The organism is Camelimonas sp. ID_303_24 (genome assembly GCF_053543495.1).
The window spans coordinates 1-89,522 of the sequence record NZ_JBLLJM010000023.1 but is presented as its reverse complement, the minus strand read 5'-3'; the positions used below and the strand labels follow the sequence as shown (position 1 = coordinate 89,522).

Below are 89,522 nucleotides of genomic sequence, written 5' to 3'. Positions count from 1 at the left end.
GAATGTCGATCCGTCCTAGGGGGGCGACGACCCGAAGGCCATGCCGTGTTGGGAAGCAACTGGCGCGTCCTGCCAGAGTAAGATGGCCTGACACCACCAGGCAGACGCGGCGGGGCGAGGAGATCATGCACGGCAATGCTCCGCCGGGCGGCAACCGCCCTGCCCCACGTTATCCACCGTTGGACACGCAGGTGGCGACCGGGTGGCGACTCGGGAAACAGACAAAACAAAAGCGCCAGAACGGCGCTTTGTTTTTCTCAGTGTTTTCAAGTGATTGAATGGTCGGGCAGGCGGGATTCGAACCCACGACCCCTAGTCCCCCAGACTAGTGCGCTAACCGGGCTGCGCTACTGCCCGCCAGATAACCGGTCGCGGGAGCGATCCCGCGCACGGCAGGCATAACCTGACGTTGCTGGCCTTATAGTGAAGCCACCTGCCGAAAGCAACGGCCTGGCGAACGGAAACTGTGGGAAGCCGGAACCCGGGTTGCAACGGCTGTTTCAGTCGGCGCTATCCAGTTCGCCGCGCGCATGGGCGAGCAGCCGCCGGCATTCCAGCAGTTCGGCCAGGGCCTCCTGAAGGCGGGCGCGTTGCGACGCCGCCAGCGCCGGGTGGGCATGGGCCACGCCAGGAGCGGCGCCCGGCGTCGCGTCCCAGACGCCGCCGGCATGAAATCCCTCCGGCGCGCTGGCGTGCGAGGTTTCTGGCGCGTCATTCCAGACGTCGGGCCGGTGCGCGACCACGGGCGTCGAGCGGGCCAGCGGCGCGGGGCCAGACGATTGTGCTTCAGGCGGCTGTGCTTCAGGCCATGGCGCGGAGACGCCGGACGCGGCCGCCCCCTGCCCCGCGATCATCCCGGGTTGTGGCGGGAAAGTTTCGCCTGCCGCGGGCCAGCCCTGCGCGGGGTCGTCGGCGCGCCGGTAGCCTTGCGGCGCGTAGGGATCCTGGGCGAGCGCGGCGCCGGCCTGGTCAGGCGCAGCTTCCCGCCAGCCCACGACGGGCGGCGACGCCATTACGTCCTCGCCTTGCCAGGTCGAATTGTAAGGTTGGGGACGGACGACGGACGGAAAATCATCGTCAGAGCCGGCCTGGAAATCATCGCCCGACCAGCCTTCGCCCTCCCAGTCCCCGGCAGGCGCCGGGGCGCTGGCCATTGGCGCCTCGTCTGGCCGGGAGCCGGAGCCAACCTGCTGGACGAAGCGAACGCCTTCCTCCTTCAGAATGCGCTGCACGCCCTTGATCGTATAGCCCTCGCCATACAGCAGATGGCGCACGCCGCGAATCAGCAGGACATCGTCAGGTCGGTAAAACCGGCGGCCGCCGCCGCGCTTCAATGGCTTGATCTGGCTGAAGCGGGTTTCCCAGAACCGCAAGACGTGCTGGGGCACGTCAAGTTCCTCAGCAACTTCGCTGATGGTCCTGAATGCGCCTGGTTCCTTGTCCACTGTCTGCCGGTCAGTCAAATCGATGGTCCGCGTTCCTGCCGCCACAGCCCCTCAGAACGAAACGGAGGCCGTTTCGCGCGAAATGCGTCAAAGCGGGGATCAGGAGCAAACCCTTCCGGGCAAACCTGGCCGCCGCTTCGTCGCCTGCCGATGAAGACTGTCCAGCCGTGAGCCGGCCAGAAGCCAGCCAGGAGCGGGTCCGGCTTGCGGGGAGCCCTGCCCCCCTGCGGGATCGAAATCCCTGCGGGAGCCGGCTCCCCCACTCCTGCGCGCCCCGGGCTCCGCGGAATCCGCGAGCAGAGCGGAGGTGCGCCGGAGGCTATCGCCACGCCATCCCGCAGCGGGGTAGTGCAGGCGTTCGCCCGCCAGACCTCGCGCGGCGGAGGCCAGAGCCCGTCGCCTTCGCCTTCAGTCTTCCGCCGCCACGACCTCGCCGTTGATTCGGGCCTTCAGCACATTGGACGGCTTGAACACCATGACACGGCGCGGCTCGATTGGCACCTCCACGCCGGTCTTCGGATTGCGACCGATGCGCTCGCCCTTCTCGCGCACGACAAACGAGCCGAACGAAGACAGCTTCACCGTCTCGCCTTTGGCGAGACAGTCGCACATTTCCCTGAGCACCTGCTCAACCAGCTCTGCCGATTCCGTCCGCGACAGCCCGACCTTCTGGTAGACCGCCTCGCAAAGATCCGCGCGCGTAACCGTGCGCCCCGTCATATTCGCCCCACCTGATGCAAACTAGCTATCTATTTGGAATTACGCGTAATCCCTGATGACCCGTCGGTCAATAACGCAGTGACCTGCGCTGTGCAATCACCAGCGGATCAGCGCGCTGCCCCAGGTAAACCCGCCGCCCATGGCTTCGATCATCACCAGATCGCCCGGCTGAATGCGGCCATCGGCGCGCGCCGCGGCCAGCGCCAGGGGAATCGACGCCGCCGAAGTGTTGCCGTGCTGGTCGACCGTCACCACAACCTTGTCGCGGGCAATGCCCAGCTTGTCGGCGCTGGCGTTGATGATGCGCCGGTTGGCCTGGTGCGGCACGAACCAGGTCAGGTCGTCGGCCGATGTGCCGGTCGCCGCGAAGGCGTCCTCGATCACGTCGGTGATCATGCCAACGGCGTGACGGAAGACCTCCTTGCCCTCCATCCGCAAATGGCCCACGGTTTTGGTCGAGCCCGGGCCGCCGTCCACATACAGCTTCTGGCGATGGCGACCGTCCGAGCGGATGTGGGTGGTCAGCACGCCGCGATCGCTGGCCTCGCCGGGCTGCTCCTGCGCCTCAAGCACGATGGCCCCGGCGCCGTCGCCGAACAGCACGCAGGTGGTGCGGTCTTCCCAGTCAAGAAGTCGTGAGAATGTTTCCGCGCCCACCACCAGCGCCCGTTTGTGCGAACCGGACGTGAGGAACTTGTCAGCGGTGGTGACAGCGAAGACAAAGCCGGAGCACACGGCCTGAACGTCGAAGGCCACGCCATGGGTGATGCCGAGGCCGGCCTGGATCTGGGTGGCGGCGGCAGGGAACGTGAAGTCCGGCGTCGACGTGGCGCAAATCACCAGATCGATGTCGGACGCCTCGAGCCCGGCGTCGGCCAGCGCAGCCTGGGCGGCGCGCAGGCCAAGCACCGAGGTGGTTTCGTCGTCCGCCGCGATGTGACGCTGGCTGATGCCCGTCCGCTGCACGATCCATTCATCGGACGTGTCGACGAGACCAGCCAGCTCCGCATTGGTCACCACGCGGGGTGGAAGATATGAGCCGCAGCCCCGGACCACCGAACGCAAACGTGTCACGCGCCTCTACTCCTCAGGCTTGCCCGTCAGCCGCCGACGGCCCGTCTTTTCCCAAAACCATGCCGCGGATGTTCGACAACAGATCGAACCGCGCCATGTCATATCCAAGTTCCACCGCGCTGGCGAAGCCGAGCGCGTCTGTTCCCCCATGGCTCTTGATGACGATTCCTTCAAGGCCCAGGAAAACGCCGCCGTTGGAGCGGCGTGGATCCATTTTTTCTTTCAGCGAATCGAAGGCGCTTTTCGCCAGCAGGTAGCCGAGGCGCGTCATCCAGGTGCTGGACATGGCGCTGCGCAGATAGCCCGCGAACTGGCGCGCCGTGCCTTCGGCGGTTTTCAGGGCGATGTTGCCCGTAAACCCCTCGGTCACCACCACGTCGGCGGTTCCCTTGCCGATATCATCGCCCTCAACGAAGCCGATGTAATCGAGGTGGGAAAGCTGGCTCTCCCGCAGGATGCGCCCGGCCTCCTTGACCACCTCAAGCCCCTTCACCTCCTCAACGCCGACGTTGAGCAGGCCGACGGACGGCTTTTCAATATCAAGAACGATGCGGGCCATGGCCGCGCCCATGATGGCGAGATCGACCAGATGCGCCGCGTCCGCGCCGATGGTGGCCCCGACATCCAGCACGACGCTTTCACCGCGCGTGGTCGGCCACAGGCCAGCGATGGCCGGGCGGTCGACGCCGCCCATGGTGCGCAGGCAGAATTTGGCCATGGCCATCAGCGCGCCGGTATTGCCGGCGGAAACCGCGATGTCGGCCTCGCCCTGCTTCACGGCCTCCAGCGCCATCCACATGGACGAATGATAACGCCCCTGGCGCAGCGCCTGGCTGGGCTTGGCGTCCATGGCCACCGCAATGGCCGTGTGTTTCACCGTCGTCGCCGCCTGAAGCGCCGGATGCTTCGCCAGCAGCGGGCCGATCACCGCCTCGTCGCCGGTCATGACGAAACGCAGGTCCGGGCGCCGCTCCAGCGCCAGGGCTGCGCCTGGCACGGAGACCGCCGGACCGTGATCGCCGCCCATGGCGTCAATCGCTATGCGGATGGAACGTGACATGAGCTGCGTGTGTCTTCCTGGGTTCCTGACGGCGGCGACAGCCGGCCGCTGACAATAGCGGCTGGCGGCCTTCCGGCAATGTGTGCTGAGAGGCTGTAAACAACATGAGCGGCACAACGCAAGATCCGCCAGTCGCTTGACCGACGGATTGACCGCGCCGGACCGGGCGGGCGCGCCTCAGGAATCCGCTCCATTCTCGCCGTTGCGCAGGCGCTTCAGAGCCGCGAAGGGCGATGGCTCCTCCGCATCTTCTGTCCATGCGAAGGCAACGCCTGGCTTGCGCGGCCAGGGGTCCAGCGCCAGCGCCAGATATTCCGCCGCCAGCACGCCAAGATCGATCCGGTCGTTGACGATCGGCTCGGGGTCCTCACGGCGGCTGAAGCCGTCGTCCTCGTTCTGCATGGCTGCGCCTTCCTCAGGCACATCCTCCGAGAACGTCAGCTCGAACCGTTCATGAATCTGCGAGTCGAACGCCTCCAGGCTCACGACGCAGGTCTGGCGCACGTCCGCTTTCACCTCGCCCTTCAGCTTCAGCCGCCGCGCATTGCCGGCAAGCGTGAACGTCGCGACGAGGCGCGGCAGCGCAACCAGATCGTAAGCCTCGGCAATGCGGCCGCGCGCCGCCTCGTCGGCTTCGATGGTCACGCGCAAACCGGCGCGCGGCACATCGGACACGCGCACCACATGCGACAGGAAGGGCGCAGGATCCTGGTCCGTCATCATCATTCTCCCTCGCCTGTTCTCTGGCGGGTATTCGCGTCTGCCATGGTCCCTGCCCTGATGAGCCGCAAGCTGGCCGCGTTGCAAGCCCCGACATGCAGCCCCGGCGTCTCCCCCGCGCGGCCGCGATCATCGCCGGAGGCGACTTCCGGTCAGCATGGAGCGGGAATCGCTCCTGCTTTCCCAGTTCCGGGCGCATCCAGGCCAGCCAGGTGATTCCCTCTGGCCAGAAAGCGCCTCTGTATGCGCGTGTCCGGATAGCATCCCGCCGCACTGCAGCGAAACTTCGGCATATCTCTCTGATTTCAATTATTTTCCTGTGGGATAGCCTCCCCAGGGGCCGCCAGAGCGGAATCCAGGCGAACCGCGGCCGCGTCCGGAAACAGCGGCCTGGCGTCACCCGATATGACCTCCGGGATGACCTCCGGCGCGATATCGCCAAGTTGTAGGGCGGCCAATTGCCTTTCCGCCGCGCGGACATATCGCGCCAGCAGGGGCGCCGGTTCATCCGAATCGAGCACATTGCGGCCCAGCGCCGCCGCCAGCTCCGCATCGCCGGCGGCGTCGAGGGCGGCGTCATAACGCTTCGCACGCCCATAAAACCCCTTGGCGATGGATTTCATGCGCTTCGGCACCGTGGTGTCGCCCATGCCGATCTCGCGCAGGGCGTGCTCAATCTGCTCGAACACCGTATCGACGAATCGCTGGCCAACCGCATCGGCCGGCGCCGGCAGGTCGCGCAGGCGGCGCATCACCAGCATGGCGTGCAGTTCCAGCAGTTCGAGGCGTCCCTGGGTGCTGTCCGCCACGCCATAATTCTCGTAGAAATCCGGCTGGCGCGCAGCGGCGATCACCCGACCATAAAGCTGGTCGATCACCGGCCGCAGCGGATCCTTGCGGAAAAATCTGAACGCCACGCCCGGGGGCTCCCTGTTACGCATGGGAAACAGGCGGCGCCTCCCGCAATGCGGCGTCGCCGCGCGGTGTTGCCGCCCATCTTCTTGCCAAATACACTGTCGCGGGGTACGCCTCCTGCAAGAATGATGCAAGATCATTGCGCCCGGCGGCCTGTCCGGCGGGTTCGCGACAGCGCCCGGCGGGCGGTCATGCATGGCAGCGTGAACCCGGATGTCCGGACGTTACATGCCCTTTCCTCGCGGCGGCTACCGCGCGAGCAGACAAAAGGTGATTGAATGGCGAGGGCCATACTCCGCAGTGTCGTGACCGCCGCCGCTATCGCGACTGCCGCCGTTACCCTTGGCGGCTGCGCCAGAGAGGTGATTGTCCACGGTCACATGATCGACGAAGTCGCACTGGCGAAGATCAGGCCTGGTTCGAGCGTCGAGCAGGTGCTGACCGAAATGGGCACCCCCACCACCACCTCGACGGTCGGCAACAAGACCTTCTACTACATCTCGCAGACCCGCGAGCGGCGGGTGCAGTTCATCAATCCGAGCATCACCGACCAGCGGGTGGCCGCCGTTTATTTTAATGGCAACTTCAAGGTTGAGCGGGTCGCCCTGTACGGCATGAAGGACGGCGAGGTGTTCGACTTCATCTCCCGCACCACCCCGACCAGCGGCCAGGAGCGTTCTTTCGTCCGCCAGCTGTTCAAGGGCCTCGGCGCCGGCAACCTGAACCCGTTCGGCGTCTGACGACGCGGGCGGGCTGGCGCGAGGCGCCCCGGTCTGCCACACCAGAATATGGAAAAGCCCGCGAAGTTCGCGGGCTTTTCGTTTTTTCAGACGCTTTTGTTTTCTGCACAGCCGCCGCTCAGCCAGAGGCGCTTCGCGTCAAGCCGCGAAGCGCCCCGCCCGGCTGGAAAGCCGCTGGCTCAGGCCAGGTGCGACAGCACCGCCAGCAACAGCAAGGCGACGATATTGGTGATCTTGATCGCCGGATTGACGGCGGGGCCGGCCGTATCCTTGTAGGGATCGCCGACGGTGTCGCCGGTCACCGAGGCCTTGTGGGCCTCGGAGCCCTTGTGGTGGGTGACGCCGTTGTCGTCGGTGAAGCCGTCTTCGAACGACTTCTTGGCGTTGTCCCAGGCGCCGCCGCCCGAGGTCATGGAAATGGCGACGAACAGGCCAGTGACAATGACGCCGAGCAGCATGGCGCCCACGGCGGCGAAGGCCTGGCTGCGTCCGGCGGCGGCGTTGATGACGAAGTACAGCACAATCGGCGCCAGCACCGGCAGCAACGACGGCACGATCATCTCGCGGATCGCCGCCTTGGTCAGCATGTCGACCGCCCGGGCGTAGTCCGGCCGGTCGCGCCCTTCCATGATGCCGGGCTTCTCGCGGAACTGGCGACGCACCTCCTCGACCACCGCGCCGGCGGCGCGCCCCACCGCCGTCATGGCGATGCCGCCGAACAGGAACGGGATCAGGCCGCCAAGCAGCAGGCCAACGACCACGTAAGGGTTGGCCAGCGAGAAATCGACGTTCACCCCCTTGAAATAAGGGAAACGGTCGGCGTTGGCGGTGAAGAACTTCAGGTCCTCGTTATAGGCGGCGAACAGCACCAGGGCGCCGAGGCCGGCGGAGCCGATCGCATAACCCTTGGTGACGGCCTTGGTGGTGTTGCCGACAGCGTCCAGCGCGTCGGTGGAGCGGCGCACGTCCGCCGGCAGGCCAGCCATTTCGGCGATGCCGCCGGCGTTGTCTGTGACCGGGCCGAAGGCGTCCAGCGCCACGATCATGCCGGCGACGCCGAGCATGGTGGTGACGGCGATGGCGATGCCGAACAGGCCAGCGAGCTTGAAGGTGACGATAATGCCGGCGACGATGACGATGGTCGGCAGCGCCGTCGCCTCCAGCGAGACCGCCAGGCCCTGGATGACGTTGGTGCCGTGGCCGGTGACCGACGCCTGGGCGATGGAGCGCACCGGGCGGAAGCCGACGCCGGTGTAGAACTCGGTGATCCAGACGATGAGGCCGGTGACAGCGAGGCCAACCAGGCCGCAGATGAACAGCTTGCCGCCATTCAGCACCAGGCCGCTGGCGCCGGCAATGTCGCCCCAGCCGACCAGCAGATGGGTGGCGAGCGCCAGGCCAACCACCGACAGCAGCGAGGTGGCGATCAGCCCCTTGTACAGCGCGCCCATGATCGACTGGTTGGCGCCAAGCCTGACGAAGTACGAGCCGACGATCGATGTGACGATGCAGGCGGCGCAGATGGCCAGCGGATACAGCATCATGGACGCGAGGGCGGGCATGCCGGCGAAGAAGATCGCCGCCAGCACCATGGTGGCGACCACCGTCACCGCATAGGTCTCGAACAGGTCGGCGGCCATGCCGGCGCAGTCGCCAACATTGTCGCCCACATTGTCGGCGATGGTGGCGGGGTTGCGCGGATCATCCTCCGGGATGCCAGCCTCCACCTTGCCAACCAGGTCGCCGCCCACGTCGGCGCCCTTGGTGAAGATGCCGCCGCCAAGCCGGGCGAAGATGGAAATCAGTGAAGCGCCGAAGCCGAGGGCAACCAGCGCATCGACGATGACCCGGCTGCCCGGCGCGACGCCCATGGGGCCCGTGAGCACCGTGTAGTAGCCAGCGACGCCGAGCAGGGCGAGACCCGCCACCAGCATGCCGGTGACCGCGCCAGACTTGAAGGCAATGTCGAGGCCGGCCGCCAGCGACTGCGACGCCGCCTGGGCGGTGCGCACATTGGCGCGGACCGAGACATTCATGCCGATGAAGCCGGCGGCCCCGGAAAGAATGGCGCCAATGGCGAAACCAATGGCCACAGGCAGCCCCAGCAGCCACCACAGCAGCAGGAACAACACAATGCCGACGATGCCGATCGTCATGTACTGGCGGCGCAGATAGGCCTGCGCCCCCTCCCTGATCGCCCCTGCGATCTCCTGCATGCGGGCGTTGCCCGCGTCGGCAGCCATGACAGACCGGATAGTGACAGCGCCATAAACCACAGACAGCGCCCCAAGAAGAAGAATAATCAGCAATGCAGCCATGTGTATTTCTTCCCTGACGTTCTTGTCGGCGGCCAAGGGTCACACGCGCCCTCCACATGCGACAGTCGGCCACGCCCTCATTTGCCACATTCTGGCAGTGGCATGACATGATTGCCTTTTTCCGGGGCATGGGCAAACGCCGCGCGGCGGGCCCGCGGCAAGGCGACATGGACGCGACAAAGACAACAAGGCGTCAGGATCGGAAATTATTCATATATTACATGACGATCCTGACGATTCCGCCAAATACGCGGCGACAACCAGGTCAATAGTACTGACTTTTCGTCTGATGCATCGGCTGACCCGGCGAATTCATGCCTTCTGCTACGACTTTTCAGAACTGAAACACGGGCGGGCAGGAAAGTTCCCGCTTTCCAGCAGGTTAGGCGCCGGGCGCTCATGCGGGGCATTTACCCTGTCAGGAGATCGCCTGTCACAGCTTCGTCATCGGGCTTTGTAACCGGGATTCGCGCCGCCGCGCTGAGTCGCGACCGCCAGGCCGGCAGACATGCACACAGGCAACGCGCCGGCTCCAGGCGGATCCACACCATGCAGGGCGCCGCGCTGGCCCCATCAGAAATGGGAGAACGATCCCTTGCCAAAGGCGGCGGGCGCGCCGCGCCACATGACGCGGAAGGGCTCGCTGACGGGCGTGATCTCGCCCACCGGGGTCAGGCCGCACCCCGCCGCGCGCGCCGCCGCCGCGAGGGCGTCATAATGTTCGGGCGCAACCGTCAGCAGGATTTCGTAATCGTCGCCGCCGGCGAAAATCTGCCGCGCGAGGCTTTCATCGGCGGCCAGCGCCGCCGCCGCCGCCGCCGACAGCGGAACGAGATCGAGATCGACGCTGGCCGAGACGCCGGAAGCCGCCGTCAGTTTGCGCAGGTCGCCGACCAGGCCGTCGGAGACGTCCATGGCGCAACTGGCCCAGCCGCGCACCGCTTCGGCCATGCAGTTGCGCGGCAGCGGCTCCAGATAACGTTGCAGCAGCGCCCCCGCCCTCTCCGGGCCGATGGCGGCGATCCAGGCTGGCGGCGTCGCGTCGGCGCGGGCATGACGCACGGCGAGGCCCAGCGCGCCGTCGCCCACCGAGCCGGTTACGGCGACGACATCGCCAACGCGGGCCGTGGTGCGCGCCGTCATGGTTCCGCGCGGCGTCTCCCCCAGGGCGGTGATGGCGATGGTGAGCGGCCCTGGCGTGCGCACCGTGTCGCCGCCGAGCAGCGGACAATGATACGCCCTGGCGTCCTCGCCCAAGGCGGCGGCGAAGGCCGCCAGCCAGTCACGGGTCCAGGTTTCCGGCAGGGCCAGGGTCAGGAGGAAGCCGAGTGGCCGCGCGCCCTTGGCGGCCAGGTCGGACAGGTTCACCCGCAACGCCTTGCGCGCGATGCTCGCCGGCGGATCGGCGGCGAAGAAATGCACGCCGGCGACCACGCCATCGGTGGTGACGATCAGTTCGTGGTTCTCGGAGAGCGCAAGGCGGGCGACGTCGTCGGCGAGGCCCAGGCCGCCCTCTCCCGCCAGCGGCGCGAAAAAGCTGGCGATCAGATCGTCTTCTGACATGGCGGCCATGGCCTCCCCCTTCAACGATGCATTGCGCCCCCGGCCTGAAGCGTTGTCCCGGCGGACGGCGGCGCGCTGGTCAGAGCCTTTCCCGATCAAAATGGATCGGAAAGCGCTCCAGGAACGCCCAGGCGGAGAACGCAGCCGGCGCGGCGCGTTCTCCGGCGCGACGTCCGGTTGCCCTGACAGGGAGTTTGGGGATGTTGCGCCGTCCCCGCAAGCCCAGGGAAGGGCGCGCGGCGGATCAGGGGATCAGCGGCTGGTCAGCTCGTCGGCGCGGTTCTTGCGGCCGATGGCGTCGAGCACGCCATTGACCATGCCCGGCTCGTCCTGCTCATAGAAAGCGCGGGCCACATCGACGTATTCGGAAATCGTCGCCCGGGCCGGCACGTCGCGGCGGTTGAACAGCTCGTAGGCGCCAGCGCGCAGGATGGCCCGCAGCACCGGCTCGACGCGGCGCAGCGGCCACTTGTCGGCCAGGGCGCTGTCGACGTTACGGTCGATGCGCGCCTGATCGCGGACGACGCCAGCGACGATATCGCGGAAGAACGCCGCCTCCGCCGGCTTGAACTGCATGCCCTCGATCTCGCGCCCCATCCAGTGGGACTCGAATTCGGCGATGGCGTCGAGCACGCCCTTGCCGGAGACGTCCATCTCGTAGAGAGCCTGAACCGCCGCAAGACGCGCGGCGCTGCGCATTTCACCCTTGGCCATCGGTATCAGCCCGCCTGTCCGGCGCGTTTGACGCGCAGCACGGCGAGCGCCGCCTCGGCGGCCCCGCCCCCCTTGTTCATGTCGCTGACCCGGGCGCGGGCCCAGGCCTGTTCATCGTTCTCAACCGTGAGAATGCCGTTGCCGAGCGGCAGCCGCCGCTGCACGGACAGATCCATCAGTGCCCGCGAGCTTTCGCCGGCGACAATATCATAATGGCCGGTTTCGCCCCGGATGACGCAGCCCAGCGCCACGGCCGCGTCCCACGGACGGCCCGTGGCCACGCCGGCGTCGAGCAGGATGGCGATGGTCGAGGGGATTTCCAGCGCGCCCGGCACGGTGACCACTTCTGCTGTCGCCCCCGCCGCTTCAACCGCCGCCACGGCGCCGGCGAGCAACTCGTCGGCCAGATCTTCGTAGTAGCGCGCCTCGACGATCAGAACGCGTGCGCCGGCTAGCGGCGTCTTGGAGGCGGCGGAGCGGCGCGGCGCTACCATGGAGATGGCCTTTCAGGTGGCGGTGGAAACCGGCCGTCCGCAAAACGGATCAGCCGGTCCGGCGCATATCGTTCGTTGATTATAAATCACTGTGGGAGGCGTCAGTAACCCTTCGCCTGCGCCTCCGCAAGGCGCGCGGCGTAGCGGGCCATCATGTCAACTTCCAGGTTGATGCTGTCGCCGGGCTGGCGCAGCCCCCAGGTCGTCACCTGCAAGGTATGGGGGATCAGCAGCACCGAGAAGACATCGTCCTCCACCGTGTTGACGGTGAGCGAGGTTCCATCGATGCAGATCGAACCCTTCTCGGCGATGTAACGGGCCGTATGCTTCGGCGCGCGCAGGGTGAAGCGCGAGGTTTCGCCCCAGGTCGCGTCGGCGTCGGTTACGACCTCGCGGGCCAGCAATTCGGCCATGCCGTCCACATGGCCTGTGACGATGTGCCCGCCAAGCTCGTCGCCAATTTTCATCGCCCGCTCCAGGTTGAGCCGGCCGCCGACGGCCCAGCCGCCGGCATTGGTGCGCGCCAGCGTCTCGGCGGCGATATCCACGTCGAACCAGGCGCCCGCGGCGCCGTCGGCCCAGACGTGCGGACCAACGGCGACGACCGTGAGGCACGGGCCGCCGCAGGCGATGGAGGCGCCGATATCAATGCCGGCCGGATCATAATGCGAGGCGATGCGCAGGCGGCGCAGCGATCCCTGGTGGTCCCCGGCGGAGAGAATTTCGCCCACGTCGGTGATGATGCCGGTGAACATCAGTTGACCCTTTCAAATATCTGCACTGTGTCGTCGCCGACCGTTCCTGTTTCGACCATGCCCATGGCGTCAAGGGCTATCCGCAAATGGGGGCCAATCGCCGCCACGCCCTGATCCGGCGGGCCATCGAAATGCGACGGGCCGGTGAGCAGCGCAACTTCGTCCACCAGGCGGGCGGCGGCAAGCGCCTCGGCCAGGGCTGGCCCGCCCTCGCAAAACACCCGCGTCACCCCCCTGGTCCCGAGCAGTTGCAGGGCCATGGCGAGATCCGGCCGGCCATCGGCGGTCGCGCCGACGCGCATCACCTCGACGCCGGCGCGGGCCAAAGCGATCTCCGGCGCGACCGGCGCATGTTCAGCGGCGATGATCCAGGTGGGGACCCGCCCGGCGTCCTGGACGATGCGGGCGGCGGGCGGCGTGCGCAACATGCTGTCCAGCACCACCCGCACCGGCGACATGGCCTCCATGCCAGGCAGGCGCACGGTGAGGTCCGGGTCGTCGGCAAGAATGGTGTTGACGCCGGCCAGGATGACGTCGGCGCGGGCGCGCATCAGATGCACCCGGGCCCGGGCTTCCTGGCCGGTAATCATCAGGCGCGGGCCATGGCGGCGGCCGGCGACGCCGTCGCGGGTTTGCGCCAGCTTCAGCAGAACTGCCGGGCGGCCCTCGCGCACCCGGGTGAAATGGCCGATGTGATCGCGTCGCGCCTGTTCGGCGCCAATACCGATGAGCACTTCAACGCCGGCCTCGCGCAGCCGGCCATGGCCAAGCCCCGCGACCAGCGGATTGGGATCCTCGATGGCGGAGACGACGCGGGCGACGCCAGCGGCGATGATGGCGTCAGCGCAGGGGCCGGTGCGCCCCACGTGCGAACAGGGCTCCAGGGTGACGTAAAGGGTGGCGCCGCGCGCCGCAGCGCCGGCGCGCGCCAGGGCCACGACCTCAGCGTGGGGGCGCCCGCCAGGCTGGGTGGCGCCGCGCCCGAGAATCACATGGCTGCGCGGATCGACCAGCACGGCGCCAACCGCAGGATTGGGCCAGGCCAGCCCCAGATTGCGCCGTCCCATGGCCAGCGCGTCGCGCATGAAGCGCCTGTCCAGCGCCAGGCTGTCCGCCATTCCCTGCCCCTTCCCCGTGTGGTCTGGCCCGCCCCCAGGCCCGCCAGCATTTTTTCTGTCCCCGAATGATGCGCGTGCGCTCCGGCCGGCGCGAACGGCTCACGACCAGCGCGCGATCCCTGTCATGCGCTCCGTCTCATTCATCAGCCCCGTCGGCGCGGGCGCGCAGCTTGCGCACCACCGCGCCCGTTCCTGCTTCGCCCTGCTGCTCCAGTTCGCCAATCAGCTCGCCGAACTCCCGCGCCTCGCGGAAATTGCGATACACCGAGGCGAAGCGCACGTAGGCGACGCTGTCGAGCCCCTTGAGACCAGCCATCACCAGTTCGCCGACGGTTTCGCTGGGAATTTCCGTCTCGCCCATGCTCTCGAGCTGGCGCACGATGCCGTTGATCATGCGCTCCACCTGGTCCGGCTCAACCGGCCGTTTGCGCAGGGCCACCTGCACGGAGCGCTGCAGCTTGTCGCGATCGAAGGGCGCGCGCTTGCCGGAGCGCTTGACCAGCACGAGTTCACGAAGCTGCACGCGCTCGAAAGTGGTGAAGCGGCCGCCGCAATCCGGGCAGACGCGCCGGCGGCGGATGGCCGCCGAATCGTCGGTGGGACGGGAGTCCTTCACCTGGGTGTCGAGACTGTCGCAATACGGGCAGCGCATGCGCGAACCTCCCGGAACTGGTCACATCGAAGTGGTGGGGCCATTGCCGCAAAAACTGATGTCGCTTTTGCGTCGGGACGGCCCGGGACCTGTCCCCTGCCTGTAATCCCGGCGGACAACTGCTGGCAAGGTCTCACGCGCCGCGCCAGCCATGCCACATTGGCGCGCCGCTGTCCCATGTTGCGCGCCGCGTCCTGCGGGCGCGCGACATGCAGGCGGAACATGGGCGCGCAAGCCACCGCGTTCAGGCAAGGCGCAGCCACCAAATGACAACGCCGTCGCGCAGGGCGACGGCGTTGCGGATTTCTGTCCGGACTCGCTCCCGGGTGTTCCCGGGAACAGCCTCAGGCGTAGATCGGGAAGCGGCCGGTGAGCTGCTTCACCTCGGCGGTAACCTCGGCCTCAACGGCGGCGTTGCCGGCCTCGCCATTCTTCGCCAGGCCGTCCAGCACCTTGACGATCAGTTCGCCGATGCGGGTGAACTCGGCGACGCCGAAGCCGCGCGAGGTGCCGGCCGGCGAGCCGAGACGGATGCCCGAGGTCACCATCGGCTTTTCCGGGTCGAAGGGAATGCCGTTCTTGTTGCAGGTGATGTGGGCGCGACCCAGCGCCGCCTCGGCGGCCTTGCCGTTGAGGCCCTTGGGGCGCAGGTCCACCAGCATCAGATGGTTGTCGGTGCCGCCGGAGACGAGGTCCAGACCGCCAGCGCGGATGGCCGCGGCCAGCGCCTGGGCATTGTCGACCACTGCCTTCGCATAGGCGCGGAACTCGGGACGCAGCGCCTCGCCGAAAGCCACGGCCTTGCCGGCGATCACATGCATCAGCGGGCCGCCCTGCAGGCCCGGGAAGATGGCGGAATTGATCTTCTTGGCGATGTCCGCATCGTCCGAGAGGATCATGCCGCCGCGCGGGCCGCGCAGGGTCTTGTGGGTGGTGGTGGTGACCACATGGGCGTGCGGGAACGGCGACGGGTGGGCGCCGCCAGCGACGAGGCCGGCGAAATGGGCCATGTCGACCATGAAATACGCGCCGACCTCGTCGGCGATTTCACGGAAACGGGCGAAGTCCCAGTGGCGGGCGTAGGCGGAGCCGCCGGCGATGATCAGCTTCGGCTTCTCGGCGCGGGCGATGCGGGCCACCTCGTCCATGTCAACGCGGTGGTCATCCTTGCGCACGGTGTAGTGCACCGGGCGGAACCACTTGCCGGACATGTTCGGCGGGGCGCCGTGGGTCAGGTGACCGCCAGCGGCGAGATCAAGGCCCATGAAGGCGTCGCCAGGCTGGAGCAGCGCCAGGAACACCGCCTGGTTGGCCTGGGAGCCGGAATTGGGCTGGACATTGGCGAAGCCGCAGCCGAACAGCTTCTTCGCCCGGTCGATGGCCAGGTCCTCGGCGATGTCGACGAACTGGCAGCCGCCGTAATAGCGCCGGCCCGGATAGCCTTCGGCGTATTTGTTGGTGAGGACGGAGCCCTGCGCCTCCAGAACAGCGCGCGAGACGATGTTTTCCGATGCGATCAGCTCGATCTCATCGCGCTGGCGACCCAGCTCCAGATCAACGGCGCGGGCGATTTCGGGATCGCTCTCGGCCAGCGAGGCCCCGAAGAAGCTGTTGGACAGATGCGGACTGGTCCCGGTCATGAGCGCCTCGCCATACGCCGGCGCATGCGGCGCAACGGCGCGCCCACGCCAACCGGCTCCAGAAAAATCATGCGGCGCGCCAGTAAAGGCCGCCGCCAAACCGTCACAGGCATTTCTGGCGTCATGCCGGCGGCCCGTTGCGGGCGCCTGGAAAGCGCCGTCCGCCAATACGTCCATGGCCCGCGTCCTGCGCCGCGCGCCCTGCACCTGCTTCATTTTGGCCGACGCCGCGCTCTTATCACGACGCCTGCCCCCCGCCAACCGCCGAAACGTCGCGGCTGGGGCTACAAATGCGAACGGCCCGGGAAAGCCCGGGCCGTCTGGAGGCGCCGCTCACGCGGTTGGCGCCCTGTTCTGAAAACGTCAGTGCGCCGCCTCGGTTTCCTCCGCAGCGGCGGCGGCCATCGCCGCAGCCGGGCCAAGGCCGTCGCGGTTGTAGATGTCGTCGCGGAACTGGGCCACGCCCTCGGGCGTCGCCCAGGAGGTGATATAGGTCCAGTAGATCGGCAGCGGCGTCGACAGGGTGGCGTCGATGCGCTTGCCCGAATCAATCGCGGCCTGGATCGACTGGGGGTTCCAGCCGGGCGTTTCCTGCAGCAGGAAGGCGACGTAGTCGCGCACGTTCTGCAGACGCACGCAGCCCGACGAGACGAACCGGAAATCGTCGCCGAACACGCCGCGCGCGGGGGTGTCGTGCATGTAAACCCCGTGCGGATTGGGGATGTTGATGCGCACGAAGCCCATCGAATTGATGTCGGCGCCCGGATCCTGACGGAACATGTAGCGCGTCGCTTCGGTGGAGTTCCAGTTGACCTGCGAGGGCGGAATCTCGACGCCGTTCGAATAGATGCGGATCTTCTGGTCCGTCAGATAGTTCGGATCCTTCCGCATCTTGGGAATCAGATCCTTGCGGATGATCGACGCCGGCACGGTCCAGAACGGATTGAAGTTCACCTGGGTGACCTTGGCGTTCATGATCGGCGACTGGCGGTCAATCTTGCCGACGCCGGCGGCGTGACGGCTGACCACGTGATTGTCGGCGACGGTCTCAACCAGCGCCGCCGGAATGTTCACCACCGCATAGCGACGTCCCGGATTGCCGGAGAGCGAACGCAGACGGATCAGGTTCGTTTCCATCTGGCGCAGGCGCGTGGCCGCCGGCACGTTCATCGCGGCAATGGTCTGGTTGTTCAGCGTGCCCGTGGCGTTGAGGCCATGGCGCTGCTGGAAACGCTTCACGCCCGCTTCAACATAGCTGTCGAAAACATCCTGGGCGCCGCCGGAGGCCTGAAGGTCGCCCGAGGCGGCGAGGCGCTGGCGCAGCGTGACGACGGCTGGCCCCTTCGAGCCAAGGCGCAGTCGCTGGCCGGCCTGAACCGCGCCCCAGCCGCCGCGCCCCACCGCGTCGCGCAGACTGGCGATGGCCTGCTCGGTCGCAGCCACGGTTTCCTGGGAGAGCAGCGGCGTGGACGAGCGGGCAAGCCGGCTGTTGGTGCCGGAGTCATAGCTCTGCGTCCATTCGCTCTGGTCGTCGAAAGCGAATTTCTGGGCGAAGGCGGGCCCAATGGCGAGGCCAGTCGCAGCCGAGGCGGCGCCAAACAGGAAGGCGCGGCGCTTCATCGAAAAGGTCTTCTCGTTCATTGTCCTGGAATTCATCGTCCTGAAGCCGTGCAGGTTGGAGCCGCGCAGGCCTGCCCGCGCCAGAGCATGTTCAAGCGAACCCGGCGACAGCCTGCGGCGCGCCCCCTTGATGGAGACGTCCTGGTTGGCGCCAAATGCATGGATTACCCTCGTAAACCCATGGTCTTACCAAACCATGATCAGCAGGGCCTTTTTGTGGCGCGGAACAACGGAAACGGCGCGCGCGGCGCCACGACTCCAGCGGCCATGGGCGTTGGACCTGGCCTATCTGGTTGATCCTGAAGCAATATAGCCAGCTTGCGCCGAATAACCACGCCGGCGCCAAAACGACCGGCAACCGCCACATACGCGGCGCTGTCGCATTCGGGCCACAGGCGCCGCGGCGCGCGCTCAGGGCGACAGCAGATCCAGCGCGCGCTCCGGCGGCCGGCAGGCAGCCGCGCCGCCAGGGCCGGCGACCACGGGCCGGTTGAGCAATGCAGGGTGGGCGGCGATGGCGTCGACAATGGCCGCGTCGGTCACTTCCGGGCGATCAAGGCCGAGCGCCGGCGCCAGTTCCTTCCAGAGATCGCCCTTGCGCCGCAAGAGGGCGCCGGCCCCGCCCTCGACCCGCGCCGCCAGCCCGGCAAGGGCGGCGCGATCAGGCGCATCCTTGAGGTAGAGCACAACGCGCGGTTCGACGCCGGCGGCGCGGATCAGCTCCAGCGCGCGACGGGACGTGGAGCACGCGGGGTTATGCCAGATCGTGACCTCGCTGGCCTGGTTCACGCCATCAATCCTGGTCCGTCATTCCTGGTCCATCATTCCTGGTCATGGGCGGCCAGCCAGGAGATCATCAGATAGAGCACCGCCAGCACGCCAAACATGGCGACGGTGAAGGCGCCGCTGGCCACCACCTGCGGCAGGAAAATCGCCAGGATCATGTGGCTCATCAGGGCCAGTAGCCACATGATGCCGCCCCAGGTGCTGGTGAGCCACAGGCCGACAGCTGCCACCAGATTGAACACGGCGAAATAGACCACCACCGCCTGGGCGCCGAGGCCGCGATCCTCGAACGGCGACGGCGACGGCGTCAGGCCAAGAATGTCCGCCCAGGCCAGCAGGCCCATCATCATCCACAGCACCGCCATCAGGCGCAGGAACCAGACGAGGATCAGCCCCCAGCGCACGCGCGGCAACGGCGAGGCGCGCAGGGCCTCGATGACGCCGCTGGCGCGCCCGCCTTCAGTCCTGGTTTCTTCGCCTTGCGCCGCCACGGGGCACCTCTTTTTCCAAATGGCGTTGTCCTGACGGGCTGATTCAGAAAACCACCCTACCCGCCTGGTCCGCCGTACTTATTCATCCCGGAGCGACCCTGTTCTCGCGGGAGGCGACGGCGGCGGGACAACCGGCGAAACTGAATCCGGTTCCCGCCACACATTATTGAATCAATGACATTTTCCCGGAGCCCCCGCCCTCCGCGCGATGCAGGGCGAAGACCGTCCCCCGGGAACCCGCCGGGCGTCTCTCAATCGAAGGTCAGCTCCGTCGGGCCGAGGGGCGCGAAATAGGCGTCGATATCGGCGGCTGACACGTCAGCCTGCGCCGCCGGCTTCCATTTCGGGTTCTGGTCCTTGTCAACGATCACGGCGCGCACGCCTTCGTAGAAATCGTGTCCGAGGGAGATGCGCGAGACGATGCGATACTCGATCCGGATGGCTTCACGGAAGTCGACGCCGCGACCGCGCCGCATCTGCTCCAGCGACAGCGCCATGCTGGTGGGTGATTTTGTGCGCATCGTGGCGGCGGTCTTGCCGGCCAGTTCCGAGCCGCCAGCGGCGGCCGCGTCGAGGCGGGCGAGAATGCCGGCAACGTCCGGCGCGCTGAACGCCCCGTCGAGCATCGCCTGGCTGGCGAGCAGCGGCGAGGTCGCCGGCCTCGCGGCGTAAGGCGCCAGCACCGCGTCCACCGGCTCGCCCGCGATCAGGCGGTCGCGGATGGCATTGAACTCCGACGACGGGGCCGCATGGGTGGCCAGCCCGAGGGCATGAGCCTCGGCCTGGTTGATGCGATCGCCGGTGACGGCGATGAACGTGCCCAGTTCGCCAGGCAGGCGCGGCAGCGCGTAGGTGGCGCCAACATCAGGGAAGAAGCCGATGCCGACCTCTGGCATGGCGAAGGTGAATTTGTCGAAGGCCACCATATGGCTGCCGTGGACCGACACGCCAACGCCGCCGCCCATGACGAAGCCCTCGACCAGAGCGACGTAAGGCTTGGAATATTCCTTGATGCGGACGTTGAGCTGATACTCCTCGCGCCAGAACGTCAGGGCGTCCTCAAGCCGGCCGCCCTTGCCCTGCTCATAGAGGGAGCGGATGTCGCCGCCGGCGCAGAAGGCGCGATCGCCAGCGCCGGTGACGATGACGCGGGTGACGGCCGGGTCATTCTCCCAGGCGTCAAGGGCTTCGCGCAGGCCGCGCACCATGGTCAGGGTCAGTGCATTGAGCGCCTTGGGACGGTTCAGAATGACAACGCCCGCTGATCCCTGGCGCTGGCAGATGATTTCGCTTTCCTGAACGTCCTGCACGACCCATATCCTTCTGAAGCCTATTCCGGCGCGGACTTTGGTCACTGACCGCCGCCGCGTCAATGCGGATGCGCGCCACGGGAGCGAGAATACAACGCCAGACAGGGATGCGATGGGGGAACGCCATGGAACGTTTCCTGAAACGATTCCTGGGGCGATCCATGGAGCGATACATGCAGCGATCTATGGAGCGTTTCCTGCCCCCTTCATGAGGCGATGCGACCCCGGTGCATTTTGCCCCGGCCCTCATGTCCTGTAGAAGGCAACAGGGGCGGAGGCCGGACGAAAATCGTCGCCACGGTCAGGCCAGCAATCAGGACGAGCGGAAAGCCAGCCATGTCGAACAGCAGACCGGGACCGGAAATCGCAGCCAATGTCGACCTCGGTCTCGTCCACAGGCCGCGCCGCAACCGCAAATCGGAATGGGCCCGCCGGCTGGTGCGCGAGAACGTGCTGACCACCAACGACCTGATCTGGCCGATGTTCGTCGCCGACGGTTCCGATCTGCGCACCCCCGTGGCCTCGATGCCCGGCGTCGACCGCCAGTCGGTGGATCACATCGTCCGCTCGGCTGTCGAAGCGGCGGAGTTGGGCATTCCCGCCATCGCCCTGTTTCCCTACACCGACGCCGCGTTGAAGGACCCCGAGGGCAGCGAAGCGCTGAACCCGGATAATCTGGTCTGCCAGGCGGCGCGCGCCATCAAGAGGGAAGTTCCGGATGTCGGCGTCATCATCGACGCGGCGCTGGACCCCTACACCAGCCATGGCCATGACGGCGTGATCGCCGACGGGCGGATTCTCAATGACGAAACGGTGGCGCGGCTGGTGCGCCAGTCGGTGATCCAGGCCGAGGCTGGCGCGGATGTGATCGCCCCCTCCGACATGATGGACGGCCGCGTCGGCGCCATCCGCGACGGCCTCGACGCGGCTGGTTTCCAGGACGTGCAGATCATGTCCTATGCCGCCAAGTACGCCTCGGCGTTCTATGGCCCGTTCCGCGACGCGGTCGGCTCCGGCGCCCTGCTGGTCGGCGACAAGCGCACCTACCAGATGGACCCGGCCAACGGCGACGAGGCGCTGCGGGAAGTGGCGCTTGACGTTGAGGAAGGCGCCGACATGATCATGGTCAAGCCCGGCATGCCCTATCTGGACGTGCTGCACCGGGTGAAGAAGGAATTCGGCATGCCGACCTTCGCCTACCAGGTCTCGGGCGAGTACGCCATGATCGAAGGCGCGGCCCGCAACGGCTGGCTCGACGGCGACAAGGCCATGCTGGAAAGCCTGCTGGCTTTCAAGCGGGCGGGCGCCGACGGCGTGCTGACCTATTTCGCCCCGCGCGTCGCACGCAAGCTGCGCGGCGCCGGCTGAGACATTCCGGGGAAAAGGAAGCGCCGCCATGAACGGCTCTGGCCCCATCGCGAACGGAACGGCGGACGACGTCTCCAGCGAGCGCCGGGAGGCATCAGGCATTCCAGCGTCTGGCGTCGTGACGCCGGCGGCCGGAGCCGGCGCGGCGCGGCGCGGCCTGTCGCGCGCCGAGGCGTTTTCAGCCGTCGGCGTTGGCGTCTGCCTGGGGCTGGCCGGCGTTGGCGCATGGTGGGCGTTCCAGCCGGCTGTGAACGAGCGGGCGGCCAGCCTCTGCCGTACGGTGATCCCGGCGCTCAATCCTTCCGACGCCGCGTTCTCGCTGGCGGCGCCCCGGCCGGGCGCTTCCCGCTCCAGCGTGCGCATCGCCTACACGGCGCAGACCGCCGATGGCCGGTTGCGCCACCGGGAGGTCTCCTGCCGCTACGCCGCGAGTGAAGACGGCGCCCGGGTGCGCCTCACCGGCGTCGCCACGGAGCGCGGCCCGCTGGCCGAGGCCAATTTTTATTTTCTGCGCCGCTTCTATCTGGAGGCCAGCGACGGCCCGCCGCCGGACCCGGCCGCCTCACAGGCCGTCGCACCGCGCCCCTAGAGCGCTTTCCGCTCAGAATTCGCTCACAAAATACAAGCTCCAGGCTCCAGGCGCGCGCTGCGGGCGGGACATGACGCCAGCCCCGCCATTGCAACCGCAATTCACTACTTAAAAATATGGCCCGGGCGCGCATATATAGGACGTGAATGCAAAGGCGCGTCCGCACGGGCGCGCCAGGGCCAGTAGAGGAACGGCAAGACAAAATGGCGAATACGGATCTGACGACAGGCGGCCGGGGCGAGCGGGCTGGCGGTGGGCGCACCAGCGGCGTGCTGACGTCGCGGCTGTTCGCCTGGCTGATCGACCTGGTCATCATCGCCCTGTGGACGGTGATGCTGGCGGTCATCGTTGGCGTGCTGGGCTTTTTGACCTTTGGTCTGGGCTGGTTCCTGTTCGCCCTGGTCGTTCCGGCCTCTGGCATCATCTACAGCATGGTGACGGTCGGCGGCTCCAGGCAATCCACCATCGGCATGCGCATGCTGGGCATGCGGGTGATGCGCGCGGACGGCGGCCGGGTCGACGCCATTACCGCCGGCGCGCACGCCCTGTTCTTCTACCTGGCGGCCAGCACCGGCCTGCTCTGGCTCGCGGATGTGGTGATCGGCGTGATTGATGACCGGGGCCGGATGGGCCACGATTATCTCGCCGGCCTGGTGGTGGTCTGGAACGACTGACCTGACGCACTGACCTGACGCTTCGCGACCGGATGGCAGCAACCGGTCGATCAGGATGCGGGACACAGGAACCCCGTGAACATGGGGGCGCTTGCGGCGCCCCTTTTTTTGTCTGGCCGCCGCGCCAGCCGTTCCTGCGGCAATATCCGGCGGCAATATCGGCCCCCCGCAAAACCCATTCTCCGGACGGGCTGGCGATGTTAGGCTGGCATCGGCGGCGAATGTTTCGCTGCGTCCAGCCACAGGGGACCAGCGTGACCACCCATCCGCGCGAGACGCCCCAGTTCTATCTCACCGGACCGGCGACCTGTCCCTATCTGCCCGACCGGCAGGAGCGGAAGGTGTTTACCCATCTGGTCGGCCGCCGCGCCGTCGGGCTGAACGATCTGCTGAGCCAGAACGGCTTTCGCCGCTCGCAGACCATCGCCTACCGGCCGGCCTGCGAGGGCTGCGCCGCCTGTGTCTCCGTGCGGGTGGTGGTTGATGATTTCGCCCCCGGCAAAAGCTTTCGCCGGGTGCTGCGCGCCAACGCCGACCTCGCCGGCGTCATGGAGCAGCCAGCGGCCACGGCAGAACAATACTGCCTGTTTCGCGACTACCTGACCGCCCGGCACCACGATGGCGGCATGGCCGACATGAGCGTGCAGGATTACGTCACCATGGTCGAGGACAGCCATGTGGACACCCGGCTTGTCACCTGGCGCCGGCGCGGCCCCGACACCGCCATCAATGGTCGCGGCCAGGGACCGCTGGTCGCCGCCGCGCTGACTGACGTGCTCAGCGACGGCCTGTCGATGGTCTATTCGTTCTACGATCCGGCCGAAGAGCGCCGCAGCCTCGGCGCCTTCATGATTCTCGATCACATTCGCCGGGCCCGCGAGATGGGCCTGCCCTATGTCTACCTCGGCTTCTGGGTCGATGGTTCGCGAAAAATGGCCTACAAAGCGCGCTTCACGCCGCAGGAACGCCTCACCGGCGCGGGCTGGAGACGCCACGAATGACCCTGGACAGCGCAAGCCGTCTCGCTGACAAAGCCCCTTCCTCCCAATCCCCGCCCATCACGCCGAAACGCCCGGTCCGCCTGCCGGTCATCGATGCGGCGCGCGGCGTCGCTTTGGCCGCCATGGTGGTTTACCACAGCGCCTGGGACATCACCTTTTTCAACCTGGCGCCCATTGATGCGGTGAACTCGCCGTTCTGGCGCAATTTCGCCCATGGCATCGCCAGCAGCTTCCTGTTCCTGGTCGGCGTCAGCCTGGTGCTCGCCAGCCAGAGCGGCGTCAACGGGAAGGCCAGTTATTGGAAGGCGGGTTACTGGAGATCCTGGAGCAAGCGCCTGGCCATGGTGGCCGCCGGCGCGGCGGCGGTGACGCTGTCCACCTGGTTCACCAACCCGCAGCAGTTCATTTTTTTCGGCATCCTGCACTGCATCGCCGCCGCCAGCATTCTGGCGCTGCCGTTCCTGCGCGCGCCATGGCCGATGACGGCGCTGGCCGGCGCCGGCGTCATCGCCCTGCCGTTCTTCTGGAACTCACCGCTGTTCAGCCACGGCCCGCTGATTATCACCGGCCTCGCCGATGTGGTTCCCAACACCGCCGACTGGGTTCCCATTTTCCCCTGGTTCGGCGCCGTGCTGCTTGGCGTGGCGGCGGCGCGGGCCTGCCTTGCCTGGTTTCCCGCCACGGCGGCTGGCCGCTGGCGCGACACGGGGCGCATTGGCAGGACGCTGACCTTCGCCGGCCGGCACAGCCTGATCATCTACCTGACGCATCAGATCGTGCTGATGGGCCTGTTCGGCGCCATTGCCTGGCTGGCCGGCCCGTCGCAGGCGGCGCTGGACATGCGGGTGACGCGCACCTGCCATTTCGCCTGCTCGGCCAACGCCAGTTCCGAAAGCTTCTGCCAGAAGTATTGCGACTGCCTTGTCGGCAGCCTGCGTCAGGACGGGCTGTCCGCGCCGGTCGTTTCCGGCGACATCACGCCGGCCGGTCGCGCGCGGCTGGGGCAGACCATCGACCAGTGCAGCGAGGCGGCGAAGGCTCCGTGAGCGCCCGCCTCAAAGGCCGCCAGATCAAGGCCCTGTCAGTGGTTGCGCCCGGCGGAGGCAAAATCGCTTCCGGCCTGAAGACCCTGGAAGTCCGGCGTTGGACCCCGCCCCTGACGCCGGCCGACGACCTGCTGATTGTCGAAAATAACCGCTTCCTGCGCCAGGCTGGCGATGAGGACCCGGATGGGCGGGCCGTGGCGATCGTGCGGGTGGCCGCCATCCGGCCGTTCACCCGCGCCGATATGGCCGCCGCCTGCGCCAGCGCTTACGCGGACGGCTGGCTCGCCTGGGAACTGGTGGACATTCGCCCGGTCGCCTGGCCCGCAGCCGTGCTGGCGGCGCGGGATATTTATCTGATCGACTGGCCGGAACGGCCGTCCAGGCAGCCCCTTCTCCAGACATGAAAATGGCCGGGCAAGCCCGGCCATTTTCGTCATGCGGAACCTGGCCGTCTGGCGCTGTTTACAGCCCCACCACCAGCTTGGCGATGATGTCGCGCTGCACTTCTGACGAGCCGCCGAAGATGGTGAAGGCCCGGCTGTTGAGATATTCCGGCACCACCGGCAGTTCGATCTCCGGCAGGGTCGCCCGGTTCAGGCCATACAGCGGCCGGGCGGGCTCCCACACCAGGGCGTCATAGCCGAGAACATCGACGGCGAGGCGCGTGATGGCCTGCTTGATCTCGCTATTGCGCAATTTGAGCAGCGAGGACACGGCGCCGGGGTTCTGGCCGGTCTGGAGCGCCGACATGATCCGCAACTCGGTCAGCTCCAGCGCGTCGATGTCGATCTCGATCTCCGAGATCTTCAGCACCAGCGCCGGATCGTCGATCGGCTGGCCAGGCGCCTCGCCGTTCGCCATGTCGATCACGTGCTGCAGGCCGCGCCGCAGGCGGGCCGCGGCGATGCCGCCGCCGCGCTCGAACTCCAGCAGGTATTTGCCGTAGGTCCAGCCCAGCCCTTCCTCGCCGATGCGGTTCTCCACCGGCACGCGCACGTCGTCGAAGAAGACCTGGTTGACCTCGTGATCGCCGCCGATGGTCAGGATCGGCCGGATGGTGATGCCCGGCGAGGTCATGTCAATCAGGATGAAGCTGATGCCTTCCTGCTTGCGGCCGGTGTCGTCCGTGCGCACCAGGGCGAACATCATGTTGGCGTGGTGGGCGTGCGTCGTCCAGATCTTGGTGCCGTTGATGACGTAGTGATCGCCATCGCGCACGGCGCGGGTCTTCAGGGACGCCAGATCGGAGCCTGAACCGGGCTCGGAGTAACCCTGACACCAGTAGTCCTCGCAATTGAGGATGCGCGGCAGGTACTTCGCCTTCTGCTCCGGCGTGCCAAACCGGATGATGACCGGGCCGACCATGGCGACGCCCATGGGCGACACGCTGGGCGCGCCGGCCTTCGCGCATTCGGTGGCGAAGATCCAGCGCTGCGCAGGCGTCCAGGTCGGGCCGCCAGCCTCCGGCGGCCAGCCAGGCGCGGCCCAGCCCTTCGAGGCCAGGGCGCGGTGCCACGGGTCGGAGATTTCCTTGTCGGAGAACACGGACGGCGTCAGGCCCTGGGCCCGCTTCATGTCGGGCGTCAGCGCGGAAGCGAGGAATTCGCGGACTTCCTCGCGGAAGGCCTTTTCCTCATCAGAGAACGAGAAATTCATGGGAGCTCAACTCCTGTCGCCTCGCCGCTCCCGGAAAACGGGAATGGCGCAGCGCGAAAAACACTTCAGGCGGCGCGGCCGGCGGCGCTGAGGGCCGCATGGCGCTTCAGATGATGATCCGCACCGCCGAACATGGCGTCGAAGAACACCACGCGCTTGAGGAAAGCGCCGATCTCCAGCTCTTCGGTAACGCCCATGCCGCCATGCAACTGCACCGCCTGCTCGGCGACATAGCGCGCGCCACGGCCGATCTTCGCCTTGGCGCCGGAAACGGCGCGGGCGCGGATCACGGGCTCCGCATCGGCGAACAGGGCGGCGCGCAGGGCCAGCGAGCGCCCCTCCTCCACCGCCACGGCCATGTCGGCCATGCGGTGGCGCAGCGCCTGGTTGACCGACAGCGGCTTGCCGAACTGCTCGCGGGTCTTGATGTAGGCGGCGGTGGTCTCCACCAGCGTCTGCATCATGCCCACGGCCTCGGCGCACAGCGCCGCGGTGGCGTGGTCAATCGCCGCTTCGATCACCGGCAGCGCATCTTCACGGCCGCCAAGCAGCGCGTCGGCGCCAAGGCGCACGCCAGCGAGGCTTATCTGCGAGACCATGCCGCCGCCAAGCCGCGGATCCGTCGTCAGCGTCACCCCTTCCGCGTCGCGCGGCACGAGGAACAGGCCAATGCCCTTCGCATCGGCGCGATTGCCATGAATGCGGGCGGAAACGATGAGCAGATCCGCCTCGTCGGCGTCGAGCACGGCGGTCTTGGCGCCGTCGATCACCCAACCGTCAGCGTCCTTCACCGCATGGGTGGCCACATCCGCCAGATTGTAGCGCGCCTGGCGCTCGCTGTGCGCGAAAGCGATGCGCAGCGCGCCTTCCGCCACCTTCGGCAGCAGGTCAGCCTGCTGGGCCGGCGACCCGGCCGCCGCGACGGCGCCAGCGCCGAGGATCACCGTGGAGACGTAAGGCGAATCAACCAGCCCCTCGCCGAAGGCTTCCATCAGCATGCCAACCTCAACGGCGCCGCCGCCAAGGCCGCCATGCGCCTCCGGCAATGGCAGGGCGAGCCAGCCCAGATCGGCGAACTCCCGCCAGGTCGCCGCGGAAAAGCCTTCGCCGGTCTCCGCGCGTTTGCGGCGGGCGTCGGCGTTGTATTGGGCGCGGACAAAACGCCCTGCGCTCTCACGCAGCAGGCGCTGCTCTTCGGTGGGGGTGAGATCCATGGTCAGACAGACGCCTTTCCCTTGACCGATCCATGTACGCCGGACGGGTCTACGATTGAACCAAACTGCTGGAGATTGTGGGCGTGACAGAGCTGGTGCAGGGCATAAGCCTTATCGATCGCCGCCTGCTGGCCCATGATGTCGAGCGAGCCGTTGACCGCTTCCTTGGCCAGCTTCAGGGCAAAAACCGGCTTGGCGGCGATGCGCTGCGCCAGTTGCGCGGTGAAGCCGCGCAGGGCCTCGCGCGGCGTGACGTGGTTGACCATGCCGAGCCGGTAGCCTTCCTGGGCGGTCCACGCATCGGAGGTGAACAGGAACTCCTTGGCCTTGCGGGCGCCCAGCTCCCAGGGGTGGACAAACCACTCATGGCCGCAAACGCCCATGGTGACCACCGGATCGCAGAATGAAGCATCCTCGCTGGCGACGATCAGGTCGCAGGCCCAGGCCAGCATCAGCCCGCCGGCGATGCAGCGCCCCTGGACCTCGGCGATGGTTGGCTTGGAAATGTTGCGCCAGCGGCGGACCATCTGCAGGTAGATTTCCTGCTCGCGGGCATAGAGGCCATGCACGCCTGGCTCGGCGAAACCGCCCCAGTTGAACACCGGCGGAAAGTCGACGCCGGCCGCGTTCTTCGCGCCGGCGCGCAGGTCATGACCGGCGGAAAAATGCGGATCGGCGCCTGCCAGAATAATCACCTTCACCGCATCGTCCGCGGCGGCCGCGTCGAAAGCGGCGTTGAGATCATAGGTCATCTGCAGGTTCTGGGCGTTGCGGGCGTCCGGCCTGTTCATGACGATGCGGGCCACGCCTTCAGCCGGCCGCTCAACCAGCACGGTTTCATATTCCGCCATTGTTTCCTCCCCGGGGCCACTGCCCCGCCACAGGCGGAGCGTTGCCTTTTCCAGCAGTGTTCGATCAATCTGGATCGAGAACTGCTCCAACTATCCTTGTTTGAGCGATTTCTGACCGATCAGCCGTTTCCGGCTGATCGGAAAGCGCTCCAGACGCCGCCTCCCGCGGGACTTTACGCGCGGCGGCGCGCCTGAAACACCCAGCCGGAGGAAGTCGCCCCCAACATCTATCAAACGCTAGTTCAAGATTGGAAGCGCGTCCAGAGCCCGCAGCCCGGCCACCCCGTCATACAGAACCAGATGTGGGAAGCGGCGCGCCCAGGACGGGCAATGGGCCCGGCGGCGGGCCAGCGCCAACGCCGTCGCTGCAGTTGTCAGGCGAGCGCCGGCGCCCCTTTTGCACGGGTGTTTCGCGCCGCCAGGCCTGCAGGTGATGCGGGCATCCACATTTTCGCACCCAGCGGGTCTTCTGCGGAGAACGCTTTCGTCGGCGCCGGAACAGGCGCCGCCATAACGGCAGGGACTGTGCAATGCGCGCCATGAGCAGACAGCAGGGTCAGGACCGGGTTATGCCTCGGCCGCGCCGCTTCGCGCTGAAGGCGCCTGTCGCGGAGCAGCGTCAGATGTGGGCGAGGATATTGACCAGCCGACCGAATGGATCGCGTACAAACAGGCGGCGCACGCCCCACGGCTCAACCGCCGGACCGTATTCCAGCGCAAAGCCGGCGCGGGCGAGGCGGGCGATCACCTGATCCAGATTGTCGACCTCAATGGACAGGTCAGGAACCGGCTGGCCACCACCGCCCTCGCTGGCGATGCTGACCTGCGCGGGGCCCCCAGCGGCGCCAGCGAAGGTGATGATCCAGCCATGGTCCATCGCCACGTCCATGTCGAGCACGTCGCCATAGAACGTCCTGGCGCGGCGGATGTCGCCGGCGGCGATGTTCGCCACAATCCGTCTGACCGTCACCGGCTTGCCCCCTGACGGCCAGACAGCGGCCGGACGCCCTTAACCGAAGCGGTTGTTGCGCGGGAAGCCCTTGGGCGGCAGCCGGCCAGCTTCGGCGCGGTTGCCGACCCAGTCGCGCAGGTCGGCTTCGTTCACCGTCCAGGTGCGGCCGGAGGTGTCCTTCCAGGTCAGGCCATCGGCGAGATTGAAGGTCTTGGCGTCCGCCGCGCCGCCGTCGCGATATTTCTGCAGGCGCACGCCCTTGCCGCGGGTCATTTCCGAAGCCTGGATCAGCGGGAACACCAGCAGCTTGCGGTTCTGACCGATGATGGCGAGATGGTCGCCGGCGACCGGCGCGCACACCATCAGCCGGTGCGGCGCGTCCATCACCATGATCTGCTTGCCCTTGCGGGTATTGGCGACCATGTCGTCGGAACTGGCGATGAACCCACGCCCCTCGCTCGACATCAGCAACGTCTTCTCGCCCTGGCGCCATGGCCAGGCCGCAACCACGCTGGCGTTTTCATCCATGTCGATCAGGATGCGCAGCGGGTCGCCAACGCCACGGCCGCCTGGCAGCTTCGAGGCTTCGATGGTGAAGATGCGGCCGGTGCTGTCCGCCAGCAGGATGCGCGAGGTGGTCTCGGCGTGGAACGACAGGGCCAGGCTGTCGTCGCCCTTGAACTGCAGGCCCGAGACGTCCGCCACGTGCCCCTTGAGGGCGCGGATCCAGCCCTTGACCGACACCACGACGGTCACGGGCTCGCGCTCGACCATGGCTTCGGTCAGGTCGATGGCGCCGGCGGCCGGCGCGTCAGCGAAGCTGGTGCGGCGCCTGCCCAGCGGCGTCTCCGGCCCGAACAGCTTGCGCAGGCCGCGAATTTCCGTGGACACCTTCTTCCACTGGGCGGGCTCCGACCCAAGCAGCGCGTTCAGTTCGGCCTCTTCCTTCTGCAACGCCTCCTGCTCGGTGCGCAGTTGCATCTCCTCCAGCTTGCGCAAAGCGCGCAGGCGGGTGTCGAGAATGGCGTTGGCCTGGATCTCGGTGAGATCGAAGCGCTTCATCAACGCCGGCTTCGCCTCGTCCTCCTCGCGGATGATGCGGATCACCTCGTCGAGATCGAGATAGACGATCAGCAGGCCGCCAAGGATTTCGAGACGCCGGCCGATAACGCCGAGACGATGGCGCGAGCCGCGCTGCAGCACGTCGCGGCGGTGATCCACCCACTCGCGCAACACTTCGGCAAGCCCGAGCACGCGCGGCACCCGGCCTGCCGTCAGCACGTTCAGGTTCAGCGGAACGCGGCTTTCCAGCTCGGTGAGCCGGTACAGCGATTCCATCATCAGTTCCGGATCGACGGTGCGGGAGCGCGGCTCGAAGACGATGCGCACGTCCTCGGCCGATTCATCGCGCACATCGGCGACCAGCGGCAGCTTCTTTTCCTGCAACAGGTCGGCGATCTTCTCGATCAGCCGCGCCTTGGGCACGAGATAGGGAATCTCGGTGACCACCGCGACCCAGCCGCCGCGCCCCGCCTCTTCCTTCACCCAACGGGCGCGCACGCGAAAACCGCCGCGACCGCTGCGATAGGCGTCGAGGATATTGGCGCGCGGCTCGACGATAATGCCGCCGGTGGGGAAATCGGGCCCCTGGACGAAGTTGAGCAACTGCTCCGACGTCGCCTCCGGATGCGTGACCAGATACAGCGCCGCCTCGCACAATTCAGCGACATTGTGCGGGGGTATCGACGTGGCCATGCCGACGGCGATGCCCTGCGAACCATTGGCCAGCAGATTGGGGAAAGCCGACGGCAACACCGCCGGCTCAGAGGTGGAGCCGTCGTAATTGGGGCGAAAATCGACGGTGTCGTTGTCGATATCCTGAAGCAGCAACCGCGCCACGTCGGTCATGCGCGCTTCGGTGTAGCGATGGGCGGCCGGGCCGTCGCCATCGATATTGCCAAAATTGCCCTGCCCTTCCACCAGCGGATAGCGCGAGGCGAAATCCTGGGCGAGACGCACCATGGCGTCGTAAATGGCCTGGTCGCCGTGCGGGTGGAACGAACCCATCACGTCGCCGACGACCTTGGCGGATTTTTTGAATGGCGAGCCCGGATCGAGCCGCAGCAGGCGCATGCCGTAGAGAATGCGGCGGTGGACGGGCTTCAGGCCGTCGCGCGCATCCGGCAGGGCGCGATGCATGATGGTCGAGAGGGCATAGTCGAGATAGCGCTGCTCCAGCGCCTCGCGCAGTTCGACATTCTCAATGCCGTCGTCCGGCGGCGTCCCGACCTCTTTGCCCATACCCTCCCCCGGAACACGCCGCTGAACGGCGCCAATGGCGAACTGTCATCGCGAGCCGAAAACCGGCGCGGCGGCCAGGCCCGCGCGGCGACATGACCCGCGCGCCTGCCCAATGGTCAGGCGCATGCCTGAACAGCCGCCCGAAGACATGAGAACGGGTAGCGAACAAACCTTCTGAACGCAAGCATTTACATGGGCCTTCCGGCGCCGTTCAACCGTTATCGCGCCGGGGTGGGCGCAGCAGCAACACCGCCGCCACAATCTGGAGCGCCACGCACAGCGCCAGCGGCGCGCCATAGCCGCCGGTCAGGTCGTGCACGACGCCGACAATCGCCGGGAAGAAAGCATAAAAGAACTGCCCGGTCGCCACCGTCATGCCCATGATCAGGCTGAAGGCCCGCGCCGGAAATTCGTGCTGGATGATCGTGGCTGGCAGCGTGATCAGATTGCCGACGGAGAGGCCGAACAGGATGACCGCCGGAAACAGCACCTGCGGGCTGCGCGGCCAGATGATGATCGCCACCAGCGCCAGCGCCTGGCTGCCAATGCTGAGCGCTGTCGTCAGACGCTGGTTGACCCGGTCGATGAAAAAACCAAGGGCCACGCGCCCGGCGAAGGCGGCGAAGGAGCCGGCCATCAGCGCCACCGCGGTCTGCTCCGCGCCGAGCGCCGGCAGCAGCAGCGCCACCTGGTGCATCAGGAAGCCGACCTGGGCGCCGAAGCCGAGGGCGAACGGAACGGCGATGCTCCAGAAATGCAGGGAGCGCATGGCGTCGCGCCAGTTGGCCGGACCATCCGGCGCCCGGCCGGAGCCGCTGGCGACCACATGGGTTTCGCCGCCTGGAACCGGCGCGCGGCTGGCGAGCCCGAATATCAGCAGCGGCAGCAGCAGCGCCAGCATGGCGAGGCTCAGCCCGGTGACGCTGGCCGCCAGGCCATACACGGCGCTGAGCCGCACCAGCAGCGGCGCGACGAAGACGCCGGCGAGGCTGGCGCCATTCAGCGCCAGGCTGATGGCGAGGCCGCGCTTGCGATCAAACCAGCGGGCAAGCGTGGTGGAAATGGCCGTGGAGCTGGTGGCGGCCCAGCCGGTTCCCAGCACCGCGCTGGAGGCAAACAGCATGGCTGGATGGCGGGCATTGGCCACGCCAATGGCCCCAAGCGCCATGACGCAGACGCCGCCGCCGAGCAAGATCCGCAGGTCGACGCGCTCGAACAGCACGCTGATCCACAGCAGGCAGGCGGCGCCAAAGACGTAATAGAAGGTGATGGAAGCCGAGACCAGCGCCGTGGACCAGCCATTGGCGCGCTGCAATTCGGCCAGATACACCGGCTGGCCATAGAAGCCGAAACCCCAGACGAAGATGGCCATGGCGAAGCAGGCCAGCACCGCCGGCCAGCCGGCCCGAAACTCACTGGCCTGCGCGTCCCCATCGCCGCCGGCGGGCCCGGCCCGGTTCACGTCAGCATCATTCTGGTCCGCGTTGGCAACGATGGGCAGGGCGGACATGGGGCAGGCTCCGGAGAATTCAGGCGTCACGCGGGCGCCGGATGCGTCCTGAAACCGGATGCCATCTTCTGACCTGTCGCGATATCCGTATCCTGCGTTTGAATGCACCACGCCGCCAGCCGCGCCAGCGCGCCCCTGGGTTGCGCCTGGCCGGCGCCTTTGACGCTGTTTACTGAAGCGCACGCCGCCGCATCCGGCCCGCAAGCGCCAGGCGACGTCCCGGACCGCTGCGCCAGCCTCATGAGCCCTTTGCGTCTGTCAGCCTCTGCAGGATCGCGATCACGCGCTCGCGCCCGTCCGGCGCCGGCATGCCGCGCGGCCCATAAACATCGCGGGTGAGGAAAAAGCCGGTGACGCGCAGGGCGTCGAGCACATCGCGCGGCGACGGCGCCGTTTCCAGCTTGCCGGAGAAGAACGGCGGCAGCGGCAGCAGCCGGTCCTTCCATGGCGCGCCGGCGGCGGCCGAAACAGCGCAGCCGGACTTCGGAGAGACGTATTTGAGATCATCGGTCGCGCCGGTGGCGGCGCAGCGCGACAGGTCGAGACCGAACCCCAGCTCGGCCAGCAATGACAGCTCAAACAGGGCGAGCAGGCCCGGACCAACCGTATCGTCTGCCACGTGATCGGCGAGCAGGGACAACGCGTCGTGCACGTCGGCGTGGGGATCGCGCTCCGGCAACAGGCGGGTCAGCGCCACCGCCGCGCCGAGCAGATTGAGCGCCAGGGCCGAGCCCATGTAACGCGCCGCCCGCAACTGGCCGCCCTCGACGGCGAACATGCCCAGTTGCTCCTCGATGCGAGCGCGCCAGACCAGGGAAACAGAATTGCCAGGCTGCAGCACCGGGCGCATCCGGCTGGAGCGTCCGCCGCGCACCACGCCGGCGTGACGGCCATGGTCGCGGGTCATGACTTCGAGAATGACGCTGCTTTCGCCCAGACGGCGCACCCCGAGCACCACGCCTTCATCAGCCCATTCCATGCCCCCCTCCGCTGGCGGGGTTGGGCGGCGGAACGGCGGGTCCCGGCGCCGGTCAGAGCGCTTTCCGATCAGACGGCGGCGTCCGATCGGGCAAAATTCGCCCGGAACAAAGGATACAGGAGCCCTTTCTGATCCATTTAAACCGGAAAAGGCTCCAGGGTCGCGGCGCCGGCTGACGCCGCCCTGCCGGACGCGACTCAGTTGCGCGGGAACTCCAGACCCATCTCGCGGTAGCGGGCCGGGTCGTCGCCCCAGTTCTCGCGCACCTTGACGAACAGGAACAGATGCACTTTCGCATCGGCCGCCTCGGCGATGTCGACGCGGGCCGCCGAGCCGATAGCCTTGATGGTCTGGCCGCCCTTGCCCAGCACGATGCTGCGCTGGCTTTCGCGCTCCACGAAAATCGTCTGCTCGATGCGAACCGAACCGTCGCGCTGCTGCGTCCAGGTGTCGGTTTCCACCGTGGAGGCATAGGGCAGTTCGTCGTGCAGACGGTCGAACAGCTTTTCACGGGTGATCTCGGCCGCCAGCTGGCGCAGCGGCGCGTCGGCGATCTGGTCCTCGGGATAGTGCCAGTGATCGACCGGCATGCGTTCCGCGAGCCATGCCTTGAGATCCTCGACGCCGTCGCCCTTCATGGCGGAGATCATGAAGGTGCGCTGGAAATCGCCCTTTTCATTCACCGCCGCCGCCAGGGCGAGCAGGCGTTCGCGCTGGATCAGGTCGATCTTGTTGAGGATCAGCACCTTGGGCTTGCGCACGTCGGCCAGCCGCTCCAGCACCGCCTCCACTTCCTCGTCAATGCCCTTGCGGGCGTCAACCAGCAGGCAGACAGCGTCGGCGTCGCCGGCGCCGCCCCAGGCCGTCGTGACCATGGCCCGGTCGAGACGGCGCTTCGGCCGGAAGATGCCGGGGGTGTCGACAAAGATCATCTGGCTGTCGCCGTGGATGGCGATGCCGCGCACCAGCACGCGCGTGGTCTGCACCTTGCGGGAGATGATCGACACCTTGGCGCCAACCAGGGCGTTGAGCAGGGTCGATTTGCCGGCGTTGGGCGCGCCGATCAGGGCGATGAAGCCGCAGCGCGTCTGCAGGGCCTCGTCCTGGCCGTCGCCTGGGGCCGGCGGTGTGGTTTCGTCAGTCATGTGTGCCCTTGCTCATGTCGGATCGGCGCCTTCGCGCGCGAGAAACTGGCCGGCGGCGTCCTGCTCGGCGGCCCGCTTGGAGGCGCCTTTGCCAAGACAGGGCGCGAAGCCCTGCACCTGGGTGGAAATCGTGAAGACCGGCGCGTGGTCAGGCCCGGTCGTCTCCACCAGTTCGTAGCCGGGATTGGGCAGGCCGCGGGCGTGGGCCCACTCCTGCAGGGTGGTTTTGGCGTCGCGCAGCGGCCGCTGCGGCGCGTGCATGCGCGGCTCGAAAGCGGCGCGCACCACGGCGGCGGCGGCGGCATGGCCAGCGTCCAGGTACACCGCGCCAACAATCGCCTCGCAGACATCGGCGAGCAGCGACACGTTCTGGCGCGCGCGCGGGAAGGCGCCGCCGGCGGCAAGGCGCAGGTGCGGCGGCACATCCCAGTCGCGCGCCACCTCGGTGCAGGTTTCGCGACGCACCAGCTCAGCCAGGCGGCGGGACAGCTCGCCCTCCTCCGCCGCCGGGAAGGTGCGGAACAGCATCTCCGCCACCACCAGGCCCAGCACCCGGTCGCCCAGGAATTCCAGCCGCTGGTAAGAGCCGATGCGGTCGTCGGCGCCGCTCACATGGGTCAGCGCGCGCTCCAGGAGCGCGCGGTCGGTGAAGCTGTGGCCTACAGCGGCTTCGAGCTTCTCAAGGGATGGCTTGCGCGCGGCCATGTTATCTGACCCTGGTGAACATGCGATCCCAGCGCACGCTCCACGGCCACTTCCAGAACTGCCAGGCGGCGGCGTCTTCCTTCACCGAGAAGAAGATGAGTTCGGCGCGGCCAATGAAATTCACAAACGGCACATAGCCGACGCTGGATTCGTCGCGGCTGTCGGTGGAATTGTCGCGGTTATCGCCCATCATGAAGAAATGGCCGGCGGGCACCGTGTAGACATAGGTGTTGTCCCAGTAGCCCTTGTCGCCGTCGCGCTCGATCACCCGGTGCTTCACGCCGCCGGGCAAGGTCTCGATATATTGCGGCACCGGAACCTGGCGGCCCCAGGAATCAGTGGTGACGAAGTCGTCGATGCGCTGGCGCTCGACCATCTGGTCGTTGATGTACAGCCGCCCGTCGCGCATCTGGATGCGGTCGCCAGGCAGGCCGATGACGCGCTTGATGTAATCGGTGGCGTTGTCCTTCGGCAGCTTGAACACGGCCACATCGCCGCGCTTCGGCTCCGAGGCGAGGATGCGGCCGTTGAACACCGGCGGGCTGAAGGGAATGGAGTATTTCGAATAGCCGTAGGAATATTTCGACACGAACAGGTAGTCGCCGATCAGCAGCGTCGGGATCAGCGAGCCCGAAGGAATATTGAACGGCTGGAACAGCAGGGTGCGCACCACCACCGCAATGAGCAGCGCCTGGACGATGACCTTGACTGTTTCGTAGAGACCGCCGTCTTTCGACGGTTTCTCCCGGTTTTCAACATCCGTGCGCGCCATGCACCGGCCTTCCGTGGCCGGTCACGGCCTGACCGGCGAAATGGGTTTCAGATAAAGCGCCGGCCCCGGGGGCTGGCGTTCGGGCATGTTGCGGTTGCACGACGCCCGTTTCTGGCTCCGTGCAACCGCAACATGCGCTTCTCTGGCGCAGACCGGCTGCCGCCGTCGTCGCCGCGCGCCATGGATACTCCAAGGCAGCTCCTGGCTCAATTGGGCAGCGTCTGGCTCAACCGTCCGGCCTGCGCTTGCGGTTTTTGCGCTGCGGGATCTCGCCAGGGAAACCTTGCGAGGGAAACCTTGCCAGGTGGACTTTGCCAACTGAACGGCGACGAAGAGCCGGGCCGCGAGCGCGGGCTGGGTGGTTCAGCGCGTTTCCAGGATCGTCCGGTGAACTTTGCCAATGGATTTCAGGAGCCTGCGAGGCTTCTGTCAACAAGACTTCTATCAATCCGGATTACGGCGCGAGCGGGGCCGTGACGGGCGAACCGATGGCGGGCGAAGCCATGACGGACGGGATGCGGATTTGTCCTTCGGCCAGAACCTTGCCGGGATCGCGCCCGCCCCTTCAGCCCAACCGATCAGGCCTGGCTCTGCCGGGGCGGTGCATGCGGCAGCGCTTCGATGATGACGAACGCCTGGGCCATGGGCGGATCATCGGTCAGCGAAACGTGGATGACAGGCTCCATGCCTGGCGGAACCATGGTTTTCAGGCGTGCGAGGGCGCCGCCGGCAAGGCGCATCGTCGGGCGGCCGCCCGGCAGGTTCACCACTTCCATGTCGCGCCAAAAAACGCCAAGCCTGAGGCCCGTGCCCAACGCCTTGGAACAGGCCTCCTTGGCCGCGAAACGCCTGGCGTAGGATGCGGCCCGCGTGGCGCGGCGATCGCTCTTCGCCCGCTCGCCCTCTGTGAAGATCCGGTGGGTGAACCGGTCGCCGAACCGGTCAAGGGACCTCTGTATGCGATTGATATCGCAAAGATCGGAGCCAATGCCGACGATCATCCCGTTCCCTCTCCCGATGGCGCCCGGATCTGATCCCCCCTGGGGGCAGCTCCGCCGTCGTCGCCGCAATCCGGCCGCTTCCGTCCAGTTACGACATAAGCGGACCGGAACCAAGGCGCGCGGCGACCACGCGCCTGATCCCGCCGGGGAGAGAAGCCTGCCTGCCCCCCTGCCTGCCCCCTGCCCGAACGCAGGCAGCCGCCACGCCGGCGGCTTGCCCCCTAGCCTGGCTCGCGTCCCGGCTCCTGCCTTTAAACCCACGCCGTTGCCGGGCGGCGCCTGCCGCCCGGCGCCAGGCGCGCGGCTCAGGCGCTCGGGCCAGCCCGCGACACCACGCCGGCGATCAGCCCGCCGACCAGCGGCGCGACGATGAACAGCCAGACCTGGGACATCGCCTTGCCGCCGACGAACAGGGCCGGCGCGAGACTGCGGGCCGGATTGACCGACACGCCCGTGACATTGATGAACACGACATGGATGACAAACAGGGTGAGGCCAATCACCAGGCCCGCGATGGCGGCGTTGGCGGCCGGCTTCGTCACCTGGAGGATCAGATAGACAAAGATGAAGGTTATGAGGACTTCCACGAGCGCCGCTGCGGTGAGACCGTAGCCCGCGCCGTAACCCTCGCCCCAGCCATTCTGTCCAAGACCAGACGTGGCGACGTTGTATCCGCCCACCTTGTCCGACAGGATGAGGTACAGAACCGCCGCGCCGATGATGGCGCCGACAACCTGCCCGATCATGTATCCCACCGCATCGCCGACGCCGATGCGGCCAGCGCTGAGAAAGCCCAGCGTCACGGCCGGGTTGATGTGACATCCAGAAATTCCGCCGATCGAATAGGCGGCCACCATCAGGCCAATGCCAAAAGCAAAGGCGATGCCCAGCAGGCTCATCGCCGTGCCGGCGCCTGTGCCCGTGGCGAGCACCACCGCGCCACAGCCAAAGAAAACAAGCAACGCTGTGCCATACGCTTCGGCAATGTACTTGTTCACGCCATCCATAGAACTACTCCCACGCAAGCGGCCTCTCCGGCCGCAGAGCCGCCGCACCGCCTGAATGTTGCGGCGCTGGCCTTTCCGCCTTCTCCAGAAACGGCGCGCCTGCGCGGCGCCAGACCCATCAGGACCAGGATGGGCGCAGCGCAGGCCGATGCCCCCGGTGAGGCTGCTTGTGACGCCGCCGCCAGACAGCCTTGCCTGACCGCTTTTTCCGGATGCGCCAGGGCGCGGTTAGCAAAAAACACCCCACCCAAAGGGTAAGCCCGGGTATTTCCAGTAACGACAACATTTGTAACCGATTCAACTCTTGTGGGACATCAAACTTTTGAGAACGGTTATTTGAACAACAATTCCAAATTTGAATTTGTTAAGCCCAAGCCTCCGCACTGCAAGGAAACGCTTGCCGGCGCGCCATAAAATCTAAATAAATCTAACAATATCAATAGGTTATCAAAGCATCACGCCGCGCGCGGCGACCCTGGCCAACGCGCCGCGCCAAGGCGGCGCCTGCGCCAAGGCGGCGCCGGCGTACTGCCGGCTGCAGATGGGTCAGCAGCTTCGGGGCCCGGTCACGGCCCCAGGCAGGATCGCCCCCTTGCCGGATCGCCGCTTTCGAGGACCACGCTTGCCAGGACTACCTTTGCCAGGACTACGTTTGCCAGAAAACCGCCTGCGGCAGGTTCATCAAAACCAGGGCCGGCCTCGCCAGGAACAGCGCGCGCTGTTCCTGGCGACAGGCGCAGCCGGGCCAGGGACAACAGGCGCAGCCTGGCTGTCAGGGCCGCCTCCCGGCCTCAGTCAGGACGAGGCGCGTCCTGTCCGGCGCGCGCGGCCAGGATGATGGCGCGCATACGGGCCACGGCGGCTTCCAGACCTGTGAAGATCGCCTCCCCGACGAGAAAATGGCCGATGTTGAATTCCATGATCTCCGGGATGCGGGCCACGGGAACCACGGAATCAAAATTGAGGCCATGGCCGGCATGGATCTCGAGGCCGAGATCGCGTCCCACCGCCGCTGCAATCCTGATGCGCTGCAGTTCCGCTTGCGCCGCTTCGGCGGCGCCCTCATCATGACGCTCGCAATATGCGCCCGTGTGCAACTCCACCACTGGCGCGCCAAGATCCGCCGCCATGCGCATCACCGCCGGGTCCGCCTCGACGAACAGCGACACCCGGATCCCGGCGGCCGACAGTTCAGCAATCATTGGGCGCAGCTCCCTGTTGCGTCCGATGATGTCCAGCCCCCCTTCGGTGGTGCGCTCCTCCCGCCGCTCCGGCACAAGGCAGACGGCGTGCGGCAACACCCGCAGCGCGATGTCCACCATCTCACGGGTCGCTCCGGCCTCGAAGTTGAGCGGGACTGTCAGTTCCTGCTTCAGCCGCGCGATGTCGTCGTCGCGGATATGACGCCGGTCCTCGCGCAGATGCGCGGTGATTCCGTCCGCTCCCGCCGCGACCGCCATATGCGCGGCGCGCACCGGATCAGGCGCCCCGCCGCCGCGCGCGTTGCGCACCGTGGCCACGTGATCGATGTTTACGCCCAGACGCGGCGACATCGCGCGCGCGCCGGCCATGGGGGCCGCCTGATCCATCCTCATCTCCACATCGTCTTCAGCCCTGACGGGAACCCGTCCGGCTGATGAAGAACGGCGCCTGCCCCGCCTGCCGTCAATGCCCTGAAGCATTGTTCCGGGGCGAGCTTCGACGGGGATCACGCCGCCAGTCCGCGTTGCAACACGCGCCGGCCGCCGGTTTTCGCACAACTCCCGCCGCAGGGGCGAGCCAGCCGGCGGACCCGGCGCGCATTGTTCGGTCGCCAAAGGCGCGCGTGTCCGTGGCGGGCAGCGCTGAAACCGGCCGGCCGGGCAAGAATCGGGTTGCCGTCCACCCATGATCTGCCCCAGTCTGGCTGAAATGCGAAGCGCGCCGGCCAGGTGAATCAACCATGCCCGGGCCGCGCCTTCGGGCCGCGAGGCCGGCTTCCGGGCTTCAGTAGCGAAACCGGAGGCCGGGCCGCCGGAAAAACAACGCCGGGGAGGCCATCCGGATCAACGCGCCGGATGGGAGCGAACAGCCGGAAAGATGGAGAAGGCAGCATGAGCAGCGCGCCCGAGGGGATGGTTGTCACTCTTGAAGCGGCGGACGGGTTTATATTTTCCGCCTACCGGGTTGAGCCACGGAAGGAGCCGCGCGGCGGCGTCGTCATTCTTCAGGAGATTTTTGGGGTCAATCCCCACATCCGCAAGGTCGCGGACACCTATGCCCGCGCCGGCTATCTGGCCATCGCTCCCGCTTTGTATGATCGCGTCGCGCCCGGCGCCGAACTCGGCTATTCGCCCGCTGACCTGCAAAAGGGCATGGAGTTGCGCGCGCAATGCGACCTGACCGCGACGATGCATGACATCCAGGCCGCCATTGATGACGCCGCCTGGGCTGGCAAGGTCGCCGTGGTTGGTTACTGCTGGGGCGGGCAACTCGCCTGGCGGGCCGCCAATGCGGCGAACGATCTGGCGGCGGCCGTGATGTATTATGGCGGCGGCGTCGACGCGCTTGGCGATCTGGCGCCCCAGTGCCCGGTTCTCGGTCATTTCGGCGATCGGGACGCCCATATCCCGGTGGACCGGGTGCTGCCGCTGCAAACCCGCTACGCTCACCTGGTCAACATCAAGATCTATCCGGCCGATCATGGCTTCAATTGCGAGGCGCGCGCCAGCTATGACGAAGCCGCGGCGCAACTGGCCCTGCAACGCACCCTGGCGTTTCTCGACGGGCGTCTGGCGGACGAGGCCTGACGGCGGACGTGCGGAGGGCGCAGGAGGGGCGCATCAAGGGGAGTGCAGAAGGGGCGGCCGCGCCAGACCGCGCGGCGCCCCGCCGTCGCGCTTCGGACGGGCCGGGAATGTCGTTCAGAAGCGAGCGGTTCTCAGTCAGGCGCGCGTCAGTCCAGAACCAGCTTGGCTGGCCAGGCATCAAGCTCGCGCGAAACGCCTGGCAACCCCGGGCGCCCGGCGTTGTCCATGACCGAGCGCCGCCCCGGCTCCTGCCGTGAAGCGCGATAGATGGCGTAAGCATCCGAGGTCGCGAACCGCGTTTCCTCCATCGTCCCTTCCGCGGCAAGAATCATCGCCCGCAGGTCATGTCCTACTTCAGACGAACTGACGATGCTGACGCGCGCGCGCAGGGCGTCCCACCTCGCGGCAGCCCCATGGCTGCCGGGGTTCTCGCTCTCGCGCAACACGCGCTGGATCAGCGGCAGCGCGTCATCCGGCTCGATGTTGGGCATCAGCACGGCGAACGCCCCCGGCCTGATGCGGGCGACAATGTCGGTGACCCGCGAAAGGGCAATGAGCCGGTCGTGAACAGCGCGAACCCGCCCCTCGATACCGCCGCCCTCGCCTGTCGCCTCCAGTTGCACGGCAACGAACGTGACAGGCGCCCGCACCTTGAGTTGCGCCGAGACCAGCCGGGCGGCCTGCCCCAGAAACGCCCCGAGATTCAGGGCGCCGGTCTGCGGGTCCAGCGCGGACAGGACGTCGCGCGCCCGCTGCTGCCGCTCGCGCGTCATGCCAAGCGCCAGCGCGGCGCCGGTTGAAACCGCGATGGTAGCCGCCAGGGTCAGCCATACGCCCAGTGGCAGCGAAGCGTCCGCCGCCACGCCGGCTCCCGGGGCAAGGCCGGAAAAGACTTCGAGAAGAATGCAAAGCGTGGCGACGCCCAGCGCAATGGCCAGCGGCTTGCGGGAAGGCAGCGCCTCGCTGCGACCACGCCAGATCTCACGCAACGCAAGCAGCAGGAAAAAAGCAAACAGCGTCACCACTGACACCATCAGCACCTGCGCGTCAGCGTCGCTCCCGACGATCACGGCGCCGCCGAACCACAGCAAAGCGACGCCAGCGACCGCCGCCCAGACGGACGAACGCCCCTCGAAAGCCCGCGTGGCCTGCCAGATAAGACCGAATGCAAAAATCGCCACGGCGCCGCCGCCCGCCCCGGCGAGCCAGGGTCCGTCAAACGCGCGCCAGATGGCCAGGGAGCCGCCAGCCGCCATGGCTCCGAACGCGGCGGCCCACCACATCAGCGTGACAACCCGCCGGTCCATCAGCCAGAGCGCGAACAGGAACACGCCTTGCGTGCAGGCAATGACCGCGCTGACACTGATAATGGTGGTGAATTGCAGCCCCACGGGGATCCCCTGAATGCAAACCATGTCTCCAGGTTCACCAATGTGTTACCACACATCCGCAAACAGAAAAACCAGAAAACCGTCGAAACACGCCCGGCCTGTTGCCCAATTTGGCCTATATACGGCGAGTTGCTGGCGCTTTGGGCCGGCATCCGCAGGTTTCCCCGGCGCAACACCCAATACTCCTGTATTTGCAACCTCAGATTGCGAACATCCCGCCGCCAGCCGCGAGGGCCGACGCTGACCCGGGAGCGGCCTCTCCCTGAGACCTGCCTTCCCCTGCGACCAGCCAGCCCCCGCAGGCCGCCGCGCCCTGGACGCCCCCCGCCTGGACGCGGCCCGCTTGCCTTCTCACGATGGATGGGATAACTGGGCCGCTTCACGCATCGGCCCTGGCCGGAAGCTGAACGGACGCCTGCCTGCTCCCGTCACGGGGAGCGGAGTGGGGGACCATCAGGTCCTGTCCCGTGTTTCCGCCTTCGATCCCATGTTTCGGGCCTTGCACAACGAGGCTCGGAGGGCTTGGCGCCCGGGCGATGCGGATTTCGAGAGAAGAGGCCCGGTTTATGCCGCTTTATGAACATATCTTCCTGGCGCGCCAGGACATCAGCGCCGCGCAGGTTGAAGCGCTGGTCGAGCAGTACAAGGGTGTGATCGAAGCCGCCGGCGGCGCTGTCCGCAAGGTGGAGCCGTGGGGCGTCAAGTCCCTCGCCTATCGCATCAAGAAGAATCGCAAGGCGCATTTCACGCTCATGAACATCGACGCCCCGCACGCCGCGGTGGCCGAGATGGAGCGTCAGATGGGCATCAGCGAGGACATCCTCCGCTTCATGACCATCCGCGTCGAAGCGCACGAGGAAGGCCCGTCGGCCATGATGCAGAAGCGCGACCGCGACGACCGTCGTGATCGTGATGGCGAGCGCGGCGGCTTCGGCGGCGGCAATCGCTTCGGCGACCGCGAACGCGGCCCGCGCCGTGAGCGCAACCGCGACGCCGACGCCCAGGCGAATGCTTCCAGCGAGGAGAACTGATCATGGCCGCTGCTCCCCGTCGTCCGTTCTTCCGTCGTCGCAAGACCTGCCCGTTCTCGGGCCCGAATGCGCCGAAGATCGATTTCAAGGACACGCGTCTGCTGTCGCGCTACATCTCCGAGCGCGGCAAGATCGTGCCGTCGCGCATCACGGCTGTTTCGGCCAAGAAGCAGCGCGAGCTCGCCCAGGCGATCAAGCGCGCCCGCTTCCTGGGCCTGCTGCCCTACGTGATCCGCTAAAGATCGCTTTCGCCATGGAGTTGACCAGGGGTCAGCTTCGCGGCCGATAGCAGAATAAACGTCCCGGCGCCGGTCGATGATCCGGCGCCGGGACGATTTTTCCGGGAAGCCGGACGGCAGGCAGCCGTCTGCCCCAGCTCACCGTCACCGGAGCCGACAGGCCGCCGGTATTGTTGGGGACGCCAGAACGTCTCCTAACCCTGCCGGGCCGGACCCGGAGCAGCGGGACAGCACGACATGTACGCGCAGCTTCTGACAGGCATTGGAGCCGGACTGGCGTCCGCCCTCCTGTTCGCGGTGGTGATCTCGGGATCGCCGGCCGCCATGCTGGTGTCATACCTCACGCCCCTGCCCATTTTCATTGTCACCATCGGCTGGCGCCACGCCGCCGGGCTCGCCGCTGCGTTCGCCGGCGCCATCGCCTGCGGCCTGATCTTCGGTTTCGGCTCCGGCTTCAGCGTCAAGGCCGGACTGGCCTATGGCCTTGGCCTGGCGCTGCCAGCCTGGTGGATCGGCTATCTGGTGATGCTCGGCCGCACAGACGCGGCGGGACGCGCCGAATGGTATCCCCTTGGCAAGGTGCTGCTGTGGCTTGCCGGAATCGCCACCCTGGTGGCCCTGCTGGGCGCCATTGCCGTCGGCGGCAGCTACGCCGCCTATGAGCAGGCCATGCGCGCCGCCTTTGGCGCGCTGTTCGACGCCAGCCAGGGCGGCCCGGCCCTGCCCGAGGGCGTTACCCGCGACGACCTGATCAACACGCTGATCGCCGCCGCGCCGATGCTGACCGCCGGATCGTTCGCACCGATGCTGACGCTCAACCTCTGGCTGGCCGGGCGCATCGTCGCCGCCTCCGGGCGGCTGGCGCGGCCGTGGCCTGCGGTCGCGGAAACGCGCATGCCGTTCTGGTCCGTTGGCGCGCTGGCGGTTGCGGTGCTGCTGGCGACCATGGGCCAGGGCTTCGCCGGATTTACCGGCCTTGCCCTCACCGGAGCGCTGGGCGCGGCCTTCGCCCTGCAATGTCTCGCCGCCCTGCACACGGCCCTGCGCGGCAAGGCGGCGCGTCCCTTCATCCTGGCGCTGCTCTATGCGCTGATGATTCCGTTTTTCGTCTGGATTCTGCCCGTGCTCTCGCTGGGCGGCATTCTGGATTCTCTTGTGCGCGCCTTCCGGAAGGCAGGCGCGGCCCCGCCACCCGCAAACGACGCCTGATTCCCAGGCTCACCATTCAACCGGAGCAACATCATGCAGGTCATTCTTCTCGAGCGCGTCGCCAAGCTCGGCCAGATGGGCGAGACCGTCCGCGTCAAGGACGGCTTCGCCCGCAACTTCCTCCTGCCGCAGGGCAAGGCGCTGCGCGCCACCAAGGGCAACCTGGCCCGCTTCGAAGAGCAGCGCGCCCAGCTTGAAGCCCGCAACCTCGAGCGTCGCGGCGAGGCCGAGAAGGTCGGCGAGACCCTCAATGGCCAGGCTTTCGTGCTGATCCGCCAGGCTGGCGAAACCGGCGTGCTGTACGGCTCGGTCTCCTCGCGCGATGTGGCCGAGGCCCTGACCGCCGGCGGCTTCACCGTGGCCCGCCAGCAGGTCGGCCTCGACGCGCCGCTGAAGAACCTCGGCCTGCATGAGGTCGCCGTGCACCTGCACCCGGAAGTCGAGGTCAGCGTCACCATCAACATCGCCCGCAGCGCTGAAGAGGCCGAGCGCCAGGCTCGCGGCGAGGACGCCATCGTCCGCGAGGAAACCAGCCTCGACGACCTGGGTCTGGAAGTGGGCGCCGCGCTCGCCGAGGCCGGCGACGACGTCGAGCTCTGATCCCGGTTTGCGGATACGGATACGGAAGGCGCCCCATGGGGCGCCTTTTTTTTGGGGGGCGCGCTTTTTTGGGGGCGCCTTTTTTTGCTGGCGACAGCTTTTTTGCCCCGACGCTATCCGACCTTCGGATCCGCCTTGTGAATCGGTGTGGGAAAAGTCGCCAGCCCGATTCAACGACTTGCGTCAAACGTCTGATATATAACGATTTAACCGCGCAAGCCCCGCGCGGCTCCAGCGCAACCCCTGGCCGCCGGATGGCGAGGCGGGACCGAAACTTCCCCCCATGACGCCCGGCCGTGCTAGAACAGACTCTGGCTCCCCGTCATGGTTAATGGTCCGGTCTGACATGTCGCCTGCAAATGCGCTCGCCACCCGCGTAGAAGCCGCCGCCGAAGCCAGCCATCGCGTCGCGCCGCACAATCTGGAGGCGGAGATGGCGCTGCTCGGCGCCATCATGATCAACAACGACGCCTACTACCGGGTCTCGGATTTTCTCAACGCGCCGCATTTCCACATCGAGGCGCACCGGCGCATCTATGAGGTCGCCTCGCAGTTGATCCGCGCCGGCAAGATAGCCACGCCGATCACCATGAAGACCTTTCTTCAGGGGCTCGACATTGGCGAAATGACCATCGCCCAGTACATGGCGCGCCTCGCCGCCGAGGCGACGACCATCATCAACGCCGAGCACTACGGCCGCGCCATCTACGATCTGGCGATTCGCCGCGAACTGATCTCCGTGGGCAGCGACATGGTCAACCTGGCCTATGACGCGCCGGTGGAGGCTGCGCCCCGCGACCAGATCGAGGAAGCGGAGCGCAAATTGTACGCGCTGGCCGAGACCGGCCGCTATGACGGCGGCTTCATGCCCTTCGGCAACGCCCTGACCGAGGCCATCGACATGGCCGCCGCCGCCTTCAAGCGCGCCGGCAAGCTCTCGGGCGTTTCCTGCGGCCTCACCGATCTCGACCAGAAGATGGGCGGCCTGCAACGCTCCGACCTCATCATCCTGGCTGGACGCCCGGCCATGGGCAAAACCTCGCTGGTCACCAATATCGCCTTCAATGTCGCCAAGGCGTGGAAGGCGGAGCGGCGCCAGGACGGGGTGCTGGAATCGGTCAACGGCGGCGTCGTCGGCTTCTTCTCGCTGGAAATGTCGGCGGAACAGCTCGCCAACCGCATCATCGCCGAGCAGTCTGGCGTGGCCTCCTACAAGATCCGGCGCGGCGACCTGCAGGAGGACGAGTTCATCCGCATCGCCGATGCGGCGCGCGAGATGCAGAGCCTGCCGCTGTATATCGACCAGACCGGCGGCATCTCCATCGCCCAGCTCACGGCGCGGGCGCGCCGGCTGAAGCGCCAGCGCGGCCTCGACCTGCTGATCGTCGACTATCTGCAACTGCTCACCGGCTCGTCCAAGAAGGGCGACAACCGCGTCCAGGAGATGACCGAGATCACCACCGGCATGAAGGCGCTGGCCAAGGAGTTGCAGGTGCCGATCATCGCCCTGTCGCAGCTGTCGCGTCAGGTGGAAAGCCGCGACGACAAGCGGCCGCAGCTGTCAGATCTGCGTGAGTCGGGCTCGATCGAGCAGGACGCCGACGTGGTGCTGTTTGTGTATCGCGATGAGTATTATCTGAAGATGAAGGAGCCAAAGCCAGGCTCCGAAGAGCATTTCAGGTGGCAGGCGGAGATGGATCAGGCCCACGGCAAGGCCGAAGTCATCATTGGCAAGCAGCGTCACGGCCCCACGGGCACGGTGCAGCTGGCCTTCGAGGCGGAAATTACCCGCTTCTCCAACCTCGCCCAGGTCGATCATTTACCCGAGCAATACTGAAATTAGCCTTTTCTCCACCGTATACTGAAACATTATTGCAGCGCGCCGCATTGCGGAGAGTTTCAGCCGCGACTGGCGCCAAAGGAGCTTCATGCTGGACCCAGTCAAAGCCGGCGGCGTCGCGCCGGACCCGATCAGCGCCGATCTTGCCGGCGGCGTCCTGACAGTCGATCTCGGGGCGCTTTGTGACAACTGGCGGACCTTGCGCGCCGCCTCCGGGGCTGCGGAATGCAGCGCGGTCGTCAAGGCCAACGCTTATGGAACCGGCCAGGCGCCGGCGGTGACGGCGCTGCGAGCCGCCGGCTGCCGCACGTTTTTCGTCGCCCACCCGCATGAGGCGTTTCTGGCGAAGGCCGACGCGCCGGATGCGACGGTCTATGTTCTCAATGGCCTGCCGCCGGGCGCGGCGCGGCGCCTTGCGGCGGCTGGCGTGCAGCCCGTCCTCGGCTCCCTGCATGAGCTGGCCGAATGGCGGCGCGAGGCCGGCGACGCGCCGGCGGCGCTGCACATCGACACCGGGATGGAGCGGCTGGGACTGACCGCCCGCGAGGCCGGCGAGGCGGCGGCCCAGGGCGCCGGCCAGCTCTCCCTGGTCATGAGCCACTTCGTTGCCTCGGAAGAGCCGGACAATCCGCTCAACGACCGCCAGATCGCCCGGTTCACCGAGTTGTCAGCGCTGTTTCCGGGCGTGCGCAAATCCCTCGCCAACTCCTCCGGCATCTGGCTGCCGCAAGCCCCGCATTTTGATCTGACGCGGCCAGGCTATGGGCTGTATGGCGGCCACCCCACGCCGCATGTCCGCCCCGCCCGCCCCAATCCCATGCGCCCTGTGGTGCGGCTTGAGACGCGCATCCTGCAGTTGCGGGACATCGCGCCGGAGGAGACGGTTGGCTACAACGCCCGCTGGCAGGCAGACGGGCCCCGGCGCATCGCCACCCTGTCGGTGGGCTATGCCGACGGCATTTTCCGCAGCGCCAGCGTCCGCAACGCGGGCGCGCCGCAAACCCATACGCCGCCGCAGATGGGCGGCGCGGCGCTTGTTGCCGGGACGCTGTGCCGGTTTGCCGGCAACATCTCGATGGACCTGCTGGCCGTGGACGTCACCCAGGTCCCGCGCGATGCGGTGCGGGCCGGCGACATGGTCACGCTGATCGGCGACGAACTGGATGTGGACGCGGTGGCGGCGCGCTGCGGCACGATCGGCTATGAGACGCTGACCAGCCTTGGCCGGCGCCATGCGCGTCGTTACGTTGGGGCTGCATGATCAGCATCTGATTCAGCACCGCCAGCCAGGCGCCTGATCTGATGCGGTTATTCCCCGGCATGGCGCGTGGGAATCATCGCGTCAGAACGGCGATGCCCGGCCCGGTTTTGACCGGATCATGCGCCAGGCTCTGATCCGCCCAACTGGAACCCCTGACCAAGAGTCCTGCCCAGGAGAACCGCCCCGTGGCCCGCGCCGTCCGTCAGTTCATTTGCCAGGTCTGCGGCGCCTCCCAGCCGCGCTGGCAGGGCAAATGCGATGCCTGCAACAGCTGGAACTCCCTGGTGGAGGAAGGGCTGACGGCGCCGGTCAGCGGCGCGGTCTCCGGCCCCGCCTCGCGCCGCAAGGGCCGCACCTTCCAGCTTGAGGGCCTGCAGGGCGACAGCGCCGAACCGCCGCGCCTGCCCACCGGCATGGCCGAGCTGGACCGGGTGACCGGCGGCGGTTTCGTGCGCGGCTCGGTGGTGCTGATCGGCGGCGACCCCGGCATCGGCAAGTCCACTTTGCTGATCCAGGCCTGCGCCCAGCTGGCCCGCGGCGGCCACCGCGTCGTCTACATTTCCGGCGAGGAGGCCGTGGCCCAGGTGCGCCTGCGGGCCGAGCGCCTCAAGCTGTCGGACGCGCCGGTGGAGCTGGCCTCGGAAACCAATGTGGAGGACATCATCACCACCCTGAGCCAGGGGCCGGCGCCCCGGCTGGTGGTGATCGACTCCATCCAGACCATGTGGACAGGGGCAATCGATTCTGCGCCCGGCACCGTGACCCAGGTGCGCGGCAGCGCCCAGAACCTGATCCGCTTCGCCAAGACCAGCGGCGCCGCGCTGATCCTGGTCGGCCACGTCACCAAGGACGGCCAGATCGCCGGCCCGCGCGTCGTCGAGCACATGGTGGACGCGGTCGCATCCTTCGAGGGCGAGAGCGGCCATCACTTCCGCATTCTGCGGGCGGTGAAGAACCGCTTTGGCCCCACCGACGAGATTGGCGTGTTTGAGATGACCGGGCTCGGGCTGTCCCAGGTTTCGAACCCCTCGGCGCTGTTCCTCGCCGGCCGCGACGTCAACACGCCCGGCACGGCGGTGCTGGCGGCGATGGAAGGCACCCGGCCGCTGCTCGTGGAAGTGCAGGCGCTGGTCGCGCCCAGCGCCCTCGGCACCCCGCGCCGGGCCGTGGTGGGCTTCGATTCGAGCCGCCTGTCGATGATTATCGCCGTGCTGGAGGCCCATGGCGGCGTCCGGCTCGGCCAGCACGACGTCTATCTGAACGTGGCTGGCGGCATGAAGATCACCGAACCGGCGGCGGATCTGGCTGCTGCGGCGGCGCTGGTGTCCTCCCTCTCCGGCAGCGCCCTGCCGCCCGACACGGCGTATTTCGGCGAGATTGGCCTTTCCGGCTCGGTCCGCCCGGTGGTCCAGGCGACGACCAGGGCGCGCGAGGCGGCCAAGCTGGGCTTCAAACGTGTGGTTTCGCCGCCACTGGCGCAGGAAAAAAGCCGGGAAGAACCGGATGCCGGCGGGCGTGAAGACCGGCAGGCGGAGCGCGGGATGCTGCGCGCCGACACCGTCTCGCATATCAGCGATCTGGTGGCGCAGATCGCCGCCGCCGGCGCCGGCAAGCCGCGCCCGGCCAATGCCCGCGAAGCGCCCCGTGATGGGGAGCCGCCTCACGACTCCAGGCGGGCGGCTCCATCGCGCGGCCGCCAGCCCGCCGATTGGGAATGAGATCACGCGTCGGGCCATGGCAAGGCCTGGACGCAGGACCGTTCATTCCGGCGCAGCAATGCCCCACTTTTCGGGATCATGCCATAGCGATCGGCAGGCCGATCGCGGCCCTTTCATAGTGAGAGCATGATCTTTTCCGACCCGCCAGGGCCGCGAAGCGAAAAGCGGTTTCCACTTTTCGGGATCATGCCACAGCGATCGGCAGGCCGATCGCGACCCTTTCATAGTGAGAGCATGATCTTTTCCGACCCGCCAGGGCCGCGAAGCGAAAAGCGGTTTCCACTTTTCGGGATCATGCCACAGCGATCGGCAAGCCCATCGCGGCTCTTTCATAGTGAGAGCATGATCTTTTCCGACCCGCCAGGGCCGCGAAGCGAAAAGCGGTTTCCACTTTTCGGGATCATGCTCTATGACGGCCACGAGGCGCGCGCCGTGAACGCAGGGGCAGGCGCGCACAGCCGCCGGCATTTGTATTGACCCGCCCTGACGTATGGCGCATGGGAATGCGCGCAATGTTCGGGTGGCTGGAGCCAGGTTTTTCCGGCGGGATCGTGTGATCCGTCGGGGAAAGACGGTTTCATGGATTGCGGACGTTTCCGACTGACGCGAAACTCTGTCTGGGGAACGGGAATTTTGCTTCAGTTACCTGATGGACCCATTTTCGTCGCGCGAAGCGCCTCCACTTCGCCGGAAGATGCTCTAACCGGATGCGGTGTCATTTATGCCAGTTTCGCTTCTTGACCTGATCGTTCTCGGGGTCGTCCTGCTCTCGGCGTTGCTTGCGGCCGTGCGCGGCGTGACCCGGGAGGTGCTCGCCATCGCATCGTGGGCGATCGCCGCCGCGGCCGCATTGATGCTGCACAAGCCGCTGCTGCCCATCGCCTCCCAGCATATTTCCAACCCGACAGTTGCGCTGGTGGCGACCATCGCCGTCATCTTCCTGGTGACGCTGGTGATCGTGTCGTTCATCACCCTGCGCATTTCCGACCTGGTGCTGGATTCCCGCATTGGCTCGGTCGACCGCACCCTGGGCTTCGTCTTCGGCGTGGCGCGCGGCCTGCTGATCTGCGTGATCGCCTATATTTTCTTCAGCTGGCTGGTGCCGGAAAAGATGCAGCCGGAATGGGCGCGCGACGCCAGGTTGCGGCCATTTCTGGAAAATAGCGGCAAACAGCTGCAGAGCATGTTGCCGGAAGACCCGGAAGCCATCATATCGAAGTACAAAAATCGCCAGAAGGCGACGGAAGGCGGCGCGGAAGCGCCTCCCGCGGAAGGCGAGAGCGCCAAACCCGCGCCTGTTCCGGCGCCAAACGCCCAGAAGCCCGCCGGCCAGACGAACTGACGTGGCGGCGGGGAAGGCATGCAGTGACCACATGAGGGCATTGCCCTTGCGCCGCATTGCCGCCAAAAGCTGGTGAGACACCCAGACAGTCAACGACGGGATGGCCGAACCGCCCCGTCGTTTAGTGCTTTGTGACAACACGACGACAGCTGCCAGGCAGCAACCGGGAAAGTTCCCCGGGTTCCGGAGTGGTTTATGATGAGCGCCCCTGATTTTACCGACCATCGCCAGCTGACGCCGCGCGCGCCTTCCAGCGACGCCAGCCCACAGGGGGACAGCATGACCTTCGACATGCGCCACAGCGGCTTGCCCCACAACAACCGTGGCGACGACGACCTGGATGGCGACACGCTGCGCGAGGAATGCGGCGTGTTCGGCATCTATGGGCACCCGGAAGCGGCGGCGCTGACCGCCCTCGGCCTGCACGCCCTGCAGCATCGCGGCCAGGAAGCCGCCGGCATCGTCAGCTATGACGGCGAACGGTTCCACTCCGAGCGCCGCATCGGCCTCGTCGGCGACAATTTCTCTTCGGCGAAGACCATCGAGCGCCTGCAGGGCTCCGCCGCCATTGGCCACGTGCGTTATTCGACCACCGGCGAAACCATCCTGCGCAACGTCCAGCCGCTGTTCGCCGAGCTGGAAGGCGGCGGCTTCGCCATCGCCCACAACGGCAACCTCACCAACGGCCTCACCCTGCGCCGCCAGCTGGTGCGCATCGGCGCCCTGTGCCAGTCGACCAGCGACACCGAGGTGTTTCTGCATCTGGTGGCGCACAGCCGCCGGCTGAAGTTCATGGACCGCTTCATCGACGCGCTGCGCCAGATCGAGGGCGCCTACTCCCTGGTGGGCCTGACCAACAAAAAGCTGATCGGCGCGCGCGACCCGCTGGGCATCCGCCCGCTGGTGCTGGGCGAACTGGACGGTCACTACATTCTGGCCTCGGAAACCTGCGCGCTGGATATCATCGGCGCCAATTTCGTCCGCGATGTCGAGAACGGCGAGATCGTCGTCATCTCCGACGAGGGCATCGAATCGATCAAGCCGTTCCCGGCCCAGCCGGCCCGGCCCTGCGTGTTCGAGTACATCTATTTCGCCCGCCCCGACTCCATCGTGCACGGCCGCAGCGTCTATGAGGTGCGCAAGCGCCTTGGCGAAGAGCTGGCCCGCGAGGCCCCGGCGGAAGCAGACGTGGTGGTGCCCGTGCCGGATTCCGGCGTGCCGGCGGCCATCGGCTATGCCCGCGCCTCGGGCATCCCTTACGAACTGGGGATTATCCGCAACCATTATGTGGGGCGGACCTTCATCCAGCCGACCCAGACCGGCCGCGAAACCGGCGTGCGCATGAAGCACTCCGCCAACCGCGGCGTGGTCGCCGGCAAGCGCATCGTGCTGATTGACGATTCGATCGTGCGCGGCACGACCTCGGTCAAGATCGTGAAGATGATGCGCGACGCGGGCGCCAAGGAAGTGCACTTCCGCATCGCCTGCCCGCCGATCAAGTTCCCCGATTATTACGGCATCGATACGCCTGAGCGGGAGAAGCTGCTGGCCGCGACCCATTCGCTGGAAGAAATCCGCCGCTATATCGGCGCCGACAGCGTGGCGTTCCTGACCGTCGACGGCGTCTACCGCGCCACCGGCTATGAGGGCCGCGATCCGGATATGCCCCAGTTCACCGACCATTGTTTCACCGGCGACTACCCGACGCCGCTCGCCGACATCACCGGCGAAGCCCCACGCCAGCTCTCCCTCCTCGCCGAAGCAGGTTGACATGACGACAGTGAACCAGCCGGCAGCCGGCGCCCCCGCAACGGGTCCATCTCTTGCGGGACGACTGGCGCTGATCACCGGCGCGTCGCGCGGCATCGGCCGCGCGCTGGCCCTTGCCGTCGCACGCGAAGGCGCCCACGTCATCGCCGTGGCCCGCACCCAGGGCGCGCTGGAGGAACTGGACGACGAGATCCGCGCCGCTGGCGGCGCGGCGACGCTGGTTCCGCTCGACATCACCGACTATGACGGGCTCGACCGGCTTGGCCTCGCCATTCATGAGCGCTGGGGCAAGCTCGACATCATGGTCGCCAACGCCGGCTCGCTCAATCCGCTGGCGCCGCTCGGCCATGTCACGCCGAAAGAGTTCGACACGGTCATGGCGGTCAACGTCACGTCGGTCTGGCGGCTGATCCGCTCGATGGAATCGCTGCTGGCGGCTTCCGACGCTGGCCGCGCCGTGTTCCTCTCCTCGGGCGCGGCGCACAAATGCCTGGCCTATTGGGGGCCCTACTCCGCCTCCAAGGCGGCGGTGGAGGCGCTGGCGCGGACCTATGCGGCGGAAACCGCAACGACCCCCGTGAAGGTCAGCATTGTCAATCCAGGCCCGCTGCGCACCCGCATGCGCGCCTCCGCGATGCCGGGCGAAGATCCCCAGTCCCTGCGCACGCCGGAAGATCTCGCTCCGTACATCCTGCCGATGCTGCGCCCTGACTGGGCGCATAGCGGCCTGATCTATGATTTTCCGCAGGATGCGCTGCTGCGCCCGCAGATGCCTACCAAGATTTGAGGTTTTTTCCGGTTTCGGAAACGCAAAACCCGGGCGCGAGCCCGGGTTTTTTTGTCTGGAGCGATGGCGGGGGCTGGACGTCGCCGTCTCCAGCCCGGCGGCCATGAAGCGCCAGAAATGGCCGGCTGGGTCTGACCCCGTCAGCGCTTTTTCTTCTTGCCCTCAAATGGGTTGGAGCCCGTGCGCAGGGACAGGCGGATCGGCGTGCCTGGCAAATCGAAGCTCTCGCGCAGACCGTTGACCAGGTAGCGCGTGTAGGAGTTGGGCAACTCGTTGAGCTGGTTGCCGAACAGGGCGAAGTGCGGCGGCCGCGCCTTCACCTGGGTCATGTAGCGGATCTTGATGCGGCGGCCAGAGACCGCCGGCGGCGGATGGGCCTCGACGGTCTCGCCCAGCCACTGGTTGAGGCGCGCCGTGGAAATACGGGTGTTCCACACCGCATGCGCCTTCATCACCGCCTGCATCAGCCGGTCGACGCCATCGCCGGCAAGGCCAGAGAGCGGAACCACCGGGCAGCCCTTGACCTGGGGCAACAGCCGCGCCGCCTTCTCGCGCAGTTCGGCAAGCAGGCCCGGCTGGTCGGACACCAGATCCCATTTGTTGAGGCCGATGACGAGGGCCCTGCCCTCGCGCTCAACCAGATCGACAATGGTCAGGTCCTGCTTCTCGAAGGGGATGGTGGAATCGAGCAGCACCACCACCACATCGGCGAATTTGGTGGCGCGAATGCCGTCGGCCACCGACAGCTTTTCCAGCTTGTCGTCGATGCGGGCGCGTTTGCGCAGCCCGGCGGTGTCGAACAGCTTGACCTTCTGGCCGCGCCACACCCACTCCAGCGAAATGGAATCGCGGGTGATGCCCGCCTCGGGGCCGGTGAGCAGGCGATCCTCGCCGAGCATGCGGTTGATCAGCGTTGACTTGCCGGCGTTGGGGCGGCCGACGATGGCGATGCGAACCGGCTTGTCGATCATCTCCGCTTCGGGATCGAAATCCGGATCAGCCTGCTGCTCCGCCGCCTCCGGCAGGGCCAGCATCAGCGCCTCCAGCAATCCGCTCATGCCCTCGCCGTGCTCGGCCGATACCGGCACCGGGTCGCCAAGGCCCAGGCCAAAGGCTTCATAAGAGCCTTCCAGCCCACGATTGCCTTCAGCCTTGTTGGCCAGCACGATCACCGGCTTGCCGGAGCGCCGCGCCAGATCGGCGAAGCCCTTGTCGGAGCCCGTGAGGCCGACGCGGGCATCCATCACGAACAGGATGACGTCGGCGTCATCCACCGCCGCCTCGGTCTGGGCGCGCATGCGGCCGGTGAGGCTGTCCGCATCGGACTCCTCCAGGCCAGCCGTATCGACGACGCGGAAATGAAAGTGACCGATGCGCGCGTCACCCTCGCGCCGGTCGCGCGTCACGCCGGGCTGGTCGTCGACCAGCGCCAGCTTCTTGCCGACGAGCCGGTTGAACAGGGTGGACTTGCCGACATTCGGCCGCCCGATGATGGCGACCAGGGGAAGGGTCATGATGGCGCGCCGGCGGTTGGCGTTTTTCGCGCGGCGATCCCGCCGGACGCGTGAAGAAAACGCGGTTACAGAAATGGTTCATGGGCCCCGCTACGGCGAGGTCCGTCTACGACAACGGCGAACTGGCGCCCGAAAGCGCGCCAGCCTCAGAGCGCTTTCCAATCGGCCGGAACCGGCTGATCGATCAGAATTCGCTCAACACGAGAAGAACTGGAGCAGTTTGCGATCCCGTTTCATCGAAACCTGCCCTAGCGTGGCGCGGCGCCGCCGGAAGGCTGGACCGGCGTGGTCGGGGCCGGCGTCAATTGCGGCTGCGGCGCGTTAAACAGCGAAGGCGAAGCCGTCGCCGGGGCGGCCGCAACGGTCACGGGGCCTGCGGCGGCCAGTTCCATGAACAATTGGGCGCGGCGGCGCAGGGATTGCGGCGCCTCGCCATCGACCGCGATCTGGGAGAACCAGCGTCCGGCCTCCTCCAGCTTGCCAGCCTTCATCCACGCCAGGCCGATCAGCTCCCGCGCCTGGCTGCGCCAGGCGCCATTGGGAGCGGCCAAGCCTTCCATGCGCTTGACGATCGCCTCTGGCGGGGCGACGTCAACGTCAATGGTCGCGGCGCGAATGCGCGCCAGATCACGCAAGGCCCCATCCAGCGAACTGTCAGCCGCCAATGCGTCAAACGCGGCGATCGCCGCCGCCTTGTCGGTGGCCGCCTTCTGGCTGGCCAGGCGGAAGCGCGCCAGCGTCCCGTAGCCGCCCGCCGACTGGCTGGCGATGGCTTCCAGCGCGCTGACTCCAGCAGCGGCGTTGCCGCCGTCGCGCAGCTGTTTCAGCGCCTGCTCGAAAGCAACGCCAGCATTCGCCGCCTGCTGGGCGGCGCGATGCTCCATGAACCGCCAGCCGCCGACGCCAAGAATGACGACAAGCGCAACGCCAGCCGCCACGCCGCCATAACGGCGCGCCAGGTCAGCGGCGCGGTCGCGCCTGAGGTCCTCGTCGATTTCGCGGAAGATATCGCTCATCTGGCTCGCGGTCCGGTATCAAAAGGAAAACATCCTGGCGGCCTGACGTCCGGCCTCAGGAGCCGCCGGCAATGCAGCCATTCCAGCGGAAACTGAGGCCTTAACACAGACCGCCGCGCGAAGCGACCCCGGCGGGCAAACCGCCAACCACCGGGGCTGGCTGGCCTGCGACGTCGCCTCCAGGCCCAGTCCGGGTTCAGCGCCCCGGCTTCAGGACTTGGTCTGCTTCTTGGGGTAGGTGTGCTCCTTCGCCGGGAAGGCGCGCGAGCGCACCTCGTCGGCATAGGCCTCCACGGCGCTGGCGATGGCCGGCCCCAGATCAGCATAGCGCTTGACGAACTTCGGCACCCAGGGGCTGAGGCCGAGCATGTCTTCCAGCACCAGCACCTGACCGTCGCAGGCGTTGGAGGCGCCGATGCCGATGGTCGGCACGTCGATGTCGGCGGTGATCTTGGCGGCCAGCGGCTCGGCCACGGCCTCAATAACAATGGCGCTGGCGCCAGCCTGGGCGATGGCGCGGGCATCCGCCTCGATTTCCGGCCAGTCGGCCTCATCGCGGCCACGGGCGCGGAACGAACCGAAGGTGTTGATCGACTGCGGGGTCATGCCGATGTGGCCAATGACCGGAATGCCGCGCCGGGTCAGAAAGGCCACGGTCTCGGCCATGAGCACGCCGCCTTCAAGCTTGACGGCGCCGCAACCGGTTTCCTTGACGATGCGGGACGCCGAGCGGAAAGCCTGCTGCGGGCTCTCCTCATAGGAGCCGAACGGCATGTCAACGGTGACCAGGGCCCGCGACGAGCCGCGCATCACCGCCAGGCCCTGCAGGATCATCATCTCAAGGGTCACGGGCACCGTGGACGGCAGACCGTGCATCACCATGCCAAGCGAATCGCCGACGAGGATCATGTCGCAGAAGCGATCAAGCAGGCCAGCCGTATGCGCGTGATAGGAGGTGAGCGACACGATCGGCTCGCCCCCCTTGCGCGCCCGCAGATCCGGAGCCGTGATGCGCTTGATTTCAGATTGAAGTGACATGGAACCAGCCTCGCAACAAACGGGATGAGCTTGGTCGCCGCGCAAGGGAGGCGCGCGGCGGGAAGCGGCGACGGCGCGTCATTCCGCCCGCCGGGAATTCAGGACAGCAGGGGAACGCCGATCAGCAGCGTATGCAGACGGGTCAGCATCAACGCCCAGAGCGCCACGCCGCCTACGACGGCAATGGCATCCGCAACCCATGACGGATTGGCCACCACGGCGCGCTCGCCACGGCGCTTCGCCGCGATGCGGGCCAGCACCGCCCAGGCCAGGAAAGCGCCAAACAACAGCATGCCGCCCAGATCGCCATTGGCCAGCAGGTGGGCCAGCGCCCAGAGCTTGACCGCCGCGAGCATCGGATGGCCAAGGCGCGACTTGATGTGGCCGGGCGTATAGGCGGCAATGAGGAGAATGAAAACCGGCAGGTTAATGAGAAACGCCAGATGACGGGTCCAGACCGGCGGATCCCAAACCTGGATGTAGCCAGCCTGGCGATAATCGTGGAAGCCCCAGACGATCAGCGCGAGTCCAATCAGCGCCAGCAGGCTGACGGCGCCGCGATAGCCCCCGACGCCCCACGCGGCGCGCAGGCGATCACGCACGCCCCGCGCGACCGCGGGCGCATGGGCTGCGAAAAACAATACGAGACCTGCGACCAGCTTGAACATTGCGCCACCGGCGAACCGGCCCCCTGTCAAAACACGCGATCACGGGACGCCCCCTGACCAGGAAGGCGCGGGAACGCCATGGAACTTGTGCAATACAGAACCTGGGCATTCCCGACGCGCGTGGCGCGCGCCAGAAACCAGCCTTCCTCGCAAACGCCCCCAAAGCGTGAGCGCTGCAAAGCGAAGCCGCATACTGTTTAAAGCACCGGCCCCGCCACGCAACCCGCCATCACAGACTTCTTGCACGTCGGGCAGGTTTGCGGGACGATCAGGCGTCGAACTCCAGACCGACACGCGGCCCTGACAAAGACTGTCGTCCCTATCATCGTGCATGCAACCAAAGGCCGCGCCTGACGTTGACTGGTCACAGCAAAGGAGCGCTTGCAATGGGAACTGCCCAGGTTGGCTGGATCGCCGCCATCATCGTTGGTGGCTTTGCCGGATGGTTCGCTTCAATGTTCATGAAGAGCGACACCGGCGTTCTGCTCAATATCGTGCTCGGCATTGTCGGCGCGGCTGTCGCCAATCTGTTGCTGAGCCTCGTCGGCGTGGCGCTCGGCGGCTGGCTTGGCTATCTGGTCGCCGGATTTATTGGCGCCTGTATCCTGATCGCCATTGCCCGGGCGGTGCGACGATAGGGCAACGCCCGCTCCGCCGCTGCAATGACCGGCGGCGGAAACAAAAAGGCCTGGATGCATGCATCCAGGCCTTTTTTTACTCATCAGGTTCTCTGCCGACCAGCCAACATACTGGACCTGAGGTCTTCTCTACCTGCTGGTCCGGTCTCACAGACTGGCCCTGGACGCAACGCGCCTGCCTGTCTCGCCGGGGAGCATTCAGGCGATCAGGCCGCGATGACGCCTTCGACCGCCTTCAGCGCCGCATCCGCCGCCGCGCCATCCGGGCCGCCGGCCTGGGCCATATCCGGGCGACCGCCGCCGCCCTTGCCGCCAAGCGCCGCCGAGCCAGCCCGCACAAGGGTGATGGCGTCAAAGCGATCGACCAGATCCGGCGTGACGCCCACGACGATGGCGGCCTTGCCATCGTCGGCGACGCTGACCAGCGCCACCACGCCAGAACCAACCTTCTTCTTGGCGTCGTCAACGAGACCCTTCAGGTCCTTCATCTCCACGCCAGCCACGGCGCGGGCGAAATACTTCACGCCATTGACTTCGCGCACCGGCTCCCCGCCGCCCTCGGAACCGCCGCCCATCGCCAGCTTCTTGCGGGCGTCGGCCAGATCGCGTTCGAGCTTGCGCTTCTCGTCGAGCAGGCTCTCGAGGCGGCCGGCGGCCTCATCGACCGGTGTCTTCAGCAGGGCCGCCAGATCACGCAGCCGGGCGCTTTCGCCAGAGAGATGCCGGCGGGCCGAGGCGCCGGTCAGGGCCTCGATGCGGCGCACGCCAGCGGCGACGCCGCCTTCCGCAACCACCGTCACCAGACCGATGTCGCCGGTGCGCTCCACATGCGTGCCGCCGCACAGTTCAATGGAGAAATCGCGGTTGGCCCCGTCGAGCGTCCGGCCCATGGAAACAACGCGAACCTCATCGCCATACTTCTCGCCAAACAGGGCGCGGGCGCCAGACTCGATCGCCTCATCCACCGCCATCAAACGGGTGACGACCGGACTGTTCTGCACGATGATATCGTTGGCGATATCGGAAATCTGCGCCAGCTCTTCCGGAGAAATCGGCTTGGGGTGGCTGATGTCGAAACGCAGCCGCTCTGGCGTGACCAACGAGCCCTTCTGCGCCACGTGATCACCCAGGACCAGCCGCAGCGCTTCATGCAGCAGATGGGTGGCGGAGTGGTTGGCGCGAATGGCGCGGCGACGCTCGTGATCCACCTGCAGTTCAGCCGCCTGGCCGACCCGCAGTTCGCCTTCCACGACCGTCACGTCATGGACCAACAGATCGCCAAGCTTTTTCGCTGTCGATGTGATGCGGGCGCGGAACCCGGCGCCGGCCGCGACGCCCTCATCGCCCACCTGACCGCCAGACTCGCCATAGAACGGCGTCTGGTTGAACACCGCTTGCGCGGTTTCGCCAGCGCGAACGACGTCGATCTCGGCGCCGTCGCGCACCAGGGCAACAACGCTGCCCTCGGCCTGCTCGGTGTCATAGCCAAGGAATTCGGTGGCGCCGACGCGCTCACGGATGCCGAACCAGACGCGATCGGTCGCGGCCTCGCCCGAACCAGACCAATTGGCGCGCGCCAGTTCGCGCTGACGCTGCATGGCGCTGTCAAACGCATTGGTATCAACGCCAACGCCACGGGCGCGCAAGGCGTCCTGGGTCAGGTCAAGCGGGAAGCCATAGGTGTCGTAAAGGGTGAACGCGGTCTCGCCGGACAGGCGATCGCCCTCGCGCAGATCACGGGTCTCGTCCTCCAGAATGGCGAGGCCCCGCTCAAGGGTGCGGCGGAAGCGGACTTCCTCCAGTCGCAGCGTCTCGGTGATCAGCGCCTCGGCGCGGCCAAGCTCGGGGAACGCCTCGCCCATCTCGCGCTTCAGCGCCGGGAACAGCCGCCACATCAGCGGCTCGCGGGCGCCAAGCAACTGGCCGTGGCGCATGGCGCGGCGCATGATGCGGCGCAGCACATAGCCCCGGCCCTCATTGGAGGGCAGCACGCCGTCGGCGATCAGGAACGAACAGGCGCGCAGATGGTCGGCGATGACCCGGTGACTGACGCCCTGGGGGCCATCTGGATCGACGCCGGTCAGATTGGCCACAGCCATGATGAGCGCGCGCATCATGTCGGTGGCATAATTGTCGTGGGTGCCCTGCAGGACTGCGGAAATCCGCTCCAGCCCCATGCCGGTATCGATGGACGGACGCGGCAGGCTCAACCGCTCACCCGGCGCCAGCTGGTCAAACTGCATGAACACGAGATTCCAGATCTCGATGAAACGGTCGCCGTCCTCATCCGGGCTACCGGGCGGGCCGCCAGGGATGTGGTCGCCGTGGTCATAGAAGATTTCCGAGCACGGCCCGCAGGGGCCAGTGTCGCCCATCATCCAGAAATTGTCCGAGGTGGAGATGCGGATGATCTTGCTTTCGGGCAGGCCGATCTTGCGCCAGAGACCATACGCCTCATCGTCCTCGGAATAGACGGTGACGAGCAGCTTGCTCTCGGGAAGGCCGAACTCTCTGGTGACCAGGCTCCACGCCAGCTCGATGGCGTTTTCCTTGAAATAGTCGCCGAAAGAGAAGTTGCCCAGCATCTCGAAGAAGGTGTGATGGCGGGCCGTGTAACCGACATTGTCGAGATCGTTGTGCTTGCCGCCGGCGCGCACACACTTCTGCGAGGACGTCGCCCGCACATAGGGCCGCTTTTCGGCGCCCGTGAACACGTTCTTGAACGGAACCATGCCGGCGTTGGTGAACATCAGCGTTGGATCGTTCCGGGGAACGAGCGGAGCCGACGGCACGACTTCATGGCCGTTCCTGGCAAAGTAATCGAGGAAGGTCGATCGAATTTCGTTGACGCCGCTCATCAGAAACACGCACTCGGGACAGATGCAGGACGGCCGGTCGCCACCCCTTCAGCACACGTCTTCTAGTGAGGCGACGCGCCCTTGTCGAGATTGGAAACCGGAGTGATGCGCCAGTGGCCAACATGCGCTCAACGGTCCAGCGCCAGCCAACGTCCGCGCATGACGGATAAAGCAGAAACGCCGGCGGATCATCATCCGCCGGCGTCAGCATCAGGCCTCGCCTTCATCCAGTTCATCTTCTGAAGGATCGATATTCTCCAGAATACGTTCAGCAAGGAGACCGGCGTTCTGGCGAATGGCAGCCTCAATGCGGTCGGCGATCTCGGGGTTCTGCCGCAGGAACGTCTTGGCGTTCTCGCGCCCCTGTCCCAGACGCTGGCTGTCGTAGGAGAACCAGGCGCCCGACTTGTCGACGATGCCGCCCTTGACGCCCAGATCAATCAGTTCGCCCAGCTTGGAAATGCCCTCGCCATACATGATGTCGAATTCGACCTGCTTGAAAGGCGGCGCCACCTTGTTCTTCACCACCTTGACGCGCGTCGAGTTGCCGGTGACTTCGTCACGGTCCTTGATCGCGCCAGTGCGGCGGATGTCGAGGCGGACCGAGGCGTAGAACTTCAGCGCGTTGCCGCCCGTCGTGGTTTCCGGCGAACCGTACATCACGCCAATCTTCATGCGAATCTGGTTGATGAAGATGACCATGGTGTTGGAGCGCGAGATCGAGCCGGTAAGCTTGCGCAGGGCCTGGCTCATCAGGCGCGCCTGAAGACCCGGCTGCACCTCGCCCATCTCGCCTTCGATTTCGGCGCGCGGCGTCAGGGCCGCCACCGAGTCGATCACCAGCACGTCGATAGCGCCGGAACGCACCAGCGTATCGGCGATCTCCAGCGCCTGCTCTCCGGTGTCCGGCTGGGAAATCAGCAGGTCATCCAGCTTGACGCCCAGCTTGCGGGCGTAAACCGGGTCCAGCGCGTGCTCGGCGTCAACGAAAGCGCAAACGCCGCCTTTTTTCTGGGCCTCGGCAATGGTGTGCAGCGCCAGCGTGGTCTTGCCCGACGATTCCGGGCCGTAAACCTCAATGATGCGGCCGCGCGGCAGGCCGCCAACGCCCAAAGCGATATCAAGCCCGAGAGAGCCGGTTGACACCGTTTCGATCTCAACGGGACGATCGTTCTTGCCAAGGCGCATGATGGAGCCTTTGCCAAACGACCGCTCGATCTGGGAAAGCGCTGCGTCGAGCGCCTTTGTCTTGTCCATGGAGGAACCTTCAACGAGCCTGAGCGCGGATTGCGACATTGTCCTGTCCCTTATGGCATGACGCGTCGGGCGGCTTCAACGCGTTGTTTGTACTCTATATGTTCCATGTATCATGTTCAATATTTGTTCTCAAGTTCATATTGCGTGTAAAGGCTTTTTCCGTCAGGCGAGATGACGCCCGGGCATCGTGCGGCTTACTGCGGGGCAGAGCGACGCAACGACGCGCGCCCGGTATGACGCCGGGTAAATTTCCGGCGTCATGCCTCTGGATTTTCACGCATGCTGCGCCGCTGCGCCTGGCTTTACTCCATCTGCGCCTTCACGGCCTCGATGAGTTGTTTGAGGCTGAAGGGCTTGGGCAGGAAAACGAACGCCTCCCCTTCCGGCAGGTTCTTGCGGAAGGCGTCTTCGGCATAGCCGGATACGAACACGATGCGCGCCTGAATATCGCGGGCGCGCAGTTCGCGCAGCAATGACGGCCCATCCATTTCAGGCATGACCACATCGGAGACGACGAGATCAACCGGCTCGCCCCGCTCTTCCAGCAGGCTGATCGCCTCGCGACCGGAGGCTGCCTCCAGCACCGTATAGCCGCGGGTTGACAGGGCGCGGGAAGCAAAGGCGCGCACGGCCTCTTCATCTTCCACCAGCAGGATAACGCCGCGCCCGGTAAGGTCGGCGGCGGGCTGCCGGGCGACAACCGCGCCTTCAGCCTTCACCGGCGGCTCTTCCGCCACATGGCGCGGCAGGAAGATGCGGAAGGTCGTGCCCTTGCCCAGTTCGCTGTCGCACAGGATGAAGCCGTCCGTCTGCTTGACGATGCCATACACGGTCGACAGGCCGAGGCCCGTGCCCTTGCCTACTTCCTTGGTCGTGAAGAAGGGCTCGAAGATCTGGACCATGACTTCCGGGGGCATGCCAACGCCGGTATCGCTCACCTCAATCATCACGTAGTCGGCCGCCGGCATGCTGTCATCGTAGCGCCGGGCTTCCGTCGCCGTGACATTGCTGGTGCGGATCGACACCTTGCCGCCTTCCGGCATGGCGTCTCGCGCGTTGACCGACAGGTTCATGATGACCTGTTCAAACTGGTTGATGTCGGCCTTTACTGGCCAGATATCGCGCCCGTGATGCACGTCGAGGTCGACGCGCTCGCCCAGCAGCCGCTTGAGCAGCAGGGAAACGTCCGCCAGCACGTCGCCTACCTGCATGACCTGTGGCCGCAGCGTCTGGCGGCGCGAGAACGCCAGCAGATGCCGCACCAGCGCCGCGGCGCGGTTGGCGTTGCCCTTGATCTGCATGATGTCCTGGAAGGACGGGTCTGTCGGGCGATGCTTGGCCAGCAGCAGGTCGCTGAAACCAATGATGGCCTGCAGCACGTTATTGAAGTCATGCGCCACGCCGCCGGCGAGCTGGCCGACCGCGTTCATTTTCTGGGCCTGGGCAAACTGCGCCTCAAGGGCGCGCTGCTCGGTGGTGTCCAGCGCATAGATGATCGCCGCTTCGCCCTCGCCTTCGGCATCGTCGACGCTGCTCACATAGAACCGCGCGGACCTGCCCCCGTCGCCGGCGATCTGCGCGTCAAACGGCGCCACGTCTTCCTGACGCGCGGCTGCCCGCAGCGCCGCTTCAAGCTGCGGCGCGTCCTTTTCCGCCACCACGCCGGCAACGCCGCCGGCCACAACCTCGGCTGGAAACAGTCGCGAGAACGAAGCGTTGCTCTGCAATATGGAGCCGTCGCCAGCAATGGTGGCGATTGCCACGGGGGTGTTGTTGAAGAAGCGGGCGAAGCGAACTTCCGCCTGGCGTTGCGCCTCTGACGTCTCGCCGGTGGACGGGCGGCCGGAGGAGCGGTTGAGCACCAGCGTGCGCGACGACAGGCGCCGCCCGTTTGCATCGACCGGCGTGCGGTGCATCACCCGCACCGGCAGGATATGGCCGTCGCGCCGGCGCAGATCGAGATCGAGCGTTTCGGTCCCGCCGCCCCCATCTCCCGCCGTCGGCGCAGCCAGCAATTGCGCGGAGGCGCCCCGGGCCACGATATCGTCCAGCCGGGCGCCGCCGGCGCCGGCGCTGGCGAGGTCAATCCCCAGCCAGCCGGCCAGCGTGGCGTTCATGTAGCCAATGTCGCCATCGCCTTCGATGGAGAGGAAGCCAGCCGGCGCCTGATCGAGAAAATCAATGGCGTGCTGCAGCTCCTGGAACATCCGCTCCTGACGGTCGCGGTCAGCGGTGACATCGGTCACTGTCCACAGCAAAGGCGCCTTGCGGCCGGTCCCAAGCATGCGAACCTCCACCCGTCGCCAGGATGCGACGGCACTGGAGGCCTGGGAAAAAGAGCCGGCCTCCCTGGCGAAGCTGGCGTCGTCGCCATTGCCGGAGGCGCCAAGAAATCTGAGTTCGTCATGGGCGACGCGCCCCTGTCGGGCGGTTTGCGCCAGCCGGTAAAGCGCCTCGCTGATCTCGGGCGCATGGCGCGATGCGCGCTCCAGCGAAGCCGGCTGATCGCCTCCGCCCCCGACCAGGGCGCGCCAGGCGTCGTTGCACCAGATCACGTCGCCATGGCTGTCCGCCACCGCATGGCCCGCTGGCGAACCATCGACGATGGCGCGGGCAAGCCGCGTTGGGCGCGAAACGCCGCGCGCCAGCTGAAAAAAGCCGACGGCAAAACCAAACAGGGCGAAAATGCCAACCACCGCGAGAACGGCGAGCAGGCCGATGACGAGCGAGCGCGCGTTCGTCGGGGCCAGGGTCGCCAGCCAGACAGCCGCGGCGATGAACGCCATGGAGAAAACCAGCAGGGGCAAGGCCATGCCATTGACCCGCCAGAAGTTCCGCCGTTCGTCTGGCGCACGCGCGCCAGACGCGCGCATGATATCGGCGTCCTGCGCGTCCGCCGCGGATTGCGCCATGTGCGTTCGGAACAGTGAACTGGTCATTGACGTCCTGACAATCGCTACAGCTGGAGACGGCCAGGCTGTCTCCCGGCCGCGCGCGTGGCGACGCGCCCCGCCGTCTGGCCGCGGCTGCCGCCGCGCCCGCTGCCAGAAGCAGGATCGCGGCCAAAATGGCAACGTCCCGGCGGCCATTCATGCGCAGTCTGCGCAACAGACGATGAGGCGCGCGACGCCTGAAGTTAATCCGTGCATTCACCTTAATCGAAGAAGCCTGCCGAAAGGTTCACGTTTTCTGCTTTCGCATTCGAATCCTGGTTGCCGGCCTGTCAACCGTCGATTAACCCTGATCATGAAAAACTGCGCCTCACGTATGTTGTCGCCGGACGGTTCGCCGGTTTGCGACAGCAACCGCCCGAGCAACCGATGTCCGGATCAGAGATGACAAACGCCGCGCAATTCCTGTTAGCCTTCATCATCATCCTTGTGGTGGTGATGATCCTCGCTTTCGTGCTGCGGCGCATCACGTCAGGTCGCAAGCGCGCCGCCGCCCAGGGGCCGCGATCGCGGCAACCCCGGCTGGGCGTCGTGGACGTCTATGATCTTGACGACCAGCGCCAGCTGGTGCTGGTGCGCCGCGACCATGTCGAGCATCTGGTGATGATCGGCGGCGCATCGGACGTGGTGATCGAAAGCGCCATCATTCGCGGCGAAGGGCGACGCAGCGCGCCGCCGGTCGCCAGTGATCCGGCGGACGCCTCCGAGGCGTCTGAAGCAGGTCGCGGCGAAACCCGCCCCGACGAGGCGCGGCCGCAGCCGCCGCGCGCGCCCGAGCCGCGCAGTGAAACCCGTCTGCCCAGCGTTGATCACCTGCTTCGTCAGGGCGCGCCAGGGGCGGCCCCGGCCCCGGCGCCAGCGCCGCTCACGCCAGCCACCACGCCGGCAACTCCTGCCCAGGCAGCAGCGCGGCCAACGCCAGCTGCGCCGCCAGTTGCCCCGTCGCCCGCCCCGTTCGCGCCAACCCCAGCTGCGCCTGCCACGGTTGCGCCTGTCCCGGTTGCGCCTGTCCAGGCCACGCCGGCTCCAGCCGCGCCGGCCCGGGCTCCATCAGCTCCGTCGATGACGCCCACCGCCGCCCGCCCCGCGCCCGCGCCGCAAGCCGCTTCTCCACAAGCTTCCGGGCCAGCAGCGCCAGAAGTCCGCGCTCCGGCGCCGCAGCCCGCCCCCGCCCCGCAGGGCCGCCCGGCCCCGGCAACCATCCAGCCTGCGGGCCAGCGACCGGCGGGCTCCATGGCGCCAGCTCCGGCCAGGCCGCCGGCAGGCCGGCCCGCCGCGCCTGGCTTCAATCCGCCTCCAGGGGTCCGGCCGCCGGCCAGTGGGCCCGCCGCTCCCGTTGCGGCCCGCGCCCAGGCGCAGCCCGCGGGTCAGACGCAGCCCGCAGGTCGCCCAGGCTTCGGCCCGGCGCCCACGACCGCGCCGTCTGGCCAGTCATCGGCGCCGCAGCGCCCAACCGCCCCCCAGGCGTCTGCCGCAACCCAGGCCACGCCCAGACCTGCGGCAACCAGCGAGACGCCAGCCGCCTCGGCGCCGTCCACCGCAACGCCGCCAGCCGCTGCGCCTGCCGGACGGACGGCCATTGATCCGCGCGTGCTGAATGATATGGAGCGGCAATTGCAGGATGCCCTGAACAATCCTGCGCCATCGGCATCGCCCCAGGCCGCCAAACCGGCTCCGGCTCCGGCCGCAACCGCATCAGCGCCGCCCCCTGTTGAGCCTGCGGCGGAAACCCCGGCGCCGCGCCCCATGAGCTCGCTGGCCTCCCTGCGTCTTGACCTCGCCGGCTTGCGCCCCACCTCATCGCGGCCGGCTCCGGCAAGCGAACCGGCGCCAGTGAATGCGCCGGCAGCAGAAGCTGCGGCAGCTCCCTCTCCAGCAGCGCCTGCGGCGCGTCCGCCCGAAACGCCGGCAGCCGAAAAGTCACCGCCGCCCTCCACGACGGCATCAGCCTCCGCTGCGCCGGTTTCAAAGGTTGACCTGCCAGACCTGTCGTTTGATTTCCCGGAGAGCAAGCCGGCTGCCGCCGCAGCGCCTGCCGCCGCCGCGACCAGGCCAGCGCAGACCAGCGCGCAGGCCGCCGCCCCTGCAGCGTCTGGCAAGACTGATGATAGCGCCGGCAACAAAGCCGATGAGAAACCAGCGCTCGATCCGCTGTCTCCCGAGGCGATCGAGGCCGAGTTCGCCCGGCTGCTGGGACGCTCGCCGCCCCGGAAGGGCTGAGGCCCCGCAAGCTGCGACCAAACAAAAAGGCCGGGTGAAAACCCGGCCTTTTTCATGCTCACAAGATATGTGCGGTCAGGCGGTTCAACCAGCATGGCGGCTGGTGGCGGCGTCGAAACCGGATATCACGCGCCCTGGCTGCCGTCGCGACAACGGCGAGGCGGTCATGGTCAAACCCGGCGCCAGCCCATCAGGCCTCGGCCTGTCAGGTCATGGATGCGCCAGCATCTTCGCGACCTGGCGTCAATCGTCCCGATGCACCCGCTCATTGCGCTCGTGGCGCTCCTGGGCTTCCAGCGACAGGGTCGCGATCGGGCGCGCCTCCAGCCGCTTCAGGGAGATCGGCTCGCCGGTCTCCTCACAATAGCCATAAGTGCCGTCTTCGATACGCTGCAGGGCGTCCTCGATCTTGGAGATCAGCTTGCGCTGCCGGTCGCGCGCCCGCAGCTCGATCGCCCGGTCCGTCTCGGAGGAAGCGCGGTCGGCCACATCCGGATGGTTCTCGTTTTCCTTTTGCAACGTCGCCAGGGTTTCCCGGCTCTCCCTCAGAATCTCGTCCTTCCAGTCGAGTAGCTTGCGCCGGAAATACTCTCTCTGGCGCTCACCCATGAACGGCTCGTTTTCGGATGGCCGGTATTCCGCGCTTATCGTTACGTTCGCCATAGCCGCTGTTCTCTCCTGGACCCGCGAGGAGCACATGGCCAGATCAAGGATCCGGCCCTCCCCGGGCTCATGCAGGGAGGCTGTATAGACGCTGCGTGACGTCGCGACAACGCATCCCTTTGCACGAGCGTCATAACAAATGACATTTTGACCAGTTCCCGTTGCCTGCCTTTGGTTTTCGGGAACCGCCAGCTGCGGCCCCTCCAACGGAGAAACAGCGTCAGATCCGTCCGCTCCTTTTCAGGGCCTGCGAATCGCCTCCGTTCGGGCTTCAGGAGGGCGGCGCGCCCAGCCCGTGCGATTTGGCGCGCCATTGCGCCATCGCGCCATCGCGGCAATGCGGAGGGCGCCTCTCCCGCATGAGCACTGCCACGGCAAGCCTGCACCAGGTGCGCCTCAGCCTGCCTGATCCGGGGGCCGCTGATTGACCAGGCGACCGGGCCTGCATGCGTCCAGGATCACCCGCCCGGCTTTGGCGACAATCCGGCGGCGACCGCGTCGGCCAGTTGTTCCGCCAGGGTTTTCCGGTAATGGGTTTCGTCGTGAAAATTGGCGGCCTGGTAATTGAAATCCCTGGCGCCGCCCCAATCCACGATCGTCACGCCGGGGCGCGCGCCGGCAATTTCATACAACGCCGCCTGGCATTGCCGCAGGGTCACATCGGCGCCGGAACCGGCGGCCGGTTGATGGCTGACATGGGTGGGCGGCCAGACCAGCGCCACGGACGCGCCGCCTGGCAAGGCATCCAGCATGCGCTTCAGCCTGGCGACGGCTGGAAAGATGTTTTCGGGATTGTCGCTGGCGGCCGGGCGCGGCGCGGGTGCGGCGCGCATCCGCTGCTGGGCTGCCTCCGCTTTGCTCATGCCCTCATAGAGGGGGGTGTAGTCCCAGTAGCCATCCGGGCGGGCCATGGCGACGGAGCCGCGCAACACGCCGAGACGGCGGGTGACATACTCCAGCGTCTGGTATCGCACGAGGCCGCGCAAATACTCCCCCGCGTCAGAAGCGTAGAGCCAGTAAGGAAACCTGTCGCCACGCTTTTGGCTGGCGCGGCACCACCATTCATCGAGGCCGATCACAATGGCCCTGGGCTCCGGATGGTGACGCAGGAAGCTTTCAAACACCAGCTCCGTTTCCGGCGGCGCCGCGCCCTGGATTGCCAGATTGACAAAGCGGCCGCCCGTCGCCGCATCGAGACGCGCCGGCTCCAGCATCTGGACGCGCGAATTGCCGAACACAGCCGAGTCGAAGCGCGGATCGCGGGCGCGGCTGGCGTTGACCTGCCACGGCGGCCCGGCCGCCATGCCTTGGGGGCCCAACGGCGTAAACCGCCCCGTGTCGTAGGGATCCAGCAGAATGACGCCGCCGATCGCCCCGGCGAGCGTCGCCGCCGCCGCGACGACGAGGATTACCGAGAAACGCCGCCAGCGCCCCGGATCGCGCGACGGCATCCCGCCGTCAGAACTGGAAGTAGATGAACTCATAGTTGGCATCGTCGCCGATCTTGAACAGGATGAGCGTGAACGCGATCGCCACAACGACGGCGAGCACGCGCGACGGCGGCGCCTTGTGGACCGCGACCCAGGCGGTTGGGCCAATGAGCGCAACCGCTGCGGCGATGGCAATGGCCCGCCATTTGAAGCCGGCGCCAATCGACGTCAGGCCGAGCATGCCCTCATAGATGCGCAACGCCGCGTCAAAGCTTCCGGCCCGGAACAGCACCCAGGTGAAGACCACGAACAGGAACGTCAGCAACCAGCCCAGCGTCGCCGGCATGGGCAGACCAGCCCGGCGCCACAACAGGCCAACGCCGAGCGCGAGGCCATGGGCGGCGCCCCACGCCACAAAGGTCATGCCCGCGCCATGCCAGAGGCCGCCGAGCGCCATGGTGATGAACAGCGCGCCCATTTGCAACGGCAGGCCGTGGCGGTTGCCGCCAAGCGGAATGTACAGATAGTCGCGCAGGAACCGCGACAGGGTCATGTGCCAGCGCCGCCAGAAATCCTGCAGCGACAGGGAGCGGTATGGCGTCTCGAAGTTCTGTGGCAGCACAACGCCGAACAGCAGCGCAATGCCCAGCGCCATGTCGGTGTATCCGGAAAAATCGAAATAAATCTGGAAGGTAAAGGCCAGCGTGGCCTGCCAGCCCTGGACAAGGGTGATGACGCCGCCGTTGGCCGCTTCCTGAAAAACCGGGTTCACATACGCCGCCAGCGGATCGCCAATCAGCACCTTCTTGGCAAGGCCGGCGCACAGCAGCAGCAGCCCGCGCGCGAAACGCTCCGCCGCGTCGGAGCGGGCATAGGGCCGACCGTCGAACTGGTGCAGGATCTCGCTCCAGCGCACCAGCGGACCCGCCAGAACCTGCGGGAAGAAGGCGATGTAAAGACCGTATTTTACCAGCCCGACCTGGGGCGCGCGGCCAGCGCGCAAGTCCACCAGATACATGACGTGGTGGAAGGTGAAGAATGAGATGCCAAGCGGCAAGGCATCGCCCGAGCCGAAAACATCGACGCCCTTCATGGTTATGCCGGGAATGAAACTGGCGAAAAAGCCGGCGTATTTGAACACGCCAAGCACTAGCAGATTGACGCAAATCGCCAAAGTGATCAGCCAGCCAAGACGCGCCTGGCAGAAAATGCGCGCCAACACCCAATTGAGCCCAATAGACGCCGCCAGCAGCGGCGCGAAACGCCAGTCCCAGTAACTGTAGAATGCGAAAGACAGCAACAGCAGCAACGGCAGGCGCCATTCCGGCCGGAAACGTTCGGCGAGCCAATGCACAAGCAGGGAAAACGGCAGGAACAGCAGCAGGAAAATGAACGAATTGAATAGCATTCCGGACGGATCTCCGGGGACCGGACACGCTCCGGAGCGATCGTGGGAACGATCACGCCGAACCGTGGGAGCCGGCCCCCACCATAGGCAACGGGCATGTTCCGCTTCGTGAGCGGAGCCAGATTCTTGCGCCGCGCGGGCGCACCATGCATGGCAGGGCTGGCGACGGCGTCCGCCCCCCCGCCAAAGGGAACGGCGTGCGCGCCTGGCCAGAAATGCCATTGGCAACACATTGGCTGTCTGGCGGAATTCACGAAGTTGACAGGCGCCCAGGGTGAAGAAGTGCGCGGCGCAAATGTCAAATCCGTCCAGCCAGGCCTTGGGCCTGCGTTGGCCGACATGGTGATGCGCCCGACCGGGCTGCCTGACGCATCCTGTTCACCAAAAGCAAAACCCGGGCTCCGGAACAGTCCCGACGCCTGCGGCAACGCCCTGGACAATCAGGGGGCCCGGGGGCGCACTCGCGGACGTCTCAGGCTCCCCTGACCCCAGCCGCGACCCCAGCTCCGGCTCAGCGCCACCCTGGCGCGGCGCCCGTCGCTGGATGGCTGGCGGGCTGGTCAAGGCGTTTGACGCGGGCCTCGATCCGGTCGAGCCGCATCAGGATGCCGCTGAGCCGGTCAGCGTCCATGCCAATGCTGTCCGCAGCGGCGCCCGTCGACCGGGCGATTTCGCGCGTCGCCTCAATCAGCGCCTGCATGTCATCTGCCTGGGCCGGGCGGACGGGCGCATGCGCTGCAGGACGCTCCACCGCCGGATGCGGCTGGCTGACGGGTCCGCTCGCCAGGGCGGGAGCGCCCGCCAGAATGGCCAGCCCGGCGACGGTCAACGTGCGACTGTTCATGCTCAACATGTAGTCACGTCCTGTCTGGGATACCGGCGGCTGGCGTCGCGACGCCGCGCCGGCCGGCTCGGGAAAACAGGGAAGCGTCGTCCGGCGCGACGGCCGGGCAACGCGAATCAGATGATACAGGCAACCCCGGCCCGTTCACAATGTCTGGAACGGCGCCAACGGCAGGCCGCTTGCCCCACCTTTCCCCGCCCTTCCCAAGCCGGATTTGCTGCCATGCTCCCGGCGCGAGCTTCGGCGCCCCGGCGCTTCCGGTGACATCTGCGTCACCCGAAACGCCGTCTCTCCGGCCTGGCGCATCCGCGGGCTGCTGGCGCGCGCCCTTCACGAAAAGTGGCGGCCACTTTTCCCGAACATGCGCTTGCCCTGAAACCGCGAAGCACGCGGCGCCTTCATCAGGGCGTCAGAACGGCGCGGCCGACAATGCGGCCAAGGCGCAGGTCCTCAAGCGTCGCCGCCACGTCCTTCAGCGGACGATGGATCAGCGGCACGGTGGGAACCTTGCCGGCCTTCACCAGGTCGATCAGCTCATGCAGTTCGGCGAGGCTGCCGACGAACGAGCCCTGCACGGTGGCCGCCTTGATCGGGAACATCGGCAGCGACCAGTTGGCCTGACCGCCGAACAGGCCAACGATGACCAGCTTGCCGCCCTTGCCGAGCGCATCGAAGCCCAGCGAAGTGGTGGCGGTGTTGCCGACCAGGTCGAGCGCGCCGCGCACACCGCCGCCAGCAGCGGCCATGATCTGCTTCACCGCGTCCGGCGCGGTGGGATCGATGGCGGCGATGGCGCCGGCTGCCACAGCGGCCTCGCGCTTGGCCGGGTCGATATCGACCACCACGGCGCCCTTCGCGTTCATCGCCTTCAGCAGGGTCAGGGCCATCAGGCCGAGGCCGCCAGCGCCGAGAATCAGGATCGGGTCGGTCGAGAGGAAGTCGCTGAACTTCTTCAGGGCGCTATAGGTGGTAAGGCCCGAGCAGGCGTACGGCGCCGCGACGTCGGGCGCGATGCCGGTGATGTCGAGCAGGTACTTCGGATCGGACACCACGATGTGGTCGGCATAGCCGCCGTCGCAGCTCACGCCCAGCGCCTTGGGCCGGTTGCACAGGTGCTCGTCGCCAGCGGCGCAGATGCTGCAATGTCCACAGCCAATCCACGGGAACACCAGGCGGGTTTCGCCAATCTTCACGCCCTCGGCCTCTGGCCCGACGGCGACCACTTCGCCGACAGTCTCGTGACCCATGGTCAGGGGCAGCGGGATGCCCCGCATCTGCATCTTGCGACCGCCGCCGAGGTCGTAGCTGCCTTCCCAGATGTGGATATCGCTATGGCAAACGCCCGAAGCTTTCACCTTCAACAGAACCTGCTTGCCCTCGGGGGTCGGCGTTTCGAGGTCCACCGTCTCGAGAGGCGCTCCAAATTCGGCCAGGCGATAACTTCTCATTGTGGATTTCCTCCCGATACAGAAACTGGTGGCGTATTCATGATGGCGAACGCACGTTTGGGCAAGCCTCTGGCCCGGCCCGCGCGCCAGGTTTTTCACGCGACTTTCGCCGCAACGGGCACAGTCCGCCATGCTTCGCCAGCGCGACATATTCCTGCAGGGCCGTTCGGGCCCGGCGTTTCCACTTTCGGGCGGCATGCATTAAATACACATATAAGGGATGCGGCGACGCAAGCGCGGCATCCAGGGCTGGCCCACCAGCCCCCGGGACAACCAGACTCCGGGACCACCGCGACAGGGGAATTGAGATGTTGCGCCTGATGTTGCTGCGTCATGCAAAAGCGGCCTGGCCCAGGGACGTGCCCGACCCGGAGCGGCCGCTGGCGGATCGTGGACGCAAGGCGGCGCCATTGATGGGCGCCTATATGGCGCGGGAGAACCTGCTGCCGGACCTCGCCATTGTCTCGACGGCAACCCGCACCCGCCAGACCTGGGACCTCGTTGGCGCCGAGATCGCCAGGGCCCTGCCCGGCGAAGCCACCCCGGTGGTGTATGAGCCCCGCATCTACGAGGCGCAGCTGGAGGACCTTCTCCATGTGATCCAGGATGATCACACGGTCGCGGACGGTCGCCCGGCGCGCTCACTGTTGCTGGTAGGCCACAATCCCGGCATGGAGGAACTGGCGCACATGCTGGTCAGCCATGGCGACCGTTACGCGTTCGCCCGCCTGTCGCAAAAATATCCCACCAGCGGCCTGGCGGTCATCGACTTCAATATCGGCTCCTGGGCGGAAGTGACGCCGCGCAGCGGCCGGCTTGACCGTTTCATCACGCCCCGCACGCTGGAAGGCATGGCGGAGGATCACGAGGACTGAAGCGTTTTGCGACAGTCAGCCCCTGTCGAGCGCCGGGGCGCCATGCCGAAGCTGGCGCGGCGCTGCTCAGAACAGTCCGGACAGTTCCTCCCCCGCTCTCCTGATGCGTCCGGATTGTCCAGACAACGCTGCAGCTGGCTCGCTGGCTACGTTCATGCGACCATTCCGGAAGCGAAGCTCGTCCTTTACCACGCCATAGCTTTCCGCCCCGCGGCTTTTCCGGATGCGCCCCTCCATCCGGAGCGCTGTCAGTTCCGAGCCTTCGTAGGGCGCGCCGCCGCCATCGTACTTTGCGATAATGCGCATCGTCGGGGACGGAACGGGCCCCTTGAATGCAATGACCTCAGAGTCGGGAAAGCGGGATGAGAGCTGGGCGGCAAGCGAGGATTTCCCGCCGTCGCCGGCGTAACAACACATCAGGCGCAACTGGTTGAAGGGGCCGAACTGCTCCCGCATCTGGTCAACAACGTCGACCAGGTCGTCCAGCCTGACCTTGAGTCCCTCCATGCCGACGCCAGGCGACGCCCCCGCCGGACCGGCGGGATCGCCGCCGTGGGCGGTGAGGGTCAAAATGCCCCCTTCCTCCCCCATGCGATAGAAGCTGCTCCATGACCTGTCAGCCGCGATCATCATCCTGCCGCTCAACTGCGCGCCTGGCGTCATGAGATGCGCGAAGATATGTTCGTGGGCCCGACTGGACATGGTCTTCCCGAACATGGCGTCAACCAGCTGATAATGAAGATCCAGTCCCATCACCGGCCCCTCCCATGGCGGTTGATGCGCCCGGCGTCGCCGCGCGCATGGGCTACTCTATGGAAAACCTTCCGGCGCACACCGTTCAGGAGCGGTCATCTGGCCTGCGACGGCTGTTCATGACCGCAAACACGTTGCTGGCGCAAAAGCGCAACCTATATGGTGTGGGATGCCGGGATCCGGACAGGAGGGCGCTGACAGGAATTCGGCGTTTTCCTTGCGACGCACGCGTTAGTTTCAGACGACAGGCAGGGGCCCTGCCAAATTCGGGAGTTTCCGGACACCGGTGAAATCCTGTCTGGCGCTAAAGAATTCTTTGCTTCACATGTATTCACCTATTCATGTGAACGTCTCCAGGGAGCGTTGCATTTGAGCGGAAGCGGAACAGTTTTCACCCAGGCCTATGACGCGATCCGCAACGCCGCGGATTTTGCCCTCAGCGCCATCCAGCCGGGCGTCCGGCTGGGGGTCACCGGCCTTTCCCGCTCTGGCAAGACCGTTTTCACCACAGCCATGGTGCACCACCTGCTGGAGGTGACGCCGATGCCGGTGTTTCGCGCCGCCGCCGAGGGGCGCATTCGCCGGGCGCGACTGGCGCACCAGCCGGACGACGACGTGCCGCGCTTCCCTTATGAGACCTATCTGGAGGCCCTGACCGGGCCGGAGCGGCGCTGGCCGCAATCCACCAACCGCATCGCCGAGTTGCGCATCGCCATCGACTACGAGCGCGCCAGCGGCTGGCGCAAGGGACCGGCGACGCTCAACCTGGACGTGGTGGACTACCCCGGCGAGTGGCTGACCGACCTTGCCCTGCTGGAGGAGAGCTACGCCGACTGGGCGCGCGAGACCATCGCCGCCGCCCGCCGGCCGGACCGTGCGGGCATCGCGGGGGCCTGGCTGGCGGCGCTGGCCGAAACCGACGCTGGCGGGCCGGCAGATGAGGCGCTGGCGGAGCGCGTGGCGGACGCCTTCAAGGCCTATCTCGCCGCGCTGCGCGCCGGGCCGGAAGCGGTGGCCACCACGCCGCCCGGGCGCTTCCTGATGCCAGGCGACCTCGCCGGTTCGCCCGCCCTCACCTTCGCGCCGCTTGACCTGAAAGGCGCGGCGGCGGCGCCCGATACGATGGCGGCGCTGATGGAGCGGCGGTTCGAGGCCTACAAGAACCGCGTCGTCGGGCCGTTCTTCCGTGAGCACTTCGCCCGGCTGGACCGGCAACTGGTGCTGGTGGACGTGCTGGCGGCGCTGGACCACGGCCCGGCGGCGCTGGCCGAGCTGGAAACCGCCATCGACCGGGTGCTGCTGGCGTTCCGCGCCGGGCGCAATTCACTGGGTTCGCGGATTTTCATGCCGCGCATCGACCGGGTGCTGTTCGCCGCCACCAAGGCGGACCACCTGCACCAGTCCGGCCATGCCCGGCTGGACGCCATTTTGCGGCTGCTGGTGGATCGGGCCATCCGGCGCAGCGAGGGCGCGGGCGCGCGGGTCGGCACGGTGGCGCTGGCCTCGGTGCGCGCAACCCGCGAGGCCATGGTGCGCGAGAATGGCGTGAAGCTGCCAGCCATCGTCGGCACGCCGGAAGCCGGCGAAACCATCGACGGCCAGGCGTTCGACGGCCTGACTGAAGCGGCGATATTCCCGGGCGAGCTTCCCGAGCGGCCGGAAGCGGTGTTTGAGGGGGCGGTCGCGCCCGGTTCGTTACGGTTCCCGCGCTTCAGGCCGCCGGCGCCGGTTCTGGACGCGGCGGGCCGCATGCACGCCCTGCCCCACATCCGCCTCGACCGTGCGCTGGAATTCCTGCTCGCCGACCGTCTGGCCTGAGAACCTGTTCCCAACAAGGAGCGCAAGCTGCCAATGGGCAACCGCCAATGAGCAACCGGCCCCGCGCCTTCCGCCTCGACAGCGCCGATGTCGCCGCCGTGCCGGCGGACATGAATCAGGCGCCCCAGCCGCAGGCGCGCATTGTCGTGGCCGAAGAGCCCGGCGAGATCATCGACGCCCCGGTCACGGTGACCGGGCCGCCCCGGCGCCGGCTGACGCCATGGGTTGGCATGCTGCTGTCGGCCCTCGGCGGCCTGACGGTGTTCGGCATCGGCCTGTGGATCGACAGCCTGGCGCGGCGGCTGTTCGAGATCAGCCCTGGCCTTGGCTGGGCGGCGGTCGCCCTGGCGGCGCTGGCCGGCCTCGCCCTGTTCGGCCTGCTGGCCCGCGAGACCCTCGGCGTGCTGCGCGAGCGCAAGATCGAGCGGCTGCGGCGGGCCGCCAGCGACGCGCACGCCATCAATAGCGACCGCGACGCCAGGGCGGTCGTGAAGGATCTGGACGCGCTTTACGCGAAGCGCGCGGACACGGCGCGGGCGCGGACAGCGTTGGCCGAAATTGATGACACGATTATCGACGCCCAGGACCGCCTGGCCATCGCCGAACGGGAACTGATGGCGCCGCTCGATCGCCAGGCCCGCCAGGCGGTGGCGCGCGCGGCGAAACAGGTGTCGCTGGTGACGGCGGTGAGCCCGCGCGCCATCGTCGACGTGGGATTCGTGCTCTACGCGTCGTTCACTCTGGTGCGCCGGATCGCGGCGATTTATGGCGGGCGGCCGGGATTTTTTGGCTTCCTGCGTCTGGCGCGCAATGTGGCGGCGCATCTGGCGGTCACCGGCGGCATGGCGGCTGGCGATGGCCTGGTGCAGCAGGCCATGGGCCTTGGGCTGGCGGCCAAGGTTTCGGCCCGTCTTGGCGAAGGCGTACTGAACGGCATGCTCACCGCCCGCGTTGGCCTCGCCGCCATCGACGCCTGCCGTCCGATGCCGTTCCACGCCCTGCCGGCGCCGACCTTCGCCGAAGTCGCCGGCCATCTGTTCGACAGCAGCGACAAAAGCGGCTGAAGACCGCGCCGCCAGGCCGGGTATATCCCGGCCCCGCGCCGGAACACGCGCGATCCGACACGCGGCAGAAACCGTCAGCCCACAGAAAATATAATGATGAAAACGCGCGCATACGTGCGCGCGCATACGCGCGTGGACGTGTGGCGCGTTGAATTACGTCATTGCCTCCCCTGCAAATTCCGCCGAACCCTGCATGGAATTCAAGTAATGTTCAGGCTTGCCGGGCCTGCCCCATATCAGGACAGATCGCCTGGCGACGCGACCTCCGGGATTGACTGGCGCCAGGCCCATCTTCGCGGGGCGCAAAGCTGAAACTGTTGCAACCTTGACCTGACCGTGGGCCTCGCTGCGCTTTCTCCATCGGCTTCCCGAACAACGTCCCCGATGCCGGGTCACGGAGATGCTGCGTCATCTGTGACCTCAAGAACGCAAACCCCGGCTGGACTTCACCCGCCCCCGGATACGTCCGGACTCATCGGCGCTGGACATGCGCGACCGCGCCCGACGCGGCCTCCGTGCGATGCGCGCCGGCGGCGCAGGGGCCATGCGCGTCTTTTGCCGCCCCACAACACTCTGCTCTTGAGAAAAATATTCTTTACTTGAAAATACCATGTCCCATCCAGGCCGCGCCCGACGCCCCCACCAGCCGGCGGCGACTGCACCTCCGCGAGCTGACAAAAAGAACGTTGCCAAACTGGCCATAGCTTCCATTTAAATAATGAGAAATCTACAAATTTGCATATTTTATCAATATAAATTCCAAATATTTCACATAGCCGGCACTTAGAATTAATAAAAATTATGACATTCCTATAGAAATTTATCCAATTTTCCAAATTTTTTGCTCCATTTCATAGCTATATTGTCCACAATTGGCGACGTAACTACTTCGCCACACTAAAAATTTCAGTCGCGAATCTGTCAAGAATCGCTCCAGTCAGCAATTGACCGACAAAGTGGTCCGAAATAACAGCCGCATCGAAATATTAATCTTCTCGATTCTGGCATTTAATTGTTTGTTCGGACAACATTATGAACATTAAATACTATATTTTTAAGATTATCTCGACGTGGGTGGCCCTTTGCGCCGTTCTGCACCCCACGCTGGCAACGGCTGCGCCGCCACCGCCGCCGCCACCGCCGCCGCAAGGTCTGCTGGGCAATTCCGCCCCCCCCGCGCCTGCCAGACCAGCGATGAACAAGGGCCTCCTTGACGACATCAGCAAGGGGACAAGGCTGAGGAAAGTCCCGGCCGACCAGATCAACGACCGCTCTGCGAACGGCGTCGGAGATACGCCCGCCGGCCCGGCGCCGGCGCTCGCAGCGCCAGCGCCAGCGCCGGTCAAGCACCCGAAGCAGCCTGCCAAAACTGATTTCCAGGGCGATCTGGCGGCCGCAATCGCGAGAAAGGCCGCCAGCAAGCAACCGCAGAACGCGTCGGCGGGTGCGACGACAAACGCCGCACCAGTGAACGCCTCCCCGGCAAGCACTTCCCCAGTGGCAGCCCCGGCGGCCGTTCTTCCGGCTCCGGCGATCAACGCCGCCGCCCCGCCGCCTCCGCCTCCGCCGCCGACCCTGCTGAATCCATCACAACCGTCCGGAGCCGCATTGGGCGCGGCTGGCCCCGCGCAGCCGTCGCCGGAGGACATTCCGGCAGGGAGGGATGCCCTTCACGCCGCGATCAGAAGCCGCCCCAACCTCAAGCCGGTCAAGCCGGAGGACAGGAACGACCGCTCAGATGCGGCGAAGCCCGCACCAGGTGCGAAAGCCCCTGGCGGCGGCGGAGCCACCACCCTGCTCGACGCCATCAGGAACGTGTTCGCCGCGAAGGAGACTGGCGGGCGCCCGGTAGATCCCAAGCCGCATGCGGTCGCCCGCCAGGATTCGGTCAGCGAAGATGAAGAGGGTTCGGGAGCCAGCGAGGACGATTGGGCAGAGGATGCGGCCAGCTATGCGCCCCCACAACACCCTGTCGCGCCGGTTGCCGTCATTCCGCCGCCGCCCCCCACATCCCCAACGCGCAAAGCTCCGGATGTGAAGACAGAGCCCAAACCGGACGCGCCCGTGGCGAGCCCAGACATGGCCGCGACAATCCGGGACGGCCTCGACAAGCGGCGCGCCGCGTTCGCTGGCGAGGAGGAGGCCGCTGAGGAGCGCGACGACAGGCGCGCCCGGGAAGCCAGGCGGTCGCCTGCGCCAGCGCCCGAGGCCAGCACGGAAGAAGAGGTCATCCAGCGCCCTGCCAGCCTGGGCCTGGGCGGCGGCTCTCCTGTAGCCACGGCCCCCGTCTCGCCTGTTGCGGGAACGCCGGACTTCCCGCCCCCACCACTCCACATTCTGGCGCCGGCCAGCCCTGCCACGATCACGCCCGAGACGCCTGCGTCCGTTGTCCAGATGGCGGTGACCGAGCCTGTCGCCATCATTCGCGATGCGAATGGCAACGCGGTTGTTCGCCATGGTGACGGCGCAACGCACGACCACAACGGCTCCGTCACCCTGAAGTGCAACGACGGCGCCTGCATCGATGCCTGGAATCCGGGCAGCAACGTCATCATTCGCGGCGGCGCGGACCTCTCCGGCCAGGGCAACGCTGCGCCGCTCGTCATCGCGGACGATGGCGCCGCCATCGCGATTGACGGGCCAGTCACACTGGCAGCCGACGCTGACAACGTCCCGGTGATCGCGGCGTCCGGCGCAGCCGTGATCAACCTTGGCCCCACAACCATCTTCCTGCCCGCCGGGGGGCTCGACAATAATCCGGTCATCACCGCGGAAACGGGCGCCGCCATCACGGTTCATGGCAAGCTTGCGTTGCCGGCCACGCATGGCGAAATCGTTGTCCGCACGGCCGGGAATGGCTCCGTCGCCCTGGCAAACGCCGCTGGCGTCGCCAACGCCGGCATGCGCGGACAGATCCGCAGCACGTTGAAAGAGGACACCCCGCTCGTCGAGATCAGCGACGCGGGCCGCGTCACCATCCAGGGGCATGACATTGTCGCCGACGCCGGCGATCTGCAAGACGCCCAGAAGGGGGCCGTCGTCCGCTTCGGCAATGGCGGCGGCAGGCTCGCGCTGGACGCCAGCAACCTGCAACTGGAGAACGGCCGCGACGGTCACGCGCTCATCCACATCGATGACGCCGCCCGCAGCGCCAGCATCCTGGCGATAGACAGCACGCTTTCGGCGCCAGGCGACTCCATGCTGATCATGGCGGAGGCTGATGCAGCATTTGCCGGACGCCGCGTCACGCTGTCTGGCGATATCGTTGCCGATGCCCCCAACGCCGTCCCCGCCATGGATCTGACCCTCGCGGATCATTCGCGCTGGAAAGGTGATCTCGACTTCTACCAGGGGGCCGGGAATCTCACGCTTGCTGACAACAGCTTTTGGGAAGGCGATTTCCGGGTTTCAGGCTGGGAAAATACGGCGAGGCTTGCCACCTCCAGCTCATGGCTGGGTGACGCGCTCCTGATGAACGGATCCGAACTTTCGGTGACGCTCGCTGATCAGAGCCTCTGGCGCGGCGACACGAAGCCCGGCGCCATTTCCGTGTCCAACGTGAATCTCGCGACGCGGCTTTCCGGCGAGAGCGTCTGGGCCGGCGATATCGACGCCAACGACGCTGCGCGGATTCGCGTGACGCTTGAGAGCGGCTCCAGATGGCTCGGCCATATGCGCGTCACTGACAGCGCCGACATCGGGGTCAATCTCCACGACGGCAAATGGACTGGCGGCATTGAAGCGGCGGATAACGCCCGCGTTCAGGCCAACCTGCTGGGAATCAGCGCGTTTTCCGGCTTGCTCAATGTCGGCGACAAGGGGCTGATTGACGTAACCATGAACGAAGCCGCCAGCTGGAGTGGCGGCGTGATCGCGGCCAATGACGCGACCATCGCCATGCACATCAGCGGCAACGGCAGATTGGCTGGCGGCGTCGAGGCGGGCGACAATGCCCGCATCGCGATGAACCTGGCCGATGCCGGCGATTGGCATGGCGGCGTATGGGCCGACAAGGGCGCCGCCATCGCCGTGCGCCTCAACGACAAGGCCGTCTGGAAGGGCCAGATCGTCGCGCCGGAAGCGCGGGCGGTGGTCATCGCGCTGAACGACCGGAGCCGCTGGGAAGGTCAGGGTCGTGCGACCTCGATCGGCCTCCTCTCGCCGGACGCGCGCTGGGATCTGACCGGCAACACCCTTGTACGCGATCAGGTCCTGAACGCTGGCGTGATCAACCTGGCGCATACCCCCGGCGCCATTCTGCGAACGGAGACCTACAGCGGCGCCGACGGTCGCATCGCCATGGCCGTCAACCTTGACGACGCGAAGAACGGCATGGGCAACAGGCTGATCTTCACCCGGCGGGCTGAAGGGCGCACCACCCTTGACGTCGCCACCACGGGCATGGGCGGCCTGACGACCGGCGCCGGCCTGCCTGTGGTGATCGCCGCCAACGACCAGGCCATCTCCACGGACGACGCCTTTGTGCTGGCGGCTCCGGTAACGGCCGGCGCCCACGTCTATGCCCTGCGCAAGGGCGCCGACGCAGCGGCGGGAGCACGGGTGCAGAACAGCTGGCACCTGCGCTCGACGAAGCTCATCACCTCACCTGCCGCCCCCGGCGGTCCGGCCAACCCAAGCGCTCCGGTGAATCCAGGCGCCCCGGCGACCCCTGGTGTTCCGACTGCGCCCGGCAGCGGCGCTCACGCTCCGGTCGGCGCGACCTCGGCTTCGGTCGTGATCGGCTCCAGCTTCGGCCCGGACGCCATTCCGGCCCAGGCGACGGCCCAGGGCCATGAGTTGCCCATGTACCGGGCGGAGACGCCGCTCTACGGCGCTGTTCCCGATCTGGCCCGCACCCTGTCCATGCTCACCGCGGGAAGCCGTGAAGACCGTCTCGGCGCCGTGCGTTCGGGCAATGGCGATCGCGCGGACGAGGAAGAAGCAACCAGCGAAGCCTGGATCGGCGCCTGGGCGCGCGCGCTGGGCGGCTCCCTGACCGAAGGCGCCAGCCTGTCGCAGACGCCGTCCCTCAATGGCGCCTACGGCGGCTTCCAGGCCGGCGCCGACCTGCTCGGCTACAGCACCGGCTTCCATGAAGGCCGCTTCGGCGTGTTTGGCGGCCATGCCGCAGCTAACACCCGCATTCGCGGCTTTGCCGAGGGCGAGATCAACATGGCTGTCGGCTCGCTCGCGGTCGATGCGACCAGCGGCGGCGTCTACTGGACCCACACGGGCCCGGGCGGCGTGTATGTGGATGCCACCGTCAGCGGCTCCCTCTACGACGCGTCCGGCAAATCGGTGCGCGGCGGCAACGTCAATGTCACCGGCCATGGCGTGACGGTGACCGTGGAGACCGGAGCGCCGCTCCTGCTCGGCGGCGGCTTCACCCTGGAGCCCCAGGCGCAGGTCATCTGGCGCATGCTCGACCTGAAGTCGCAGCACGACGACTTCGCCCGGATCAACTACCGGACCCGAAACACCACGCGGGTGCGGTTTGGCGGCCGCCTCTCCTGGAGCGGCATGATCGGCAAGCTCGCCGTGAAGCCCTTCATCCAGGCCGGGCTGTGGCGCCAGACGGGCAAGGTGGATCGCGTCATCTACAACGGCGCAACCTCCATCCCCAGCGCCATCGCGACACGCGGCGTCGATCTGGACGCGGGCCTGGAGCTCGCCCCCAACAGCGCCCTGTCGATCTGGGCGTCGGCCGGCGGCAGCTTCGATCTTGACCGAGCGGGCGGACGGACCAACCGCCGCTCATGGCGCGGCAAGACCGGCCTTCGTTACCAGTGGTGACAACGGCAGCCCGGACTGGGGGTCCGTAACCGGAGCCGCCCGGCGGACAGGATATTCCTGTCCGCCGGCGTCCCGGGCGAACGCAATTGCCGCCAGGCCACATCGCGCAGACCCGTCGTCATGCGCCCCGCGCCGGGGTCATCCGGCGCGACCACCGCGCAACCGCGACGCCAGTACAGAATACAAAAACAACAATATCCATCGCGGCGCGAACAGCCTGAATACATTCATATTTTCAGATATTTTATGTAATTTTGAGAAACTCACATGTCGCGCACATATATTTTTACGGCATCACTCGCCGCGATTTCCATGGCGCTCATGGCCTCATCCCAGGTCCATGGCGGCGTCAGCAAGAACAAGCCACACACCCCCGTTGCGCATGAAAAGGTCGCCAGAAATGGCGCGCCGATCCAGCACAACAAGCCAGTCTATGACATCGGCTGCGGCGTCGGCCAGACCTGCATCAAGGTCGCCAATCCAGACGTGCGGGTGATCTTCTCCGGACACAGCAAGATCAACGCCACTTACAAGGGCGCCAGCCCCAGCCAGACCCCTGTGATCGGCGCGCGCAACGGCGGAAAGCTCAACATCCAGGGAATTCTCAACGTCAACGCCCCCGGCCACGCGGCGACAGCGCTGCTGGCCAGCGACGGCGCCGAGATCAATATTGACGGCCCGGCCGCCAGCATCAACTTCACTGGCGGCCAACGCGGGAACGCCGCCGGCCGGGCGGGCCTCGTGGCCGACAATGGCATGATCACGGCCCGTGGCCGGGTGTCCATCCATGGCGAGAAACCCGCGACAACGCTGCACGCCCTCAATGGCGGCTCCATCCAGTTGCATGGCGGCGGCAGGCTCACCGGCCAGGTAGACAGCAACGCCGCGATGATCCGCGTTGACCCGGGCAGCAGCATCACCCTGTCCGGCTTCGGGCGCGAGCGGAGCGCCGGCGAGCAATTCCCGGCGCCAGGCATCGACATTCAGGGCGCGGCGGCTGGCGATACGCCCACCGCCATAGCGACCATGTCGGCCATTGACGTGGCGGCGGGCGGCGAGTTGCTGATCAGGGACAGCTACGTCAAGGCGGATGCGTTGAACGGCGGCCAGATCACGCCGCTCTATCTTGGCGCATCGGGCGACGCGACCGGCAAGACGCCGGCGCAGGTGACAATCGACAACAGCCGGATCGTGGCCGAAGAGAACGGCGGCGCGGTGATGACCGTCGGCGCTGGCGGAGCCCATATCAAGGTGAAGGGCGCCTCCGAGCTCTACCCGATGTCGCCCCGGGAGGCGCGCCGCGTACTCAACAAGGGCATGCTGCTCCAGGCGGACGGACCAACCATTCTTGATGCGTCCGGCGCTGGCAATGCGCTGCTTTTCGGCAGGATCCAGACCAGCCGGGGCGATCTTGACGTCAAACTCGGCGGCGACGCCATGTGGTGGGGCGCGCTGCAGGCCGGGGGCGGCAATACAAGCGTCGCCCTGGACGGGAAGGCAGCCTGGGAAGGCGATCTGACCACCAGCAAGCATGCCCTGACCTCGGTCACGATTGCCGGGGATGCGCGATGGACCGGCCACCTGAGCCACGACGCTGACGCCCCCGCCGACATCCTCATCACCGACAAGGGTGAATGGGCGGGACAACTGACCGTCGCGCGCGACCGGAACGCCGTGGTCCAGCTCGACAGGAACGCCCTTTGGACGGGCAACGTGCTCGTCGCCGACGCCGCGAGTGCGGAAATCGAACTCAACCAGGCAAGCAAATGGCGCGGCGACGCACACGTCGCCAGCAACGGTCTCGCGAGCCTGGCGCTCAACGGCCGCAACCACTGGATGGGAGCCGCCATCAATGTTTCGAGCCTGCACGTGGGCTCGCTGGCGCGCTGGACCGTCGGCGGCGATTCCAGCATCAGCCACACCCTGGATAATTATGGCGCCATTGACTTCAGCGCCGACGCTCCCAGAACCCTCGCCGCCTCAATCTACAATGGCGAAGGCGGGAAAATCACGCTCAACGCCACTCTTGGGGATGACAATTCCCCGACGGACCGGCTGACCTTCGACACGCAGGCGTCCGGCTACACGTTCCTGCACGTCAACCGGCGGGGCCCTGGCGACATGACCACCGGCGCCGGAATTCCCGTTGTCGTGGCGACCAACCCGGGGGCCGCATCAACCGAGGGGGCTTTCGCGCTTGGCGAGCGCATCATGGAGGGTGCGTTCGAGTACCAGCTGGAGCGCGGGGTCCCAGGCAGCGCGGACCCGGCGGAACAGAACAGCTGGTATCTGCGCTCATCCCGTCCGCTCGCCGAACATGCGCAGGTCACACCCCCCGGCCACGCCCCGGCGCGCGCCGCGCATGCTTTCATCATGCCTGACGACGTGGGACAGCCAGCGCCGGGCGCCCGGTCTCCTGTCCTCACGCCGCCGCCACTCTCCATCCATTCGCAGGCAACCTCGCCTTCAGCAACGCCCACGCCATCACCGGCACATCCGGACGCCGGGTCGTTCTGGAAATCGCTGGAGGATCTGTATGTGGAGGCCGAGGCCGCTGCGGAGCGTCTGCGCACTCCTGTCGCGGGCATCGCCGATGCGCCGGTTCCCCCGCTGCTGAGCCCGGCCGACAGCGCGCGCCCCTCGTCCCCCCTGTCTCCCACAACGCCAACGGGAAGTTTGACGGACATCATCGCCGCCCTGCTGGACATCGCCAGGCCAGATTCGCCGCCCGTCGCGGCGCCGCGGACAATCCAGCCGCGCCCCAGGGACGTGATCGTCTCCGCCGCCTCCACCCCTGGCTCCTCCCCGCCAGCTTCGCCGATTGTGGAGCGTCCCACCGCCCTGCCCAACTTCCTTTGGCAACCGCCGACGCCAGCAGCAATCCCCGTGAGCCCGGCTGCGCCGCAGGTCATCACCATAGCGCCGATGACGCCTTCGCCGGTCGCAGCGCCGTCGCCAGTAGCATCCCCATCGCCTGCGCCAACGCCAGCGCCAAGGAATATCCGCTCTGCGCCGCCACTGCGGCCCGTGGCCGAGCCGTCCCCCGCTCCCGTGACGCCCACCGCCGTGACGCCGGTGATCCCCGCGCCGCAGCCAAAGCCGCTCCCGACCCCGGAGGCGACCGCCCAGCCTGACCCGGTTCAGGCTCCTGAACCCACCCCCGCGCCAGTCCCGGCTCCTGCGCCAGCCCCGGCTCCGGCTCCGGTTCCCGCGCCAGCTCCGGCTCCCGCGCCAGCTCCTGCGCCAGTACCTGCGCCCGCGCCGGTTCCTGCGCCCACCCCCGATCCTGCGCCAGCTCCTGCACCAGCCCCTGCACCCGCTCCGGCTCCTGAGCCTGCGCCCGCTCCGGCAACGAAGCCCGCGCCAGTGGCGCAGCCGGCCCCCGTCCGCGCCGCGCCATCCGCGATCCCCGTAACCCCATGGAACGGCAGGCTGCTCGTCCCCATGTTCCGCGCCGAGGTTCCCCTCTACGCCGCCATTCCCGACATCGCCCGCACCCTCTCGCTGGCCACCGCTGGATCCCGGCATGACCGGCACGGCGCATCCGTGCTCAGGGGCCTCGACGCCAAAGGCAAGTCCTTCACAGGAGCATGGGCCCGCGCCTTCGCCGGAGCCATCTCCGAAAAGGCAAGCTCCTCCCTCACCCCGGCGGTCAACGGCCAGTTCAGCGGCTTCCAGATCGGAGCCGACATCCTCGGCTACAGCACCTCATGGGGCCAGGGGCGCTTCGGCCTGTTCGGCGGCCATGCGTCCGCAAACTCCACCGTCCGCGGCTTCGCCGGCGGCAAGACCAATACCCACGTCGGCTCCCTCACGCTCGCCGCCACAAGCGCCGGAGCCTACTGGACCCACACCGGACCGGGCGGATGGTATCTCGACGCCACCGTCACCGGCTCCCGCTACGTCTCGGGCGGAAAGTCCACCAACGGCATCTCCCCCACCACCACAGGGCGCGGCCTCACCGTCTCGCTGGAGGCCGGCGCGCCCCTGCGCCTCGGCCACGGCTTCACATTCGAGCCCCAGATCCAGGCCGTCTGGCGCACCATGGCCATCGACCCGGCGAAGGACCGTTACGCCACCCTCACCTTCCGCACCCATGACGGCGTGCGCCTGCGCGCCGGCGGACGGCTCTCCTGGGAAGCAACCCTCGGCGACGTCACCCTGAAGCCCTACGTCCAGGCCAGCCTGTGGCGCGAGAATGGCGCGATCGACCGCACCGTCTACAACCACAGGACCACCATCGCCAGCGGCTCGGCCACGCGCGGAGCCGATGTCGATCTCGGCCTCGAGGCTGTCGTCTCCGACAGCTTCGCCATCTGGGCCTCAGCCGGCGTCACGCGCGATCTCAGGCGACCCGAAGGCAACGCCAACCGCAACGCATGG

69 protein-coding genes, 1 tRNA gene and 1 pseudogene are annotated in these 89,522 nt (G+C 66.9%); 25 read left to right on the top strand and 46 right to left on the bottom strand.

All coding sequences use genetic code 11. The annotated features are described in order from the left end of the window. Nucleotides 1–279: 279 nt before the first annotated feature. The 7 genes and pseudogenes from ACERNI_RS16335 to ACERNI_RS16305 form a co-directional block, all read right to left on the bottom strand. Nucleotides 280–357 (bottom strand) — tRNA-Pro (locus ACERNI_RS16335). Nucleotides 358–1,133: 776 nt separating this feature from the next. Beyond that, a pseudogene (locus ACERNI_RS16330) lies at nt 1,134–1,445 on the bottom strand (MerR family transcriptional regulator); the annotation flags it as partial. Between the two features lie 408 nt (nt 1,446–1,853). Continuing rightward, nucleotides 1,854–2,165, bottom strand: a complete 312-nt coding sequence (locus ACERNI_RS16325; RefSeq protein ID WP_448834316.1) for an integration host factor subunit alpha — start codon at nt 2,163–2,165, stop codon at nt 1,854–1,856. Nucleotides 2,166–2,261: 96 nt separating this feature from the next. Continuing rightward, entirely contained in the window at nt 2,262–3,239 is a 978-nt protein-coding gene (locus tag ACERNI_RS16320; protein WP_448834315.1) for a beta-ketoacyl-ACP synthase III, read from the bottom strand. A 13-nt stretch (nt 3,240–3,252) separates the two neighbouring features. Next, nucleotides 3,253–4,299 (bottom strand): phosphate acyltransferase PlsX, encoded by a 1,047-nt coding sequence (plsX, locus tag ACERNI_RS16315; protein ID WP_448834314.1) that lies wholly within the window; start codon nt 4,297–4,299, stop codon nt 3,253–3,255. Between the two features lie 177 nt (nt 4,300–4,476). Continuing rightward, on the bottom strand, nt 4,477–5,025 hold the full coding sequence (locus ACERNI_RS16310; protein WP_448834313.1) for a YceD family protein: 549 nt from the start codon (nt 5,023–5,025) through the stop codon (nt 4,477–4,479). Between the two features lie 299 nt (nt 5,026–5,324). Then, on the bottom strand, nt 5,325–5,936 hold the full coding sequence (locus ACERNI_RS16305; protein ID WP_448834312.1) for a ubiquinol-cytochrome C chaperone family protein: 612 nt from the start codon (nt 5,934–5,936) through the stop codon (nt 5,325–5,327). A 276-nt stretch (nt 5,937–6,212) separates the two neighbouring features. Here ACERNI_RS16305 and ACERNI_RS16300 point away from each other — a divergent pair, with 276 nt between their 5' ends. Next, nucleotides 6,213–6,674, top strand: coding sequence for an outer membrane protein assembly factor BamE (locus tag ACERNI_RS16300; RefSeq protein ID WP_448834311.1), 462 nt, complete (start codon nt 6,213–6,215; stop codon nt 6,672–6,674). Nucleotides 6,675–6,853: 179 nt separating this feature from the next. Here the strand turns inward: ACERNI_RS16300 and ACERNI_RS16295 are convergent, their stop codons facing one another. From ACERNI_RS16295 to ACERNI_RS16240, 12 genes are all read right to left on the bottom strand, one after another. Further along, nucleotides 6,854–8,992 (bottom strand): sodium-translocating pyrophosphatase, encoded by a 2,139-nt coding sequence (locus ACERNI_RS16295; protein ID WP_448834310.1) that lies wholly within the window; start codon nt 8,990–8,992, stop codon nt 6,854–6,856. A gap of 573 nt (nt 8,993–9,565) precedes the next feature. Beyond that, a complete protein-coding gene (thiL, locus tag ACERNI_RS16290) occupies nt 9,566–10,564 on the bottom strand; it encodes a thiamine-phosphate kinase (protein ID WP_448834309.1) in 999 nt (332 codons plus the stop codon). Between the two features lie 243 nt (nt 10,565–10,807). Continuing rightward, complete coding sequence (gene nusB, locus ACERNI_RS16285; RefSeq protein ID WP_448834308.1) at nt 10,808–11,269, bottom strand: transcription antitermination factor NusB; 462 nt, start codon at nt 11,267–11,269, stop codon at nt 10,808–10,810. A gap of 5 nt (nt 11,270–11,274) precedes the next feature. Further along, nucleotides 11,275–11,763 (bottom strand): 6,7-dimethyl-8-ribityllumazine synthase, encoded by a 489-nt coding sequence (gene ribH, locus ACERNI_RS16280; RefSeq protein ID WP_448834307.1) that lies wholly within the window; start codon nt 11,761–11,763, stop codon nt 11,275–11,277. Between the two features lie 101 nt (nt 11,764–11,864). Continuing rightward, complete coding sequence (locus ACERNI_RS16275; RefSeq protein ID WP_448834306.1) at nt 11,865–12,518, bottom strand: riboflavin synthase; 654 nt, start codon at nt 12,516–12,518, stop codon at nt 11,865–11,867. Continuing rightward, the gene (gene ribD / locus ACERNI_RS16270) at nt 12,518–13,636 is read right to left on the bottom strand and encodes a bifunctional diaminohydroxyphosphoribosylaminopyrimidine deaminase/5-amino-6-(5-phosphoribosylamino)uracil reductase RibD (RefSeq protein ID WP_448834305.1); all 1,119 of its coding nucleotides are present in this window, start codon (nt 13,634–13,636) and stop codon (nt 12,518–12,520) included. Before ribD ends, ACERNI_RS16275 begins: the two co-directional genes overlap by 1 nt. 136 nt (nt 13,637–13,772) lie before the next feature. After that, nucleotides 13,773–14,288, bottom strand: a complete 516-nt coding sequence (gene nrdR, locus ACERNI_RS16265) for a transcriptional regulator NrdR (RefSeq protein WP_448834304.1) — start codon at nt 14,286–14,288, stop codon at nt 13,773–13,775. Nucleotides 14,289–14,632: 344 nt separating this feature from the next. Beyond that, nucleotides 14,633–15,928 (bottom strand): serine hydroxymethyltransferase, encoded by a 1,296-nt coding sequence (glyA, locus tag ACERNI_RS16260; protein WP_448834303.1) that lies wholly within the window; start codon nt 15,926–15,928, stop codon nt 14,633–14,635. A gap of 363 nt (nt 15,929–16,291) precedes the next feature. Continuing rightward, nucleotides 16,292–17,569: a L,D-transpeptidase family protein gene (locus ACERNI_RS16255; protein ID WP_448834302.1), complete on the bottom strand. Its 1,278-nt coding sequence runs from the start codon at nt 17,567–17,569 to the stop codon at nt 16,292–16,294. Nucleotides 17,570–17,959: 390 nt separating this feature from the next. Continuing rightward, on the bottom strand, nt 17,960–18,337 hold the full coding sequence (gene arsC / locus ACERNI_RS16250) for an arsenate reductase (glutaredoxin) (RefSeq protein WP_448834301.1): 378 nt from the start codon (nt 18,335–18,337) through the stop codon (nt 17,960–17,962). A 32-nt stretch (nt 18,338–18,369) separates the two neighbouring features. Then, nucleotides 18,370–18,825, bottom strand: coding sequence for a DUF6163 family protein (locus tag ACERNI_RS16245; protein ID WP_448834300.1), 456 nt, complete (start codon nt 18,823–18,825; stop codon nt 18,370–18,372). A 251-nt stretch (nt 18,826–19,076) separates the two neighbouring features. Beyond that, complete coding sequence (locus tag ACERNI_RS16240; protein ID WP_448834299.1) at nt 19,077–20,135, bottom strand: enoyl-CoA hydratase/isomerase family protein; 1,059 nt, start codon at nt 20,133–20,135, stop codon at nt 19,077–19,079. Between the two features lie 336 nt (nt 20,136–20,471). Between ACERNI_RS16240 and hemB the strand changes: the two genes are divergently transcribed. The 6 genes from hemB to ACERNI_RS16210 all read left to right on the top strand — a co-directional run bounded on the left by hemB (nt 20,472) and on the right by ACERNI_RS16210 (nt 25,217). Next, entirely contained in the window at nt 20,472–21,503 is a 1,032-nt protein-coding gene (gene hemB / locus ACERNI_RS16235) for a porphobilinogen synthase (protein WP_448834298.1), read from the top strand. A gap of 28 nt (nt 21,504–21,531) precedes the next feature. Beyond that, nucleotides 21,532–22,092: a hypothetical protein gene (locus tag ACERNI_RS16230; protein ID WP_448834297.1), complete on the top strand. Its 561-nt coding sequence runs from the start codon at nt 21,532–21,534 to the stop codon at nt 22,090–22,092. Nucleotides 22,093–22,295: 203 nt separating this feature from the next. Further along, nucleotides 22,296–22,766: an RDD family protein gene (locus ACERNI_RS16225; protein ID WP_448834296.1), complete on the top strand. Its 471-nt coding sequence runs from the start codon at nt 22,296–22,298 to the stop codon at nt 22,764–22,766. A gap of 254 nt (nt 22,767–23,020) precedes the next feature. Continuing rightward, the gene (locus ACERNI_RS16220) at nt 23,021–23,767 is read left to right on the top strand and encodes an arginyltransferase (protein ID WP_448834295.1); all 747 of its coding nucleotides are present in this window, start codon (nt 23,021–23,023) and stop codon (nt 23,765–23,767) included. Continuing rightward, the gene (locus ACERNI_RS16215; protein ID WP_448834294.1) at nt 23,764–24,813 is read left to right on the top strand and encodes a DUF1624 domain-containing protein; all 1,050 of its coding nucleotides are present in this window, start codon (nt 23,764–23,766) and stop codon (nt 24,811–24,813) included. The genes ACERNI_RS16220 and ACERNI_RS16215 overlap by 4 nt, the downstream gene beginning before the upstream one ends. After that, entirely contained in the window at nt 24,810–25,217 is a 408-nt protein-coding gene (locus ACERNI_RS16210) for an ASCH domain-containing protein (RefSeq protein ID WP_448834293.1), read from the top strand. The genes ACERNI_RS16215 and ACERNI_RS16210 overlap by 4 nt, the downstream gene beginning before the upstream one ends. Nucleotides 25,218–25,275: 58 nt before the next feature. Here ACERNI_RS16210 and ACERNI_RS16205 read toward each other — a convergent pair whose 3' ends face one another. The 13 genes from ACERNI_RS16205 to ACERNI_RS16145 form a co-directional block, all read right to left on the bottom strand. Further along, complete coding sequence (locus ACERNI_RS16205; RefSeq protein WP_448834292.1) at nt 25,276–26,469, bottom strand: acyl-CoA dehydrogenase family protein; 1,194 nt, start codon at nt 26,467–26,469, stop codon at nt 25,276–25,278. Nucleotides 26,470–26,534: 65 nt separating this feature from the next. Next, a complete protein-coding gene (locus ACERNI_RS16200; protein ID WP_448834291.1) occupies nt 26,535–27,683 on the bottom strand; it encodes an acyl-CoA dehydrogenase family protein in 1,149 nt (382 codons plus the stop codon). 2 nt (nt 27,684–27,685) lie between these two features. Further along, a complete protein-coding gene (locus tag ACERNI_RS16195) occupies nt 27,686–28,534 on the bottom strand; it encodes an enoyl-CoA hydratase (RefSeq protein ID WP_448834290.1) in 849 nt (282 codons plus the stop codon). A 619-nt stretch (nt 28,535–29,153) separates the two neighbouring features. Beyond that, on the bottom strand, nt 29,154–29,504 hold the full coding sequence (locus ACERNI_RS16190; RefSeq protein ID WP_448834289.1) for a VOC family protein: 351 nt from the start codon (nt 29,502–29,504) through the stop codon (nt 29,154–29,156). Nucleotides 29,505–29,543: 39 nt separating this feature from the next. Further along, nucleotides 29,544–31,787, bottom strand: coding sequence for a DNA topoisomerase IV subunit A (gene parC, locus ACERNI_RS16185; RefSeq protein WP_448834288.1), 2,244 nt, complete (start codon nt 31,785–31,787; stop codon nt 29,544–29,546). Nucleotides 31,788–31,998: 211 nt separating this feature from the next. Further along, a complete protein-coding gene (locus ACERNI_RS16180; RefSeq protein WP_448834287.1) occupies nt 31,999–33,297 on the bottom strand; it encodes an MFS transporter in 1,299 nt (432 codons plus the stop codon). 238 nt (nt 33,298–33,535) lie between these two features. Continuing rightward, on the bottom strand, nt 33,536–34,276 hold the full coding sequence (recO, locus tag ACERNI_RS16175) for a DNA repair protein RecO (RefSeq protein ID WP_448834286.1): 741 nt from the start codon (nt 34,274–34,276) through the stop codon (nt 33,536–33,538). A 197-nt stretch (nt 34,277–34,473) separates the two neighbouring features. After that, entirely contained in the window at nt 34,474–35,421 is a 948-nt protein-coding gene (gene era, locus ACERNI_RS16170) for a GTPase Era (protein ID WP_448834285.1), read from the bottom strand. A gap of 12 nt (nt 35,422–35,433) precedes the next feature. Further along, a complete protein-coding gene (gene rnc, locus ACERNI_RS16165; RefSeq protein WP_448834284.1) occupies nt 35,434–36,126 on the bottom strand; it encodes a ribonuclease III in 693 nt (230 codons plus the stop codon). 1 nt (nt 36,127) lies between these two features. Further along, nucleotides 36,128–36,898 (bottom strand): signal peptidase I, encoded by a 771-nt coding sequence (gene lepB / locus ACERNI_RS16160; protein ID WP_448834283.1) that lies wholly within the window; start codon nt 36,896–36,898, stop codon nt 36,128–36,130. A 578-nt stretch (nt 36,899–37,476) separates the two neighbouring features. Further along, nucleotides 37,477–37,899 (bottom strand): holo-ACP synthase, encoded by a 423-nt coding sequence (gene acpS, locus ACERNI_RS16155; RefSeq protein WP_448834282.1) that lies wholly within the window; start codon nt 37,897–37,899, stop codon nt 37,477–37,479. Between the two features lie 305 nt (nt 37,900–38,204). Further along, nucleotides 38,205–38,897 carry an MIP family channel protein gene (locus ACERNI_RS16150; RefSeq protein WP_448834319.1) on the bottom strand — a complete coding sequence of 231 codons (693 nt, stop codon included), beginning with the start codon at nt 38,895–38,897 and terminating at the stop codon, nt 38,205–38,207. Between the two features lie 800 nt (nt 38,898–39,697). Next, nucleotides 39,698–40,495: a pyridoxine 5'-phosphate synthase gene (locus tag ACERNI_RS16145; protein WP_448834281.1), complete on the bottom strand. Its 798-nt coding sequence runs from the start codon at nt 40,493–40,495 to the stop codon at nt 39,698–39,700. A gap of 504 nt (nt 40,496–40,999) precedes the next feature. Here ACERNI_RS16145 and ACERNI_RS16140 point away from each other — a divergent pair. After that, complete coding sequence (locus tag ACERNI_RS16140) at nt 41,000–41,695, top strand: dienelactone hydrolase family protein (RefSeq protein ID WP_448834280.1); 696 nt, start codon at nt 41,000–41,002, stop codon at nt 41,693–41,695. Between the two features lie 146 nt (nt 41,696–41,841). Here the strand turns inward: ACERNI_RS16140 and ACERNI_RS16135 are convergent, their stop codons facing one another. Beyond that, on the bottom strand, nt 41,842–43,086 hold the full coding sequence (locus ACERNI_RS16135; protein ID WP_448834279.1) for a hypothetical protein: 1,245 nt from the start codon (nt 43,084–43,086) through the stop codon (nt 41,842–41,844). 566 nt (nt 43,087–43,652) lie between these two features. Between ACERNI_RS16135 and rpsF the strand changes: the two genes are divergently transcribed. The 10 genes from rpsF to ACERNI_RS16085 all read left to right on the top strand — a co-directional run bounded on the left by rpsF (nt 43,653) and on the right by ACERNI_RS16085 (nt 54,883). Continuing rightward, entirely contained in the window at nt 43,653–44,117 is a 465-nt protein-coding gene (rpsF, locus tag ACERNI_RS16130) for a 30S ribosomal protein S6 (RefSeq protein ID WP_448834278.1), read from the top strand. A 2-nt stretch (nt 44,118–44,119) separates the two neighbouring features. Further along, the gene (rpsR, locus tag ACERNI_RS16125) at nt 44,120–44,356 is read left to right on the top strand and encodes a 30S ribosomal protein S18 (RefSeq protein WP_191318772.1); all 237 of its coding nucleotides are present in this window, start codon (nt 44,120–44,122) and stop codon (nt 44,354–44,356) included. 237 nt (nt 44,357–44,593) lie between these two features. Next, a complete protein-coding gene (locus ACERNI_RS16120; protein ID WP_448834277.1) occupies nt 44,594–45,565 on the top strand; it encodes a DUF2232 domain-containing protein in 972 nt (323 codons plus the stop codon). Between the two features lie 33 nt (nt 45,566–45,598). Then, a complete protein-coding gene (gene rplI / locus ACERNI_RS16115) occupies nt 45,599–46,165 on the top strand; it encodes a 50S ribosomal protein L9 (protein ID WP_448834276.1) in 567 nt (188 codons plus the stop codon). Between the two features lie 346 nt (nt 46,166–46,511). Beyond that, complete coding sequence (locus ACERNI_RS16110; protein WP_448834275.1) at nt 46,512–48,002, top strand: replicative DNA helicase; 1,491 nt, start codon at nt 46,512–46,514, stop codon at nt 48,000–48,002. A 91-nt stretch (nt 48,003–48,093) separates the two neighbouring features. Further along, nucleotides 48,094–49,266: an alanine racemase gene (alr, locus tag ACERNI_RS16105; protein ID WP_448834274.1), complete on the top strand. Its 1,173-nt coding sequence runs from the start codon at nt 48,094–48,096 to the stop codon at nt 49,264–49,266. A 185-nt stretch (nt 49,267–49,451) separates the two neighbouring features. Then, nucleotides 49,452–50,984 carry a DNA repair protein RadA gene (radA, locus tag ACERNI_RS16100; protein WP_448834273.1) on the top strand — a complete coding sequence of 511 codons (1,533 nt, stop codon included), beginning with the start codon at nt 49,452–49,454 and terminating at the stop codon, nt 50,982–50,984. Between the two features lie 721 nt (nt 50,985–51,705). Next, nucleotides 51,706–52,326, top strand: a complete 621-nt coding sequence (locus ACERNI_RS16095; RefSeq protein ID WP_448834272.1) for a CvpA family protein — start codon at nt 51,706–51,708, stop codon at nt 52,324–52,326. A 279-nt stretch (nt 52,327–52,605) separates the two neighbouring features. Beyond that, on the top strand, nt 52,606–54,096 hold the full coding sequence (purF, locus tag ACERNI_RS16090; RefSeq protein WP_448834318.1) for an amidophosphoribosyltransferase: 1,491 nt from the start codon (nt 52,606–52,608) through the stop codon (nt 54,094–54,096). Between the two features lies 1 nt (nt 54,097). Next, nucleotides 54,098–54,883: an SDR family NAD(P)-dependent oxidoreductase gene (locus ACERNI_RS16085; RefSeq protein WP_448834271.1), complete on the top strand. Its 786-nt coding sequence runs from the start codon at nt 54,098–54,100 to the stop codon at nt 54,881–54,883. Between the two features lie 140 nt (nt 54,884–55,023). Here the strand turns inward: ACERNI_RS16085 and der are convergent, their stop codons facing one another. From der to ACERNI_RS16065, 4 genes are all read right to left on the bottom strand, one after another. Further along, nucleotides 55,024–56,397, bottom strand: a complete 1,374-nt coding sequence (der, locus tag ACERNI_RS16080) for a ribosome biogenesis GTPase Der (protein ID WP_448834270.1) — start codon at nt 56,395–56,397, stop codon at nt 55,024–55,026. 248 nt (nt 56,398–56,645) lie between these two features. Beyond that, complete coding sequence (locus ACERNI_RS16075) at nt 56,646–57,413, bottom strand: tetratricopeptide repeat protein (protein ID WP_448834269.1); 768 nt, start codon at nt 57,411–57,413, stop codon at nt 56,646–56,648. A 210-nt stretch (nt 57,414–57,623) separates the two neighbouring features. Continuing rightward, nucleotides 57,624–58,451, bottom strand: a complete 828-nt coding sequence (gene panB / locus ACERNI_RS16070) for a 3-methyl-2-oxobutanoate hydroxymethyltransferase (protein ID WP_448834268.1) — start codon at nt 58,449–58,451, stop codon at nt 57,624–57,626. A gap of 98 nt (nt 58,452–58,549) precedes the next feature. Further along, nucleotides 58,550–59,119, bottom strand: coding sequence for an NnrU family protein (locus tag ACERNI_RS16065; protein ID WP_448834267.1), 570 nt, complete (start codon nt 59,117–59,119; stop codon nt 58,550–58,552). A 386-nt stretch (nt 59,120–59,505) separates the two neighbouring features. On the opposite strand from ACERNI_RS16065, the gene ACERNI_RS16060 reads away from it, so the two are divergent. Beyond that, the gene (locus ACERNI_RS16060; RefSeq protein WP_448834266.1) at nt 59,506–59,757 is read left to right on the top strand and encodes a GlsB/YeaQ/YmgE family stress response membrane protein; all 252 of its coding nucleotides are present in this window, start codon (nt 59,506–59,508) and stop codon (nt 59,755–59,757) included. A 206-nt stretch (nt 59,758–59,963) separates the two neighbouring features. Here the strand turns inward: ACERNI_RS16060 and alaS are convergent, their stop codons facing one another. The 3 genes from alaS to cckA all read right to left on the bottom strand — a co-directional run bounded on the left by alaS (nt 59,964) and on the right by cckA (nt 66,745). After that, nucleotides 59,964–62,615: an alanine--tRNA ligase gene (alaS, locus tag ACERNI_RS16055; protein ID WP_448834265.1), complete on the bottom strand. Its 2,652-nt coding sequence runs from the start codon at nt 62,613–62,615 to the stop codon at nt 59,964–59,966. A gap of 210 nt (nt 62,616–62,825) precedes the next feature. After that, nucleotides 62,826–63,911: a recombinase RecA gene (recA, locus tag ACERNI_RS16050; protein ID WP_448834264.1), complete on the bottom strand. Its 1,086-nt coding sequence runs from the start codon at nt 63,909–63,911 to the stop codon at nt 62,826–62,828. A 263-nt stretch (nt 63,912–64,174) separates the two neighbouring features. After that, complete coding sequence (cckA, locus tag ACERNI_RS16045) at nt 64,175–66,745, bottom strand: cell cycle histidine kinase CckA (protein ID WP_448834263.1); 2,571 nt, start codon at nt 66,743–66,745, stop codon at nt 64,175–64,177. Between the two features lie 462 nt (nt 66,746–67,207). Between cckA and ACERNI_RS16040 the strand changes: the two genes are divergently transcribed. After that, the gene (locus tag ACERNI_RS16040) at nt 67,208–69,043 is read left to right on the top strand and encodes a hypothetical protein (protein ID WP_448834262.1); all 1,836 of its coding nucleotides are present in this window, start codon (nt 67,208–67,210) and stop codon (nt 69,041–69,043) included. A 243-nt stretch (nt 69,044–69,286) separates the two neighbouring features. Here the strand turns inward: ACERNI_RS16040 and dksA are convergent, their stop codons facing one another. From dksA to ACERNI_RS16015, 5 genes are all read right to left on the bottom strand, one after another. After that, complete coding sequence (dksA, locus tag ACERNI_RS16035) at nt 69,287–69,706, bottom strand: RNA polymerase-binding protein DksA (RefSeq protein WP_448834261.1); 420 nt, start codon at nt 69,704–69,706, stop codon at nt 69,287–69,289. Nucleotides 69,707–70,164: 458 nt separating this feature from the next. Then, nucleotides 70,165–71,157: a hypothetical protein gene (locus tag ACERNI_RS16030; RefSeq protein ID WP_448834260.1), complete on the bottom strand. Its 993-nt coding sequence runs from the start codon at nt 71,155–71,157 to the stop codon at nt 70,165–70,167. Nucleotides 71,158–71,164: 7 nt separating this feature from the next. Then, nucleotides 71,165–72,544 (bottom strand): MBOAT family O-acyltransferase, encoded by a 1,380-nt coding sequence (locus ACERNI_RS16025; protein ID WP_448834259.1) that lies wholly within the window; start codon nt 72,542–72,544, stop codon nt 71,165–71,167. 511 nt (nt 72,545–73,055) lie between these two features. After that, a complete protein-coding gene (locus tag ACERNI_RS16020) occupies nt 73,056–73,397 on the bottom strand; it encodes a hypothetical protein (RefSeq protein ID WP_448834258.1) in 342 nt (113 codons plus the stop codon). Between the two features lie 392 nt (nt 73,398–73,789). After that, complete coding sequence (locus tag ACERNI_RS16015) at nt 73,790–74,836, bottom strand: alcohol dehydrogenase (RefSeq protein WP_448834257.1); 1,047 nt, start codon at nt 74,834–74,836, stop codon at nt 73,790–73,792. Between the two features lie 308 nt (nt 74,837–75,144). Between ACERNI_RS16015 and ACERNI_RS16010 the strand changes: the two genes are divergently transcribed. Further along, on the top strand, nt 75,145–75,711 hold the full coding sequence (locus ACERNI_RS16010) for a SixA phosphatase family protein (protein ID WP_448834256.1): 567 nt from the start codon (nt 75,145–75,147) through the stop codon (nt 75,709–75,711). Between the two features lie 66 nt (nt 75,712–75,777). Here ACERNI_RS16010 and ACERNI_RS16005 read toward each other — a convergent pair whose 3' ends face one another. Then, a complete protein-coding gene (locus ACERNI_RS16005; RefSeq protein ID WP_448834255.1) occupies nt 75,778–76,464 on the bottom strand; it encodes a hypothetical protein in 687 nt (228 codons plus the stop codon). Nucleotides 76,465–76,875: 411 nt separating this feature from the next. Here ACERNI_RS16005 and ACERNI_RS16000 point away from each other — a divergent pair, with 411 nt between their 5' ends. The 4 genes from ACERNI_RS16000 to ACERNI_RS15985 form a co-directional block, all read left to right on the top strand. Beyond that, complete coding sequence (locus tag ACERNI_RS16000; protein WP_448834317.1) at nt 76,876–78,282, top strand: YcjX family protein; 1,407 nt, start codon at nt 76,876–76,878, stop codon at nt 78,280–78,282. A gap of 47 nt (nt 78,283–78,329) precedes the next feature. Beyond that, on the top strand, nt 78,330–79,346 hold the full coding sequence (locus tag ACERNI_RS15995) for a YcjF family protein (RefSeq protein ID WP_448834254.1): 1,017 nt from the start codon (nt 78,330–78,332) through the stop codon (nt 79,344–79,346). A 1,608-nt stretch (nt 79,347–80,954) separates the two neighbouring features. Further along, complete coding sequence (locus tag ACERNI_RS15990) at nt 80,955–85,139, top strand: autotransporter outer membrane beta-barrel domain-containing protein (RefSeq protein ID WP_448834253.1); 4,185 nt, start codon at nt 80,955–80,957, stop codon at nt 85,137–85,139. Between the two features lie 267 nt (nt 85,140–85,406). After that, a partial coding sequence (locus ACERNI_RS15985) for an autotransporter outer membrane beta-barrel domain-containing protein (RefSeq protein WP_448834252.1) occupies nt 85,407–89,522 on the top strand: 4,116 nt, incomplete at its 3' end.

Coding starts and splice junctions, on each gene's coding strand:
- ACERNI_RS16325 (WP_448834316.1), bottom strand. CDS start 2,165: ATGACGGGGCGCACGGTTACGCGCGCGGATCTTTGCGAGGCGGTCTAC.
- plsX (WP_448834314.1), bottom strand. CDS start 4,299: ATGTCACGTTCCATCCGCATAGCGATTGACGCCATGGGCGGCGATCAC.
- ACERNI_RS16310 (WP_448834313.1), bottom strand. CDS start 5,025: ATGATGATGACGGACCAGGATCCTGCGCCCTTCCTGTCGCATGTGGTG.
- ACERNI_RS16300 (WP_448834311.1), top strand. CDS start 6,213: ATGGCGAGGGCCATACTCCGCAGTGTCGTGACCGCCGCCGCTATCGCG.
- ACERNI_RS16295 (WP_448834310.1), bottom strand. CDS start 8,992: ATGGCTGCATTGCTGATTATTCTTCTTCTTGGGGCGCTGTCTGTGGTT.
- thiL (WP_448834309.1), bottom strand. CDS start 10,564: ATGGCCGCCATGTCAGAAGACGATCTGATCGCCAGCTTTTTCGCGCCG.
- nusB (WP_448834308.1), bottom strand. CDS start 11,269: ATGGCCAAGGGTGAAATGCGCAGCGCCGCGCGTCTTGCGGCGGTTCAG.
- ribH (WP_448834307.1), bottom strand. CDS start 11,763: ATGGTAGCGCCGCGCCGCTCCGCCGCCTCCAAGACGCCGCTAGCCGGC.
- ACERNI_RS16275 (WP_448834306.1), bottom strand. CDS start 12,518: ATGTTCACCGGCATCATCACCGACGTGGGCGAAATTCTCTCCGCCGGG.
- ribD (WP_448834305.1), bottom strand. CDS start 13,636: ATGGCGGACAGCCTGGCGCTGGACAGGCGCTTCATGCGCGACGCGCTG.
- nrdR (WP_448834304.1), bottom strand. CDS start 14,288: ATGCGCTGCCCGTATTGCGACAGTCTCGACACCCAGGTGAAGGACTCC.
- glyA (WP_448834303.1), bottom strand. CDS start 15,928: ATGACCGGGACCAGTCCGCATCTGTCCAACAGCTTCTTCGGGGCCTCG.
- ACERNI_RS16255 (WP_448834302.1), bottom strand. CDS start 17,569: ATGAACGAGAAGACCTTTTCGATGAAGCGCCGCGCCTTCCTGTTTGGC.
- hemB (WP_448834298.1), top strand. CDS start 20,472: ATGTCGAACAGCAGACCGGGACCGGAAATCGCAGCCAATGTCGACCTC.
- ACERNI_RS16230 (WP_448834297.1), top strand. CDS start 21,532: ATGAACGGCTCTGGCCCCATCGCGAACGGAACGGCGGACGACGTCTCC.
- ACERNI_RS16225 (WP_448834296.1), top strand. CDS start 22,296: ATGGCGAATACGGATCTGACGACAGGCGGCCGGGGCGAGCGGGCTGGC.
- ACERNI_RS16215 (WP_448834294.1), top strand. CDS start 23,764: ATGACCCTGGACAGCGCAAGCCGTCTCGCTGACAAAGCCCCTTCCTCC.
- ACERNI_RS16205 (WP_448834292.1), bottom strand. CDS start 26,469: ATGAATTTCTCGTTCTCTGATGAGGAAAAGGCCTTCCGCGAGGAAGTC.
- ACERNI_RS16200 (WP_448834291.1), bottom strand. CDS start 27,683: ATGGATCTCACCCCCACCGAAGAGCAGCGCCTGCTGCGTGAGAGCGCA.
- ACERNI_RS16195 (WP_448834290.1), bottom strand. CDS start 28,534: ATGGCGGAATATGAAACCGTGCTGGTTGAGCGGCCGGCTGAAGGCGTG.
- parC (WP_448834288.1), bottom strand. CDS start 31,787: ATGGGCAAAGAGGTCGGGACGCCGCCGGACGACGGCATTGAGAATGTC.
- ACERNI_RS16180 (WP_448834287.1), bottom strand. CDS start 33,297: ATGTCCGCCCTGCCCATCGTTGCCAACGCGGACCAGAATGATGCTGAC.
- recO (WP_448834286.1), bottom strand. CDS start 34,276: ATGGAATGGGCTGATGAAGGCGTGGTGCTCGGGGTGCGCCGTCTGGGC.
- era (WP_448834285.1), bottom strand. CDS start 35,421: ATGACTGACGAAACCACACCGCCGGCCCCAGGCGACGGCCAGGACGAG.
- rnc (WP_448834284.1), bottom strand. CDS start 36,126: ATGGCCGCGCGCAAGCCATCCCTTGAGAAGCTCGAAGCCGCTGTAGGC.
- lepB (WP_448834283.1), bottom strand. CDS start 36,898: ATGGCGCGCACGGATGTTGAAAACCGGGAGAAACCGTCGAAAGACGGC.
- acpS (WP_448834282.1), bottom strand. CDS start 37,899: ATGATCGTCGGCATTGGCTCCGATCTTTGCGATATCAATCGCATACAG.
- ACERNI_RS16145 (WP_448834281.1), bottom strand. CDS start 40,495: ATGGATCAGGCGGCCCCCATGGCCGGCGCGCGCGCGATGTCGCCGCGT.
- ACERNI_RS16140 (WP_448834280.1), top strand. CDS start 41,000: ATGAGCAGCGCGCCCGAGGGGATGGTTGTCACTCTTGAAGCGGCGGAC.
- rpsF (WP_448834278.1), top strand. CDS start 43,653: ATGCCGCTTTATGAACATATCTTCCTGGCGCGCCAGGACATCAGCGCC.
- rpsR (WP_191318772.1), top strand. CDS start 44,120: ATGGCCGCTGCTCCCCGTCGTCCGTTCTTCCGTCGTCGCAAGACCTGC.
- ACERNI_RS16120 (WP_448834277.1), top strand. CDS start 44,594: ATGTACGCGCAGCTTCTGACAGGCATTGGAGCCGGACTGGCGTCCGCC.
- rplI (WP_448834276.1), top strand. CDS start 45,599: ATGCAGGTCATTCTTCTCGAGCGCGTCGCCAAGCTCGGCCAGATGGGC.
- ACERNI_RS16110 (WP_448834275.1), top strand. CDS start 46,512: ATGTCGCCTGCAAATGCGCTCGCCACCCGCGTAGAAGCCGCCGCCGAA.
- alr (WP_448834274.1), top strand. CDS start 48,094: ATGCTGGACCCAGTCAAAGCCGGCGGCGTCGCGCCGGACCCGATCAGC.
- ACERNI_RS16095 (WP_448834272.1), top strand. CDS start 51,706: ATGCCAGTTTCGCTTCTTGACCTGATCGTTCTCGGGGTCGTCCTGCTC.
- purF (WP_448834318.1), top strand. CDS start 52,606: ATGACCTTCGACATGCGCCACAGCGGCTTGCCCCACAACAACCGTGGC.
- ACERNI_RS16085 (WP_448834271.1), top strand. CDS start 54,098: ATGACGACAGTGAACCAGCCGGCAGCCGGCGCCCCCGCAACGGGTCCA.
- der (WP_448834270.1), bottom strand. CDS start 56,397: ATGACCCTTCCCCTGGTCGCCATCATCGGGCGGCCGAATGTCGGCAAG.
- ACERNI_RS16075 (WP_448834269.1), bottom strand. CDS start 57,413: ATGAGCGATATCTTCCGCGAAATCGACGAGGACCTCAGGCGCGACCGC.
- panB (WP_448834268.1), bottom strand. CDS start 58,451: ATGTCACTTCAATCTGAAATCAAGCGCATCACGGCTCCGGATCTGCGG.
- ACERNI_RS16065 (WP_448834267.1), bottom strand. CDS start 59,119: ATGTTCAAGCTGGTCGCAGGTCTCGTATTGTTTTTCGCAGCCCATGCG.
- ACERNI_RS16060 (WP_448834266.1), top strand. CDS start 59,506: ATGGGAACTGCCCAGGTTGGCTGGATCGCCGCCATCATCGTTGGTGGC.
- alaS (WP_448834265.1), bottom strand. CDS start 62,615: ATGAGCGGCGTCAACGAAATTCGATCGACCTTCCTCGATTACTTTGCC.
- recA (WP_448834264.1), bottom strand. CDS start 63,911: ATGTCGCAATCCGCGCTCAGGCTCGTTGAAGGTTCCTCCATGGACAAG.
- cckA (WP_448834263.1), bottom strand. CDS start 66,745: ATGCGCGCGTCTGGCGCGCGTGCGCCAGACGAACGGCGGAACTTCTGG.
- ACERNI_RS16040 (WP_448834262.1), top strand. CDS start 67,208: ATGACAAACGCCGCGCAATTCCTGTTAGCCTTCATCATCATCCTTGTG.
- dksA (WP_448834261.1), bottom strand. CDS start 69,706: ATGGCGAACGTAACGATAAGCGCGGAATACCGGCCATCCGAAAACGAG.
- ACERNI_RS16030 (WP_448834260.1), bottom strand. CDS start 71,157: ATGCCGTCGCGCGATCCGGGGCGCTGGCGGCGTTTCTCGGTAATCCTC.
- ACERNI_RS16025 (WP_448834259.1), bottom strand. CDS start 72,544: ATGCTATTCAATTCGTTCATTTTCCTGCTGCTGTTCCTGCCGTTTTCC.
- ACERNI_RS16020 (WP_448834258.1), bottom strand. CDS start 73,397: ATGTTGAGCATGAACAGTCGCACGTTGACCGTCGCCGGGCTGGCCATT.
- ACERNI_RS16015 (WP_448834257.1), bottom strand. CDS start 74,836: ATGAGAAGTTATCGCCTGGCCGAATTTGGAGCGCCTCTCGAGACGGTG.
- ACERNI_RS16010 (WP_448834256.1), top strand. CDS start 75,145: ATGTTGCGCCTGATGTTGCTGCGTCATGCAAAAGCGGCCTGGCCCAGG.
- ACERNI_RS16005 (WP_448834255.1), bottom strand. CDS start 76,464: ATGGGACTGGATCTTCATTATCAGCTGGTTGACGCCATGTTCGGGAAG.
- ACERNI_RS15995 (WP_448834254.1), top strand. CDS start 78,330: ATGAGCAACCGGCCCCGCGCCTTCCGCCTCGACAGCGCCGATGTCGCC.